Annotated in this window: 94 protein-coding genes (1 of these 94 only partly in view); 38 read left to right on the plus strand and 56 right to left on the minus strand. The window is 48.2% G+C overall.

Going from position 1 to position 108,382, the window contains the following annotated elements:
• Positions 1-43 carry the end of a DUF4249 domain-containing protein gene (locus DXT99_RS27345; RefSeq protein ID WP_220273396.1) on the plus strand. It extends 92 nt beyond the left edge of the window, so 43 of the gene's 135 nt are visible here — the last part of the coding sequence; its start codon lies beyond the left edge, outside the window; the stop codon is at positions 41-43.
• A gap of 68 nt (positions 44-111) precedes the next feature.
• On the opposite strand, the gene DXT99_RS14670 is transcribed toward DXT99_RS27345, so the two are convergent.
• From DXT99_RS14670 to DXT99_RS14685, 4 genes are read right to left on the minus strand one after another with little or no spacing between them, the layout of a single operon-like run.
• The gene (locus tag DXT99_RS14670; RefSeq protein ID WP_115566325.1) at positions 112-570 is read right to left on the minus strand and encodes a hypothetical protein; all 459 of its coding nucleotides are present in this window, start codon (positions 568-570) and stop codon (positions 112-114) included.
• Positions 571-593: 23 nt separating this feature from the next.
• Positions 594-878, minus strand: coding sequence for a hypothetical protein (locus tag DXT99_RS14675; RefSeq protein ID WP_115566326.1), 285 nt, complete (start codon positions 876-878; stop codon positions 594-596).
• Entirely contained in the window at positions 860-1,114 is a 255-nt protein-coding gene (locus DXT99_RS14680; protein ID WP_115566327.1) for a hypothetical protein, read from the minus strand. The genes DXT99_RS14675 and DXT99_RS14680 overlap by 19 nt, the downstream gene beginning before the upstream one ends.
• 15 nt (positions 1,115-1,129) lie before the next feature.
• Positions 1,130-1,960 carry an energy transducer TonB gene (locus DXT99_RS14685; protein WP_115566328.1) on the minus strand — a complete coding sequence of 277 codons (831 nt, stop codon included), beginning with the start codon at positions 1,958-1,960 and terminating at the stop codon, positions 1,130-1,132.
• A gap of 186 nt (positions 1,961-2,146) precedes the next feature.
• Here DXT99_RS14685 and DXT99_RS14690 point away from each other — a divergent pair, with 186 nt between their 5' ends.
• Positions 2,147-4,003, plus strand: a complete 1,857-nt coding sequence (locus tag DXT99_RS14690; protein ID WP_115566329.1) for an ABC transporter ATP-binding protein — start codon at positions 2,147-2,149, stop codon at positions 4,001-4,003.
• A 262-nt stretch (positions 4,004-4,265) separates the two neighbouring features.
• On the opposite strand, the gene DXT99_RS14695 is transcribed toward DXT99_RS14690, so the two are convergent.
• From DXT99_RS14695 to rnr, 6 genes are all read right to left on the minus strand, one after another.
• A complete protein-coding gene (locus tag DXT99_RS14695) occupies positions 4,266-6,044 on the minus strand; it encodes an SLC13 family permease (protein ID WP_115566330.1) in 1,779 nt (592 codons plus the stop codon).
• A 181-nt stretch (positions 6,045-6,225) separates the two neighbouring features.
• Positions 6,226-6,657, minus strand: a complete 432-nt coding sequence (locus tag DXT99_RS14700) for a hypothetical protein (protein ID WP_115566331.1) — start codon at positions 6,655-6,657, stop codon at positions 6,226-6,228.
• Positions 6,658-6,831: 174 nt separating this feature from the next.
• On the minus strand, positions 6,832-7,317 hold the full coding sequence (locus tag DXT99_RS14705; RefSeq protein ID WP_181885138.1) for a fasciclin domain-containing protein: 486 nt from the start codon (positions 7,315-7,317) through the stop codon (positions 6,832-6,834).
• Between the two features lie 99 nt (positions 7,318-7,416).
• A complete protein-coding gene (locus DXT99_RS14710; RefSeq protein WP_115566333.1) occupies positions 7,417-8,046 on the minus strand; it encodes a rhomboid family intramembrane serine protease in 630 nt (209 codons plus the stop codon).
• Between the two features lie 110 nt (positions 8,047-8,156).
• Entirely contained in the window at positions 8,157-9,131 is a 975-nt protein-coding gene (locus tag DXT99_RS14715) for a polyprenyl synthetase family protein (RefSeq protein ID WP_115566334.1), read from the minus strand.
• A 10-nt stretch (positions 9,132-9,141) separates the two neighbouring features.
• The gene (rnr, locus tag DXT99_RS14720) at positions 9,142-11,412 is read right to left on the minus strand and encodes a ribonuclease R (protein WP_115566335.1); all 2,271 of its coding nucleotides are present in this window, start codon (positions 11,410-11,412) and stop codon (positions 9,142-9,144) included.
• Between the two features lie 328 nt (positions 11,413-11,740).
• Here rnr and DXT99_RS14725 point away from each other — a divergent pair, with 328 nt between their 5' ends.
• Positions 11,741-13,168 carry a hypothetical protein gene (locus tag DXT99_RS14725; protein ID WP_115566336.1) on the plus strand — a complete coding sequence of 476 codons (1,428 nt, stop codon included), beginning with the start codon at positions 11,741-11,743 and terminating at the stop codon, positions 13,166-13,168.
• A 30-nt stretch (positions 13,169-13,198) separates the two neighbouring features.
• On the opposite strand, the gene DXT99_RS14730 is transcribed toward DXT99_RS14725, so the two are convergent.
• Positions 13,199-15,064 carry an ABC transporter ATP-binding protein gene (locus DXT99_RS14730; RefSeq protein ID WP_181885139.1) on the minus strand — a complete coding sequence of 622 codons (1,866 nt, stop codon included), beginning with the start codon at positions 15,062-15,064 and terminating at the stop codon, positions 13,199-13,201.
• 194 nt (positions 15,065-15,258) lie between these two features.
• Here DXT99_RS14730 and DXT99_RS14735 point away from each other — a divergent pair, with 194 nt between their 5' ends.
• Positions 15,259-15,864, plus strand: coding sequence for an HAD family hydrolase (locus DXT99_RS14735; protein WP_115566337.1), 606 nt, complete (start codon positions 15,259-15,261; stop codon positions 15,862-15,864).
• 196 nt (positions 15,865-16,060) lie between these two features.
• On the opposite strand, the gene DXT99_RS14740 is transcribed toward DXT99_RS14735, so the two are convergent.
• From DXT99_RS14740 to DXT99_RS14765, 7 genes are all read right to left on the minus strand, one after another.
• Positions 16,061-16,684 carry a lipoprotein signal peptidase gene (locus DXT99_RS14740; protein WP_115566415.1) on the minus strand — a complete coding sequence of 208 codons (624 nt, stop codon included), beginning with the start codon at positions 16,682-16,684 and terminating at the stop codon, positions 16,061-16,063.
• A 110-nt stretch (positions 16,685-16,794) separates the two neighbouring features.
• Positions 16,795-20,151, minus strand: coding sequence for an isoleucine--tRNA ligase (ileS, locus tag DXT99_RS14745; protein ID WP_115566338.1), 3,357 nt, complete (start codon positions 20,149-20,151; stop codon positions 16,795-16,797).
• Positions 20,129-20,269: a hypothetical protein gene (locus tag DXT99_RS27065; protein ID WP_181885140.1), complete on the minus strand. Its 141-nt coding sequence runs from the start codon at positions 20,267-20,269 to the stop codon at positions 20,129-20,131. The genes ileS and DXT99_RS27065 overlap by 23 nt, the downstream gene beginning before the upstream one ends.
• A gap of 749 nt (positions 20,270-21,018) precedes the next feature.
• A complete protein-coding gene (locus DXT99_RS27070) occupies positions 21,019-21,186 on the minus strand; it encodes a hypothetical protein (protein ID WP_181885141.1) in 168 nt (55 codons plus the stop codon).
• Between the two features lie 776 nt (positions 21,187-21,962).
• On the minus strand, positions 21,963-24,035 hold the full coding sequence (locus DXT99_RS14755) for a cation:proton antiporter (RefSeq protein ID WP_115566340.1): 2,073 nt from the start codon (positions 24,033-24,035) through the stop codon (positions 21,963-21,965).
• 272 nt (positions 24,036-24,307) lie between these two features.
• Positions 24,308-26,374: a cation:proton antiporter gene (locus DXT99_RS14760; protein ID WP_115566341.1), complete on the minus strand. Its 2,067-nt coding sequence runs from the start codon at positions 26,372-26,374 to the stop codon at positions 24,308-24,310.
• A gap of 179 nt (positions 26,375-26,553) precedes the next feature.
• Positions 26,554-28,056: a glycine--tRNA ligase gene (locus DXT99_RS14765; protein ID WP_115566342.1), complete on the minus strand. Its 1,503-nt coding sequence runs from the start codon at positions 28,054-28,056 to the stop codon at positions 26,554-26,556.
• A 234-nt stretch (positions 28,057-28,290) separates the two neighbouring features.
• Here DXT99_RS14765 and DXT99_RS14770 point away from each other — a divergent pair, with 234 nt between their 5' ends.
• A complete protein-coding gene (locus DXT99_RS14770; RefSeq protein WP_181885142.1) occupies positions 28,291-29,427 on the plus strand; it encodes a hypothetical protein in 1,137 nt (378 codons plus the stop codon).
• Positions 29,428-29,729: 302 nt separating this feature from the next.
• On the opposite strand, the gene DXT99_RS14775 is transcribed toward DXT99_RS14770, so the two are convergent.
• From DXT99_RS14775 to DXT99_RS14835, 12 genes are all read right to left on the minus strand, one after another.
• On the minus strand, positions 29,730-30,188 hold the full coding sequence (locus DXT99_RS14775; RefSeq protein WP_115566343.1) for a hypothetical protein: 459 nt from the start codon (positions 30,186-30,188) through the stop codon (positions 29,730-29,732).
• 36 nt (positions 30,189-30,224) lie between these two features.
• The gene (locus tag DXT99_RS14780) at positions 30,225-30,785 is read right to left on the minus strand and encodes a DUF4385 domain-containing protein (RefSeq protein ID WP_115566344.1); all 561 of its coding nucleotides are present in this window, start codon (positions 30,783-30,785) and stop codon (positions 30,225-30,227) included.
• Positions 30,748-32,826 carry a cation:proton antiporter gene (locus DXT99_RS14785; RefSeq protein ID WP_115566345.1) on the minus strand — a complete coding sequence of 693 codons (2,079 nt, stop codon included), beginning with the start codon at positions 32,824-32,826 and terminating at the stop codon, positions 30,748-30,750. The genes DXT99_RS14780 and DXT99_RS14785 overlap by 38 nt, the downstream gene beginning before the upstream one ends.
• Before the next feature lie 1,209 nt (positions 32,827-34,035).
• Positions 34,036-35,646, minus strand: a complete 1,611-nt coding sequence (locus tag DXT99_RS14795) for an Ig-like domain-containing domain (RefSeq protein ID WP_115566347.1) — start codon at positions 35,644-35,646, stop codon at positions 34,036-34,038.
• A gap of 76 nt (positions 35,647-35,722) precedes the next feature.
• On the minus strand, positions 35,723-36,610 hold the full coding sequence (locus tag DXT99_RS14800) for a class I SAM-dependent methyltransferase (protein WP_115566348.1): 888 nt from the start codon (positions 36,608-36,610) through the stop codon (positions 35,723-35,725).
• Positions 36,611-38,473, minus strand: coding sequence for a tRNA uridine-5-carboxymethylaminomethyl(34) synthesis enzyme MnmG (gene mnmG, locus DXT99_RS14805; RefSeq protein ID WP_115566349.1), 1,863 nt, complete (start codon positions 38,471-38,473; stop codon positions 36,611-36,613).
• A gap of 66 nt (positions 38,474-38,539) precedes the next feature.
• Positions 38,540-38,968 (minus strand): rRNA maturation RNase YbeY, encoded by a 429-nt coding sequence (gene ybeY / locus DXT99_RS14810; RefSeq protein ID WP_115566350.1) that lies wholly within the window; start codon positions 38,966-38,968, stop codon positions 38,540-38,542.
• Positions 38,952-39,377 (minus strand): ATP-binding protein, encoded by a 426-nt coding sequence (locus DXT99_RS14815; RefSeq protein ID WP_115566351.1) that lies wholly within the window; start codon positions 39,375-39,377, stop codon positions 38,952-38,954. The genes ybeY and DXT99_RS14815 overlap by 17 nt, the downstream gene beginning before the upstream one ends.
• Before the next feature lie 29 nt (positions 39,378-39,406).
• Entirely contained in the window at positions 39,407-42,715 is a 3,309-nt protein-coding gene (locus DXT99_RS14820) for a DUF4175 family protein (RefSeq protein WP_115566352.1), read from the minus strand.
• A 146-nt stretch (positions 42,716-42,861) separates the two neighbouring features.
• Positions 42,862-43,623 (minus strand): exodeoxyribonuclease III, encoded by a 762-nt coding sequence (locus DXT99_RS14825; RefSeq protein ID WP_115566353.1) that lies wholly within the window; start codon positions 43,621-43,623, stop codon positions 42,862-42,864.
• 196 nt (positions 43,624-43,819) lie between these two features.
• A complete protein-coding gene (locus tag DXT99_RS14830) occupies positions 43,820-44,170 on the minus strand; it encodes a hypothetical protein (protein ID WP_115566354.1) in 351 nt (116 codons plus the stop codon).
• Positions 44,171-44,262: 92 nt separating this feature from the next.
• Positions 44,263-44,616 carry a carboxymuconolactone decarboxylase family protein gene (locus tag DXT99_RS14835; RefSeq protein ID WP_115566355.1) on the minus strand — a complete coding sequence of 118 codons (354 nt, stop codon included), beginning with the start codon at positions 44,614-44,616 and terminating at the stop codon, positions 44,263-44,265.
• Positions 44,617-44,709: 93 nt separating this feature from the next.
• On the opposite strand from DXT99_RS14835, the gene DXT99_RS14840 reads away from it, so the two are divergent.
• Positions 44,710-45,396, plus strand: a complete 687-nt coding sequence (locus tag DXT99_RS14840) for a ComF family protein (RefSeq protein WP_246000742.1) — start codon at positions 44,710-44,712, stop codon at positions 45,394-45,396.
• Between the two features lie 132 nt (positions 45,397-45,528).
• On the opposite strand, the gene DXT99_RS14845 is transcribed toward DXT99_RS14840, so the two are convergent.
• The 4 genes from DXT99_RS14845 to DXT99_RS14860 all read right to left on the minus strand — a co-directional run bounded on the left by DXT99_RS14845 (position 45,529) and on the right by DXT99_RS14860 (position 49,750).
• Entirely contained in the window at positions 45,529-46,458 is a 930-nt protein-coding gene (locus DXT99_RS14845) for an alpha/beta hydrolase (RefSeq protein ID WP_115566356.1), read from the minus strand.
• Positions 46,459-46,882: 424 nt separating this feature from the next.
• Complete coding sequence (locus DXT99_RS14850; RefSeq protein WP_115566357.1) at positions 46,883-47,359, minus strand: DUF4265 domain-containing protein; 477 nt, start codon at positions 47,357-47,359, stop codon at positions 46,883-46,885.
• A gap of 84 nt (positions 47,360-47,443) precedes the next feature.
• A complete protein-coding gene (gene gldJ, locus DXT99_RS14855) occupies positions 47,444-48,673 on the minus strand; it encodes a gliding motility lipoprotein GldJ (protein WP_115566358.1) in 1,230 nt (409 codons plus the stop codon).
• A gap of 63 nt (positions 48,674-48,736) precedes the next feature.
• Positions 48,737-49,750: a PorP/SprF family type IX secretion system membrane protein gene (locus tag DXT99_RS14860; protein ID WP_115566359.1), complete on the minus strand. Its 1,014-nt coding sequence runs from the start codon at positions 49,748-49,750 to the stop codon at positions 48,737-48,739.
• Positions 49,751-49,894: 144 nt separating this feature from the next.
• Between DXT99_RS14860 and DXT99_RS14865 the strand changes: the two genes are divergently transcribed.
• Together DXT99_RS14865 and DXT99_RS14870 are read left to right on the plus strand one after the other, a co-directional pair.
• Positions 49,895-52,918 (plus strand): AsmA-like C-terminal region-containing protein, encoded by a 3,024-nt coding sequence (locus DXT99_RS14865; protein ID WP_115566360.1) that lies wholly within the window; start codon positions 49,895-49,897, stop codon positions 52,916-52,918.
• Between the two features lie 182 nt (positions 52,919-53,100).
• On the plus strand, positions 53,101-53,886 hold the full coding sequence (locus DXT99_RS14870; RefSeq protein WP_115566418.1) for a DUF4382 domain-containing protein: 786 nt from the start codon (positions 53,101-53,103) through the stop codon (positions 53,884-53,886).
• A gap of 202 nt (positions 53,887-54,088) precedes the next feature.
• On the opposite strand, the gene DXT99_RS14875 is transcribed toward DXT99_RS14870, so the two are convergent.
• From DXT99_RS14875 to DXT99_RS14895, 5 genes are all read right to left on the minus strand, one after another.
• Positions 54,089-54,565 carry a DinB family protein gene (locus tag DXT99_RS14875; RefSeq protein WP_115566361.1) on the minus strand — a complete coding sequence of 159 codons (477 nt, stop codon included), beginning with the start codon at positions 54,563-54,565 and terminating at the stop codon, positions 54,089-54,091.
• 1 nt (position 54,566) lies between these two features.
• Entirely contained in the window at positions 54,567-54,962 is a 396-nt protein-coding gene (locus tag DXT99_RS14880; protein ID WP_246000744.1) for a DUF6970 domain-containing protein, read from the minus strand.
• A gap of 62 nt (positions 54,963-55,024) precedes the next feature.
• Positions 55,025-55,405: a diacylglycerol kinase family protein gene (locus DXT99_RS14885; RefSeq protein ID WP_115566362.1), complete on the minus strand. Its 381-nt coding sequence runs from the start codon at positions 55,403-55,405 to the stop codon at positions 55,025-55,027.
• Between the two features lie 158 nt (positions 55,406-55,563).
• Complete coding sequence (locus tag DXT99_RS14890) at positions 55,564-55,962, minus strand: methionine-R-sulfoxide reductase (RefSeq protein WP_115566363.1); 399 nt, start codon at positions 55,960-55,962, stop codon at positions 55,564-55,566.
• 98 nt (positions 55,963-56,060) lie between these two features.
• A complete protein-coding gene (locus DXT99_RS14895) occupies positions 56,061-56,270 on the minus strand; it encodes an alkylphosphonate utilization protein (protein ID WP_115566364.1) in 210 nt (69 codons plus the stop codon).
• 446 nt (positions 56,271-56,716) lie between these two features.
• On the opposite strand from DXT99_RS14895, the gene DXT99_RS14900 reads away from it, so the two are divergent.
• Positions 56,717-57,160: a hypothetical protein gene (locus DXT99_RS14900; protein ID WP_115566365.1), complete on the plus strand. Its 444-nt coding sequence runs from the start codon at positions 56,717-56,719 to the stop codon at positions 57,158-57,160.
• A gap of 404 nt (positions 57,161-57,564) precedes the next feature.
• Here DXT99_RS14900 and DXT99_RS14905 read toward each other — a convergent pair whose 3' ends face one another.
• The 5 genes from DXT99_RS14905 to DXT99_RS14925 form a co-directional block, all read right to left on the minus strand.
• On the minus strand, positions 57,565-58,587 hold the full coding sequence (locus tag DXT99_RS14905; RefSeq protein ID WP_115566366.1) for a hypothetical protein: 1,023 nt from the start codon (positions 58,585-58,587) through the stop codon (positions 57,565-57,567).
• Positions 58,588-58,814: 227 nt separating this feature from the next.
• A complete protein-coding gene (gene rlmF / locus DXT99_RS14910; RefSeq protein ID WP_115566367.1) occupies positions 58,815-59,780 on the minus strand; it encodes a 23S rRNA (adenine(1618)-N(6))-methyltransferase RlmF in 966 nt (321 codons plus the stop codon).
• Positions 59,781-59,925: 145 nt separating this feature from the next.
• The gene (fumC, locus tag DXT99_RS14915) at positions 59,926-61,323 is read right to left on the minus strand and encodes a class II fumarate hydratase (RefSeq protein WP_115566368.1); all 1,398 of its coding nucleotides are present in this window, start codon (positions 61,321-61,323) and stop codon (positions 59,926-59,928) included.
• A gap of 183 nt (positions 61,324-61,506) precedes the next feature.
• On the minus strand, positions 61,507-62,223 hold the full coding sequence (locus DXT99_RS14920) for a hypothetical protein (RefSeq protein ID WP_115566369.1): 717 nt from the start codon (positions 62,221-62,223) through the stop codon (positions 61,507-61,509).
• Positions 62,224-62,247: 24 nt separating this feature from the next.
• Positions 62,248-62,730 carry an Mpo1 family 2-hydroxy fatty acid dioxygenase gene (locus DXT99_RS14925; protein ID WP_115566370.1) on the minus strand — a complete coding sequence of 161 codons (483 nt, stop codon included), beginning with the start codon at positions 62,728-62,730 and terminating at the stop codon, positions 62,248-62,250.
• Positions 62,731-62,979: 249 nt separating this feature from the next.
• Here DXT99_RS14925 and DXT99_RS14930 point away from each other — a divergent pair, with 249 nt between their 5' ends.
• From DXT99_RS14930 to DXT99_RS14950, 5 genes are all read left to right on the plus strand, one after another.
• Positions 62,980-65,892, plus strand: a complete 2,913-nt coding sequence (locus DXT99_RS14930; RefSeq protein ID WP_115566371.1) for a CHASE domain-containing protein — start codon at positions 62,980-62,982, stop codon at positions 65,890-65,892.
• Positions 65,893-66,040: 148 nt separating this feature from the next.
• Positions 66,041-67,420, plus strand: a complete 1,380-nt coding sequence (gene radA, locus DXT99_RS14935) for a DNA repair protein RadA (RefSeq protein ID WP_115566372.1) — start codon at positions 66,041-66,043, stop codon at positions 67,418-67,420.
• Between the two features lie 287 nt (positions 67,421-67,707).
• Entirely contained in the window at positions 67,708-68,892 is a 1,185-nt protein-coding gene (locus tag DXT99_RS14940; protein ID WP_115566373.1) for a baeRF3 domain-containing protein, read from the plus strand.
• Positions 68,893-69,013: 121 nt separating this feature from the next.
• The gene (locus DXT99_RS14945; protein WP_115566374.1) at positions 69,014-70,036 is read left to right on the plus strand and encodes an SPASM domain-containing protein; all 1,023 of its coding nucleotides are present in this window, start codon (positions 69,014-69,016) and stop codon (positions 70,034-70,036) included.
• 37 nt (positions 70,037-70,073) lie between these two features.
• Positions 70,074-71,006 (plus strand): mechanosensitive ion channel family protein, encoded by a 933-nt coding sequence (locus DXT99_RS14950; RefSeq protein WP_115566375.1) that lies wholly within the window; start codon positions 70,074-70,076, stop codon positions 71,004-71,006.
• Positions 71,007-71,097: 91 nt separating this feature from the next.
• Here the strand turns inward: DXT99_RS14950 and DXT99_RS14955 are convergent, their stop codons facing one another.
• From DXT99_RS14955 to DXT99_RS14980, 6 genes are all read right to left on the minus strand, one after another.
• On the minus strand, positions 71,098-71,436 hold the full coding sequence (locus DXT99_RS14955; protein ID WP_115566376.1) for a hypothetical protein: 339 nt from the start codon (positions 71,434-71,436) through the stop codon (positions 71,098-71,100).
• A 133-nt stretch (positions 71,437-71,569) separates the two neighbouring features.
• Positions 71,570-71,755, minus strand: coding sequence for a FeoB-associated Cys-rich membrane protein (locus tag DXT99_RS27560; RefSeq protein WP_115566377.1), 186 nt, complete (start codon positions 71,753-71,755; stop codon positions 71,570-71,572).
• A 31-nt stretch (positions 71,756-71,786) separates the two neighbouring features.
• Positions 71,787-72,590 (minus strand): inositol monophosphatase family protein, encoded by an 804-nt coding sequence (locus DXT99_RS14965; protein WP_115566378.1) that lies wholly within the window; start codon positions 72,588-72,590, stop codon positions 71,787-71,789.
• Positions 72,587-73,819, minus strand: a complete 1,233-nt coding sequence (locus DXT99_RS14970; RefSeq protein ID WP_115566379.1) for an Lnb N-terminal periplasmic domain-containing protein — start codon at positions 73,817-73,819, stop codon at positions 72,587-72,589. Before DXT99_RS14970 ends, DXT99_RS14965 begins: the two co-directional genes overlap by 4 nt.
• Before the next feature lies 1 nt (position 73,820).
• A complete protein-coding gene (gene rsmI / locus DXT99_RS14975) occupies positions 73,821-74,531 on the minus strand; it encodes a 16S rRNA (cytidine(1402)-2'-O)-methyltransferase (protein WP_115566380.1) in 711 nt (236 codons plus the stop codon).
• 259 nt (positions 74,532-74,790) lie between these two features.
• Positions 74,791-75,063, minus strand: a complete 273-nt coding sequence (locus tag DXT99_RS14980) for a 4a-hydroxytetrahydrobiopterin dehydratase (RefSeq protein ID WP_262511365.1) — start codon at positions 75,061-75,063, stop codon at positions 74,791-74,793.
• 102 nt (positions 75,064-75,165) lie between these two features.
• Between DXT99_RS14980 and DXT99_RS14985 the strand changes: the two genes are divergently transcribed.
• The 8 genes from DXT99_RS14985 to rpiB all read left to right on the plus strand — a co-directional run bounded on the left by DXT99_RS14985 (position 75,166) and on the right by rpiB (position 84,798).
• Positions 75,166-76,023 carry an SDR family oxidoreductase gene (locus tag DXT99_RS14985; RefSeq protein WP_115566382.1) on the plus strand — a complete coding sequence of 286 codons (858 nt, stop codon included), beginning with the start codon at positions 75,166-75,168 and terminating at the stop codon, positions 76,021-76,023.
• Between the two features lie 98 nt (positions 76,024-76,121).
• Positions 76,122-76,424: a hypothetical protein gene (locus tag DXT99_RS14990; RefSeq protein ID WP_115566383.1), complete on the plus strand. Its 303-nt coding sequence runs from the start codon at positions 76,122-76,124 to the stop codon at positions 76,422-76,424.
• 85 nt (positions 76,425-76,509) lie between these two features.
• Positions 76,510-76,770, plus strand: coding sequence for a hypothetical protein (locus tag DXT99_RS14995; RefSeq protein WP_115566384.1), 261 nt, complete (start codon positions 76,510-76,512; stop codon positions 76,768-76,770).
• 102 nt (positions 76,771-76,872) lie between these two features.
• Complete coding sequence (locus DXT99_RS15000) at positions 76,873-77,568, plus strand: metallophosphoesterase (RefSeq protein ID WP_115566385.1); 696 nt, start codon at positions 76,873-76,875, stop codon at positions 77,566-77,568.
• A 644-nt stretch (positions 77,569-78,212) separates the two neighbouring features.
• Entirely contained in the window at positions 78,213-82,007 is a 3,795-nt protein-coding gene (locus DXT99_RS15005) for a choice-of-anchor D domain-containing protein (RefSeq protein WP_115566386.1), read from the plus strand.
• Between the two features lie 191 nt (positions 82,008-82,198).
• A complete protein-coding gene (gene glyA / locus DXT99_RS15010) occupies positions 82,199-83,473 on the plus strand; it encodes a serine hydroxymethyltransferase (RefSeq protein WP_115566420.1) in 1,275 nt (424 codons plus the stop codon).
• 30 nt (positions 83,474-83,503) lie between these two features.
• Entirely contained in the window at positions 83,504-84,361 is an 858-nt protein-coding gene (gene tatC / locus DXT99_RS15015; RefSeq protein WP_115566421.1) for a twin-arginine translocase subunit TatC, read from the plus strand.
• Positions 84,361-84,798, plus strand: a complete 438-nt coding sequence (gene rpiB, locus DXT99_RS15020) for a ribose 5-phosphate isomerase B (protein WP_115566387.1) — start codon at positions 84,361-84,363, stop codon at positions 84,796-84,798. Before tatC ends, rpiB begins: the two co-directional genes overlap by 1 nt.
• 203 nt (positions 84,799-85,001) lie before the next feature.
• On the opposite strand, the gene DXT99_RS15025 is transcribed toward rpiB, so the two are convergent.
• Positions 85,002-86,405, minus strand: a complete 1,404-nt coding sequence (locus tag DXT99_RS15025) for a hypothetical protein (RefSeq protein ID WP_147294232.1) — start codon at positions 86,403-86,405, stop codon at positions 85,002-85,004.
• A 204-nt stretch (positions 86,406-86,609) separates the two neighbouring features.
• Between DXT99_RS15025 and rbfA the strand changes: the two genes are divergently transcribed.
• The 7 genes from rbfA (at position 86,610) to DXT99_RS15060 (ending at position 95,357) form a co-directional block, all read left to right on the plus strand.
• Positions 86,610-86,999, plus strand: a complete 390-nt coding sequence (rbfA, locus tag DXT99_RS15030) for a 30S ribosome-binding factor RbfA (RefSeq protein WP_115566389.1) — start codon at positions 86,610-86,612, stop codon at positions 86,997-86,999.
• A 15-nt stretch (positions 87,000-87,014) separates the two neighbouring features.
• A complete protein-coding gene (locus DXT99_RS15035; protein ID WP_115566390.1) occupies positions 87,015-87,824 on the plus strand; it encodes a class I SAM-dependent methyltransferase in 810 nt (269 codons plus the stop codon).
• A 101-nt stretch (positions 87,825-87,925) separates the two neighbouring features.
• On the plus strand, positions 87,926-89,149 hold the full coding sequence (locus tag DXT99_RS15040) for an ABC transporter permease (RefSeq protein WP_115566391.1): 1,224 nt from the start codon (positions 87,926-87,928) through the stop codon (positions 89,147-89,149).
• A gap of 223 nt (positions 89,150-89,372) precedes the next feature.
• A complete protein-coding gene (locus DXT99_RS15045) occupies positions 89,373-92,309 on the plus strand; it encodes a DEAD/DEAH box helicase (RefSeq protein WP_115566392.1) in 2,937 nt (978 codons plus the stop codon).
• Between the two features lie 291 nt (positions 92,310-92,600).
• Positions 92,601-93,044: an SRPBCC family protein gene (locus DXT99_RS15050; RefSeq protein ID WP_115566393.1), complete on the plus strand. Its 444-nt coding sequence runs from the start codon at positions 92,601-92,603 to the stop codon at positions 93,042-93,044.
• 141 nt (positions 93,045-93,185) lie between these two features.
• Positions 93,186-94,670 carry a 1-hydroxycarotenoid 3,4-desaturase CrtD gene (gene crtD / locus DXT99_RS15055; RefSeq protein ID WP_115566394.1) on the plus strand — a complete coding sequence of 495 codons (1,485 nt, stop codon included), beginning with the start codon at positions 93,186-93,188 and terminating at the stop codon, positions 94,668-94,670.
• A 3-nt stretch (positions 94,671-94,673) separates the two neighbouring features.
• Positions 94,674-95,357 (plus strand): carotenoid biosynthesis protein, encoded by a 684-nt coding sequence (locus tag DXT99_RS15060; protein ID WP_115566395.1) that lies wholly within the window; start codon positions 94,674-94,676, stop codon positions 95,355-95,357.
• 410 nt (positions 95,358-95,767) lie between these two features.
• Here DXT99_RS15060 and DXT99_RS15065 read toward each other — a convergent pair whose 3' ends face one another.
• Positions 95,768-96,010 carry a DUF6952 family protein gene (locus DXT99_RS15065; protein WP_115566396.1) on the minus strand — a complete coding sequence of 81 codons (243 nt, stop codon included), beginning with the start codon at positions 96,008-96,010 and terminating at the stop codon, positions 95,768-95,770.
• A gap of 7 nt (positions 96,011-96,017) precedes the next feature.
• Positions 96,018-96,338 carry a thioredoxin family protein gene (locus DXT99_RS15070; RefSeq protein ID WP_115566397.1) on the minus strand — a complete coding sequence of 107 codons (321 nt, stop codon included), beginning with the start codon at positions 96,336-96,338 and terminating at the stop codon, positions 96,018-96,020.
• A gap of 298 nt (positions 96,339-96,636) precedes the next feature.
• Between DXT99_RS15070 and prfA the strand changes: the two genes are divergently transcribed.
• The 3 genes from prfA to DXT99_RS15085 all read left to right on the plus strand — a co-directional run bounded on the left by prfA (position 96,637) and on the right by DXT99_RS15085 (position 99,827).
• On the plus strand, positions 96,637-97,713 hold the full coding sequence (gene prfA, locus DXT99_RS15075) for a peptide chain release factor 1 (RefSeq protein WP_115566398.1): 1,077 nt from the start codon (positions 96,637-96,639) through the stop codon (positions 97,711-97,713).
• A 230-nt stretch (positions 97,714-97,943) separates the two neighbouring features.
• A complete protein-coding gene (locus DXT99_RS15080; protein WP_115566399.1) occupies positions 97,944-99,317 on the plus strand; it encodes a hypothetical protein in 1,374 nt (457 codons plus the stop codon).
• Between the two features lie 87 nt (positions 99,318-99,404).
• Positions 99,405-99,827: a secondary thiamine-phosphate synthase enzyme YjbQ gene (locus tag DXT99_RS15085; RefSeq protein ID WP_115566400.1), complete on the plus strand. Its 423-nt coding sequence runs from the start codon at positions 99,405-99,407 to the stop codon at positions 99,825-99,827.
• 223 nt (positions 99,828-100,050) lie between these two features.
• Here the strand turns inward: DXT99_RS15085 and DXT99_RS15090 are convergent, their stop codons facing one another.
• The 3 genes from DXT99_RS15090 to gpmI form a co-directional block, all read right to left on the minus strand.
• Complete coding sequence (locus DXT99_RS15090; RefSeq protein ID WP_115566401.1) at positions 100,051-101,571, minus strand: M43 family zinc metalloprotease; 1,521 nt, start codon at positions 101,569-101,571, stop codon at positions 100,051-100,053.
• Between the two features lie 115 nt (positions 101,572-101,686).
• Positions 101,687-102,235 (minus strand): hypothetical protein, encoded by a 549-nt coding sequence (locus tag DXT99_RS15095; protein WP_147294233.1) that lies wholly within the window; start codon positions 102,233-102,235, stop codon positions 101,687-101,689.
• Between the two features lie 32 nt (positions 102,236-102,267).
• On the minus strand, positions 102,268-103,794 hold the full coding sequence (gpmI, locus tag DXT99_RS15100) for a 2,3-bisphosphoglycerate-independent phosphoglycerate mutase (RefSeq protein ID WP_115566403.1): 1,527 nt from the start codon (positions 103,792-103,794) through the stop codon (positions 102,268-102,270).
• 268 nt (positions 103,795-104,062) lie between these two features.
• Between gpmI and DXT99_RS15105 the strand changes: the two genes are divergently transcribed.
• The 6 genes from DXT99_RS15105 to DXT99_RS15130 all read left to right on the plus strand — a co-directional run bounded on the left by DXT99_RS15105 (position 104,063) and on the right by DXT99_RS15130 (position 108,176).
• On the plus strand, positions 104,063-104,476 hold the full coding sequence (locus tag DXT99_RS15105) for a DUF4783 domain-containing protein (protein WP_115566404.1): 414 nt from the start codon (positions 104,063-104,065) through the stop codon (positions 104,474-104,476).
• A gap of 76 nt (positions 104,477-104,552) precedes the next feature.
• A complete protein-coding gene (nadC, locus tag DXT99_RS15110; protein WP_115566422.1) occupies positions 104,553-105,413 on the plus strand; it encodes a carboxylating nicotinate-nucleotide diphosphorylase in 861 nt (286 codons plus the stop codon).
• Between the two features lie 106 nt (positions 105,414-105,519).
• Positions 105,520-106,134 (plus strand): hypothetical protein, encoded by a 615-nt coding sequence (locus DXT99_RS15115; RefSeq protein ID WP_115566405.1) that lies wholly within the window; start codon positions 105,520-105,522, stop codon positions 106,132-106,134.
• 94 nt (positions 106,135-106,228) lie between these two features.
• Positions 106,229-106,516 (plus strand): hypothetical protein, encoded by a 288-nt coding sequence (locus DXT99_RS15120; protein ID WP_115566406.1) that lies wholly within the window; start codon positions 106,229-106,231, stop codon positions 106,514-106,516.
• Between the two features lie 160 nt (positions 106,517-106,676).
• Positions 106,677-107,414, plus strand: a complete 738-nt coding sequence (locus DXT99_RS15125) for an SAM-dependent methyltransferase (RefSeq protein ID WP_115566407.1) — start codon at positions 106,677-106,679, stop codon at positions 107,412-107,414.
• A gap of 9 nt (positions 107,415-107,423) precedes the next feature.
• On the plus strand, positions 107,424-108,176 hold the full coding sequence (locus DXT99_RS15130; protein WP_115566408.1) for a ZIP family metal transporter: 753 nt from the start codon (positions 107,424-107,426) through the stop codon (positions 108,174-108,176).
• The last annotated feature ends 206 nt before the right edge of the window (positions 108,177-108,382 follow it).

A 108,382-nucleotide genomic window follows, 5' to 3' on the forward strand; every position in this document is an offset into this window, starting at 1 on the left:
CGGTGCTTCGGCTGTATCAGCGATAGAGGCTGAGGTGAAGTAAACAGTATAGGAATAAAAAAGCAGAAGCCCCGGCATTTGTCGGGGCTTCTGCTTTGAATATAGATACACCTACAGTTTCGGCTCTACTATAAACCAAGCGACCAGCACCGCAAGCGGTATCAGGGTAAGCAGAATCTTCAGAATTATGCCGGGTGCTGTTGTACCCGAGCCCCAGGAGCCTCTGCCAAAAGTATAGCGCAGGCTCACAATCAAAGAAATCAGCACCAGCCCTGATAGTACGGCAAGCACTATTATTAAAATTTGGGTGATGGTGACCTCGAGTTCGGCAATTCTCATCCAGGCGCTCACCACCCAGGGCAGCATTGCCAGCAGGCTCAGCAGCGCCAGCAGTGTTCCTATCTTTACCCTAAAAAGCGTTAGCCACGAAGCTACTCCAAACAAGGCCATGGCACCTACCAGCGCAGCATTGGAGAAGGCAGATTGCGGTACAGATGCATAGCCTCTAAAGAAAAGGATAACCGTGGCAACGGCAAAACCAGTCAGGAAGTACAGCAGGTATCTTGTCATACTGATACCATACTGTAAAAAGGCTATTTCAGATATTTTTTAGGGAGAGGAGTTTCCGCTGTCTCCGGCGTAAAGAGCAGGCTGGCAATCCACCAGCGCCCCTGGTCGTACACCAGCTGATACGTATTCACACCGCGGTCCTCTACCTTACCCGTGGGGCTGCCGGTACGGGTTTCGTAGGTCTGAAAGGCGGTAGCCAGGTTGCCGAAGCGATCGATGCGCAGCGCCAGCTGGTTTTCATAAAAACCGAGTTCCACGTAGGCCGGCCCGTTGCGCTCTGCAAAATTTTCTACCGTAGTGAGGCGCACAAAGCTGCTGTCGCTTTGTAGAATACACCGCCCATTTGCGCACCTGGCAGGAACAAGGCCTTAAAAGCCTCCATGTCCCGCTGCTGCCCTTTTGGGCCGGAGATAATCTTTAAACCAGCCGCCGTAATGGCCTCTATGCTTGCCACATCTTCTTTGGGCACAGCGGCTTGCTGGGCCATAGCAGAGAAAGCTATGTTGCTGGTAAGTATCAGAGCGAGAAGAAGCGTTTTCATCATATGGAGAGAATACTATTAGTCAAAGGCATAGTTTATTGGCAAAGTATATCGCACGTCTATAGGCTTCCCCTCCTGCAGGCCCGGTTTCCAGGCAGGCATGCTGTTGAGCATTCGCACTGCCTCTGCATCCGCAGCCGGATGAAGCTCTTTTACCACTTCTACTTCACCTATGCTTCCATTCTCTTCTACTACATAAGAAAGAACAACCAAGCCCTGCACTTTCTCCTTGCGCATGCTCTTCGGATATTTGATGTTTCTGCTAAGCCAGTTCAGCATCTTCTGCTCACCACCCGGAAATTCTGGCATCTGCTCCATCGGGAAAAATTCCATTTCCCCGCCTGCTTCGTCAAACAATTTTCCAGAGACCATTTTCCCGCCGTCGTACACTTCCACTCTGCGCACATCGCCTGTTTCATAATAGGCTATAAGCGTATCCTGTGGTAAATTATCTCTGTACTTTCTTTTATAATGAAGCTTCCCACTCTCATACCAGCTTTTGTACTCTCCTATAAGTCTATCATTGCTATAGGTTGCCTGTACCTTTACATTCCCGTTTTTATGCCACTCATAATAAGGCCCATCCATGATTCCCGTTTTGTACTCGCCCCCGTCTAAATCGCTGTATGTGAACTGCCGTACCTTCGTACTATCCTCAACCAGGAAGCGTGTTCGCATGCCTCCTCCAGTCTCGTTTTCTTCCTGAATTTCGAAAAAATGCGCTTCCGGGGCCGTTACCTCTTTAACACCACTTCTGCTAAAGTATCTCACCTTATGCTCTTGTGCCTCTACAGAAACTCCCGTTAAAAACATGATAACTAGAAGTGCCGTCACCTTAAAAACTCTCATCCTTTACGCCTTTTAACAGATAGTTATTTGTGTTCTTGAATATAGGAGAATTTGTGGTATCAGAAGATGAAACTGCTCTGGTAAAATATCTTTAATTTTATACCCCACAGGCACCTGCACTCAAACATAATAAGCTGATGCCTGTATAGGAACAACAGAGGCTGCGAGGGCATCAAAGGAGATTAAATGAGCAAGACGACGAAAGGAACAAGAGCTGCTGCCGGCAAAACCGATACCGAAAAGAAAAGCTTCCGGGAGCAATTGGGGGCGCTGAAGAACCTGCCTAAATTTTTCCGTCTTATCTGGGATACGAGCAAGCGCATGACCATTGCCAACATGGCACTGCGATTGATCAAGTCGGCGCTGCCTATCACAATGCTGTATATCGGTAAGCTGATTATTGATGAGGTCATCAGGCTGATAGACGTGGCCGGCGAGCGTGACCTGAGTTACCTGTGGCTGCTGGTGGCGCTGGAGCTGGGGCTGGCCGTAGCATCAGATTTGATAAACCGGGGCATTACACTGATGGACAGCCTCCTGGGCGACCTGTTCTCCAACCGCATCTCTGTGGCGCTGATAGAGCATGCCGCCACGCTGGACCTGGCGCAGTTCGAGGATGCCACCTTTTACGATAAGCTGGAGCGGGCCCGGCGGCAAACGGTATCACGGGTGGTGCTGATGTCGCAGGTGCTGTCGCAGTTGCAGGATATTGTCACCATTGCCTTCCTGGCGGCTGGTCTGATTGCGTTTAACCCCTGGCTCCTCCTGATTCTGCTGATTGCGGTGGTACCGTCCTTTTTAGGGGAGAGCCACTTTAACGAGCGCTCCTACTCCCTCTCCCGCTCCTGGACGCCCGAGCGCCGCGAACTGGACTACCTGCGCTACATAGGTGCCTCCGACGAAACAGCCAAAGAAATCAAAACTTTTAACCTCTCCGGCTTCCTGGCAGATCGGTTCAGGGAACTGTCAGACAGATACTACAACCTGAACAAGAGCATCACCGTGAAGCGGGCTGTCTGGGGCAGTGCCCTTTCCGCTATCGGTACCCTCGCCTACTACGGCGCCTACATTTTTATCCTGTTCGAAACGGTGATGGGCGTGATCACAGTGGGTAGCCTTACGTTTCTGGCAGGCTCCTTCAGCAGCATGCGCAGCCTTTTGCAAGGCATCATGACGCGCTTCTCGCAGATTGCGGAGAGCGCTTTGTACCTGCAGGACCTCTTCGACTTCCTGGAGCTGAGACCGCAGATTACACCGCCTGCTAACCCGCTGCCGTTGCCACGCCCAATCCAGCAGGGCTTTACGTTCGAGAACGTAGGCTTTAAGTATCACAACAGCGTACGTTGGGCAGTACGCTATCTTTCCTTTCATTTGAAGGCAGGAGAAAAGCTGGCGCTGGTAGGCGAAAACGGAGCAGGCAAAACAACGCTTGTCAAGTTGCTGGCAAGGCTGTACGAACCCACTGAAGGACGGATTCTTTTAGATGGCATAGACCTCCGAGATTATGACCTAAACGACCTGCGCCACCAGGTGGGTATCATCTTCCAGGATTATGTGCGCTTCCAGATGACAGCCTCTGATAACATTGCCATCGGCCAAATCAGCAATATTCTGGATAAAGAGCGGATACAAGGTTCTGCCCAGAAAAGCCTGGCCGACCTCGTGATTCAGCGCCTGCCGGACAAGTATGAGCAGGTGCTGGGCAAGCGCTTTAACAAAGGCGTAGAACTGTCGGGGGGCGAGTGGCAGAAAGTGGCTCTGGCCCGCGCCTATATGCGCGACGCGCAGCTGCTCATACTAGACGAACCTACCTCTGCCCTAGATGCACGTGCCGAGAATGAAGTGTTCCTGCGTTTCTCAGAACTGATAGAAGGCCGCACCGCCGTCCTTATCTCCCACCGCTTCTCCACGGTACGCATGGCCGACCGCATCCTATTTCTGGAGCAAGGTCAGCTGAAAGAGCTAGGCTCCCATGAAGAACTGCTGGCTAAGAATGGAAAGTATGCAGAGCTGTTCCTGTTGCAGGCGAAGGGATACCTTTAGAAAGTTAGAAATTTAAAAAGTTAGAGGGTTAGAAAGTTAAGTTTTGACAGGCTTGTTCTGGAGTTTGCGGTACAGTTATGCAGTAGCACAAAATGTTGCTCCCTCATTTTTACGCCATATGTTTATAATCAACACATGGCCTGTATAGCAGCTATAGCCTCTACTTTGTAACTTTTTAACCCTCTAAATTTCTAACTCCTAAACTCTCTAACCCTTTAACTCCTCAACTCTCCCCACCTGTCTCCACGTGGAACACAAATACTTAAAAAGGAAAGAAGTATGGCAGTATTAGCGAAGCGAGCAGCCAGAGGAGCATATTGAGTGGAGTGCCTACTTTAAGATAATCGGAGAAGCGGTAATTGCCGGGGCCGTAAATCATAGTGTTGGTTTGGTAACCAACCGGTGTCATAAAGCTGAGGGATGCGCCGTATGCTACAGCCATCAGAAAAGGCTTCACACTTACACCCAGTTCCTGTGCGGTTACAATGGCAATGGGGGCCAGCAAGGCAGCCGTTGCGTTGTTCGACATGAAGTTGGTGGTCATGAAGGTGATAAAGAAGAACACCGACAGGAGCGCATGAGGCCCAAAGTCTCCTAAACCGTAAATCAGGTAATCGGCCAGGAGTTTGGCTGCTCCTGTTTTTTCGAGTGCGGCCCCCATGGAGAGCACTCCCGCCAGCATAAAAATCACTTTCCAGTCGATGGCTTTATAAACTTCGTCCATCCGGATACAGCGGAAGAGGATGAGCAGCACTACTCCCACTAAGGCGCTTAGTACAATGGGCACCAAACCTGTGGCGGCGGCCATCACCACACCTACGCTGATGATCATGACCGGGATAATTTTGCTGTAGTTAAAGTGGCTACGCTCTGTTTGGGAAATAATCAGCAAGTCCTCGTTTTCCCGAAGTTTATCCGCTTGTTGCGCATTAGCAGAAATCAGGAGCACGTCTCCGGCTGATAGCTTTACGTGGGTGGGCTTCTCATTTACAATCTCATCGCGGTGGCGGATGGCAAGTACGGCAGCACCGTGATTATACGATCTGAAATTCAACTCCTTCAGGGATTTCCCTTCCATGTAGGAATTTGGGGTAACAATAGCTTCATACAGCTTGCTGTCGCTGGTGAGCAGGTCCTCGTCCAGGAATTTCCGCTCCGATTTCAGCTTGATGCCTTTTTCTTCCTTAAGCATTTTAAGCTTTTCCACTCCGCAACGCACCTTAAGCACATCGTTGGCCTGCAAAATCAATGAAGGAGTAGCACTGAGCTTTGTTTTCTGGCGTGTCACCTGCATTACTTTCATATCCAGGTTCTTTACCAGGCCCAGCTTTTTAAGGGGCTCCCCCACCGAAGGAGAGTCAGGCAGCAGCACTACCTCCGTCATGTATTCCCCCAGGTTAAACTCCTCTGACAGGTCTTTAGAGTGCTTGCGGGTGGGCAACAGATGCCTGCCAATGAAAAACATGTAGATTACCCCCGCCAGCAGAAACAGAATACCTGCCGGCGCAAATTCAAACATCTGCAGTGGCTCCAGGCCCTGTGCCTGCGCAATGCCGCTGACCAATATATTAGTGGATGTTCCGATCAGCGTGCAGACGCCGCCCAAAAGCGCACCGAAAGAAAGGGGAATAAGCAATTTGGAAGGACTAACCTCAATGTCATGGCTAACCTGTATGACAACAGGCATTAGGAGCGCCACCACGGCTGTATCGTTAATAAAAGCAGAAAGGGCGCCTGAGATAAGCATCAGTGAGAGCAGGCAGAGCAGGTAGTTTTTTCGCCCAATGCGCGTCAAACCTATGCCAACGCTGTTAAGAGCACCGGATTTAAAAATTGCAGAGCTAATGACAAACATAGATGCTACTGTAATGGTAGCGGGGTTACTGAAACCTGCCAGCCCCTCTGCAGGCGTTAAAACACCAGTCACCATGAACAGTGCCATTATCAGAATGGCAACAGTATCCATAGAGAGTCGCTCTGATACAAATAGAACGACCGCCAGCGCAATTATCCCTAATACTAAGCCAATCTCGAAGGTCATAGGCGCGGTATCAAAGCTTTAGTAGCCTGCATACTCTCGCATGTATAGCGCGTCCGCGAAGTTTCCTGAAGGTTAGCAGCAGGCAAGGCCATTTGTATGGATATTGTTTATGCCTGCATACGATTAAAGAGCCAAAAGGCTATATATTTTACTGGTTATATGACAGTTATCTTATAAAAAGCTATGAATTATTGCTAAGCCACGTCTCGGCCTCCTGGCAGGATGTAAAGCGCTTTAGTGGCAATTCGCTTTTCGCCATGATCTCCTTTAGTTGTAAAGTAGCAATGCGATCTAAAGGCTCTACACTGGCAACCCGGTTTAAACCGGCTTTCCTTAACAGGGTTTGCGCCTCTATATGCATACTACACAGCCGTTGCGGGTGCGTAATCATGGTGCGCAGGTCTGATAGCAAGCTAAAGCCTGGCTTCGCTAATTTCAGTGCTTTCTCAATGTCTTTTAAATAGTGTGGAACAGCCTCTTTATTTTTCCAAAAGCCTTTTACTATAAAATATATTCTATTCTTTACGCTGTCATATAGCAACTCATAGCACTGGTTTTGGGCCACTACTATTTTGTACTCATTTGAGGCGGTATTTTGGTCGGTGCTGTACATAAAGTCTACTACATTCTACGTGCTTCCGCCGCCGCTGCTTTTAACAATGTACAGTTTATGTTAAATAATAAGAGGAATAAAAATGTAGGAACACTTATCTACTATCAGGAGCAGGACAAGAATGTGACTCTACAGCATCAAATATTTTGCACTAAAATATGTTGGCAAGCAGATTTACTCTAGTGTTAGTTTACCCGAAAGACCGTGTAAAACGCCATTTTCTACTTGGGTGTTGGCACTTTCAATGCGGACACCGTCTACAAGTGTATGATCCTTTTTTCGGAAGATGTTCAGCTTAGTTTGGGCAACGGTCTCCACGGTAGATCCATCTTTCAGATCCTTCTCGAGGTAAGCGCCTTTTAAAATATGATTGGAAATAACAGCTCTCAGCCGTGCGGGGGCTAATTGTTGCAACGCTGTAAGTTCCGCCTCCGGCGGAGCCAGCACTGTGTAGAGTTCCTTATCAGAGAGCATAGGTGTTAGACCTGCTTTTGTTATAAGGCCTGCCAGCACCGGTCTTTCCTGCATCACGTATTGCATCAGGGTCATCCGCTCCTTCGGGACTAAAGCCATTTCCTGCGCCTGTACAGGCTGGAGGTAAACCAGCAACAGTACAATTATAGCAATATTAGCATATAACTTCTGATACAATAGCTTCATGATGTTAAACAGCATACTTAGTAGTATACGTAACAATTACTACGACAGCCAGGAAACTCTCACATAAGATATTACAATAGAAGTGCAATTTAACCCGCTTTAGAACAGGCTCCAGTTGCTAATCTCGGAGAAGAAGTTTGGCAATGCCTGCGGCACCAGCGCAATGCTAAGCACAAAACCATAAACAGCGCCATAGAGGTGGGCATCGTGGTTAATGTTGCCTTCCATTCGCCTACCAGAGTAGTAAGAGTACATCACATACAACACCCCAAGTATAAACCCAGGAATACAAAGCAGCCCGTAGAGGCATATGTCATTTGTTGGATAAAACAGGATGCTGGAGAAAACCACGGCCGCTACCCCACCTGATGCACCTAAGGCCCGATAGGTCGGATTGTTGCGATGTTTGAAATAAGTAGAAATATCTGATACAATGATGCCTCCAATATAAATAAGCAGGTATAACAGAATGCCTGTTACTGGTCCGAAAATAACACTGAGCGTCTGTTCCACTGCTCCCCCAAAGAAGAAGAAGGTGAACATGTTAAAAAACAGGTGCGTGAGATCAGCATGTATAAAACCAGAGGTTACGAAACGATACCAGGAATTGTCGCGCTGCACCGCATAAGGCTGAAAGATCCAGGCGTGCATCACGCCTTCGTTTTTCCAGGCGTAAATCGAGGTACCGACCGTGATGATAATGAGTATAAGGGTGACGCTTAAATCCATGTATGGGAGTTTTGAATAAAAAAATTTTGATGGTTAATGGTTGAACTGCTAAATGGCTGGATTGATTACACCTTCGAACCAACTATTTAACAATTCAACCATTTAACAATTTAAGAGTCCCGCTCCATCAGCTGCAGCGCCAGGCCACGGATGGTGGACTTACGCTCTTCGGGTAACTGAATGGCATCTAAGTGGTGAAGGGCCTTCTGAAAGTAACGGTCAATCTGCTGCTCTGTCTGGTGTCGGATGTTCAGCTGATTGTAAACCGCCGTAATGGCTTCCACTTTTTCTTCGGCTATACTATCATCCGTTTTGTCGCGCCAGCTGATGATGGTCTGCCGCTGCTGTTCGTTAGCCTGCTCCAGCGCCGTCAGCATCAGATAAGTTTTTTTATCTGACAAGATGTCGCCACCTACCTGCTTCCCGAACTTGGCTTTGTCACCATACACGTCCAGCAAATCATCGCGTAGTTGGAAGGCGATGCCCACGTTATCACCGAAAGCCTTCAGGTGCTCCGCATCGGAAAGCGGCGCGTTCTGAAGAATAGCACCCAACTCCAGACTAAAGCCCAGGAGCACGGCTGTCTTCAGCGTAATCATGCGGATATACTCCTGTATGCTTACCTGCTCGCGCTGCTCAAAGTTCATGTCCAGCTGCTGGCCCTCGCATACCTGCGCGGCTGTTTCGCTGAACAACTCCAGCACCTGCGCCAGCTTGTCCTGCTCCACGCCCAAAAGCAACTGGTATGCCCGCACCACCATCACATCGCCACTGAGTATGGCCGTGTTGGCGTTCCATTTTTCGTGCACGGTTTGCTCGCCTCGCCGCAGTGGCGCCTTGTCCATAATGTCGTCGTGCATGAGCGTGAAGTTGTGGAAAACCTCAACCGCCGCCGCCGGCAAAAGTGCCTTGTCCACATCGTCGTGGTACATTTTTGCAGCCAGCAGCACCAGCAAAGGCCGTATGCGCTTCCCGCTCAGGGCCATAATGTACCGGATGGGCTCATACAGCTCAACCGGGTGCTCGCCGTATCGGAGCGTGGACAATGTATGATTTATCTTTTCAGAAAGGGTGCTGATATCCACAGGATACTTACTATTTTTTCAGGGTTTCGATTAACGTCAGATCAATGGTGCGGTCGGCAAGGTTGGCACTTTTTACCTCTACCATCACTTCATCACCAAACGAAATAATGCGTTTGTTCTGGCGGCCGATGATGCGGTAGTTGCTTGCGTCCAGTTCGTAGTAGTCGTCGTTCAGGTCAGACAAACGAACCATGCCTTCGCACTTGTTTTCTTCGATCTCCACAAATATACCCCATTCTGTGACACCAGACACAATCCCTTTGTATTGATTGCCAATAGTATCTTTCATAAACTCTACCTGCTTGTACTTGATAGAGGCACGCTCTGCGTCTGCGGCACGTTTCTCCATCTCAGAAGAATGGCGGCAACGCTCTTCATACTCCTCCTTATCTTCTGACTTGCCTCCGTCGAGGTAGTGCTGCAGGAGGCGGTGCGCCATCATATCCGGATAGCGGCGTATGGGCGACGTGAAGTGCGAGTAGTGATCAAAGGCCAGGCCGAAGTGGCCTTCCGGCTCTGTGCTGTACTTGGCTTTTGCCATGGTCCGGATAGCCAGGTTCTGCAGTACGCTCTGCTCCGGCTTGCCTTCTATCTCTTCTGTCAGGTTGTTCAGTTCTTCCGAAATGTCGCCGTCCGGGTCAACTTTGTAACCGAATTTGCGGGCAAACAAGGAGAAAGTACTTAGCTTATCCGGGTCAGGCTGGCCGTGGGTACGGTACACCATGGTAGGTCGGCGCTTGCCTTTGCCCAGATTGTAGACATACTCGGCCACTTTCCTGTTAGCCAATAGCATAAACTCCTCTATCAGCTTGTGTGCATCCTTGCGCTCTTTTACATAGACATAAAGGGGCTTCCCGTTCTCGTCCAGCTTAAATTTTACCTCTGTTGTCTCAAAACTGATGGCGCCGTTCTTAAAGCGTTTGTCTTTGAGCTTTTTGGCGATACCGTTTAGGATATTGATTTCTTCTGCAAAGTCACCTTCGCCTGACTCGATGCGCTCCTGCGCCTCCTCGTAAGCAAAGCGGCGGTCTGAGTAGATAACAGTACGGCCAAACCATGAATCGTATAGTTTGCCGTTCTCGTCCAGCTCAAAAACCGCTGAAAAAGTGAGTTTCTCCTCTTCCGGCCTGAGCGAACAGAGGCCGTTAGAAAGGCGCTCCGGCAGCATCGGTATGGTTCTATCTACGAGGTAAACCGAGGTAGCCCTGTGGAAGGCTTCTTTTTCGAGTATAGTTTTAGGTTGCACGTAGTGCGTTACGTCCGCAATGTGCACGCCTATTTCGTAGTGGCCATTCTCCAGCTTCTGTATCGACAGGGCATCATCAAAGTCTTTGGCATCAGCCGGGTCAATGGTGAAGGTCGTCACGTCGCGGAAGTCGCGGCGCTTGGCTATTTCAGCGTCCGTTATCTTGTCTGAAATGCTTTCTGCCTCTTCCTCCACCGACTCATCAAACTCAAACGGCAAACCAAATTCTGCCATAATGGAGTGTATTTCTGCCTCGTTTTCACCTGCCGGACCAAACACGCGGATTACTTCCCCGGTTGGATTCTTGCCAGGGCTTTTCGGCCACTCCACTATCTTCACCAGCACCTTGTCGCCGGATTGCGCACCGTTCAGTCCCCGCTCTCCCACAAACACATCAAAGTACAGCTTCTTAAAGTCAGGCACTACAAAGCCGAAGTTCTTCGACAGCTCCATAATTCCTACCAGCTCTGTGCGGGAGCGCTCGAGCACCTCAATTACCACACCCTCCTGGCGGCCGCCATGCACGGTCGGCGATACTTCTACTTTTACAGTGTCGCCATCCATGGCATACTTCAGGTGCTCCCGGAACACGCGCACATCCTCCTCGCGTCCTTCCGACACGATGTAGGCATACTTGCTGTTCGCCAGATCCACGCGGCCTGTAATGATGTCCACTTTCAGGTTCATCATGAACTTGTCGTCGTCAATCGGCAGCAGCTTGTTCTCCTTCACCAGGGTCTGTAACAGGTCGTTTACCTGCTCACGGCCTTTCTTGTCCGTTACTCCCAGGCGGCGGCACAGCTGGCGCTGCGTAAATACAGTGTCCGGGCTGTCGGAGAAAACTTCCAGCACACGTGATTTGGCTGACTTTGGAGTATCTTTGCGGCCGGAGGAAGATCCGCCGCGCCTGGAGGAGGAGCCTCCCCCTTTCGATGATTTGCCTTTTGATGATGAATCGCCCCGTCCTCTGGAGCTGTTGCGTTCGTTGCGGCCTTCGTTGTCTTTGCCGCCTCTGTTACTGTCTTTACTTCTCATGTATCTGTTTATGCATCTGGCAGCCGCTTATGTAGCCGCCGCTTCTATTTACAATCTTTTACTTAAATAGTTTATTTACTATACGCCGGATGTGGCTGTATGGCTAAGGTGACGGGGAATTTTTAGGGTGAATTTATATATAATAATCCATATATAACCTATAAGTTAGGAATTAGCAGCACTGTGTCAGGTATTGTGCAGGGGTAGCGCAGTGAGGACGGATGCACCTTAGCGAAAGAATCTTACATACTTGTTATCAAACAAGCCTGCAGAGACGTAAATGAGGAAACAGCATAGTAGTTAACATACCGCCAAAACCTTTATCGCAATGGCAAAGAAGAAGAAGAGTGCACCTGCCAAGAGTAAAACTTCACCAGCAACTCTTAACGACGAAAAATACCTCTCCAGTGGCCGGGCCAGAAGCCTGCCCATCTACAAGTGCTTTATTAACGAAGGCTGGGATGAAGAAGGTATGGCCGAAATTTTTGTTGCCAGGAAGCACGTAAACGGTCATGTGACGGTAGGCGTCTATCTGGTGGATACATATTGCACCGGCCTTAAAAAAACTTTCTACTACTTCAACACGCCAGAAGATGATTTTGAAGACCTTATTTCCGGTATTCCGCTGGACCTGGAAGAGATTCCGTACGAGCTGGCACACAATATCATTTACGGTGCCATCGCCTATGCACAGGATTATGGCATTGACCCCCACCCTGAGTTCCAACTGACACAGATGATACTGGAAGAAGATACCGAAGACGTGGAGCTGATTGAGTTGGAGTTTGGCCGGAACGGAAAACCGGCTTTGCTTATAAACCCTGCCGGAGACCCCAGAGCCGACTACTACCTGCGCCAGTTGGAGAAGTACGCTGGCCCGGGTAACTATGATGTAGTGGACGGTCGTTTAGAAGATGATTTTAATGATGCTTATGATGATTTAGAAGATCATTATGCTTTTCCTGAGGACTGGAACAAGGGCGATTGGGAAGAGTTCATAGATGAAACAGAGCCGGAGGAGCTAATTGACTATATAGAAGCGGCTGCCTTCATGTATGACAAAACGGTAGCCGCACCCACTCAGGCCGCAAACCTGCTGACGAAAGAGACAGAGCACGTGGGAATGGCCATTACATATGAAGCCTTGCCGAACTCTTATTCTGCCGAAGAACTAAATGAAATAGAACAAGCCAGACATCTCATAAATACTATAGATGCTTCTAAAGAGAATTTAAGGAAGCTTAAAAAGAAGCTGCAGGAAAATATAGTTAAATGGCCCGAAAATCATATATTCTTGAATCACCTGACGATGGTATACCGGAAGTTGAACGATGATGAAAACGCCTGGAAGACGATACAGCAACTCCGCAGCAAATTCCCCGACTACCTCCATGGCAGAATTGTATATGCAGAAATGCTTCTGGACCAGGGAAAGGCAGACGAGGTGCCGGCTGTATTCAATAAACAGTACCACCTGAAGGGCATTGCCCCGGAACGCGACACATTTCACATATCCGAGCTGGTGGCTTTCAATACTGTTATGGCTGACTACTACTATGAAACAGGTGATTTATATATGGCCAATCTGTACGTGAAGCTGTTAGACCAGATTGAAATACCTGATAACATGCCGATGAACATAATATTGTTCTTAAAGATAAATGTGGCCCTTGCGAAGGAGATGGAGCCTGTGCTGCGGGAGGCTAAACAAAGCGAAGAGAAGAAAAGGGAGCTGATTGCACAGCTGGTAAATTAGGCAGCTACTACACCTGCCGGGGCTTCGGTTCTAACCCAGCGCCTTTATAGCCTCCCGCCTCTGCTGCGCGGCCATAATGTCTTCCGGCTCGCCTTTCGGAATAGCGCTGAGGAGGCTGCGGGTATACTCCTGCTGCGGGTTGCTAAAAAGTTGATCGGGGGTACCGCTCTCTACAATCCGGCCTTTGCTCATGACCAAAATGCGGTCCGACATGTATTTGGCCACGGAGAGATCGTGGGTGATGAAGATATAGGTTATCCCAAACTCTCGCTTCAGTTTGTTGAGCAGATTCAGTACCTGCGCCTGCACCGATACGTCCAAAGCAGATACCGACTCATCGCAGATGATGCATTTTGGCTGCAGTGCCAGTGCCCGCGCAATGCTGATGCGCTGCCGTTGCCCCCCGGAAAACTCATGTGGATAACGCTGAAAATGCTCCGGCACAAGCCCCACCTTATTAAGCAGTTCCAGCGCTTTTCCACGGCGTTCTTTATCATTGGCGTAAAGTTTATGCACACGCATCGGTTCCATTATCGCCTCGCCCACGTTATGCATTGGGTTAAGCGAAGCGTAAGGGTCCTGGAAAATCATCTGAAAGTTGCGGCGGCTTTTGCGCAGTTCTTCTGCGCTGAGTCGGGCAATATCATATCCTTCAAAATGAATGCTTCCCTCCGTTGAATTTACCAGGCGTAACAGTGCGCGGCCAAGCGTTGTCTTGCCGCAGCCTGATTCACCAACCAATCCAATTGTTTCGCCCGGCTGCACATTAAAGCTCACACCATCCACGGCTTTTACATAATCAGTGGTGCGGCCAAAGAAACCTTTCTTTATCGGGAAGTATACTTTCAGGTCCTTTACCTGCAGCAGCGGCTTCTGTCCGTTTGCCTGCTGTTGCTTCAGGTCGATCACTGTTAGTGTGTGTCTGTTCACCACATCCTCCAGTGACGGTTCGTATACCTGCTTTTTCTTTTCGATGATGTTCCCGAAAGCATCCTCCTCCATAAAATCAGACACAGTGGGCAGAACAGACTGCGGTTTATCTGACAGCTTCGGGCGGCAGGCCAACAGGCCTTTAGTGTATGGGTGCTGCGGATGAGTAAAAATTTCGAGCGTTCTGCCCTGCTCCACCAACTTGCCTTTATACATGACCAGGATGCGGTCGGCTATTTCGGCTACCACACCCAAATCGTGCGTAATGAACAGCACGGCTGTGTTCTCTTTCACACGCAGCTCGTCAATCAGCTGGAGCATGCGTGCCTGCACCGTCACGTCGAGGGCGGTGGTGGGTTCATCGGCAATGAGTATAGCAGGCTCGCAGGCCATGGCCATGGCTATCATCACGCGCTGCTTCTGCCCACCTGAAATCTCATGTGGATAAGCATCATATACCTGCTCCGGTCGTGGCAGCTTTGCCTTCTCAAAAAGCTCAACAGTACGCTCCCTGGCCTCTTTTTTTGTTAAGTTGGTATGCAACAGCAGCACTTCGTCCACTTGTTTTCCACAGGTGTAAACTGGGTTCAGCGAGGACGTTGGCTCCTGAAAAATCATGCTGATCTCTCTGCCGCGCAACCGTTGCATCTGCTTCTCAGGTAGCTGGAGCAAATCAACCTGTCCAAACTTCTCTGACTGAAAAACAGCCTCTCCTCCTGCTATGCTGCCCGGTGAATCAATCAGCCGCATCACCGACAACGCCGTTACCGACTTCCCGGAGCCTGACTCTCCTACTATGGCCACCGTCTCTCCCGGAAATACTTCGAATGATATTTTATCTACGGCCCTGGTGGTACCGCTGCGCGTAGAGAAAACAGTTTCTAAATCTTTAATTTGAAGTATGGGAGTGGGTGTGGCCAAAGTAAACGGAGTATATGCTTTAGGTAAAAATAAGTCTTTTAGCATAATAATAAGCTTTTAAACTTTGCCTCATGCGGAATTTATGACCTGGTGAGGCGATTGATTTGTGCTGACAGAGCCAAAGAACAGAAAGTCCGAAGCCATACTGGCCGGCATTCGTATAGACAGGCTTGTGTTGCCATTTGCTAAGCTAAACAGCAGGTGCTACTTTTAATTTTTACTTCCTATCATCATAAACTATGACTAAAACTATCATCTTCGACCTCGGCGCTGTGCTGATTGACTGGAATCCGCATTACCTGTACCGGAAAATATTTGACGAAGAAGCGAAAATGCTTCACTTCCTGGAAAATATCTGCACTCCGGACTGGAACGAAGAACAGGATGCCGGGCGATCTTTGGAGGAGGCAACGCAACTGCTGGTAGACAGGCATTCGGAGCAGGAGGAGTACATCAGAGCTTTCTATGGCCGTTGGGACGAAATGCTTGGCGGCGCCATAGAGGGAACTGTAGATGTGTTCAGAGAATTGAAAGAGAGCGGCAAGTATAACCTGTACGCTTTGACCAACTGGTCTGCAGAAACCTTTCCGATTGCGCAGGAACGGTATGAGTTTTTAAATTGGTTTGATGGAATTGTAGTTTCTGGTACAGAAAAAGACAGAAAGCCTTTCGATAGCTTTTACCATACACTGCTGACCCGGTTTGATGTGCATCCTTCGGAGGCTGTCTTCATAGATGATAACCTTCGGAATGTAAAAGCAGCAGAAAAATTAGGCATCGATTCCATCCATTTTACATCTCCTGAGGCTTTGCGGGAAGAGCTGGAAAAAAGAGAAATTCTATAGCAATACTGTTGCTCAAAAGACCTCACAGTGTTTGCAAAACCTGTGAGCGTCTGTGCCAGTGCCTTTGCCTCGTAGCCAACGCCAGACGCTCGCAGGAGCTGCGCACGCTGCGAGGTCTTCGACCAACATAAAAGCGGGGCTGCTCTAATGGTATAGAGCAGCCCCGCTTTTTTTATTGTTGAATGATTAGGACAGACTACAGCCCCTGCTCCCGCTCCATCAGACTTTTATGCTCCGGTTCCGGGTTTTCTCCGAAGAAGCGCTTCTGGTTAAACAGAATCAGCAGTACGCCTACAAAAATAGCGGAATCCGCTACATTGAAGATTGGCCACAGCGACATCGGACGGCCTCCCATAATCGGCACCCAATGCGGGACAATTCCCTCCCATATATCCACGTAGAACATATCTATTACCTGCCCATGAAACCACGGGGTTACGGCACCATACGGGGCATTGTCAAACCAAACACCGTAAAAGGTACTGTCAATCAGATTGCCAATGGCACCGCCCAGAATAAGGGAAATACACCAGATAAGGCCTTTTGGTGCCCGGTGCTTTACCAGGTAGTAGAGGTAGTAGCCAATTCCGAACATGGCTACCAGGCGGAAGAGGGTCAGGATAAGCTTCCCGTAGTCAGAGCCTAACTCCACCCCAAAGGCCATACCTGGATTCAGCGTGTAGTGCAGCTTCAGCCAATCGCCTATCAGGTATATCTCGCCTGGCAAGCCCATTTCCATATTATAGTGTACAATCAGCTTCACAGCCTGATCAACCATGATAACGGCAAGTGCGGCAAGATAATATTTCAGGTATTTCATATGCATGTGTTAAGCAGACGGATTTTGTAAGGGTGAGAACCGCTGCAAATGTACTTCTTAAAGTGTAAAAGCACCGGAAAGAAAAATTCCCTCCGGTGCTTTTCTTTAATTTAGATAACAGTGTTCTCTACTGTTTGAATGTTGATGTTCACTTTATAGTCGTCAATATCTAAAAGTGTCGCATCTTCTATCTCGTCTACTAAGTCCAGCTTCAGGGCCTGCGTTTCGGCACAGATATAGTCGCTGTAGTTTGTTACGGCGGCGTTTACCTCTGGCTCTGCACGCTGCATCGTGATTTGGATTTTATCCTGCACCTCCAGGTTACTGTCCTTGCGCAGGTTCTGGATGCGGTTCACCAGGTCACGGGCAATACCCTCCTGCTTCAGTTCCTCTGTGAGTGTGATATCCAGTGCCACGGTCAGCTTGCCTTCATTGGCCACCAGCCAGCCCGGTATGTCCTCAGAAGAAATCTCTACATCGTCCGGCGTTAGCACAGCTGTTTCGTCATCGTTCAGCATGATTTCAAAGCCGCCTTCACGCTCTAACGTAGCGATGTCTGCCTGATCCATTTGCTGTACAGCGGCAGCCACCAGCTTCATCTTCGGCCCAAATACCTGACCTAGCTTCTTGAAGTTCGGCTTGATCTTCTTCACGAGAATACCGGACGTATCATCGATGTACTCCACAGCCTTCACGTTCACCTCACTCATGATCAGATCTTCAACGGCCTGAATCTGCTGTTTCGTATGCTCGTTCAACACCGGTATCAGGATGCGCTGCAGCGGCTGGCGTACTTTTATCATCTCCTTCTTGCGCAGCGAGTGCACCAGAGACGATACAGTCTGGGCCAGTTGCATACGCTCCTCCAGGTCTTTGTCAATCGCACCTTCTGCTACCACAGGGAAATCAGCCAGATGCACCGACTCTACCTTGTTTTTGCCACTCACGCTGTTCAGGTCGCGGAACAGTTGTTCAGCGTAGAATGGCGCGATTGGGGATATCAGCTTGGCGATGGTCTCCAGACAGGTATACAACGTCTGGTAAGCCGCCATCTTGTCTTCGTTGTACTCGCCTTTCCAGAAACGCTTGCGGTTCAGGCGCACATACCAGTTGCTCAGGTCATCAATCACGAAATCCTGAATGGCACGGGCTGCTTTGGTTGGGTCGTAGTCGGCCAGGTAGCCGTCTACTTCCTGCACCAGCGTGTTCAGCTTGGAAATAATCCAGCGGTCACTCTCTGTTCTTCTTTTCAGCGGCACATCGTTCTCGGCATAGGTAAAATTGTCGAGGTTGGCGTACAGGGCGAAGAAGGAGTAGGTGTTTTGCAACGTTCCGAAGAAACGACGCTGCGTCTCTACCACCCCTTCCGGGTTGAACTTCAGGTTGTCCCAAGGCGGTGCATTCGCAATCATGTACCAGCGCACTGCATCCGGGCCGTACTGGTTTATCATCTCAAACGGGTCGATGGCATTGCCAAGGCGCTTGCTCATCTTGTTGCCGTTCTTATCGAGCACCAGTCCGTTTGCAATCACGTTTTTGTAAGCCACGCTGTCTTCCAGCATCACCGCCAGGGCGTGCAGTGTAAAGAACCAGCCGCGTGTCTGGTCCACACCTTCTGCGATGTAGTCTGCCGGGAAGTTCTGCTCAAACGTTTCCTTGTTCTCCAGCGGGTAGTGCCACTGTGCATAAGGCATGGCGCCAGAGTCGAACCATACGTCGATAAGGTCTGTCTCTCTGTGCATTGGCTTACCAGACTTGCTCACCAAAATGATATTATCCACGTAAGGGCGGTGCAGGTCGTTTATCTCTACAGAAGCATCCATCACACCAGCATCCACTGCTTTAGCCATCTCCTCGTGCAGCTGCGCAATAGAGCCGATGCAGATTTCCTCATCCCCGTCTTCTGTTCTCCAGATAGGCAGTGGCGTTCCCCAGTAGCGGGAGCGCGACAGGTTCCAGTCAACGAGGTTCTCGAGCCAGTTACCAAAACGGCCTGTACCGGTAGACTCCGGCTTCCAGTTGATGGTCTTGTTCAGCTCAATCAACCTGTCTTTTACCGCTGTGGTTTTGATGAACCAGCTATCCAGCGGGTAGTAAAGCACCGGCTTATCCGTACGCCAGCAGTGCGGGTAGGTGTGCTCGTACTTCTCTACTTTAAAGGCTTTGTTCTCTTCTTTTAGTTTGATGGCAATCTTAACATCCGTTGGCTTATAGTCTGCTCCGGTTTCGTCTTCGCCGGTGTAGTTCTTCACGTACATGCCGGCGAAGTCCGTTACTTCTTTCACGAAGCGGCCCTGCTTGTCTACCAGCGGCATGGGTTTGCCGTTTTCGTCGGTTACCAACAAGGCCGGTATATCGTTCTGCATCGCCACTTTAAAGTCGTCCGCACCAAAGGTTGGGGAGATGTGCACGATACCGGTACCATCCTCTGTCGTCACGAAATCACCTATTACTACCCGGAAGGCAGGCTTGTCAGGTTGCACGTACGGCATCAGCTGGTGATACTCTACACCTGTCAAATCGCTGCCTTTGTACTCCTCTATTACTTTATAAGGAATCAGCTTGTCGCCCGGCTTGTAATCTTCCAGCGCCAGGTCAGCGGCTTTCGGATTAAAGTAGCGGCCGATAAGGTCTTTACCCAGTATAACAGAGATTGGCTCGAAGGTATAAGGGTTGAAGGATTTCACCTTCACATACTTGATACCTTTGCCCACCGCCAGTGCCGTGTTGGCCGGAAGCGTCCAGGGCGTCGTCGTCCAGGCAAGGAAGTATACCTTTTCGTCCTCGTTCTCGAACAGGAACATGTTACGGGTGATTTGCTTCACCTCAAACTGCGCCACAACCGTGGTATCCTTCACCATCTGGTAGCAACCCGGCTGGTTCAGCTCGTGCGAGCTTAGGCCGGTACCTGCTCCCGGAGAATAGGGCTGGATGGTATAGCCTTTATATAAGTAGCCTTTGTCGTAAAGGCGCTTCAGCAGCGCCCAGCAAGACTCGATGTACTCGTTCTCGAAGGTGATGTAGGGGTTGTTCAGGTCTACCCAATAACCCATCTTCTCAGTCAGGTCGTCCCACTGGTGCTTGAAACGCATCACTGTTTCACGACAACGCTGGTTATACTCTTCTACCGAAATCGTTTTGCCGATATCCTCTTTTGTAATGCCCAGCTCTTTCTCTACCTGCAGCTCAATTGGCAGGCCATGGGTATCCCAGCCGCCTTTGCGGTTTACCTGGAATCCTTTCAGGGTTTTATAGCGGCAGAAGATGTCTTTTACCGCACGCGCCATTACGTGGTGAATGCCCGGCTTGCCGTTGGCAGATGGCGGTCCTTCATAAAACACGAAGTTCTCGTTGCCTTCGCGGGTCGCCACTGACTTCTCAAAGATGTTGTTCTGCTTCCAGAACGCCAGTACGTCCTCGCCTACTTTGGCGTAGTTCAGTTGTTTATACTCGTTGTACTTTACCATTTTCAGGTTCTTCTTCTAACTTTAATCTTAGTTGAGCTAAATCCAGCTCTTCATCATCTTGTTTTAAATACGCCTCATCAATCTGCTCCATCAAGGCAGGCGTAAGCGTTCCGCTCATACTTGCCGCTGTTGAAACTTATTAGCAAGGTAGGCAAGATTATTAGGTTTATAAATCACGCCACCCATAAGTTCACCAATGCCGTCAGCTTACAGATTTTATTGTTATGCCCTTTCGAGCGCATTGAGAGCTACATTAAAGCAGCTAACTCAAGTTGCAATTTTAACATTTCACTGTTTCGCTACCGTTGAATACCCACCCCTACCCCTCCGAGGAGGGGAATTTTGGCCTAGAAGGAAGATTCCCCTCCCCGGAAGGGTTAGGGGTGGATTCATTCAGATACAAAAAAATTATCGTAACTTGAGTTACTAGTTAAATTCCCCACTGCTTTGCAGGCTCTTTTTCAATTCACGGTTCCAGCATCTCTGAAGGAAGGAACAGCTGAACATACAAAGGTTTAAATCATCCTGTTAGCAGCATTTTGTATATACTCATCGCCATCACAGCACATCCATGGTCATCAGTGTTATAAAAATGGCATCAAGCAGTCGTGAAAATTATTGTTTTGTAGCTTGCGCCGCTATGGTAAACATATTAAATGGCTATCTTATTCCATGTTAGCTCACTATAATTCGCAAAGGTAGGTAATTTTGCCCATTTCTGCGGCTAACATTCACCAAACGTGTAGGTAAGGTTTCAGGAGCTCTCCTTAAGCTGTTTTACTGTCTGCTGAATAAAGCATTCACTGGAACGGCCAAAAAAATAGCCCCAGCTGGGCTGAGGCTATTTTTTCGCGTTATATAGTTTTGTTAACTTATCTTTTTTGAAGAGGACGATTTAGACGAATCGTTTTTCGGCACACAGTTCGGTACCTCCTTCCCGTCCTTCTCTTTCATGCCTACAGGTTCATAGCCTTTCCAGCATGGGTTGTTCTCTTTTAAACTGTTGTTGTCTTTATCTGATTTCGAGTTGCTCATAGCTTTTGGTTTTGGTTCACCTATGTATACGGACATTGCCCCTTTGTATATATTGCTAGTTAGTGAAGGCTACTTCTGTATGAGTAAAATTGCATTACTGACTTATACTGTAATGTGTATAACTTTTAGTTTTACACATTACACAAGGCTGTGTATCAGATCACTTCTTATTTATCCACACATTTTATTGTATCCTTCACCTGTTACATATCCACAAACTTGCCACCCTCACACCAGCTACACAACTTACCCAAAGCTACCCTTACTCCAGGCTGAGCAGCATCTTAATTGTTGAAGTTAGAGCAAAAGTCATAAAAATTGGCATGCTGATTTCAAATTCACTCCTATTTTGTTGCTGCATCCTTAGGTCCATGTTTTCACCATAGGCTGGTATATTCAGGTAAACCATCACACCCTTCTCACTAGGATACTGCGCCGAAGCTTTTTTACAGTTGATTATGTTGCTTAAAAACCCATCCCTTAGCCTGCCCTCAGAGGGGAATTTGCCTCTGGAAGGGCAAAGCCAATACTCACAAATTAATCAATTTTGTTATAACACCACAAGAATATGTACATCCATACAAGTGTTTTTAACTTAACATAACTATTGCACTACTTTACTTTTATAAAAGATTTACCAGTGAGGAAGAACAAGTAAGAAGAAAGCAGGGATAATGCCTGCTAAAGATGTATTGTAACTGGAAGAGAAAAGGCTATAGCTTCAGCTGAATTTATAGCTAGAAAGACTATGCCATGGGATTGTTTTTTACAATAGATCAGTATGCCGGGATGGCTGTTACTTTAGGGTCAGGTGCTACTCTGAGGCCGTGCTGCTCCGGGTAGATTACCAGAAAATTGTGGACACGGAAGTGCTTTGAAAGCTGCTTCGGCACGTCTGGCAGATAAGAATGATAGGAGATGCTGCCAAGGCGGGCGCTGATGATAACCAGCAAATCATTTTTCACGAGATCTAACTTCAGGGTGTTCAGGTTTCTCCAGTCGTCAAACACCTCATACACCACTTCGGCACTTGCTTTTGCTTCACGCAGGGCTTTTTCGATCCGGCGGTGGGTATTTTCCCTGCCGTAAAAAGTAAGTGGGCCACTTGTCTGTTTCACCAGGGTATGGATGCTATCTATCCAGCACGGGAAGCCGGGCTCGTACTCAGCCCGGGGTGGTACCACCACCTTAATACTGGCGATGGTGCTTACCGGCTGCACGAGCTTCGCCACGAATATCATCTCCCCTGTCTTCTTAAGTACATTGTCGAGTACACTGCCGAAAATCTTATCTGTTGCTGTGATTTTGGCATTCCAGCTCAGAACCACCTCTGTAATCATTTGGTCTTTGATAGCGCGCAGTATGCCGTTCGTAACATTCAGGTCTACACGCGTGAGCACATCAACAGCTGTCTCAGTGGCAGCAGCATGAAGCTCTGCCTTCTCCAGGTGCTTATTGCTTTCAATTAGCTTCTCCTTGCTCTGGTAATTGTCCTTCACTACAATAAGCGGGTAAATAGGGGCCGCGGTACCAGGCTTCTTTAAGAGCACAGCGAGGTCAATCAGCTGTTCGATGGTATCGGCGTCGGAACTTGCGATGGGAACCAAGATGCGTTGCGGCAACAACGACAGATCCGGCGCCTGCTCATTTTCAAACATGGCCTGCTTTACAGCAGCCTTCTCTGTTACAAAAGAACTGATGATGCAGGTGACCAGTATCATCAGGATGGTCCCGTTCAGCACGTTCTCGTTCAGGAGTTCTATCCGGTAACCGATGAGCACGGCAGCCAAAGTAGCGGCAGCCTGTGCACTGCTAAGCCCAAAAATCAGTTGCCCTTCCGTTTTTGTGAACCCGAAAGCCTTTTCGGTTGCAAATGCCGCCAGCCACTTAGAAACGATGGCTGCTACAATCATGGCTCCAGCCACAATGAGCGCTTCAGGCCCCTCGAACAGCACACGCAGATCCACGAGCATGCCCACCCCAATCAGGAAGAAAGGGATAAACAGGGCATTGCCCACAAACTCAATGCGGTTCATGAGCGGTGAAGTGTGCGGAATAAGCGGGTTCAGCGCAAGCCCTGCAAGGAAGGCCCCGATGATAGGCTCTACACCTGCTATCTCGGCAAGGAAGGCAGCCAGGAACACCATGGCCAGCACGAAAATGTAATGCGCCACGCCATCTGTTTCATAGTTTTTAAAGAACCAACGCGTTATGCGCGGGAATACCCAGAGCACGATAAAAGAGAAAATGGCAAGCGAAATACCCAGCCTTATCCAGAACTGGCTGTTCAACTCACCTGAACTTGCGCCTGTTATAACGGCTAATACCAAGAGAGCGGCTGTATCGGTGATAATAGTACCCCCTACCGTTATGTTGACAGCCTTGTTTTTGGTGATGCCCAGGCGGCTGGCAATGGGGTAAGCCAGCAGCGTATGGGAAGCAAACATACTGGCCAGCAGGATAGAAGACATCAGGCCGAAACCCAGCAGGTAATAAGACATGACTGTCCCCAGTAGCATCGGAACCACAAAAGTGATGGCACCAAAGGCCATGCTCTTGTTCCTGTTCTTCTTAAAGTCGTTCATGTCGATCTCAAGGCCTGCCAGGAACATGATGTATAGCAGCCCTACGGTGCCAAAAAGCACAATGCCCTCATCGCGCATAAGTATATTAAAGCCATTAGGACCTACGGCAACACCGGCTAATATCAGTCCGATGATGCTCGGGATCTTAATCCTTTGCAGCACAACGGGTGCAAGCAGGATGATAAAGAGCACCAGGGAGAAAATCAGTACCGGGTCATGGATTGGAAAGTATCCTGGAAAAAGCTGCTCAAGATTGGTATTCATATTTTATAATATTTATATTCTAATGGAACCAATACAATTTTTTGGCGCTAATTCTCTTACCACCTAGCCTGATTTAAGTTTCTGGAAAAGAAGATTATAAACCAAAAAAAGCCTGTAGCTAGGTGCTACAGGCTTTTTTTAAGTATTAATACGTATAGGCTGTCCGTTAAAGCCCTTAAAGTATGCCATAAATTAAATAGTTTTATTATACAATTTATTTAGCTTATGAAAAGAGATTGCTCCTGCCCCGGCTTTTCATAAAGACTAAGAGATCAATAGGCAGGTGCTGCCGATATGCGTGGGTCTATTGAATTATCTATACCGCGCTGCTCCGGGTAAATTATCACGAAGTTATACCTATCAAAGTGCTTTGACAGTTGCTTCGGCACATTCGGTAAGTACGAATCGTAGGAAACACTGCCCTGACGGGCACTGACTATAACCAGCAGGTCGTCCACCACGATTTCGCGCCCTAAAATGAGAAAATCCTCCCAGTCTTCGAAGAGGTTAAACTTTACCGGCACACTTGCCTTTGCCTCTATAAACACCTGCTCAATACGCTTGCTGGTATGGTCTGTGGCATAGAAGGTGATGGGTGCGCTGGTTTGCTTGGCAATTGTTTTAACGGAGTGTACCCAATGCACAAAGCCCATTTCAAACTCTGCTCTTGGCGGCACCACTACCTTCATATTTTTTATGGTATTTACAGGCTGTATGAGCTTTGCCACAAAGATCATTTCGCCTGTCCGGCGTAGCAGGTTATCCAGTACTCCCCCAAAAATTTTGTCTTTAGCCGTTATCTTGGCGTTCCATCCAATTACCACTTCCGTGATCATGCGGTCTTTTATAGCCCTGATGATGCCGTTTGTCACGCTCAGGTCCACGCGCGTGAGCACTGCTACGTCTGTGGCGGTGGCGGCGGCATGGTGCTTCGCTTTCTCCAGCAGCTTATTGCTCTCAATCAGCTTTTCCTTGCTTTGCTGATCGTCTTTGATAACCATGAGCGGATAAATAGGCTCTACTGATTTTGGATTCTTCAACAGCACCGCCAGGTCAATAAGCTGCTCCAGCGTGTCGGCATTGGCAATAGGCACCAAAATGCGCTCCGGTATTTCTGACAGGTCCGGGGCCTGCTCGTTGTCTACAATCGCCTGCTTTACAGCAGCCTTCTCTGTTACCACAGAACTGATGATGCAGGTGACCAGTATCATCAGGATAGTCCCGTTCAGCACGTTCTCGTTCAGGAGCTCTATCCGGTAACCGATGAGCACGGCAGCCAAAGTAGCGGCAGCCTGTGCATTGCTGAGGCCGAACATCAGCTGCCCCTCTGTTTTAGTAAACCGGAAGGCTTTCTGCGAAATAAAAGCGGCCATCCATTTAGAAGAAGTTGCCACCACAATCATGGCACCTGCCACTATAAGCGCCTCAGGCCCCCGAAACAACACCCGCAGATCCACGAGCATACCCACTCCAATCAGAAAGAAAGGGATAAACAGGGCATTGCCCACAAACTCAATACGGTTCATGAGCGGTGAAGTGTGCGGAATAAGCGGGTTCAGCGCAAGCCCTGCAAGGAAGGCCCCGATGATAGGTTCTACGCCTGCTATCTCGGCAAGGAAGGCTGACAAAAACACCATGGCCAGCACGAAAATATAATGCGCTACGCCATCTGTTTCATAGTTCTTAAAGAACCAACGCGTTATGCGCGGGAATACCCAGAGCACGATAAAAGAGAAAATGGCAAGCGAAATACCTAGCCTTATCCAGAACTGGCTGTTCAACTCACCTGAACTTGCGCCTGTTATAACGGCTAATACCAAGAGAGCGGCTGTATCGGTGATAATAGTACCCCCTACCGTTATGTTGACAGCCTTGTTTTTGGTGATGCCCAGGCGGCTGGCGATGGGGTATGCCAGGAGCGTGTGCGAGGCAAACATACTGGCCAGCAGTATAGACGACATCAGGCCAAATTCCAGCAAGTAATAAGATACAGCGGTACCCAGTACCATGGGTATAGAAAAGGTAAGGGCCCCGAAAATCATGCTCTTGTTCCTGTTCTTCTTAAAATCGTTCATGTCGATCTCAAGCCCTGCCAGGAACATGATATAGAGCAGCCCTACTGTACCGAACAAGATGATGCCCTGGTCGCGCAATAGGATGTTGAAGCCATTGGGGCCTACAGCAACACCAGCTAATATTAATCCGATGATACTTGGGATCTTGATCCGGTTTAGGATGACGGGTGCCAGTAGAATAATGAAAAGCACCAGGGAGAAAATCAGTACCGGGTCATGAACAGGAAAATATTGCGGAAAGAAGTTTTGTAAGTTTATATCCATGTTTTGGGTTTGCTGAAAATTTGCCAAACCCCTAAGATACGTAATTTTTACTTAAGGCTTTGCCAGGTTCCTTTACAGCCTGGCCACTTGTAGGTTTTTTCAAAGAATATGCTGTTATAAATAAAAAGCCCGTGACAAGGTGCCACAGGCTCTTTATTTATGTATAAATGTTCTTATGCTTAAGCTAACTTCTCTAAAATGCTTTTGAAGTTAACGGCTTTGTCAATGTAGTTTCGCAGCTCACTGATTGGCATACGCACCTGCTCGCGGCTGTCGCGGTCACGAACAGTCACGGTGTCGTCCTCCAGCGTCTGGTGGTCGATGGCGATACAGAACGGCGTACCTATCAGGTCCTGGCGGGTATAGCGCTTACCAATGCTGTCGCGCTCTTCGTATATCATGTTGAAGTCATACTTCAACGCATCAAATACCTCGGATGCTTTCTCCGGCAAACCGTCTTTCTTTGTAAGTGGCAGGATAGCTGCTTTTACAGGAGCCAGTGCCGGGTGCAGTTTCAGGAACGTGCGGGACTTGGTGCTATCGCCTTCGGTAATATCCTCTTCCTGGTACGCATTGCACAGCGTCATCAGGAACAGGCGGTCTGCACCGGCAGATGTTTCGATCACGTAGGGCACGTAATTGCCGTACGGCTTGCCTTCCTCATTCAAATCGTTGTCGAAGTACTGCATTTTCTTGCGGCTCAGTTCCTGGTGCTGCGTCAGGTCAAAGTCGGTGCGCGAGTGGATACCCTCTATCTCTTTGAAGCCGAACGGGAATTTGAACTCGATGTCCACGGCAGCGTTCGCGTAGTGGGCCAGTTTGTCGTGGTCGTGGTAGCGCAGGTTCTCTGCTGGTATGCCGATGGCCTCGTGCCACTTCTTACGCGTCTCTTTCCACTGCTCGTACCATTCCATCTCAGTGCCAGGGCGCACAAAGAACTGCATCTCCATCTGCTCAAACTCGCGCATACGGAAGATGAACTGGCGGGCCACAATCTCGTTACGGAAGGCTTTACCGATTTGTGCAATACCGAAAGGTATCTTCATACGGCCTGTCTTCTGCACGTTTAGGAAGTTTACGAAAATACCCTGCGCTGTTTCAGGACGCAGGTAAATCGTACTTGACTCTTCCGCCACAGAACCAACCTGTGTCGAGAACATCAGGTTAAACTGGCGTACTTCTGTCCAGTTGGCCGTGCCGGAAACCGGGCACTTGATATCTTCACGGATAATCAGTTCACGCACGCCATCCAGATCTTCCGCCTCCAGCAGCTTGCCCATTTCGGCTGTCAGCACTTTGCCTCTTTCCGGATCACCGGCGTTTTCGTACTCCGCTGCCTTCTCCTCTATCAGCACATCGGCACGGTAACGCTTCTTCGAGTCTTTGTTGTCGATCATCGGGTCGTTGAAGCTGTCGATGTGGCCGGAGGCTTTCCAGGTAAGGGGGTGCATGAAAATGGCCGCATCCAGACCAACCACATTCTGGTTCAGTTGCGTCATGCATTTCCACCACAAGCTCTTGATGTTGTTTTTCAGCTCCACGCCCATCTGGCCGTAGTCATACACGGCTTGCAGGCCATCATAAATCTCGCTCGAAGGGAATATAAAGCCATACTCCTTCGCGTGTGAGATAATATCTTTTAACTGTGCGTTTTCTACTGGGTTTTTCTCTTGTGTTGCCATGGCGCAAAGATAGCTTTTTAGCTTTTGATAATGCCACAGATGGTTTACACTTTTTCATGATGATGCCTTATCTGTGCAGATCTTGCCCCTGCACCTGCTTTTGCTTTGTGCCTCAGAGGCTTTCAGGGCCTGTTTAAGCCTTGTGTTAACAATTTCTTAACATAGGCCTTCCCTCCCTCTCTTCATTTTGAAGTAACTTGCGGCGTTTAATAATTCTCACCAAGTTTTTAAAAGATGGCTAAAACAAAAAAAGGGAAAAAGCATGTTGCTCCTATTAAGCCGTACAAATTCAGAAGGCGGTATAGCCAACTCGACATCTACATCCGCAAGGAGAAGAACTTCCTTTACTTTATTGCTTTTTCGCTTATCCTGGCCGGTTTAGTTTATCCGTACGCCTCTATTGCCATGTGGGTGGGCTTTGCCTTTGCCGGCTACTCTGCCATCGCCAACGACAGTATCCAGACCATCGGAACGTTCATCGTATCAAACGAAGACAAGAAATGGTACTGGCAGTGGCTGTTTATGGGCACTATCTTCTTAGGCACCGTTTTCTACAGCTGGTATGTCTTTAATGGGGATGTGACGTACCAACGCCTCTCTTCGAAGGGCTTTGACCAGACCATCGACAACTTTGTTTACCTGCAGTTGGCTGCTCCGATTGTGCTGTTGCTACTTACCCGCTTCCGTATTCCGGTGTCTACCACTTTCATGCTGTTAAGTGTGTTTACCGTGAGTTCCGGCGCCATCATCAGTATGGTTAGTAAGAGTTTGATGGGCTATGTAGCGGCCTTTGTAGCGGCGTTTATCATTTACATCGTGATGACGAATGTCATCAAAAAAATGGTGAAGGGTGAGGCCCATGGCTCCTGGGTCATTGCGCAATGGGTCATCAGTGGTTTCCTGTGGCACACGTGGCTCGCGCAGGATCTGGCCAACGTAGCTGTTTACCTGCCCCGTCAGTTAAGTGTTTGGGAGTTTGCCGCTTTTGCTGGTTTTATTTTCCTGGGCCTGGGATTTATGTTCTTCAGGCGTGGTGAGCGCATTCAGAATATCATCAACGAGAAATCTGATGTGCGCGACGTGCGCAGTGCGACCATCATCGATCTGATTTATTCTATTATCCTGTACTATTTCAAAGAAGTAAATAATATCCCGATGAGTACAACCTGGGTCTTCGTGGGGCTGCTGGCCGGACGCGAATTGGGGATGCGCCTGCGCAACCAGGACAGTTCCGCGAAGCTGGGAAGGACCTTTAGCCTGATTGGTAAAGATATTCTCTCTGTTACCATTGGTTTAGTTATCTCCGTTATACTAGCCATAGCTATCAACCCTGTTATTCAGCAGGAGCTCGTGAATTTCTTCTTTGAATAGGCGGTATTCTCTGTAGCAAAAGAAAAGGCCTGGTTCACGCCAGGCCTTTTCTTTTGCCCTTCCTTTTGCAGTGTCTCTCCTGTGGAGTACTTCGCCTTCTCATCCCCGGCTGAAGTTCAGGATATGGCTTACTGTACCTGCTTGAGCCACTTTTTGATTACTTTTCCACTGTAGGCTTAGCTTGTTTTCCACCCGTTCCACCTCCTGCTATTTTCGTCCTCCTGCCGTGGCTGTAGGGTTGTCCATAAAAAAAGCCCCGGCAGGATGTGCTGCCGGGGCTTTCTGAATATGCTTATATCAGGCTATTTTTCTGGCCAGACTACTTCCAGGTTGTCATTGATGAATACCCCAAAGTTGATGGCTATTAATTGGTCTTCGTCGAAGTACAGGTCTATCATTTCTTTTTCAAAAGAAATACGGGTTTCGCCTGTCTCTGCTTCTTCCTCTTCAGGACCGGTGATGTCGTTATCTGCAAAGAGTTGCATAACCTGTTCTTTGCTCATCTCAAACACGCGCTCGCCCCAAATCTGCACTTCACGGTTTGCCGTCTCGATACAGCTTAAGCGGTAGTCGTCTTCTTTGTCGAAGTACAAGGAGTAGCCTTCTTCCCAGTAGTTCCAGGCCTGATGCTCGAACTCATCTTCTTCATCAGACTCTTCTACTTCTTCCGGCTCGCCAATCAGCTCTTCTACTTCTTCCATTGTCAGGCCAAACTTGATCTTGCCAAGCCCTTTGCCTAACCTGATGTCTTTGTTGATCATTGTCAATTTAAGTTTATATGTGCAAAGATACGCGAATTACTTTTTTAAAGGTTTATCTTTTTTTACAGAATTTTCCTGTGGTGGCTCTTCATACGTAGTTCTAAAGTGCTGGCTCATTAGCTGATACCTTTCGTTCTGCTTTGCCTGGTCCCATTTCTCTTTGAATACTGCCGCTGATGCCGCTTTTACCGGATCCGGCTCCTGCGGCAATTGCTGTCTGCCGTGTGCTCCGCTCTGTCCTTTTTTATCTTCTGGAACAGGCCCGTCGTACTTCTTGCCCGACTTATGGTTGGCGTAGCGCCGGCTGCGCGTATAGCCCATTTGCAGAAACTTTCGTGCCATGTCGGCCCCTACAAAATCATCCTGCTGCAGATACGCTTCAAACAATTGATATATCTTTTCAGATGATTCCTTTGCTATCTCAGGTGTTCTGAAGCGCCAGTGCGGGAGAATTTCCGACTTGTAAGGCTCTACCAACAGCACGCCCTGCTCTCCTTTGCCAATGCGGTACAGCTCCGGCCTTTCCCTAAAGTTGATACTGGCAAAATCAAGGTCGTAATTAAAACCTTTTCTCGTTTTCGCTGCTGCTGTCGACATAGGATGTTGCCTGCAATGGTACCGTTTGGTGTATCGGGTACTGTTCCGGGTATATGATGATGAAACTGTTCTCCTTGTAGTTTTTAGACAGCACCCTTGGCACCACGTCTAAATCGTTGTTATAGGATATGGTTTCCTTACGGGCTGATACCACCACCACCATATCATCGGCGTTCAGCTCGTATGTCATGTCTGTGAACTCCTTGAAGCTTGTGTAAGGTGCATACGTGGCGTCTACTGAGGGCTTGGAGCTTGTTACTGCCTCCTTAATCTTGTTCTGCGCCCTCTTCCTTGACCTGAACACCAGCTTTGCCCCTAACTGCTGCGACAGAAGCTTGACTGCGCGTATCCATCTATAAAAGCCCCGCTCTACTTCTGCATTGTTCGGGACAATCACCACAATGCGCTCTATTGTGTTCAGCGGCTGAATGATTTTACACACCAGAATCATTTCTTCGGTATTCTGAAGCAGGTTGTCTAGTATGGTTCCGAATATCCTGTCCCTGGTTGTTATCTTCCCGTTCCACCCTAACACAACCTCTGTGATCATGAGCTCCTTTATGGCCCTTAGTATACCACTTGCTATGTTGATGTCTATTTTCGAAACCAGCTGCACGTCGTTGTCTGTGGCGGCGGCATGTTTAATGGCTTCCTGCAGCATTTTGTTTTTGCGGTAGATTTCCTCCCCGGCATGCTCGTTGTCTATTACCACAGCCAGCGGATAAATAGGCTCATGGTATTCCGGGTTTTTCAGCATGATAGAAAGGTCTATCAGCTTCTCGATATTTGTGGGGTTGGCAATCGGCACCAGTATCCGGTCTGGCTTGTCACTCAGGTCCGGCTTTCTCCTGCTTTCCATAATAGCCAGCTTCCTTCCTGCTTTCTCTGTTATAAACGAGCTTACTAGGCAAGTTACCAGTATCAGTACTATGGTGCCATTGAGGGCGTCCTCGTTAATGATACCAAGATCAAAGCCTACCAGCACTACAGCCAGTGTGGCAGCCGCGTGTGCACTACTCAAACCAAAGATCAGGTTGCGCTGCAATATGGAGTAGTTGAATACCTTCTGAGTGACAAACGCTGCGATGTATTTTGTGACAATGGCAATCACTACGATGGTTCCGGCAATGATGAGCGCCTCCGGCCCCCTAAACAAAACACTCAGGTCAACGAGCATGCCCACGCTTATCAGGAAAAACGGGATAAAGATATTGTTCCCCACAAACTCTATCCTGTTCATCAAGGCTGAAGTGTGCGGGATTAACTGGTTTAGTGCCAGGCCCGCCAGAAACGCCCCTATAATGGCTTCTACTCCTGCCAGCTCTGCCAATACTGCCGCTGCAAACACTACGGTCAGCACAAATATAAACTGTGCCCCCTTCTCGCTCTCAACCTGCTTGAAAAACCATTTAGCTATGCGCGGAAACACAAAAGCTACGATGGCTACAAAGATGCTCATCGACACGGCCAGCTGAATCCAGTACATCGCATCAAGGTCTCCCTGCGTCGATCCGGAAACGATAGCCAGTACCAGTAACACGGCAGTATCTGTTACTATTGTACCTCCTATCGTTATGGTTACTGCTTCATTTTTACTTAACCCCAGCCTGCTGGCTATGGGGTATGCGATGAGCGTATGGGAGGAGAACATACTCGACAGCAGCACAGCCGACAAGAAATTATACTCCATTATATAATGGAATACCAGCGTACCCACGGTTATCGGTATAAAGAACGTGAACATGCCGAATATCACACTTCTCTTCCTGCTCTTCTTGAAGTCTATCATGTCTATTTCGAGCCCTGCCAGAAACATGATGTACAGTATGCCTACAGTTCCAAACAAGACAATGCTGGCATCCCGCTGTAGTATGTTCAATCCGTTCGGGCCTACTATCACACCCGCCAGAATCATCCCTACTATGCCCGGCACTTTTATCCTGTTCAGGATAATTGGTGCTACTAATATGATTAGCAGCACCAGCGTGAATATGAGTACTGGGTCTTTGAAGGGTAATGTGAGATCTATATTAAGAAGCATACTTGTTTTTCTTTCTTTGGCGTATCTGCCTTAAATATACCGTTTTTTTCTCTTGTATAGTTTTCGTGTTACGCTTCAGCTCCCTTACACAGAGTCTTTTTTCACCTTTCCACAACTCTTAACACCTAATAACTTTTATAAAATGTTTTATCTTAAATATCTTTCTTTCATTATAAGGTGTGTTTATAAGTGGACAACTTTACTCAATTATGTTTACTGCCTATAACTTGTTTACAGTTCTCTTCCTTTTCACCAGCACCTGTTCAGATCTGTGGATTTTATATTTTTCTGTTTCAGTTGTTTAGCCTGCTTATCCACTTTCTCCTCTTTTTTGTGTATTTCTTTTTACACACTAAACAAATACGTGGAAAGTGTACGATTACACAGTGACTTGTACACCTTAATCCACTTTTTGGTCCTTACACACCTGTGTTTTCACCCTTACACTTTGGGGTGTGTAAGTTGTCCTGCGGTTTACCCACGTTTATCCACACATATTCCACCCCTTCTGTGGATTACTCTTTTTTGTTTCTTCTTCTAGTTTTCTCTTGTCAGGAAGGCTCATTATTGTACGCCTATTTTTGAAACTGTGCGTGTGTACTATTATTATACAGGTGTAAATTATCGGAGAGATTACACCTGCACTTCAGATCATCGTGCTGTGTAAGTAGCAGACTTCGTACACTTACACTTTTTATTTCTAAACTTAGATAAGGCTGAACTATGGGTTAGTTGATCTGCGGGGTGTCAGTTATAGAGGAAGCAGGAGTAGATGAGTTGTTAGAATGGTATAGCAGTAGCCGCATTCAAAACATATCCAGGAGCAACCTGAAATCTTGTTTTTGCCTCCTGCCATTAAGTGGTTAAGTTCAGAATTTGATAGCAGATGATGACGGAGGTGCAGTTGCAGATGGGGTATGCCAATACGAACAATGGTGATGCAACTGGCAACTTTTATGTTTCGATTTGCTTACCGGTAAGTGTTGCTGCAGTTGGTATAGTCAGAGTAAAATGGCTACAGAAAATTTGCGGTAGAATGACTGTAGCCTCAGGAGTCAAAAGTAATTTAAGCCCGTCGCTGAAGGAATGAAAGGAGGGAAGAGTTGAAAGTAATTGTGCTATTGTAGCTTCTTTTTATTTCATTATCATCCGGTGCCATAAAAAAAAGGGAGACCGTTTGGCCTCCCTTTCTTATCAAATTTAAGTTTTTTAAAATTCTAATAGTATGTCTTCTCTTTCCCAATTGGCGCGGATATCTACGGCATCAGGTAAGACATATACTTTTTCCGGTTCCCTTTCAAAATTAGGATCTCCCTTTTCCCAAATTCCGTTGTTATTCTCGTCTACCAGTACCCTTAGTCTGTAAGCGCCTGGTTCGAGATTTCGAAATCGGAAGCTCTTACTATCCCGGATTTCCTCCACAACTTTATACTCGCTGTTAAGCAGCTGTATGATAAAGGAAGAATAATCAGTAACGGCTGTTCCACTTAATATACCTGTACCACGCGCCTCTGCGATGGTAATGTTTAGAGGCTGGAAGCTTAAAGAATCTCCTGTTAAGGGTATGATAGCAGTACTGTCTAACACCACGGCTACCTGTTTGATGCGTTCATTAATTTCTGGTAAAGTAAAGCTGACTTCAGTGTTTGTTCTGTCAAGACTCACCTGCTCCCGTGTCAGTTGGTGCAGCACCGTTGTGTCTGCCATCAACGTGATAGGGGTGTCGCCGGTAATGCGTACAGGGGTCTCTACTTCCAGTGTTACCTGTTGGCCAACTCTGAAGCTACTTTTTGGTTTGCCGTTGATAACTTTTAATTGTGCGCCTCTTACACGCTGTGCTCTTCTGCCTTCAAAAGCTATTACAATTGTATCTATGGCTATATTACCGGAAGAATCAACAGCCGTCAGCACTGTTTGTCCACCATCAAATTCTGGAGTTTTAAACACTTCTACTGCTTTTCCATCGGCGCCAATTCTATGCACCAGGCTGTCTGTACCAGCTGCAACCGGACTTGCGGTGAAGCTTTGGATACCTTCGTTATAGTTGGCTATAAAACGGTCAGTGTATCTTTCCCGCTGAAGTAGAATCGGCTTCTTTGTATCAAAGCGAACAGTCTGCAGGTTGATAGAATCTGTGCCGGGCATTATCCGGAGGGGGGCAGGCAGGTAAGCGATCTTCTCTTCTTCTGTATCGTAAAAAGTGTTGTTGTTTTTATCTACTAAAGCATACACCCGATAATTGCCTTCCTTTATATTTTCAATCTCATAATTGCCTGCATCATCTGTTGTGGTTAAATAGTAGGGCCTGTTCTTCCGGATACTCAGCGTATCCTCTGCCTGGTACAAAGCCACTACAGCGCCCTTCTCCGGCGTCTGCTTAAGCAGGTCCACTACTTTACCACTTACACTGCTGGAGTCAATAAATGAGCCGGTGCTAAAAGCTAATTTAAGGTTCTGAGCCTTGTTTTGCTCTGTTATATCCACAATGCCTTCTCTGAAGTTGAAGGTAAAGGTGGTGCTATCCTGTAGCTGGTTCTCAAACTCCAGCGTCATTACATTGCGGTTGCTTTTAACCTGGTATTTGTTGTTGATGTTTGGCGTTACCAGCAATTCCTTCGTCAGGTTTTTTTGCTGCACTTCTTCATCAAAAACCAATTCAATTGTTTTTGTATTTACATTCAGCTGCTGGTCTCTCGGGTTACTTTCAATTAGTGTTGGCGATTCAAGATCTTTCGGGCCTCCTTCGGGTGCGCTCATGGTGGCGCAGGAGGCCAAACCTGCTACCATGCCTGATAAAATAAGTGCTGTCTTTAATTTCATTTGGGTGTTTTGTCTCAAATCAAAATAGGCAAACTCTCGCTTGCCTATCCAGATATCACACGTTATATAATGTGTTTTATTTTCTTTTAGCTACAAAAATTAAGCTTGAATAATCGTTTCCGTTCTTTTCAGCATAGCTGTTCGATTTGTAGCCATTCAGCACGCTGCTGATCATTTTATTTTTGCCTTCCTTGTGCTTTTCGCTGAGCATGCTCACGTAGTAGGCGTCAAACTTCATCGGCAGCACTTCCGCCAGTACCATCTTATGCTTTTTCAGGAAGCGCTTCATCGTGGGCTGCGTGAAATGGTACAGGTGGCGCGGCACGTCATAGGCTGCCCAATCGGCCTTGTACTCCTTTGCATCATGTGAGTCGGCGTTGGGTACGGCTATAATTAAGGTGCCGTCTTCCTGCAGGCTTTCCAGCAGCTGGCTGATGGTTTCGTTGAGGGTATGGATATGCTCCAGCACGTGCCAGAGCGTTATTACCTCGAACTTTTCCCCTTGTATATCCTGCAGGCTCTTTGCAATCAGTTCACCTGTTTCTGTTGCTGCCGCCTCTCTTGCCCTGTCGTTCGGCTCTACTCCTCTTACTTCCCAGCCGTCTTTTTTGCAGGCGCTCAGGAACACTCCTGTACCGCAGCCATAATCCAGAACGCTTCCTTTTGCAGGCGAATGCCTGTTGATAAGCTCTACCTTTTGCTTGGTGGTAATAGAGCGCACCACATGGTACGCTCTGTTGATAATTCCACTTTTTGTGTTGCTGTGGGAGATATATTCCTCTGATTCATAGTACTGGCCTATGCTTTCAGTATCGGGTCTTGGATTTGTGAATTTGAAAGAACAGTTCTCACATTCCACAATAACGAAGCTCTCCTTTGATACAGCGTTGTCTGTTACTACTAAAAAATTTTTAAATTCTTCCTTGCCGCAGATCGGGCATTGTTCCAGTCTTTCGTAGCTCATTTATTTACCCAGGTATACCATTAGTACTGAAATGTCAGCTGGCGTAACGCCACTGATTCTGGAGGCTTGCCCGATTGTCTCCGGGTTTACCTTCAGCAGTTTTTCTTTTGCCTCAGCTGATAAGGCAGGTATGTTACGGTAATCTATTCTCTCTTTGATGATGTAGTTTTCAAGTTCGCTCATTTTGGCGGCCATGCTATACTCTTTCTCAATATAGCTCTCATACTTTACCTGTATGCCTGCCTGCTCCACGCTGTCTTCTCTGAACTTGCTCAAGTATTCTGCCACCGATGGTACTGCCGCTGCGATGTGCTCTATCTCTACATTCGGACGCTTAATGAGCTGACCGGCTCGCTGCTTTTCTGTGATGGGAGCCGAGCCTAAACTTTCCAGCATCATGTTGATATCTCCCGGCTCGATCGGCTTATTATTTAAGTAAGCGATGATTTCACCTGTTTCCTCGATCTTCTTATCCACAGCTTTTTTACGAGATTCATCCGCTAAGCCTAGCTCATAGCCAAGCTTCGTTAAACGGATATCAGCGTTATCCTGGCGCAGCAGGATGCGGTGCTCAGCACGTGAGGTGAACATGCGGTAAGGCTCATTGGTGCCTTTGTTTACCAGGTCATCAATCAACACTCCGATATAAGCTTCTGAACGTTTCAGCACGAATGGCGCTTTTTCGTTTATCTTGTTATGGGCATTTATACCCGCCATTAATCCCTGGCATGCGGCCTCTTCGTAACCGGTGGTTCCATTTATCTGGCCGGCAAAGTACAGGTTCTCTACCAGCTTTGTTTCCAGCGTCAGGTTAAGCTGCGTTGGCGGGAAAAAATCGTACTCGATGGCATAGCCAGGGCGGAACATTTTAGCGTTCTCAAATCCTTCAATTTTGCGCAGAGCTTTTAGCTGCACATCTTCCGGCAGGGAACTGGAGAATCCATTCACGTATACTTCCACTGTGCTCCATCCCTCTGGTTCAACAAAAATCTGGTGACGGTCGCGGTCTGCAAAGCGATTGATTTTATCTTCAATGGATGGGCAATAGCGCGGTCCCAATCCCTGGATACGGCCCTGGAACATTGGCGATTTCTCAAATCCCGTTTTCAGAATTTCGTGTACCTCTGGATTGGTGTAGGTGATATAGCAGCTGCGTTGTTGTGGCAGTGGCTCTGTGTTGGTATAAGAAAACTTTGATGGCTTCTCGTCTCCGAACTGCTCTTCCATTCTGCTGTAGTCTAGTGAGCGGCCATCTACACGCGGAGGTGTACCGGTCTTCATGCGGCCAGCTTCAAAGCCAAGTTCAACGAGTTGCTCGGTAATGCCTTTGGCCGATTTTTCAGCGGCACGCCCCCCTCCTAGTTGCTTTTCTCCGATGTGGATAATACCATTCAAAAACGTGCCATTGGTTAATACAACGGCCTTTCCACGTATAGTTATCCCCAGGCTTGTGCGCACACCGGCTGCTCTACCATCTTCTACTTCTATGCCTGTTATCATCTCTTGCCAGAAGTCGATGTTCTCTGTTTGCTCCAGAGACAAACGCCAGGCTTCTGCAAAACGCATGCGGTCACTTTGCGCGCGCGGGCTCCACATGGCCGGGCCTTTTGATTTGTTAAGCATGCGAAACTGGATCATGGTCTGGTCGGTGATGATACCGCTCATACCACCCAGTGCATCCACCTCGCGAACAATCTGGCCTTTGGCCACACCGCCCATGGCAGGGTTACAAGACATTTGTGCAATGGTGTTCATGTTCATAGTTGCTAACAGCACCTTTGAACCCATCTTGGCTGCAGCGGCAGCGGCTTCGCAGCCTGCGTGCCCAGCGCCAACAACAATGATATCGTATTCTGGAAACATGTATTCTGATTTTTAGGGATGTTTCACGTGAAACATCTGCAGGAGGTTGGTAATTCCTTTTTGCGATTAAAATTTACGCAAAGATAAGGAAGAATCTTCTTGTTTGCGCATAAGTCCTTCTTCCTCTTCAGTCTTATCTCTGAAGCCAAGCAGGTGAAGTACGCCGTGAATGATGACCCGGTGAAGTTCATCATCAAAAGAAATGCCTAACTCAACGGAGTTGTCGCGCACCCGGTCTACGCTTATAAAAATATCACCTTCAATAATGCCCTCTTCGTCGGCATTATTGAAGGTGATGATGTCTGTGAGGGTATCGTGATCAAGGTACTCCACGTTAATCTGGTGGAGGTAATCATCGGAGCAGAAAACGTAGGTGAGGCTACTTAGCTCTTGTCCGTGTTGCTCTATTACTGTTGCGATCCATTCCGAAACCTGGTCTGGGTTTTTTAGCTCAAAATCAATATCCTCGCTAAAAAACTCAATTGGATGTTCCATTCTCTGATGGTATTACATTAAATATCAGCTGTACCTTTTTGCCATTATCAGCAAAGTTTACCTCATCGCAGAGGTTGCGCATTAAGAAGATACCGCGGCCTCCAGGACTTTCAAGGTTCTCGGGAGCTGTAGGATCCGGCAGGTTCTCGTAATCGAAGCCAGGACCTTCATCCTCCACCTCAAAAAACAGTTTATTATCCTCTACCTGTAACGTCAGGTATACGTTTTTGTCTTTGTCAAACTTGTTCCCGTGCCGGATAGCGTTATTTACAGATTCCGTAACAGCAACCATGATGTTGCCATAGATGTCATCTTCAAACTCAAATTCATCTCTTGAGTTGTCAATAAAGCTTTCAATTACTCTGATGTTCTCGATTAGGGAAGGAATCTGAATTTTAACCTGATTCATATTAATCGTTAAGTGTAAATTAGGTGCGTTTATTTACTAATGCTTTGAAAATACTCGTTAACCTTCTGCTTATAATAAGGTGAAAGTGCAGGTGGTATTGTTTTTAGCAGTTCTGTCTGCTTCTCTTTTGCCTTGAAATACTTCTCAAATGATGGCGGCACTTTTCGGTCAGTTTCCTGTGCCGTTTTTGCCTCGCGTTTATTGTCCAATTCCCGCTCCTTTGCCGACTTCTCTGCTTCCAGTAAACGGGTCAGTATTTCCCGCTGTCGCATGATGGTTTGTTCGGTCAAACGTTTATTAACGAGATCAGTCTCGCTTTGTTCCATCATCTTACTTATATTTCCCAGGTCGCCGTTTTGGCCCTTTTCACCGGGTTTTTGGCCTTGCTTCTCTAATTCTTTCAGCGCATTACGGAGAGCCTCCTGCTCAGCAGCCAATTTAGCTAATTCTTCAGAAAGTGCCTTACCCGATTTGCCTCCTTTTTTCAGATCTTCCATTTTTTTGTTCAATTGCTGCTGCATTTCTCCCATATCACCTGGCTTGGGCTTATTTCCTTTTTGCTGGCCAGCCATATTGCCCATCTGCTGCATGGCCTGTTGCATCTGCTTCATGGCATCGTTCAGCATCAGCGCCAGGTTGTTCATGCTCGTCATAGCCAACTGCTGTTGCACATTGCCCTTGCCCACATTTCGGTCGCGAAGCTCCTTCATGCTGTTGTCCATGCTCTCGTTCATGGCGGTTACTTCACGCGTTACGAAAGACTCAATTTGAAATACTTTCTTGGCTAAGGCATAAAGGCTGTCCTCTATTACCTGTGCATTGTCGCGGAGGCTGAGCTGCTGCTGTGAGAGGGTAATAAAGCGCGGGTCAGACTGGTTCACGCCCCGGAACTGCTTCATCAGGTCCTCCTGGTCGAAGGACAGTTTTATCAGGTTCTCGAGGATGTCGCGGAGGTTGTCCAGGTTCTGCTCCATGCCTTCCATGCTCATGCTGTTGCTCATCTGCTCCATCTGCTTGGCCATCTGCTCCATCTTCTCCCCTGCTTTCTTCTGTGACTCAGAGGCTTTTTTGTTCTCCTGCTTCTGTAGTTGCTCCTGTCCCTGCTGCATGTCCTGCTCAATGCTTTCCTGATCCTGTTCCTGCTGCTCCTCGTTCATCTGGTTGGGGTGCTCCATCTTATCATTAAGCTCTTTCAGGTCCTTCATTTGCTCCTTCACATCCTCAAACTCTTCCTGCAGCTCTTTTTGCTCTTCCTGCAGCTGTTGGTTGTCTTCCTGCTGCTGTTCCGTTTTGTCAGCTAATTGCTCCTGCTCTTTGGCCATCTCCTCCAACTTATCCGTGATGTTGTCAAGCTTCTGCTCAAACTGAAGTTGTTTGAACAGCTCTAACGCCCGCTCCAACTCGCGCTCGAGGTTGCGTTCCTTGTTATCCATCTTGCTGAGGAGCTTCTGCAATTCGGTGTCGTTTGGCTGTTGTTGTTGCAGCAGCTTTTCCAGTTCTTCGTAGAGCTTCTTCGTTTCAGGGTCCAGCAGGTCGTTCATGAGCTTCTGCAGTTCCTGTGCTTTCTCCGCTAGTTGCTTATCCGGCTCGTTGAGCATGTTCTGCTTTTTGTTGAGCTGGTCGAACAGTTCTTTCATAGAGGAGATATCCTGCTCCAGTTGCTTTTTCTTCTCCATCAGTTCCTCCAGCTGCTTTTTATCCTGCCAGTTCAGGTCACGCTTGGTCTTCATCTTCTCCTCCGACTTTGCTAGCTCCTGCTTTAGCTGGGTTGCCTTGTTCAATGTTTTGCTCATCTGGCTGGCCACCGACTGTGAGTTGTTATCAAGTTCCTTCTGGAGTTCGCGCTTATCCGGCATTCTCAGTTCAAAGGTGCGGGTGCGGGCGCTCTTAGGGCCATGGATGCCATCATTGTCCCATACCTGCACAAAGTACTCCAGCTTGTCACCCGGCTGCAGGTTGAGCGCAGCTGTGTTCCACTGGTGATAATACGTCTGGCTGAGCTGCTGCGTACTGAGCGGCAGTGCCTGGCTCTTATACTTTGCCTCTGAGTTTTTATCGTTGTTAACGCGGTAGAACAAGGCAAGGCGCGTCAGGCCATAGTCATCCGACACATCGCCGCCCAAAATAGTGTAAGTATACAGCGCCGTGTCCTGGTACTGCTCTATGCTTATTTGCGGGTTGCGGTCCGGAATGGTGGTGATCTGGTAATTGATCTGTTCCTTGTTGCTGCTGTGCTTGTTCTTCAGCTTAATGCTGTAGTTCTGGCTTTGGTTGAACTGCTTGCTGGTGCTAAAGCTGCTGCCATCTTTCCCGGCGGTCAGGGTTTCTTCAGGAGCTTCAAAGGCTAAATTGATGTTATCAGTTTCGGTGGCAGAGAAGTTCCATGTAACGGTGCTGCCTTCGGGTACGTTGGCATTGCCGGTGTTCTGTACCTCCTCCGGCTTCCGCTTCAGGTAGTCCGGGTACTGCACCACCATTCTGAAGTCTTTCAGATTTGGCCTGGAGAGCAGTTGTAAGGTATAGTCATTCGACATAAAGCCGGAGCCTTCCAGTTGAAACTCCACCGGCTTCTGCATCTGCTTAAAAGTGTAGGTGTAGGTGCCGTCAGCTTTGGTATTCAGCTTTTGGCGGCGGCCGTTGTAATTGATGAAGACTTCACTCGGTACGGCTTTGCCCTCTACATCCACCTTCAGCTCAAAGTCCTCCCCCCGGAAAGTTTGCAGCTGATCGTTCTGTACTACAAATCTAAAAGGTGCCAGGGGCTCGTAATGCCTTTTGTAGTTGATGATGCGCTCTGTGCCCTGCACAAAAATAGTAGGATATACCATTGCGATGAGCAAGGCAATAAGTGCGGGTAAGGCCACATACTTCAGCAATGGCCTGTTTTCGCGGTATGTAACGGCATCTTTGAAACGGAAAGAGCCCATCTGGCCGGTGCGCTGCGCGATACTGGCTGCTATCAGTTCGTTGGTGCGGTCCAGGTTCTGTAGCTGGATGGCGTTTAGAAGTTTATCCTTTATCTCCGGGTAATGGGTACCTACCTGCTGCGCGGCCTGTTCGTCGGTGAGTACTTTCTTAAGTTTGGCCAGTGCCGACATGGGTAGTGCGATCCACCGCACAAACACATAGATAACAAAGGCTACAAAAGAGAATAGCAGAAAACCGCGTACCAGCTGCGGGAAGTAAAACATATACTCCAGCAGGCTATATACTATATATATAGACAACAGGAGCCCAACCGCGAAAATGCTACCCCGCAAAAGCATGTTAAGGTAGAATTTCTGCTTGAACTCCTGCAGCTGATGCAGCAACTGATCGAGTGCATCTTTTTCTTTCATGTCGTTTCTCCTTATGGTTTTATCACATGGCGGCTATAGTGGTAAGTTAACTAAATACTGCTAAAGTATTGCTGTTAAGTACGAAATGTATTGCAATAAGCCACTAAAGTATAAACTCTGATTGCCTCTACTTTAGTATGTTTTTCTTAGTGCAGTTCCAGTAGTACCGGGCAATGGTCTGAATGCTTCGCTTCGGTCAGGATAGCGGCGCGCTTCAGCCTATCACGCAGGTTTTCAGTAACCATGTTATAATCAATACGCCAACCAAGATTTTTGTTGCGTGCGCCGGCACGATAACTCCACCATGTGTAGTTGTGTGGCTCCGGATTGAAGTGCCGGAACGAGTCAATAAAGCCGCTGTCGATAAACTGACCTATCCAAGTACGCTCCTCCGGCAAAAAGCCTGAGCTGTTTGCATTCGACTTTGGATTATGAATATCAATCGCCTGATGGCAAATGTTATAGTCGCCGCTAATAATCAAACCGGGCAGTTGGTGCTTCAGTTCATTTATATACCCGTTAAAATCATCGAGCCATTTGAACTTGAATCCCTGGCGCTCGTCACCGCTGGAGCCGGAAGGCATATACACGCTCATCACCGACACATCTTCGAAATCAGCGCGCAGTACCCGGCCCTCTACATCATAACACTCCATGCCGCAGCCCACTTCCACGTGCTTCGGTTTTTCTTTAGACAAAATAGCCACACCGCTGTAGCCTTTCTTTACTGCCGGGTGCAGGTACACGTGGTAACCCATCTGCTCAAAAAACTCCTTGTCGAATTTAGACTCGTCGGCTTTAATCTCCTGCAGGCACAGCACATCCGGGTTTGCAGCCTTAAGCCAGTCGCCAAAGCCTTTGGTAAGCGCGGCACGAATGCCGTTCACATTATAGGTAATGATTTTCATGTTTTTTTTTGAATCACGAAATGCGTATCAGGTAGCACGTATCTCGTATCACGATTTTACTCTTTTGCCTGTGTCTTTTGTTAAAAGCAGAAGTGACGAAATAAGAACAAGAGACAATGTTTTAAAACTCATGTAAACAAGCTAAGAGTAAAGTATTATTTAATCGTGCTACAAAATACGTGCTACGTGATTCAATTTAAAATTCTTCAGATTGGTTAAAATACTCAATTACGTGCCATTTGAGCATATTTTCCTGCTCTCTTAAGTTGGCGAATGGAATTGTTTTTACAGCTTTATAATGTGGCCAGCCTTCCTCGTCGGTGCCGGTGTATTCGTAGTAACCGGACAGGCTGAATACTTTGCAGGTGGCGATGTGCATCAGGTCCTGCTTTTCTTCTTTTGTAAACTCCCGGATGCCGATTCCCAGTTCCTGTATTCCTATCAGAAAAAGGATAGCGTTCATATCCGGCTTTTTACCGAACTGCTTCATCAGCGAAGCCCGCAGCTGCGTCCAGTTATGTTCTAAATTGTCGGAGTCAAATTTCATGTTGATAGTTAATTGTTAGTTGCTGATTGTTAGTCTTGTAAAATTGTTTACTTATCACACAAACAATCAACAACAAACAATCAGCAATTATTTTACTCTGCGCTCCCCCGCTCTTTCAGCTCTTCCCAATATTCCACGGCTCTTCTGAAATGTGGAATCACAATGGAACCGCCCACGAGGTTGGCGATGGAGAACACCTCCATTATCTGTTCGTCGGTTACGCCCTCTTCGTGGCATTTGCCCACGTGGTACTTAATGCAGTCGTCGCAGCGCAGTACCATAGAAGCCACAAGGCCCAGCATTTCCTTTGTTTTCACATCCAGGGCACCTTCCATGTAGGTGTTGGTGTCGAGGTTGAAAAAACGTTTTATTACTTTATTGTCGTAAGACATAATGCGCTCGTTCATGCGCGTGCGGTAGTCGTTGAATTCTTCTACTAAGCCCATTTTGATGTTTGTTATTGCTTGTTAAGCTTTCAAAAAGTATATGATTATTTACGCAAAGTTAACCATAATACCTTAAACCGTAGTTCCCTGCCAATGTTCGATGACCTGGTTTCGCTGTTGTTCCCGAAGAGTTGCTACGCCTGCGACGGTGCTATGGCACGCGGGGAGAAGTACATCTGCACCAAATGCAGCGTGAAGCTACCTTACACAGACTCGCATGTGTATGGGGCAACAGAACTGAACCCGCTGCAGCGCAGGTTTTGGGGCAAGGTGCCGGTGCGGTTCGCTTTCTCCTACCTGCACTTTATGCCGAAGGGCAGGGTGCAGCGGCTCTTGCACAAGCTAAAGTATAGGGGAGCAAAGGAACTGGGTGAGCACCTGGGGCAGCGGTATGGCTCCCTCCTCTCCGACCATTACTATCCGGAGCAGTTTGATGTGGTGGTGCCGGTACCGCTGCATAAATATAAACTGCGCCGCCGTGGCTATAATCAGGCCGAGAGCTTCTCAACGGGTTTGGCTCAGGCCATGCAACTTCCTCATAATGCCAGGGCCTTATTAAGAACCATCGACACCTCCACCCAGACTCGTAAGAACAGGCTGGACCGCTGGCAAAATGTGGAACAGGTATTTCAGGTGCAGCAGCCACAAGTGGTGCAAGGCAAGCGTGTGCTTTTGGTAGATGATGTGATGACGACAGGTGCGACGCTGGAAGCCTGTGCAGTGGCTTTGTTGGAAGCAGGCGCTGCAGAAGTGAGCGTGGTTACCATTGCCGCGGCATAAGATTTGAAGAAGCCTGTGTCAGGCTTAACAAGACAGCCTGTTGCTGCACTGCTCACGTTCGCTGCTATTGCTTATGCTCGCCAGGAACTCCCTGTTATGAAGCATTCAGCAGAGGAACATTGTTGCTGCCATTTATGCTCTAATGAAATCTAACTGCGACTTCATGGCTTTTTTACCTTCCTTGAGGATGTGTACCAGCGCAAATACGTGGAACATCTCATTGTATTCTTCATACTTCACTTCCACGTTTGCCTCTGTAAGTTTTTGAACAAATTTTCGGTTGTCCCATAAAAACAGTTCAGCGGTGCCAATTTGAATAAGTACAGGAGGCAGTCCTTTTACATTCCCATAGATTGGTGAAATCATCGGATCCTTTAGGTTATTTTGTTGCGCATACTTACTTGCAGAACGCTTCACTTCCTCCAGAGGCAGCATGATCTCTTCATCGGCTGTCAATTTTATGGCAGGGTTGCTCATAGAAAGGTCCAGCCACGGAGACATCAGGATAAGCTTTCTAGGAAGCGGCGCTTTTTTATCTATTAACCGGTTAGTAACAGACACTGCCATGCCTCCTCCTGCACTGTCGCCTAGCAGGTAGTAGTTTTCAGGAAGGGCACCCTCTGCCTGCAGCGTGGATATAATGTTCTCCACATCATGTAAGCCCTTCGGATAAGGAAAGTCAGGCGCCATTTTATAATCTACCACAATAGCAGCCATGTCTGCTGCCCTGCTCATATTGGCAATGTATTTCCACTGTACTTCTATAGGGCCAAATACGTAGCCTCCGCCATGCAAATACACCAGCACACCATTAGGAGCTTTTTCCTTGTTTATCCAATAACCTAGCGCACCATTTATATCTATTTTATCAAACGGATACTTTCTGAGGAGACTTTTAGGCGGATCAGGATATCTTTTGGCAAACTTTGTAATGCTGCCTTTGTTCTTCTCCCTTTTTATAAGTGCTTTCAGTAATCCTGTTTTCCAGGTTTCCCATTTATAAAGCGCGATAGAGGATACAATAGGTACAGTTATCAGGAAGAGCTTCTTGTTTAGTCTCATTTGTTCTCTATGTTATGATTAAACAGCAGTAGCGGTTTTTAAGGTATTTCACGCTAATCAGCAGAACAAGGTTGTTTGTACTTTGGCTGAGCTGCTCCTGTCGAAAGAGAAGTAGCAGGCTTCGAAAAAAGAAGGACTATCAGGGTGTTTCTTATGTAGAGACTTTAAATGACTGCTGCTAAGCGTAATCAGATTAGAGCACGTTTAAAGTCCTGGCGGGACGACCTGTTGATAGCCAGAAAACCTTAAAGCAAACTAGCTCCAGCGGAGCGGCCTGTTTACAATAATCAAACAGGCCGCTCCGCTGGAGCTAAAAATGAGGTACTGGTTTTTCTATAAACATATCGTCCCGCTGGGACTATAGCTTGTGGTTGTTTTAAATGCACCTTGACTTATCATACTAAAGCAGGAAACAGTTCAGGCTTTACAAACTTGTCTGCTCCCGATGTATATCCGACAGGCTCGGTTCTGCGTACTCTATCTCCTCCTGCTGCTCCAGTTCATCCAGTTTATCTTTTACCACAGCATAATTTACATTGGCTGGCACCTCCAGCACAAAGAAATCTTCGTTCACTTCCACTGATACGCACCCTACCTCCGCGAATTGCTTCCGCAGGTCCAGCAGCGGCGTATCCTCGTTTTGCCGAATCACCTGGATGGTAGAGTTACCGGAGGGCGTAACGGTTTCCTGGTAAAGCAGACCCTCCTCCATCTTATTATAGGTTGCCCGCACAATGTCTTCTGTGGCGATGAGCGGCACGTAGTACGGGATACTATCTATCTTGTATAGTCCCTGGTTGGCATCTACTTCCAGCGCCCACAGCGCTTCGACCATTTCTCTTCCGAAGAGGCTGCTGTTAAACCGGAAGAGAATTTTATGCGGTTTTTCCTGTTCGCTCATATATAGTAAGTAAGTTTTTTATAAAGCAAAAAGCCCGGAACTGCTTCCGGGCTTTTTGCTTATCAATATTTGATTTGCGAATGCTTATCTGTTTGAGCCAGCGTTTATCATAGCGCAACGGAAACCGATAGTAGCAGTGGCAGAATCCTGTGCCATGAAGCGGCGTGTACCAGGAGATAACCAGTATGCTACGTCTTTCCATGAACCGCCTTTGAATACGCGAACCTCATCGTTTACCAGCGAGTGGAAACCTTCGCTTGAGTCGTAGTTCTCAGCATCATCCAGGTATCCGTCTCTACGGAATGGGTTCAGATCCTCTACATCCTGGTAAGACAGCGGACGGTAGATGTCCTGCACCCACTCGTTTACGTTACCGGCCATGTTATACAGACCGAAGTCGTTTGGCGGGTAGCTGTAGATATAGTCTGTGATCATGGCACCGTCGTTTAAAGAACCGGCGATACCGGCATAGTCACCGCGGCCACGCTTGAAGTTAGCCATGAACTTACCCATTTCCTTGCCATACGGGTTACGCACCTGGTGTCCGTCCCAAGGGTAAAGGCGACGGTTGTTCTGGTTTTCGTCTTCTGTGTATTGTGTACCAATCATGGCCTGTGCAGCATATTCCCACTCAGCCTCTGTTGGGAGACGGTAGTTCGGCAACACAAGACCAGACTCGATGGACGGTGCTGTGCCCTCTGCTGGCTCTTCATTTCCACCGCCACGGCCAAACAAGCCCCTGCGGCCACCGCCAGATTCCTGGGCGGCAAAGTTTTCGTTCACCTTCGCTGTGCGCCAGATACAGAAGTCATTTGCCTGTAACCAGCTTACGCCTACGACCGGGAAGAAACGGAAGCCTGGGTAGCGCAGGTAATACGTTACGTAAGGGTCGTTGAAAGACAGCTGGCGCGACCAAACAGTTGTGTCTGGCAAGGCCGCCTGGTATACTTCCGGCAGAGAGTCCTTCTTCAGGTAATGCAGGTACTCCAGCCAGTGGATGTTTGCTACTTCAGTTTCATCCATATAGAATGAAGCCACCGTTACAGTACGCTCCACGTTGTCACGTGTCATGGCGATATCTTCCTCCATAGAGCCAAGCACCGTACGGCCACCTTCGATGAATACGAGGCCTGGTCCTTGTGGGAACTCAGCATACTCAGGAACATCGAAAGCTTCTTCATCCTCGCCATACTCGATACCTGTTGCGCTACTGTAGGCGCCGGGATTCGTGCTGGTTGGTTGGCCTCCCTTAGAGCAGGATCCGAGGAGAAAGCCTCCTACAACTGCTACTGATAAATACTTAATCAACTTCATAAATTAGTACCCAATTAAGATAAGGTTCTTGTAACGTAGTTTAATGTGCAATTATAACTAAAATCAGAATGCTGGACAAACAATGTTTCTGTTTAATTTACGCCTTGAGCGGCCTTTGAACAGATTATTTAAATCAGCAGGTTCAAAAACAAGTGAAATTTCGTTCGCACCGCCAGCTTCTTCACTAAATCCCTGTATGCCAACATCGTGGCTATAGCCAATCCTGAAGTTCTTCAGCTGCAGGCCTGCTATGATGGACAAGGTTTGGTCCTGGTTAGTTCCGCCAGTTACCGGAATTCCTCGATATATAAACCCTAACGTCAGAGGTGTGTAATTAGTATATATGCCTAAATCTAAGCGGTTTAAATTTTGTTGATGGATGAATGTGGCCGTGGGTGAGAAGCTAAGTTCAAACAACTGGCCCCGCTCTTCGTAAGATTTTGCATAAAATTTATATCCCATTATGGCCGTGAATTGGACTGGTAATTCCGTTTCCTGGTTAAATCCGTAGCCGGGCCTGTTCAGGTGTGCCGCCGTAAGGCCTGCCCAAAACTGATCAGAGTATACCAGGCCGCCTACGGTGAAATCAATATAATAGCTTGGCTCAAAGCTGTTGGCCTCTGCCGAGGTCACAGCTACCTGCCCATTGTCCGATAACTGATCACCGAACACCAGGTTATCAAAATTTACGCGTAGCGAAGCCACACTTGCCTGCAGGCCTGCCGACATAGCCCAATTTTCTGTGAGGTTAGTGTGGTAGGCATAGCCACCTGTGAGCTGCCATTTCTGCAAGCCTCCTACCCCGGCACGGTCCTGCAGCACCAGCAGGCTTACGGCGCTCTTTGTATCTGGTAGCCTGTAATCGGCGGCAAGTTGGTTCGTGATGAAGGAGCCATTGAGGGCAGGCCACTGGTTACGGTGCGCCAGCCTAATGCTCCAGTCGCTGTTAATGCCCGCAAAAGCAGGATTCAGGTAAATTCGGTTAGCATACTGTTGTGTAAGCTGTACATCCTGTGCCCCGGCAATAAAAGTCCACAGGCAGCACCCATATAGCAGAAATATCTTTTTTAAACCCATGCCTATACCAAACAATCTAACCGCAACGCTATTATAAAGAAATCATTCCTTAAGGAGCTACACATAATTAGCACGGTTTTAGCTATTAAAGTGAATAGAATAGCTTCTATATTTGAAGAACGACTGAATTAACCAACCAACTATATGAAAAAAGTAGTAATCGGCTTTTTTATCTTTCTGGCCCTGCTTCTTATCACAGCGGCGATAGTGCCTGTTCTGTTCAAAGATAAAATCAAGCAAGCCCTCGACAAAGAAATAGCCAAGAATATTGACGCTCGTGTGCTCTACGAAACAGATGACGTAAGCCTTTCGCTTTTCCGCGACTTCCCGAACCTGTCGCTGGGCGTAGACAACCTGTCTGTTATCGGTAAAGACTCCTTCGCCACCGATACGCTGGCTCGTATCCCCTCCTTCCGGATGGGACTCAACCTGATGAGCGTCGTTTCAGGGGACGAGCTGAAGGTGAACTCTATTACCTTAGACGAACCCGTTATACGGCTTATTGTGCTGAAGAGCGGAAAAGCGAACTGGGACATTATGTTAGAGGACAGTATTGCAGTTGAAACTCCGTCTGATACGGCTGCCAGCGATTTCAGGATGGCCATTAAAGGCTGGGAAGTGAACAACGGCACGCTCTATTACGATGACCTGAGCATACCGTTTGGTATGGCAGCCTATAACGTGAACCACACCGGTAGCGGCGACTTTGAGCAGGATGTGTTCGATATGGAGTCGCACACCACGGCAGACCGCTTTGTGATGACGTATGATGGCACCAACTATATACAGAACGCCAGGCTGAATGCCGATGTCACCATGGCGATGGATCTGAATCAGTACCTCTACACTTTCAAGGACAACAACATTCGCATCAACGAGTTTCCGTTTAAGTTTGACGGTACCATCCTGATGCCGGAAGAGAACATTGACATGGACCTGACCTTTACAGCCACAGAAACAGATTTCCGCAATGTGCTGTCGGTGGTACCCGGTATGTACAGCGAGCAGTTCGATGACATCAATACAGAAGGCAAGCTAAGCTTTGACGGCTATATGAAAGGCCGCATGAACGATACATTGATGCCTGGTTATGGTGTGGACCTGAAGGTGATTGACGGTATGTTTAAGTACCCGGACCTGCCGGAGGCTGCCCGCAACATCAACGTGGACATGAGCGTGGACAGCAAAGACGGAGAATTGGCCAACACCAATGTAGAAGTGCGCCAGTTCCACCTCGACCTCGGTAAGAATCCGGTGGATGCGAAAGTAGTGATAGCAGGCCTGGACAGTGTGATGCAGGTAGATGGAAACGTGAAAGCGAACATCGACCTGGCAGAAATGACCAAGGTGTTCCCCGTGGAAGGTATGACCCTGCGCGGCCTGCTGAAAGTAGATGCCGATGCCAAGGGTACTTACTCTGAAACAAGTATGCCGGTAATAGACGCCGACATGAACCTAACTAACGGCTATGTGAAGTCAGAAGAGTTTCCGGCGCCGATCCAAGACCTGAACATGGTAACGAACATCCGGAACACCACCGGTAATACCGACGATACCCGCATCAACATCGAACGCTTTAACATGAATCTGGATGGCGAGCCGTTGGAGGGTAATATGCTGGTACAAGGCATTGATCAGCCTGCTTTTGATGGCCGCATCAAAGGTATACTGGACCTTACGAAGCTTACAACGATCTTCCCGCTGGAGGATATGACCCTTTCCGGCCGTATCAATGCGGATGTAGCCGCCAAAGGCAAAATGAGCGACATAGAGGCTGAAAAGTATAACAACATCACCGCCAACGGTACAATGGCAGTTAACGACCTCAGCTTTGTGAGCACTGATTTGCCACAGGGCATCAAAATTAACCAGGCCAATGCCACGTTCAACAACGAGCGCATCAACCTCCAGAATATGACTGGTAACCTTGGCAAGAGCGATATACAGGCCAATGGCAGCCTTTCGAACTACATAGGTTATGCACTGGCAGAAGATCAGCCGTTGCGTGGCACGTTTAACATCAGCTCCAATCTGTTTGATGTAAACGAGTGGATGGTGGATGAGAATACCGGAGAGCCAGTTGAAGATACTGCCTCAGAGGGTGTAGTAGAAGTGCCAGCCAACCTGGATGTGGCGCTGAACATTGATGCCAAGCAGGTGCTTTACGATAACCTGAAGCTGAACAATGTAAGTGGGCAGGTACAGGTAAAGGATAAAATAGCCAGGCTGAACAAAGTAACTTTCAATACACTGGGAGCGACTTTTGCCACCAACGGTAGCTATAACACACAAAGCCTGCAGCAGCCACTGTTCGACATGAACCTGGACATTCAGAATCTGAGCTTTAAGGATGCCTTCAACTCCTTTAACACCATACAGGCACTGGCACCGATTGCAGCTGTGCTGGAGGGTAAGTTCTCCACTAACTTCGCTTTTGCCGGAGAGCTTGGGCAGGACATGATACCGGTATTTAACACACTGGATGGTGAAGGAGTGATTCGCGTGCTTAGAGCCGCTGTGGGTGATGTAGCCATTGTAGACAAGATTAGTAACCTGACGAATATACAGGAGTTAAAAAACTTTGTTATCGAGAACAAGGTGATTGACGCTCAGATTGTGGATGGTAAGCTGGTAGTGAAGCCATTTGAGCTGAATGTAGGAAACGTAGACATGAAAGTAGGCGGTTCAAACGATGCAAGCGGGAACATTGATTATGTAACAACCCTGAACGTGCCAACAGGCAAAGTAGGCCGTGAATTGAATACGCGCCTTGCCAACATGATAGGGAATGAGAGTCTGTCTGCCTCAGAGCGCATCACCCTGAACCTGAACATTGGTGGTACGGTGTCTGACCCGAAGGTTGCGCTGGCAGGCGGCTCTGTAAAAGAGCAAGCGGCCAACGTAGTGCAGGATGCGGTGCAGAACAAGTTGGAGCAGGCCAAGCAGGAAGTGGATGAGCGCAAGCAGCAGTTACAGGATACTGTGCAGGCCGAGCTGAACCGCAGAAAACAGGAGGTGGAGCGCCAGGCACAACAGGAACTGGAGAAGAAGCGCAACGAAGCAGAGCAGCAAATCAAGAAACAAGCCACTGATAGAGTAGGCGGATTTCTGAAGCAAATCACAAAACCGGCGGCCACACCAACAGATACAACTAAGACAGGTAACTAGCAGCCTTTGCCACAGGGTAAGGCATGACTTACCAGAAGAAGGATTTAAAAATAAAAGCCAGCGGTACACTTGTACCGCTGGCTTTTATTTTTAAATTTATATATATTAGTGCAACTATTTATTGTATTCACGTATACTGGATGCGATTTAACACTAAAGCGATTTATTTTAATCCAATTCTTATGAAAAGAAAGTACATCATTCCTTTTCTGTTGAGCGGCCTGATTGGCTTCAGCTCATGCGACAGTGACAGCGACACAGGCACTGCCAGGATGGAAGTTCGCTTAACCGACTCCCCCGGCGACTACGCAGAGGTGAACGTGGACATCCAATCGGTGCAAGTGCACAAGGATGCCGCAGGCGACGAAGCCGGTTGGATAACGCTGAACGAGATAAATCCCGGCATCTATAACCTGCTGGACTTTGCCAATGGCCGTGATACCTTACTGGCCAGCTCTAACCTGCCGGCTGGCAGAATCTCACAGATCAGGCTTGTTCTTGGCGATAACAACTCGCTGAGGCTAAAGGATGGTACAGCGGTAGACTTGAAAACCCCCAGCGGCCAGACATCCGGTTTAAAACTACAGTTGAATGCAGACCTGGAGAGCGACGTAACCTATATGGTGCTCCTGGATTTTGATGCAGCCAAATCGGTTGTGGCCAGAGGAAACGGGGCTTACAACCTGAAGCCGGTGGTGCGGACGATTACACAGGCCATTGCGGGTGGTATAAAAGGCAAGGTAACACCAGCCGATTACATGCCGGGCATTTATGTAATTTCAGCGGCAAACGATACTATTGGAGGCTTTGCCAACGAAAACGGCGACTTCATCATCAAAGGCGTGCGTGCGGGTACCTATACTGTTAAATTCTATACAGAAGACGAAGCACACGACAAGACGGTTGAAAACGTAAGCGTAACGCAGGACCAGATCAAAGATCTAGGTACAGTAGAACTGGTGCATTAAGCTGACGCCTGATAAAGGATTATTTGACAAAGGATGAAGGACTAATAGACAAAGGTTTAATCCGATAACATAAAAGGAGCTCTTCAGGCAGAAGAGCTCCTTTTATGTTATATGTCTTATATAATGTCTATGAAGAAACCAGGTTATCAGAAATGGCCTACTTCATCTTTTATCCTTTGTCCAACAGTCCTTCGTCTAAAAACTAAAAAACCTGCCCCATCAGCTCACGCACATAGGTTACGTAGTCTGTGTTTGGTGGCGTATGGCCGTTCTTGCGCAGGTCGGTGGCCGTTTGGGCACGGTGGTAGGTGGCGTGGTTGAAGGCATGCGTCAGAATATCCAGCACGCGGGTACTGTATTTGTTGCCGAGGCTGTTGCTGTAGTCAATCAGGCGGTTGAATTCTGCCTCATCGGCATTCTGCGCCAGTTCTGCTATTTTATAAGAAGAGTACTCGTGCAGCTTCTTCAGCTCTTCCAGGTTATGCTCCTGCCATACTTTTACAGGGCTCTCAGTGCCGGTGATGCGGGCAATCCAGATGGCCTGTGCGTTCAGGGCGTGGCTAAACAGGCGTGCCGCATTCTCCGGTACTTCCGGCAGGCTGCTAAATACGTCCAGCATTGTCTTGTTTGCCCAGATATTGTATTCTGATAGGTTCTTCAGTACGTCGTTTCCAGTCATTTTAGTTTTGTTCTCGTTTATCTTCCCAAATTAAAGTTTCGTCTTTTCGCTGCTCAAAAAAGTCGGGGCAGCGGCCGTCTCCCCTACCCGTTATACCGCCATCCGGTTCACAGATCACGTTTCCGTACATGTCGTATACCTTACCCGGCACATCGCAGCAGCGGCCCGTGACATAGTATACCTCCTGGTCATTGTAAGTATAGCGGTAGACTTTGGCAGGTGGATTCGCAGTAGCTTCCTCCTGCATCTGCTGAATCATCCGGTTCAGCCATGGGGCTCCCTGTGCATTGGCGGTAGCAGCCTCTGATATTATCGGCGACACGCCCGGTTTGCAGGCAGCCATTGTTACAACTGCAGCTAATGTAAATGCCCAAACCATAGTGCCTGCTTTTGCCATAGTGCCTTTTCTTTTAGCATAGCAAAGGTAATAAACCTGTCCTTATATGAAAACCTGCTGAATTAACCATTTATGTAGGCTTCCCAATAGGGTACAAACACAACCAAGCCAATAATGGCCGCTGTTATTGCTGCCATTAGCACGGCTCCTGCCGCTAAATCCTTGGTTTTGCCAGCCAGAATATCGTACTCCGGCGAAACGAGGTTAACGAGTGTTTCAATAGAGGTATTAAAGATTTCTGCCATCCATACTAAGCCAACACAGAAGATGAGCAGGCACCACTCCGTGCGCGTTACCTCAAAGCGATAGGCCATTACAAACACAATGATGCTTGCCAGCACATGGAGGTGCATGTTCGGTTCGGTCCGGAAAACGGCAGTCATACCTTTGAACGCAAACTTAAAACTGTTGTAGCGGGTGCTAAAAAAGGAAGGTCGGCGCATTTTATCGGTTTGGATGGTGCTAAATACGTATGCTAGGATTCTACTTGTACAGGAAGTATAAAGTTACCGTCTCCTCTTTATGAAGCCAGTGAAGCATACTGCTTTCTGTAAAAACAAAAGGCAGATGAGTTTTCCCATCTGCCTTTTGCCCTGCTGTTTTATTGCTTCTCCAGTTCCTCTACCGGCACAAACTTCATGGATAGTGAGTTTACGCAGTGGCGTATGTTCTTTGGCGTCAGGTATTCGCCGGCGAATACGTGGCCCAGATGTGCCTCGCAGTTAGCGCACACAATCTCGGTGCGGCGGCCGTCGGCATCCGGCACGCGCTTCACGGCTCCGGTTATCTCATCGTCGAAGCTTGGCCAGCCGCAGTGAGAATCAAATTTATACTCTGAGGTATAAAGCGGATTGTTGCAGCGCTTGCACAAGTATACACCTTCTGCTTTGTTGTGCTCATACTCCCCTGTTCCCGGGTATTCGGTGCCTTTGTTTACAATGATGCGTGCTTCTTCTGGTGTAAGCTTACTATATTCTGATGGGTCTTTCGCTACTTTCATAGATTTCTGTTTTTATGCGGTACTACATTTAAAATATAAACATATAAACGACCAAAAGGGTTTGAGCTGACAGCATGGCGGAACCAGCCAGTTTATACCTAGGCTTTCTTCAGGTACATGGTTTTTAGCACTACCTGGCTTTTGCCAATGCGGCACTCTACCTCATCAGAGCTATTCGTCAAACGAATGTTCTTGATCACATTCCCTCTCTTAAGGGTGGTCGGCATGCCTTTTACCTTCAAATCTTTGATAACGTGTACAGCATCACCGTCGTTGAGGATGTTGCCGTTGCTGTCTTTTGCTTCCATTACTTTACTTGTTTAGCGCCAAAGGTAGCAATTCTCTGAGAATGGGATATTTTATTGCAGAAGAGGAGAAGCAATGCTCGTTGCATCCGGTGGCAGGTTTCACATAAAAAAGTATTCACTTTGAATGTCAGCGGATCAGGCCTTTCCGGGAGGTAAATGACCGACCTCTCAAACTAAATTTTCTTGTTTTTTCGCAGCACCACGTAAGGTCTTCATTGTCAGCTATAACATAAGATACTCTTTACTTTTAATTTCGCTTCGTTCACCCCAAAAATCTCATAGCTAGTCACTTATGAGGCGCAGGAAAGAACAAGAGCAGAGGCATCTTCGTTCTCAATTGAAAGAGACATTTTCCTGGAACTAATAGGTAAATACCTGGACCTGATGACTGTCTGAGACGAAGATCCTTCAGAATTTTTTTTTCAATATTTTAAAGCTTAAGCACTATGAACATGTACACAACTTTCTTTAGAAATTTGTTTGGTGCCAAGGATCAACCTTCAGGTGCCAGAGAGCCAAGGCAGGTAATCGTTACTTCTTCGTCGCAGCCAGAAGTTTTGCAGAAGAGAATGCGGGAAGAAAAACTGTCTCACGGTGAAACAGTGACAGCCAACTTATCTCCTGTTCGGTTAGAGAAGAGACAGGGTAAGATGGTGCTGTACTTCTGCCCAATGAAATCCATTGAGGTTCTTGAAACAGTTACTACCGGTGATGGAGGCAGCCTGCCGGACCAGGCGAAAGTGGAGGGGTTAACTATACCAGAAAACCTGAAAGAGGGGTTCTACAAACTGAAAAATGTTACCCTAACCTCCAATGGAACGATGCAGGTGAAAGCAACAGACAAAACCAAATGGGAAACTGCAGGTTTTGAGTATTACCTGAATCTATAGTAAGCGCATGTTTAAACTATATACTTTAAGCTGAAATTGTGTGCTCTTAGAACCTGACGGCAGCTTTACCGATTGAATCGGGATGTTCCATTTTCGCGCTATAGCGATGGAGTTATATCAAAACGAGCCTTGTCAGAACCTGGAATCACCCAGTTTCGCTTTTAAAACAAAATTTAAACATGCTCATAGGCGATTCAAGAAGTGGCCACGAAGCATAGAATAGCAAGACCAGAAGCAGGTACCTTACCCCTTCCTGTTTAGGTATGTATTGTTTTAGGTTGTAAATAAGAAGCAGCTAAGCCATAGTTTGATGCACTGATAAACTATAGCTTAGCTGCTTTCTATTTATCGCTTTGGCCGGGATTTCTCCAGCAGGTATGCTTTATTGGCTAGAGGCGCATCCGTTACAAACAACTACAGCCAAACAGATCTACTTCTGCATACCATAAGTAAACTATCTTACTGCCCATTTTCATCACTAAGCCTCTTAGAGGAGTCTCTAACTCATTGTTTAATGGGAAAGTATCTGCATAGGTAAAGTAAATGTCATCTACTCCTTTAAGTGCAGCAAAGGTTTTCTCCTGTTCTCTGCTGTTCGGGCAATCTTCACACTCCTTTTTAACCTGACGCTGCAGCTGCGCATCAATTGCCGGGTAATGCTTGTAGGTCAGGTCCAGGTTGTACCTGCTTCCGAAGAGCACTTTATCCGTGGCTTTAAAGGGCTGGCTGTCTATCAGGTAGTTGTAGTATTCTAAGCACTCACCAGCGTAGGAACCAAAGTTGACCACTTTTGTCTGCACTTTTCTTCCGGTAGTGAAAGCGGTAAACGTTTGGTCTGTGTTCCTGAACAGAGAATCTGCCAGCTCCGTGTGAAAAACCACCTTGTCTATAGCTGTACTATCTATTGTAGCTGTCAGCCTGCTGCTGGTTAGTATCTTGTTTTCAGCGGAGATGTCTATAAAAGATTCGTTTGTGTGGTCATAAGCCGGGAAACCGAAAATGCCAAGCTCCTTCTCCTCCAACTTAAAAATGGGAAACAGGAGCTGCTCTGTGGTGGGTACCGCGCGCGCTTCTTCTACCGACTGGTTCAGGTATGTTTCCAGGGCCAGCAAAAAAACTCTGTTCTGCTCCGGAAGCTCCGGGTTGGCCAAAGCCTTTGGCAAAACAACCGTGGTATAGAATGCTGCCTTGGTAGCATTCAGCTTCTCCCACTCTTCCAGATAAGTGGTGCACTCCCGTATCAGCGCTTCATTAGCCTCTTCAGCCGCTGTTTGTATACTGCTGTCCACTGCTGCGGGAGCTTCCTCCTTGCCCATGGCAGTTTCAATCGCGTCCAGATCGGGCTGCGTCTCTTTTTGCTTGCATGAAAATGCGAAAGACATTACCAGAAGATATAGAATATAGTTGTAGCGGTAGTGTTGTTTCATTTTGTGTGCCTTATGTATGGCATGAAGGCTTTTAAGATTTATTTCGATTGTTGTTACCCAGACCCAAGAACGGCAGAAAAGTAAAAATTTATTAGCAACATCGCTAGTATAAATATTAGGCAAACATTTATTTATTAAAGCAGATACTACTATAGCCTCGGGATGTATTTATGAACTTTGCTGCAATAGCCAGTAAGAATGGACAGCGTTTGCTGAATACTACTTTATCACCACCTGGCCTTAATCCATATCTGCTGTTGCTCCTGGCTAAGGAAGGTCCAGGCGACGAGTCGGCTTGTCTTATTTCCCTGGCTCATGGGTACTGTTTTCACCTCCAGCGCCTCCACCTGCTTTAGTGCCTGGTACAAACTTTTAAGGTTAATTTGCTTTGAAACCAATGTCGTAAACCAAAAGCATGAAGCGGCGAACTGCCTGCTCTGGTAAGCCATATCCGTCACAAATCGCCTCTCCCCTCCTTCGCACCACAATTCTGCTTTCTGACCACCAAAGTTAAGCGTTGGCTTCGCAATTTTCTGTTGCTTCAGGTTCGATAACTTGCGCACTGTTCCCGCCTGTGCCTCTGCCAGGGAGGCATGAAACGGAGGGTTACATACTGTCAGATCGATTCGCTCCTCCTTTTTGATGATTCCCTGGAAAATATCCCGCGGATTCTTTTGTAGCCGCAGTTCCACTTTACCTTTCAAAGCAGGATTTGATTCGACTATTGTGTTTGCCGAAGCAATGGAAACAGGGTCAATATCGGCCCCTATAAAGGACCAGCCATATTCTTTGTTGCCGATGATGGGGTACACGCAGCTTGCCCCCACGCCAACATCCAGGCACGTGATTTTGCTGCCCGTAGGAATTTGCCCCTGGTTGGCAGCGGCCAGCAAATCGGCGGCATGATGTATATAATCAGCTCTGCCAGGTATGGGCGGGCATAAATAATTGGGTGGGATGTCCCAATTATTTATGCCGTAGAAGTGCGCCAGCAGTGCCTTGTTCAGCATTTTGACGGCTTTGGGATCAAAGAAATCCACGGAGGCATCCTGATAGGCATTCAACTTCACAAAGGGCCCTAATGCAGGGCAACTCGCCACAAGCTGCTTAAAATCATAGCGCGCCCGGTGCCTGTTACGCGGGTGTAAACCCGGTTTTTCTTTTGGATGGGTTTTCTTTTTTTGAGGGGGCATGGCGGCAGGTTTTCTTCTATTACAAAATATAAACAGAAGAGCAGCTCTAAAGCAGAGCTGCTCTTCTGTTTATATAGCAGAACGCATAATTTAAGTTTTCACTAATTGTCGTGTGTCGTGCTACGTGTATCGTAATACGTAAATTCTACTTCTTCAAACTACCAATCATATCCTCCGGCTTCACCCACTCATCGTACTGCTCGTTTGTAAGCAAGCCAAGGTCGATGGCGGCTTTGCGAAGCGTAGTACCTTCTTTGTGAGCTTTCTTCGCGATTTTGGCAGCGTTGTCGTAGCCGATGTGTGGGTTCAGGGCGGTTACCAGCATCAGCGAGTTCTCCAGGTTGTCTTTGATCTTCTCTCTGTTTGGCTCAATACCTACAGCACAGTGCTTGTCGAAGGAGTCGCAGGCGTCGCCGATCAATTGGGCGCTCATCAGCAGGTTGTAGATCATCACCGGCTTAAACACGTTCAACTCAAAGTGGCCGTTCATGCCGCCTACAGAGATAGCCACATCATTTCCGATTACCTGGGCGCAAACCATGGTCATGGCCTCCGCCTGTGTTGGGTTTACTTTACCCGGCATAATAGAAGAACCTGGCTCATTTTCTGGAATCAGGATCTCGGCAATACCAGAACGTGGGCCTGACGCCAGCAAACGGATGTCATTGGCGATCTTCATCAGGCTTACGGCCAGTTGCTTTAAAGCACCGGAAGTTTCTACAATGGCATCATGGGCAGCAAGCGCCTCGAACTTGTTAGGTGCCGTAATAAATTCATGGCCGGCAAACTCAGATATTTTCTGGGCTACCAGTTCGGCATAGCCTTCCGGCGTGTTAAGGCCTGTACCTACAGCGGAACCGCCCAATGCCAGCGTGCTCAGGTGCTCCAGGGTGTTGCGAAGTGCCTTCATGCCATATTCCAGCTGCGCTACATAGCCGGATAGCTCTTGGCCCAGCGTCAGCGGCGTTGCATCCATCAGGTGCGTGCGGCCAATCTTCACCACATCCATAAACTCCTCCGACTTGCCGTGCAGCGTGTCGCGCAGCTTCTGAATCATGGGCAGCGTGTGCTCCACCACCTTCTTGTAGCCTGCAATGTGCATGGCCGTCGGGAAGGTGTCGTTCGAAGACTGCGATTTGTTCACGTCGTCATTCGGGTGAATCTTCTTCTTCTCGTCCATCAGGTCGCCGCCCAGCAATACGTGCGCACGATTGGCCACCACCTCGTTCACGTTCATGTTCGACTGTGTGCCAGAACCTGTCTGCCATACTACCAGCGGAAACTCATCGTCAAGATTCCCGGCCAGTATTTCATCACAAACTTCGCTAATGATGTCGGCTTTGTCCTGCGCCAACACACCTAACTGGGCATTCGCCTGTGCAGCAGATTTTTTAAGGATAGCGAAAGCCTGAATCACCTCTTTCGGCATCGTCTGTCCGCCGATGGTGAAGTTCTCTTTTGAGCGCTGTGTCTGCGCGCCCCAGTATTTTTCTGCAGGTACCTCTATAGGCCCCATGGTGTCTTTTTCTACACGAACTTGCATATAGTTTTATCTATTAGATTAAAGGAACATGTGTCTGTGGCAAAACTATGAAATTATTCCATAAGATGCGGGCAAGCCATTGGCTGCTTTATTCCTTACGCATAGGAGCAGGAATGGCTTAAAAGGATGCAGCAAAAATGGCTGACACCAATTAGAATAAACATGCCTGTTGTAGAAAATTCTTTACCGAATCACCCTTTTACCTGATCGCTCTGCCAGCAAAGCAATCATTTCCAACTGCACAGGTTTGAGGTAAGTGGTGTTGATGTTTGTTTGGTCGGTGAAGGAAACAAGGTATTCGCCCTCAGCTCCCAAATACTGGATACTCTCAATTTCCTGCATGTCGTAAGCGCGCTGCTCCAGCAGCAGGTTGGTAGCCTGAACCTCGTTCTGGTCTATAGTTACATGCCAGCGCAGCGCATAAAACGTGACGATGCCTGAGACAACCAGCAGCACAAGTAGCAGGATGCTATATACACGAGTAGAGTGCTGCCCTTCTACCTGTTGGGTGTAGGATTGATAAAGCTCATAATCATTGCCTAATACCGCACTTTGCACAATACGCAGTGGCAGCACCGCCAGCGTGAGGCCAAGCAGCAAACCTGGTGCAAAAAACGCCCTGAAGTTTGGCGTCATTACAAACAGGTGTTCCTCAGAAGCATGGATGATGCTGGAAAGGAGTGCCAGAACACCGGCACTGAATACCGTTAAGATGGCGGCAAAAAAGAAATAGGCAACTGTCAGCTTCAGCTCCTGCTTTTGGATGTACTTCAGATCGTCTGCTGGCATGGCAGCAGTATGCTGTGCCGGCGACAGCCTGCGTAAAGCATAGCGGACAACGGGCAGCAGCACTGCCACTGCAAAAAAGGCAATCAGTAAACTCTTGATAATTTCCAGCATAGGGAAAGGGTTAGTCCCGCAAAGTTAATACGGTATCCCCAATTTCCGATAAATAAAGCCAAGTAACCAGGCCGGGCCTATCAACAGGAACTGCAGGTCTTTCAGGAAAGAAGGTTTTTTGCCCTCTACCTTGTGCCCGTAGAACTGCCCAATCCAGGCAAGGATGAACACCACCAGGCAAATGAGCCAGAGCGGTGTCTCAAATGCCGCCTCCACCGCATGTACTGCCCACAGCACCACGGCGCATACCAGGCCCATCCCCAGAAACATCGAAAAAGACAGGCGCAGGTAAAACAGCAGGCCCAGCAACACGACAACAGTGCCAAAATGCACAAAAGGTTGCACCTGGGGCGGGAATAGCTCCTTTAAGGCTCCGCTTGGGATACTGGCCAGTAAGCCAATAACACTGAAAAATATCAGCGGAACGCAGATCCAGTGGATGAGTTTGTTGGTGTGGTTCTGATGGCTCTGGCCATATTCATCAAACCATTGCTGCATTGTTCTCATATATGTGATATTGAAAGGTTTAGAGTTGTTTTTGTAGAGGTTTATCCATAGATGGAATGTACTTATTTTACCTTGTTTTTACAATAAGACAACGCTGCTTGAGTATGAATTTTCTGCGCCTCCGCATCTATGAGGTATTGATGACTTTTTTTGTACATTTGAGAAAGGTAGAACTGCTTGCGGGGGAAATGAACAGCGCAAAAGCACCTTTCGCTTTTGCCGGCAAGATGTAGCATTAAGCCATAACACATGGAATTAGCCAGACTGGCCCGATTTTTAAAACATCATTATATAGCTGTATTCTCTTTTCTGCTCATATTCCTGCTCACGCTTTTTGTCTATTCAGAAACGAAGGATAAAGCAGACGAACGAAGTAAGAGGCTGTTTGAGCTGCATGCAGATCAGGCTATTGCAGCTGTTGAGAAGCGCATGAACGACTACATTCAGGTACTGACTGGAGCGAAAGCGCTCCTTGTTGCTTCTGATACAATAGAGCGCAGTGCCTGGCGTAAATACTATAACTCACTGAACCTGGAGGAGAACTACCCGGGTTTTCAGGCGCTCGGCTACACCCACGCTGTCAGGCCTTCAGAACTGGCCGCTTATGAGCAGCGCATTCGCGCTGAAGGCTTCAGCGGGTTCAGCGTTCATCCTGAGGGAAAGCGGACGGAATACACTCCCATCACTTATATAGAGCCCTTTACCGGCCGGAATCTGCGTGCCTTTGGGTTTGATATGTCCAGCGAGCCTACGCGGCAGTCAGCCATGCGTATTGCCCGCGACACAAAGCAACCGGCCTTGTCGGGGAAGGTGCGCCTGGTGCAGGAAGACGGAGAAGATGAGCAGGCAGGTTTCCTGATCTACCTGCCCTTGTACAGGAATAACGCCGACCCTACCTCCATTAAAGACCGCCAGAACCTGATTAGAGGGTTTGTATACAGTCCTTTCCGGGCCAAAGACCTGATAACTTCCATTCTGGGGCAGCAATTTGACGACATCGATGTCGAGGTGTACGATGGCACCAGCTTTGCAAAGGAGTCGCTGCTTTACAGCACAGATTCCACTTTGTACTATCACACCAACAACAGAACCCTCACTTATCCAGGCACCATCAGTATCGGGAACCATACCTGGCGCCTCTTCATTACAGCAGAGCCCGAAAGGACTGCTGAATCAGAACTGCCGTATTACATTCTGGCGGGAGGCGTAATTATCAGCTTGCTGATGGGCTTTATCATCTGGTCCCTCTCCAACACCCGACGGTCCAACCGCCTGAAACAGACCATTACGGACAACGCCACGGCAGCCCTCTTTATCATCGATGCCAAAGGTTATTGTACCTTTATGAACCCGGCTGCTGAAGAGATGACAGGGTATACTTTAGAGGAGATGGAGGGAAAAACCCTGCACGAAATGGTGCACTACTTGCATCCGGATGGTTCTGCTTTTGCTGTAGAGGAATGCAGGGTCCGCACAGCATTGGCTATAACAGAGCCAATGCGCGCTTACGAAGACGTATTTATCCATAGAGACGGGAGCTTTATTAACGTGTCGTGTGCGGTGCAACCTATTAAAGAAAGAGGCTCCGGAACCTATGCTATTATCGAAGTACGTGACATAACAGAAGAGAAACGCGCAAAGGAGGCGATCATAGAGAGCGAGGCGCGATTCAGAACCATGGCCGATAACGCGCCTGTGATGATATGGGTAGGTAACCCCCGGGGAGAGTACGTGTATGTAAACAAACAGTGGATTGACTTTACAGGGTTCTCGTTTGAAGAAAGCATTAGCATGGGCTGGCGCGAGGTGCTGGAGCCGGAGCATATGCCGGAGTATGCTGAAGTGTTTGAAAAGGCCGCTGCAGCGTCAGGTTCATTTAAAATGGAAATGCGCATGCGCCGCCACGACGGAAAGCTGCGTTGGGTAATAAATACAGCTATGCCTCGCTTCGGGGTGAACGGGGAGTTTTTGGGTCACATTGGCTCTATTATCGATATCACAGAGATAAAGGAAGCAGAGCGCAAGGTGAAGCAGAATGCGGAACTGTTGCAGAAGCTGTTCTTAGAGGTGCCAGCGGTGGTGGGCCTGGTGCGGGCCCAAGACTTTAAATATGTGCTGGCCAATCCACAATACCGCCGCTTGTATGGCAACCGCCCGCTTGTAGGTAAAACTATTTACGATGCCCACACCAAAGAAGAAGGACACGGGTTTTTCCAACGCCTCGAGCGGGTGGTGGAAACAGGTGAGCCTTTTGTGGGAAATGAAACAGTTGCCACCTTCGACCGCTATAACAACGGGCAGTTGGAGCGCGGCTACTTTAATCTAGTGTATCAGCCATTGATAGATGGCAACGGACAGGTGGAGGCCGTGCTGGTATTTGCAGTAGAGGTAACGGAACTGGTGAAGGCCCGCAAAGAACTCATCATTACCAATGAGGAGCTGAGCGAGAAGAACACAGAACTGCAGCGCATTAACAACGACCTCGATAACTTTGTGTACACCGCCTCTCACGACCTGAAATCGCCTATCGCCAACATGGAAGGCCTGGCCACGCTGCTGCGCGACATCCTGCAGGGCAACCTCAAGCACGAAGACATGCAGGTGCTGGACATGCTGCAGCAGGCTGTAAACAAACTGAAAGGCACCATTGCTGACCTGACAGAAATTACAAAAGTGCAGAAAGAGCTACAGTCGGAGGTGGAGCCACTTTCTTTTGAGAACATGTTGCAGGACATTACCACTGATATAGATAAACTGATCAAAGAGGCTGACGCCACCATCAGCACCGACCTGGAGGTGAAGAACATCCTATACGCCCGGAAAAACCTACGCAGCATTATCTACAACTTAGTTTCTAACGCCATCAAGTATAAGTCGCCTGAGCGGGCACCTGAGGTGCGCATTACTACCTACCAGCAGGCCGGGTATATTGTGCTGGAGGTGAAGGATAACGGGCTGGGTATAAAGAAGGAGCAGCAGCATAAGCTCTTCACTATGTTCAAGCGCCTGCACAGCCATGTGGAGGGTACCGGTATTGGTCTGTACATCGTGAAGCGCATCATAGAAAATAATGGCGGCTTCATTAAAGTAGAGAGTGAGGTAGGCAAGGGCACTACCTTTAAAGTGTATTTTAAGCAGGCATCTGTAGCTGAAGTAGTATAAGAGTCAAAAGAGCTGATATTACACATTAAAAGCCGTTTTTAATCTGAACTTTGGCGGAAACAAGTAATCCTTCTGCCTCTTATTTTGTTCTGATTGATGGATGAACCTATCCAAATAACGAGCAACGAAACACAACTAACGACATTTAATGGCTAAAATAAAAACATCCTATTTCTGCCAGAGCTGTGGCGCCCAGTCCGCCAAGTGGATTGGAAAGTGCCCGGCCTGTGGCGAATGGAATACCTATGTAGAAGAAGTGGTGCAGCGCGAGGAGGTAACCCCGACTACAGCCTGGAAAGTAGGCAGCAGCACCGCCCAAGTCTCCAATAAACCGAAACCCATTGCGGATATAAGCTTTCAGGAGCAGCAGCGCGTGGTTACGCAGGACCAGGAACTGAACCGTGTATTGGGAGGCGGCATTGTGCCGGGCTCCATGGTGCTGATCGGGGGCGAACCCGGCATTGGTAAAAGTACGCTGATGCTGCAGATTGCCCTGAGCCTGCGCGGTATGAAAGTGCTGTATGTGAGTGGAGAGGAAAGCGAGCAGCAGATTAAGATGCGCGCCGAGCGCCTCACTGCCCAAACCTCCGATTGCTTTATCCTTACGGAAACAGGTACGCAGAACATCTTTAAGCAGATAGAAATGGTGCGGCCGCAGGTGCTTATCATCGACTCCATCCAGACCCTCCACTCCTCTTTCATAGAATCAGGCGCGGGTAGCGTGAGCCAGGTGCGCGAGTGCACAGCCGAACTGCTGAAGTTTGCCAAAGAGAGCGGCACCCCTGTTTTCCTGATCGGCCACATTACCAAAGAGGGCAACCTGGCCGGCCCGAAGATACTGGAGCACATGGTAGACACAGTGCTGCAGTTTGAAGGCGACCGCCATATGACCTACCGCATCCTGCGCACCACTAAAAACCGCTTCGGCTCTACCTCTGAGCTGGGTATTTATGAAATGCTGGGCACAGGCCTGCGGGAGGTAAGCAACCCGTCCGAAATCCTGATCTCGCAGCGCGAGGATGCCTTTAGTGGCATTGCCATCGGAGCTACCTTGGAGGGCAACCGCCCGCTGCTGATAGAGGTGCAAAGCCTGGTAACGCCAGCTACCTACGGTACCCCACAGCGCACCAGCACCGGTTACGATGCCAAGCGCCTGAACATGCTGCTGGCGGTGCTGGAGAAGCGCGGTGGCTACCGTTTAGGGGCGCAGGACGTGTTCCTGAATATTGCCGGGGGCTTAAAAGTAGAAGACCCTGCCCTTGACCTGGCCGTGTGCGCCTCCATCCTTTCCTCTTTCGAAGATATGGCCATTCCGAGCACAGCGGCCTTTGCCGCCGAAGTGGGCCTTGGTGGCGAGGTGCGTGCCGTAAACCGGGTCGAGAACCGCATCAGTGAGGCTGAAAAGCTTGGGTTTACAGATATCTATATCTCTAAATACAACAAGAAAGGGCTTGACTTCAGCAAGTTCTCTATCAACATACATGCCTTTGGCAGGTTAGAGGAGGTGTTCAGCAACTTGTTCGGGTAAGCAGATTTTTATATCCCATCTTTCCACAGAGGTAAAGAAGAGCAGGATACTGCAATGAGTTGTGTCAGCTGCCTCATTGGTTGTTCCTCCATACTGTTGTACCTGTACTCAAGCCCGATATCTTCCTGGTATCGGGCTTTTTTTATACTCCAGAGCAGTGTGGGTGCTATGTCAATAGTAAAGAGGGCAATAACCGTTGTTTGTTTTGCTGCGTACTTAAAACCTACCTACCGGTGTATACCGGAGACAGTTTTGAACTATGAAAAACAACTATAACAACAAAGCATATGGCATTAATAAATAAAAAAGATATTGAGAAGTTGATAAATGTGCAAAGCAACAATGGGAATGCTCTGTGCCTCTCCTTCTACTTACCCACTCACCGCGCCGGCAAAGAAACACTGAATGGACAGGACAGCCTTGCCTTTAAAAACCAGATACGGAAGGCAAAAGAGCTTTTGGAAAAACATGATGTACCAGACGCAGAGATAGCAGAGTATATAAAGCCTGCAGAAGCTCTTTTGAACGAGAATGGTTTCTGGCGTCACCAGGGCGAAGGCTTGGCTGTGTTTATCACGAAAGGCTTTTCAACACATTATGAGTTGCCGGTATCTATGCCAAATGAGGTGTTTGTACTTGATCAGTTTTACTTTACACCCATGCTGCCTGTCCTGAGCCAGAACGGCCGCTTCTTTATCCTGTGGCTATACCGCGAGAAAGTTGCTTTCTATGAGGCGACGATAGACAATATCAGGCAGATTGATATCAGTTCGTTTGTGCCGGAGTCTATGAACGAATCATTGAAATTCGACGTGAAAGGAAACGACCAGGACTTTAACCACAGCAGAACCACCACCAACGGATCAAATATTCTGGTTAATGCACAGGGTTTTTCACAATCTGACCAGCAGCATGACCGCGTACGTGAGTTTATGCTGGATATAGATAACAACCTGCAGGAGATTCTGCACGATGCCACAGAGCCGCTGGTGTTGGCCGGAGTAGACCACTATTGCAGTATTTACCGCAATATCAGCAAGTATAAGCACATTGTGGAGCAGAACATCAACGTGAACGAGGGCGGCGGTGATATGCACTCGATACACGAAAGAGCACTGGCTGTAATGAAACCACTGATGCAGAAGGGTCATTCAGAAGCACTTACACGCTACCAGAACGTGGCAGGGACAGGTTCTACGTCTGAAGACATTGCCACCGTGGCTGCTGAGGCAGTACATGGCCGCATAGATACCTTGTTTATTGCGCCAAGTGAGCCTGTATGGGGTACTTACGATTCCGTAAAAGCAACAGCTGAGGTGCATGAGGAGTACCAGCGTGGAGATGACGACCTTGTTAATCTGGCGGCTATCAAGACAATAGCACAGGGAGGTACAGTGTACGTTAGCAGCTACAATGGCTTGCAGGAAGCAACAGACGGACGTGTAAACGTAAAAGCCCTGTTCCGATACTAAGAAGTCATATTTTTGGCCATTCGCGCCAGAAACCATAACTTAGAGGGCAGCCAGTGTGGCTGCCCTTTTTTATTCAGCAAAAGGAGCTGATACTTTCTTTTGCTCCCTTAGCCTACTTTGCATGACGCTGCACCTGACCGACGGGTTAAATTTTTTATCAAAACTAACGCTGCTGCGGGCTGTGAATGCCCTGCAGGTGGTGAGCAGCTATATCTTGTCTAAAGTAACAGGCAAAGCAAGGCATTGGGGCTATCCGCTGAGTATTTCGCTGGAGCCTACCACCTCCTGCAACCTGCGCTGCCCGGAATGCCCCAGCGGCCTGCGCTCCTTCTCCCGCCCTACCGGCATGCTGCAGGACGAGCTCTTTAAACAAACCATAGACCAACTGCACCAACGCCTGCTCTACCTCATTTTCTACTTTCAGGGAGAGCCTTATCTGCATAAGAACTTTCTGGGCCTGGTAAAGTATGCCTCAGACAGAGGCATCTATACTGCTACCTCCACCAACGCACATTTCCTGGACGATGAGACGGCCCGTGAAACAGTGGCGTCGGGCTTAGACCGTCTCATTGTGTCAATAGACGGTACTACCCAGGAGACCTACGCCGCCTACCGTGTTGGCGGTAAACTGGAGAAGGTGCTGCAAGGAACGCGAAATGTGGTGAAATGGAAAAAAGCGTTGAAATCGAAAACACCGCACATCATGTTTCAGTTTTTAGTTGTGCGGCCAAACGAGCATCAGTTGGAAGACGTAAAACAACTGGCACGGGAATTGGAGGTAAATGAGGTGGCGTTTAAAACAGCGCAGATTTATGACTATCAGCAAGGCTCCCCGCTCATCCCGACCATTGACTATTACTCGAGGTACAAGAATAACGGCGACGGCAGCTTTACTATCAAGAACAAGCTGCTGAACCACTGCTGGAAAATGTGGCACTCCTGCGTTATTACCTGGGACGGTTTAACAGTGCCCTGTTGTTTTGATAAAGATGCCGAGTACAGAATGGGAGATTTAAAAAAAGACAATTTTGATACAGTGTGGCGCGGGCCGGCATACAGCCAATTCAGGCAACAACTGTTGGGCTCCAGGGCCAACATAGAAATGTGCCGCAACTGTACAGAAGGCACCAAAGTATGGGCATAACCATCGAACTTAAATAGGAATCAACTTGAATAACTATATGAATGACCTGAATGAAGCAGTGGAACTGCTTTGGGGGAAGCTTGAGGGTTGGGGTGCGGACATTGTACTAATGCTTCCGAACCTGTTTGTGGCGCTCGTGCTGCTGATCCTTACTTTTTATCTAGCTGGCTTTGTAAGAAGGTCGCTTGAGAGGGTTATCAGAAGGTTTTCACATAGCGCAGCCCTTAACAACCTTGTTTTAACACTCCTGTACATCGGCATGTTGCTGATAGGGTTCTTCTTTGTGCTTACCGTGCTGAACCTCGATAAGGTCGTTATTTCCCTGCTGGCGGGTGTCGGTATCATCGGTTTGGCCCTCGGTTTCGCCTTTCAGGATATTGCGGCTAACTTTATTTCTGGTGTAATTATAGCCGTGCAAAAACCGTTTGGCGTAGGCGATAACATCGAAACGAACGACTACTTTGGCACCATTGAGCGCATCTCCCTCCGCACCATCGATATCCGGCAGGTGACGGGAGAGTTGGTAAGGCTTCCGAACAAAATGGTATTCGAGAACCCGCTTACAAACTTCTCTGTTTATGGTACCCGCCGTATAGACCTGGAAGTGGGTATTTCCTATGCCGAAGACCTGGAGCGCGTGCAGCAGGTAGTAATAGAAGCGCTGGAGGACGTGAAAAACCGTGTAAAAACACGCAATATCGAAGTAATGTATGATGAGTTCGGAGATAGCTCTATCAACTTCAAGGCCCGCTTTTGGGTAACATACAGCCGCCAGGTAGACTATGTTGGAGCCAAGAGTGATGCCATTATCCGCATCAAGAAAGCCTTTGACGAAAACGACATCCTGATTCCATTCCCAATCCGTACGCTGGACTTTGGTATAAAAGGTGGCGAAAAACTGAACGAGCAGCTGGACGCTATAACTGCCTCTATCAAAGAAGGAAAGCGCTTAGGTAACAATGGGCAGTAACCTTGGCTGCTGCTTTATATAAAAATTAACAGCTAAACAGAAAGGGCCGGTATCACAATACCGGCCCTTTCTGTTTAGCTGTTAATCCTGGTTATTTGTCGTCTTTATCGAGGTTCTTACCTAAATCCTCTACCTGCTTCAGAAACGTGTCTACATTTTCATCGGCATAAGGGCCGTAAGAGTTAGAAATAGTGCCTTTCAGGCCGCTGGTCGTTTCCAGTGCGTAAAGAATAGACATATCGTCCGGGTTACTTTGTCCCTCAAAACGGTAATGGTCTACTATACGCACCTGGTCTGGTCCGAATGTTTCCTTACTATCCATGGTAGTAAGCTTTCCTTCATCGGTTACCTTAAAATCTGTTTTGTAACCGTCTTTGAACAAACGGTTCGTAACATTTACCATGGACCTTTCTTCTACTTTATCTGACATAGTATTTCGCTTTAATATTGTTCTGAGTTCGTATATAAACTATACGCAAAAAAGAACATAGGATACAGATAAAGAGAGAAAAATGTCGTGAGGGAGCGGCTATAATACTTATTTATTGATATATGAGCAGCTCTTAATGTTTGGCGGTTGCAGCTTTCCTATCCAGATCCTGCTGAATCTTTTTAAAGTCAATGGAGGAGCAGGCGCTACCACAACCTTTGGCGCAGCCGCTTTTAGCAACAAAGCTTTGATACACCAGGCGGCCCATATAAAAAGCGGCTGCTATAAAAACGAGGAGTATGATCAGTTCCTGTACCATGCCCTAATAACTATTTGTTGGTATAAAAAGTTTACTCTGCGGTTTGCTTCCAGTGCTCTTGAATGATTTCCTGCATCTCAGAGTGAATGTTGCCATTGCTTGCCACAATCTCCCGGCCAAATACATAATCGCCATCAGAAGTAAACTTGCTTAGCCTGCCACCTGCCTCCTGCACAATAATGCTACCGCCTGCTACATCCCATGCATTCAGGTTGTATTCAAAGAAACCCTCGCAGCGGCCAGCCGCTACATAGGCCAGGTCCAGGGCGGCAGAGCCTAACCTGCGTATGCCATGCGATTTAGCCATAAAGCCCCCCAGCACCTGCAGGTACTGTTGCATCAGACCAAAATCATAATAAGGGAAGCCTGTAGCGATAAGGGCATTTCCTAAAGCAGGAGCCTCAGACACTTTTATGGGATTAGCGTTGCAGAAAGCGCCGCCGCCTTTATAGGCTGAAAAGCACTCATCGCGGCTTGGATCATACACTACGCCTACTACCACTTCGTCTCCGTCCAGCAGGCCCACGCTCACGCAGTATATCGGGAGGCTGTGGGTAAAGTTGGTGGTGCCGTCCAAGGGGTCAATCACCCAATTGTAACGTTCACCTTTTGTGCTGTCGGTGCCTTCTTCGGTAATAAAACCCGCCTCCGGCAACAGTTCCCGAAGCCCCTCCACCAATTGCACTTCCGCCTGCTTATCCACGTAAGACACCAGGTCGTTGAAGCCTTTCATCTCAATGGTGGAGGTGTCGAAAGTCTCGGCTTCCTGCCGGATAAAAGCACCTACGCTGCGGGCAATGATATTCAGGTTCTGTGATAGTTGGCTCAGGTTCATATTGCTTTTTCTACTTTTGGAGTAAAGGTTTCCTTTTTAATCTTATTAGAGAACCATACGGTATACGCAGCTCTCAGGCCGAGGGCCAGGGTGACCGGTATAAAGGCTGTATGAAGCATTTGTGGCCACCAGGGCCAGAACAGCAGCAGCACACCCGCCACAATGGCCGTAGCCAGCATATATTTGCTTACCCAGTCCTGCAGCTTGTTGTGGCCAAGGAAGAAAGCCACCACTATATGTGTGGGGATAGCCCAAAGCAGGTTAAAGTTGTAAGCTGTTGCCTGATGATCTGTTGCAAACCAGAGCAGGAGCATTATAATGCCCATTAAACCGATTATAAAGAAAAATACCATATCGAACACACGGCTGCGGCGGCGCTTCATCCAGTCTACTACCGTAAGGGCCAGCACAACGGCAAAGAACAGCCAAAAGACCAGCGTAGGTGTAAATATACCACGGGACATAGGAATGGGCTCCCGCTCAAAAAGTACCTGCATCTCCCCTACCAGCGGCTGTGTCTGTCCGTTTTCTGTTATCGTAGCGTTAGCAAAACCCTTGGCCAGATAATCTGGCAGGAACATATACTCATATGGCGTTGCTTCTCTATCTATCCTGGCGCCCAGAGAAAAGTCAATCCCAAGGTCTCCCCAGGGCTGCGGTGGCAGGTACAGGTCAATCAGGTTCCGGAAGCTCATGTCCTCATCAAAATGGCTGATGTTGAACCTGATTTGGTTCGGGAAGGTAGCCTCTACACCATCGCGGATGCGGGTGGCGCAGTTATCGAAAAAGAAGTCGTAAAGGTAAAAGCGGTTAGCAGGCAGGTAGTTGTTCGTTAGAAAACCCCAATACTGCTGCTTCTGCTCTTCCGTAAAGTTCATTTCCTGCTCATACACCGAGCGGTTGTCCATGGTGTAGCTGTACACGAAATCCCGGAAGTAAGCAATGGAGAGCTTATAATTCAGCTTGCCCCTGGCAAACTTGAGGTAGAAGTTCGGCTCATTGAAATCGAAGGTGCCGTAGTTAAAAACAATGTCGAACCCGTTCACGGGGTCGTTCACCCGCACCGCGCTGTGGCCAAAAATAGCGTAGAGTTCCGGGCCGCTGGAGCAGGTAATCAGGCTGATTTTAGCCTGTGGCGAAAGCTGGATATCCTCAAACTGCGCCCATCCCTGAAAAGAGAGCAGGCAGAAGGCCAGGACCAGTCCTAATTGCTTGATGTATTTTCTCATGTTATTCTTTGTCGGATTTGCTGCCTTTTGTGGCACCTGATACCACTATCACAAACTCTCCTTTAATGGCTTTAGTAGTGAAAACCTGAATGAGCTCGTCCAAAGTTCCGTTAATGGTCTCCTCAAACATTTTCGTGATTTCACGTGAAACAGAAGCCAGGCGCTCTCCCCCAAAATACTCCCCAAACTGTGTCAGCGTCTTCAGCAGGCGGTGCGGCGATTCGTAGAAAATCATGGTGCGCTCCTCCTCTGCCAGGCTCTGCAGGCGTGTCTGGCGGCCTTTCTTTACGGGCAGGAAACCCTCAAAGGTAAACCTATCGGTGCTGAAGCCAGACTTAACGATGGCAGGCACAAAGGCAGTGGCGCCGGGCAGGCACTCTATTTTGATGTCGTGTTTCAGGCACTCGCGCACCAGGTAAAAGCCCGGGTCAGAAATGCCCGGCGTGCCTGCATCCGAAATCAGCGCCATCACCTCCCCTGCCTTCAGGCGGTCTACCAGGTGGGCCGTGGCCTTGTGCTCATTGTGCAGGTGGTGGCTGTGCATGCGCTTGTCTATGCCCAGGTGCTGCAGCAGTTTTCCGCTGGTGCGGGTGTCCTCCGCCAGAATCACATCCACCTCCTTCAGTATCCGTATGGCACGCAGCGTTATATCCTCTAAATTGCCGATGGGCGTCGGCACCAGGTATAGGTTCGTCTTTTCTTGTTCCTGCATGGGGTAAAGATAACTTATGTAAGTTAGAAAGTTAAAAAGTTAGAGGGTTAGAAAGTTGTCAGGAGTTAGAGAGTTTGGGAGTTAGAAAGTTAGAGAGTTGAAAAAAATCGATTATAAATTTATAGGTAGGTCGGCAAGGCTTGGCAGTATTAGAAGCGCTATATAAAGCGGGTAATTTCGTCTCTACACTGAAGGTATACCCCTCCGCTACAAATTTTTAACTTTCTAACCCTCTAACTTTTTAACTTCGAAAAACTCTCTAACTCCTAAACTTTTCATAAATTTCCTCAATCCGCTTTGCCAGTTTGTGGTCGCGGATGGTGACGGTGTTGCCGGCATCGTGAGTGGTGAGTTCTATGTTCACTTTGTTGTACACGTTGCTCCACCACGGGTGGTGGTCCATTTCATGAGCCACTGCTGCTACTTCATTCATGAAAGCCATCGCCTGTTCAAAGTCTTTGAACGTAAGGCTACTCTTTAATTTGTTGTCTTCTTCCTGCCACATAGTTTTTATGTTAAGTTGTTTTCTGATTCGCCGCACCTTCCGCTGCCGCAGTTCTGTGCCTGTTACAGAAACAAGCCGGAGGTACAGGCGTATAGTTTAGTTTGTAACGAACTATAACCTATAAAAGCTATGGAAAACAAACCAAAATCATTTCCGCCTCAGGAGATGGAACAACCAGGGAAAGAGCATAAGATGAACCCGGAACCGGAAGTTATCCGGGAAAACTACAAAGGCAGCGAAAAGCTGAAAGATAAAGTAGCCCTGATAACAGGTGGCGATAGCGGTATCGGCCGCTCTGTGGCGGTACACTTTGCCCGTGAGGGAGCTGATGTGGCCATTGTATACCTGAATGAAGACCAAGACGCCGAGGACACCAGGAAAATGGTCGAAAAAGAAGGGAGAAAGTGCCTGCTGATAGCCGGCGACGTGGGCGAAGAAAAGTTCTGCCGCAATGCTGTTCAGAAAACAGTAGATGAACTCGGCAAATTGGACATTCTGGTAAACAACGCAGGAGAGCAGCATGCAAAAGAAGACATCCGTGATATATCTACAGAACAGTTGCACCGCACCTTTGCGACCAACATCTTCGCGATGTTCTACTTTGTGCAGGCAGCCTTAGACCACATGAAAGAGGGCAGCACCATCATCAACACCACATCCGTGACAGCATACCACGGCAATAAACTGCTCCTCGACTATTCTTCCACAAAAGGAGCTATCCTCACCTTTACCCGTACACTGGCGCAAATGGTGGCAGACAAGGGAATACGCGTAAACGGTGTAGCACCAGGCCCTATCTGGACTCCCCTTATTCCGGCATCTTTCAGCGGAGAAAAAGTACATGAATTCGGCTCTAACACGCTGCTGAAGCGGGCAGGCCAGCCATCAGAAGTAGGACCGGCTTATGTGTATCTGGCATCAGAGGATTCAGCATTTACGATTGGCGAAATAGTGCATATCAACGGCGGCGAAATGGTGACTACCTAAGCCAAACCCGGAACCCAACAGGCCTTAAAGGAGTAAAACCTATTAAGGGAGCCTTTCATAATTACATAAAAGGAGCCTGTTTATTAAAAACTACGATTATGGCTGAAGATAAAGAAGATAAAAATAAACTGAAGAACCAGGAGCCCAACAAAAGGGGCTTCCAGGTAATAGAAGACGACACCAGTATGGAGGAGATGCAGGCCGGGCATATTATACCGGGTGCAGATCCGCCAAAGAACGAGCACCAGCGCGGAGGCTTCGGTAACCGCGACGGAAAAGAAGGCTATGGCAGCGACACCGCTGGCAACGGACCAAGCGCTACTGGTGTAAATGATTATTCCGATGACGGTGTTCCGCCAGCGGATAACATGCGGACCGAAGAAGAAGGACGCGGCTCATAAGCCAATCAAAAAGTTTAAGTACAGGTGCTGTAGTATGTTTTATGTGCAGTGCCTTATGTTTCATTAAAATTAGAAGGAGGAAATTATGCCATCATATAAGCACACACAAGGAAGCGCAGAAAACGAAGGAAAACCAACAGGAAGAGGCCAGGACAAAGCAGCCGGCGGAAAGCCAGTGGATCCTGGAAGCCAAACGCGCGCAGAGCATGAAGAACTAAAAGACAGGTATACGGATGGACCGGATGATGTTGCGCCAGATGTAGATGAGACGGGGACGAATATATTAAGCAACAACCCGAACCGTAACACCAACAAGCCTGGTATTGACAACAACAAGTATAATTAATTAACCTTACCTTAAGTACAAAGAGAAATAGCACCTGCTGCAACGGGTGCTATTTCTCTTTGTACTACCTTTGCCTCACCAACTCGCAATTCTCCAAACCACATGGCCCGCTACGCCCTGACCGACATACACGGCTGTGCCCGTACTTTCAGAGCGCTCGTACATGAGCAGCTAAACCTCCAGAAAACAGACGAACTGTACGTGCTGGGCGACCTGGTAAACAAAGGGCCCGACAGCAAAGGTGTCATCGATTTTATACTGGAACTACAGGAGCAACAGTACCAAGTTTATTGCCTGCGTGGCAACCACGACCAGATGCTGCTCAAAGCCGCTAAAAAAGGCCCCAAAGTCTTAAGCTTAACAGACACCGAGAAGAAGCTTGTACTGGAGAGTTTCCAAATAGAGTCCTTTGAAGACCTGCCAAAAAAATACAGAGAATTCCTCAAAAGCCTTCCCTACCACCTCGAACTGCCGGACTACTACCTCGTGCACGCCGGGTTTAACTTTACGCAGGAAGATATTTTCGCGGATAAAGACGCCATGCTGAACATCCGGGGCTATGATGTAGACTGGCAAAGAATAGATAACAAAGGCCTGCTCCACGGCCATACCCCCACCGCCCTGCATAGCATTAAAAAATCAGTTTCCCATAAAGACCAGCAACTGAACCTGGACGCCGGCTGCGTCTACTACCGAAACGCCGCTTACGGCAACCTCATCGCACTGGATTTAGACACACAGGAACTGTACATACAGCCCAATCTGGATCGGCCTTACCCTGTGGCCCGGAAGAGCTAGAAGCCTTCATTAATAGCTCGAATAAAGAGGGGAAAACTGCCTTTATTTGCATTGGTGAGGTTGTTTTTCCTGCATTGTCTTTATAAACTGTGCGCCCTTTGTTATTGTGAGCCTTGCAATGTGTAGGTGCTGATCTCCTATATTCCTCTTCCTGAACCACAGTATCGGAAACTCTTCGCAAAAAGCTTCCTTTAAATCTGGAGCCTAAACCATAGCATTAACTAATCTTTTGATACACTGCCTGTGAAATAGAATTGTGCAATCAGTGTTGGGATTTTACTGGGGGAAAAGGATATATCGGTATTTATATATAGTGTAGTTGAATAAATCTTATAAGCAATAGTAGTTTAATATAAAGTACAGTTTACTTCTCATAAAATATGAGTAGCAATGATAAAGGTTTAGGTTATTAACAAGGGGTAAAGCAACTCATAATGCCTACGAGAAGCTTGTTATAGGCAATTAGTTTGAGTTTCATTATTCCTTATATGTATTAAGTTTTTCCTATATTTTAAAAGAAATGATAAAAAAATAGTTCTAAATATTTGCTTAACTATAAAATAAAATATAGTTATTTGTGTGGATATAAAACCATTAATATAGGAATATACCTAATTATATTTTTAAAACTTAAAGTACAATTTATGGCACAGGTCTACCCACCCCCTCGTAAGAACAGGCTTCTTCTTTCGCTGCTTCTGCAGTGTTTATTCATGATTGGTTTTGTGACGCAAAGTTTTGCGCAAGCGACTTTGCCAACAAGCAATACAAGCTGGTCTATATTGCCTCAGGGCTGGACTAGTTCTGGTGTGGGCGAATATGCTACGAACGTACCTACGACAAATGCAGGAGAAAACAGCTCTGCCAGCTACACGGCTAGTGCTACTTATGTACAAATAGACTTCACAGGTGTGCCTGATAAAGTTTCTTTTAACCTGAGAGCTTCGGGATTAAGCGGAAAATTTGACGGTGTATTTCAGGTGCTCGAATCGAGTACAGTAGGAAGCGGCTACACGGCGGTAGGAGACAACATTGATTCAAACAGTGGTGTATTAGCAGGAAGTAGTAATAGCTACCCTGTCGAAAGAGCGCTAAGTTCTACAACTAAATCTGTCAGGCTATATATGCAGACGAAAGGGGTTAAGACTCTTTACTTGGATAATGCACAGATCACCGCTGTTCCTGCAGGGCCAGAAGTGAACATGAAAATAGCAGGTGCCAATTTCCTGAGTGGTAGTACACATAACTTTGGTACTGTTAACCTGAAAAAGTCTAAGACAGTCGAGGTTACAATAGAAAACATCGGTACAAGTACATTAAGCCTTGATCCTCCAGTTTTAACAGGTGTAAATCCTCAACATTATTCCATTACAACTGTGGGTTATGCAGCTTCCTTAGAACCTTCTCAGACCGCCACCTTTCAGGTAACCTTTAGCCCAACCGTTGTGGGTACATTGAATGCAGAAGTACAGGTGGCGAATAATGACAGTGATGAAAACCCATACAAAATTCTGCTTCAAGGTACAGGTGCCATTCTACAACCCGTAATTACCAGCTTGTCATCCTATCTTGGTGGTGTTGACAAAGAAATAATTATTGAGGGTTCAGAGTTTATTAATGTTGACAAGGTACAGTTTAGCAATGGAGTAACTGCCTCCTTTACCATTATAAGCGATACACAAATACGTACATTTGTGCCAGCAGGAGCGGTAGATGGACCTATAACTGTATCGGCAGGTGCATTGAATACAAATAGTGAGTCTTTTGATGTTGTTCCGACACCGGAAATCTCGTCTGTAAATCCGGCAGAGGCATACGAACTGGATGTAGTAACTATTTCTGGTTCCTATTTAACCTATTTGGATCTTGAAACAGTAGTTTCTTTTAATGGAGTGCGCGCAACTTTTACGGTACGCCAAGACAGCAATGGCAATACAGTGATAGATGCTACCGTGCCTGTTGGTGCGACAACAGGTCCTTTAACGGTGACAACACCTGGCGGTACAGACACTATTAACTTTACTGTACTATATAAAACTCCCATTATAACTGCGGTAGACCCATCAGCAGCCTATGAACTAGCAGTAGTGACTATTTCGGGTACAAATCTTCGTGGTGTAACGGCAGTAACCTTCAACGGCGTGGGCGCGGCTTTTGAGGAGAGTGTAGATCCAAATGGTAATACTATCATCTACGCCGAAGTGCCACTAGGTGCCACGACAGGCCCTCTGACAGTGACAACTCTCGGAGGCACGGCCTCCATCGAGTTTACAGTGCTCAAGCCTATTCCAGCCAACCTGACCATCAACCCGACCTCCGGCAGAGTTGGCGACTACGTGATTATTTCCGGTGATAACCTAGCTGATGTGACGTCGGTGGTGTTCACCGGCGGGGCGGCGGCTACCTTTGCAGCTATCACCAACAGCGACGGATCCGTTTCACTGCAGGCTCAGGTGCCGGCAGGTGCCGAGACAGGTGCTATCACCGTGTCCAACGCCAATGGCTCGGCCACTACCCCGACTTATACAGTAATCAAACCAACCATTACTTCGGTAGACCCACCAGCAGCCTATGAGCTGGAGATAGTGACTATCACGGGCACTTATTTAAGTGGTGTAACGGCAGTAATCTTCAACGGCGTGGGCGCAGCTTTTGAGGAGGATCCTGCCAGCAATGGTACCATCGTATACGCTGAGGTGCCGCTAGGTGCCACGACAGGCCCTCTGACAGTGACAACCGCTGATGGTACGGCCTCTATAGAGTTCACAGTGCTCAAGCCCGTTCCTTCTAACCTGACCATCAGCCCGACCTCCGGCAGAGTTGGCGACTACGTGATTATTTCCGGTGATAACCTAGCTGATGTGACGTCGGTGGTGTTCACCGGCGGGGCGGCGGCTACCTTTGCAGCTATCACCAACAGCGACGGATCCGTTTCACTGCAGGCTCAGGTGCCGGCAGGTGCCGAGACAGGTGCTATCACCGTGTCCAACGCCAATGGCTCGGCCACTACCCCGACTTATACAGTAATCAAACCAACCATTACTTCGGTAGACCCACCAGCAGCCTATGAGCTGGAGATAGTGACTATCACGGGCACTTATTTAAGTGGTGTAACGGCAGTAATCTTCAACGGCGTGGGCGCAGCTTTTGAGGAGGATCCTGCCAGCAATGGTACCATCGTATACGCTGAGGTGCCGCTAGGTGCCACGACAGGCCCTCTGACAGTGACAACCGCTGATGGTACGGCCTCTATAGAGTTCACAGTGCTCAAGCCCGTTCCTTCTAACCTGACCATCAGCCCGACCTCCGGCAGAGTTGGCGACTACGTGATTATTTCCGGAGACAACCTGTCGGACGTGACGTCGGTGGTGTTCACCGGCGGGGCGGCGGCTGCCTTTGCCGCTATCACCAACAGCGACGGTTCCGTTTCACTGCAGGCGCAAGTGCCGGTGGGCGCCGAGACTGGTGCTATCACCGTGTCTAACGTCAACGGTTCTGGCTCTACGCCGACTTATACTGTACTAGTGCCTAAAATAACACTGTCCACCACTGAAATGACCTTTAGCAATGTAGAAGAAGGAAGTAGCGCAATACAGCAGTACGAGGTATCAGCAGAATACCTTAATGATGGTGCTGGAGTAACCTTAGACGTAAGTGGTGTGCCAGGTCCGTATACAATTTCTCTGTCTCCAACAGAAGGATTTGGTAATACAATTAACATTACAGAGGGTATTGTTAATAATACACTTGAGCTAACAACCATCTATGTTAAGTTTTCTCCTGTTGATGAAACCAGTAGTACTACTGCAACAATCGTTCATGTTACGGAAGACGCAGATGCAGAAGAGTTGTATATAACTGGTTCTGTCACCCCACTCCCGGTAGAACTTATCTTCTTCAAAGCAGCCGTTCAAGGAAACAAGGCGCTGCTGACCTGGGAAACGGCTTCGGAACAGGATAACTCTCACTTCGAGGTAGAGACATCGCTGAGCGGTGTAAGTTTTGAGAAAGTAGGACGTGTAGATAGCAAGACAACAAACAGCAGCATCCGCACTTCTTATGCGTTTACGCACAACATGGGCAATGCCAGCGGTACGCGCTACTATCGCCTGAAGCAGGTGGACCTGGACGGAACTTTTGCTTACAGCAAAGTGGTAGCCGTAACAGGAAGAGCTCAGGGTGCTGCATTGCAAGTATTGGTAGCGCCGAACCCAATCAACTACAACTCGAAAGTATACATTACAGTAGATGCAAGCGGCAAAGCAGCTGTAACCCTGCACGATTTAACTGGCAAGCAGCTTTATCAGAAAACAGTGGACGTTAGAGAAGGACAGACAGAAATACAGCTGCCACTTTACGACCAACTGCCTAGCGGCCTGTTTATGCTAACAGTTGAGATGAATGGCCTGCGCCGCCAGGTAAAAGTAGTGAAGCAGTAACAGCTTAAACCTTAGTAGTATAAAAGCCCGGTGCCATATGGTACCGGGCTTTTGCTTTTAAAGAACTTTCTACTGCTGATTTCTGCACCTCTTAAATCTGCTAACTAATGCCTCGCTGTATATAAACTTCTGAAACATTGGTTTATTCCGTAGCATACTTTAATTTTGAAAGCTATAAACCAACCGAAGCAATGCAAAAAGATACAGCCATATTTGACCTTATAGCGAAAGAGAAAGCCCGCCAGACGCACGGCATCGAACTGATTGCCTCTGAGAACTTTGTTTCAGAGCAGGTGATGCAGGCCATGGGCAGCGTGATGACCAACAAATATGCGGAAGGCTTGCCGGGCAAACGCTATTATGGCGGCTGCGAAATAGTAGACCAGTCGGAGCAGTTGGCCATTGACCGTGCCAAAGAGCTGTTCGGTGTAGAGTGGGTAAACGTGCAGCCACACTCCGGTGCGCAGGCAAATGCTGCAGTTATGCTGGCGTTGTTGCAGCCTGGTGACAAGATTCTTGGCTTTGACCTCTCGCATGGCGGGCACTTAACGCATGGCTCACCGGTGAACTTCTCTGGTAAGCTGTACAGCCCGTCTTTTTATGGTGTAGAGCAGGAGACAGGCCTTATCGATTTTGATAAAGTAGTGGAGACAGCCCGTAAGGAGCGTCCGAAGCTGATAATCTGTGGTGCCTCTGCCTACAGCCGCGACTGGGACTATAAAAAACTGCGTGCCGCTGCCGATGAGGTAGGTGCCCTGCTGCTGGCAGACATCTCCCACCCTTCCGGCCTGATTGCACGCGGCTTGCTGAACAACCCGTTTGAGCATTGCCATATTGTAACCACCACTACGCACAAGACACTGCGCGGCCCAAGAGGCGGTATGATCATGCTGGGGAAAGATTTCGAGAACCCGTATGGTCTGAAGACACCAAAGGGCGAAACACGCATGATGTCGTCGCTGCTGGATGGCGCTGTTTTCCCGGGCACGCAGGGCGGACCGCTGGAGCACGTGATTGCTGCGAAAGCAGTGGCGTACTACGAGGCACTTTCTGATGACTATTTGAGTTATGTAAAGCAAGTGCAGGAAAATGCGCAGGCGATGGCCAAAGCTTTTGTAGAAAGAGGCTACGACATCATATCAGGAGGTACAGACAACCACATGATGCTGATCGACCTGCGCTCGAAAGGGTTGACAGGCAAGCTGGCAGAGAACACGCTGGTGAAAGCCGATATCACCATCAATAAGAACATGGTGCCTTTTGACGATAAATCACCATTCGTGACTTCAGGAATGCGCGTAGGCACAGCCGCTGTGACTACCCGTGGTCTGAAAGAAAACGACATGGCGCGTATTGTAGAGCTGATCGATGATGTGCTGACAAACCATGAGAACGACAGCAAGATCAGTGCAGCACGCAAAGACATTAACAGCTGGATGCAGGAGTATCCGCTTTTTGCTTACTAACACTATAGAACAGGGGCCACAATCGTGATGATGGATCAACCACAGATAGGAGAAGAGCAGCTAGGAGAAGAGCAGCCGCAAGAGATGTCTTTTGTGGATCATCTTGAGGAGCTGAGGTGGCATCTCATACGGGCGCTGGCCTCTATCCTTGTATTCGCAACCATTGCTTTTTTAGCAAAGAGCTTTGTTTTTCATGATATCATTCTGGCTCCCTCCCGCACAGATTTCCTGAGTTACCGGGTAATGTGCGATATTGGAAATTATATAGGCTCTGATGTGCTTTGTGTAACCGAGATGGGCTTTACCATCCAAAGCCGGCAGATGAGCGGGCAGTTCACGATGCACTTACTTGTGTCTGTCTTGTTGGGTCTGGCATGTGCCTTCCCCTATGCCTTCTGGGAGATATGGCGTTTTGTAAAACCAGGCCTTTATCCGCAGGAACAGAAAAACTCGCAGGGAGCAGTATTCTTTGTATCTATCCTGTTCGTGATGGGCTTGCTGTTTGGTTATTATGTGGTGTCGCCCATTTCCATTAACTTTTTGGCAGGTTACCAGGTAGACCCAACGATTATAAATGAGTTTGACCTCTCGTCTTATATCTCTACCCTCACCACGCTGTGCCTGGCCTGTGCTTTTATGTTTGAGATGCCCGTGATTGTGTTCTTCCTGACAAAGGCAGGATTGATAACGGCCGAGACGATGAAGCTGTACCGCCGCCACGCTTTTGTAATAATATTGGTTGTGGGGGCTATCATTACGCCTCCGGATGTTATCAGCCAGCTGCTGATCTCTATGCCACTGATGCTATTATATGAGGTAAGCATAAACATCTCGAAGTCAATACGTAAAAGAGATTTGAAGAACCTGAACGAAAACAATACGATATAATGGCACTGAACATTGCAATTGGAGGAGACCATGCCGGCTATACCTACAAAAGTATGGTAAAAGCTGTACTCGAGGCGCTTGGCCACCAGATACAGGATTTTGGCCCTCAGTCTGACGCTTCTGTGGACTATCCGGACCATGTGCACCCGCTTGCAAAAGCGGTGGCAGACGAGGAGGCTGATTTTGGCATCCTGATCTGTGGGAGTGGCAACGGTGTAGCCATAACGGCGAACAAGCATCACGATATACGTGCGGCATTATGCTGGAAACCTGAGCTGGCTAAACTGGCGCGGGAGCATAACAACGCCAACGTGCTTTGTATACCAGCCCGTTTTGTGTCGGAGGATGTGGCACGCGAAATGGTGAAAGTTTTCCTCTCAACTGGTTTCGAAGGTGGCCGCCACCAAACCCGCGTAGACAAAATCACGGCCTGCTAAGGCTGCCTGTAGTATAACTAAAAGGGCGCTGCACTTATGAAAAGTTGCAGCGCCCTTCTGTTTTACAGGTATCCCAGTATCAATTAATTAATACGCATTATATTTTCCTATCTGCAAATTCCCCTCCTCGGAGGGGCAGGGGTGGGTTCTGTAGAACAACTTTGTGCGCAGGACTCATTTGATATTGAAATTTGGAAGCAGTCTTACTCCGACAACTCATAAACCCCTGCAGCGCTGGTGGCGCTGTACTTTCCAAAAATGCCTGGCAGCTTATAACTCAGTTCAGGCATCAGGTTCACTTTATCTACAATATAAGCGGGCATTTCCCTGCTGAAGTTCTGGTGTATCTCAAAAACCGCCTGGTATTCATTCAGTCTTCCGAAGTGGCGCTGGGCCAGGTTCCAGTTCAGGTAAGGTGTTACAGGCTTGTTTTGTGTGTAGTAGCTGACATCTTTGCCCAGCACCAGCACGGTAGCCTGTTGCATCGGCAGGTCGATCTCTTCTGGCAACAGCAGCGGCGACTCGTCCAGCATTAGAAACCTGTTGATGTGGAGCATGTGCCTGTAGCGCAACACCAGCATACAGCCAATCACCAACAGGATAACCAGGTTCAGCTGCCACATTTTGCGGTTTGAGGTAAAGAAGAATTCACTGAAGTAGGCTATTGGCGGCAGCAAAAGGATAAAGGTAGCCACCGAAATCTCGTCTCTAGTGAAAATGACCACGAAGCTGGTGAACAGCCACACCCACATCAGCTGCTTAAACTTGTCCTGAAAAACGAGGCGCTGTGGCAGAGAAGCTGAGCTCAACAGCGAGAGTAAAAGCACTATAGCTGGTATGGCCATCAGCTTCGCCACATCGGCTGGCGGACGCAAAAAGTTAACCTGCAGTTGCCAGGGGCGCAGCAGGTGCAGTTCAATAAACTCCTGCGTGGTGTTGGTATAAAGGTAGTAGGTGAGCAGGACAGCATACGGAAAAACAAAACCGCACAACATCAGCAGCATACTCCTAAAGGTGCTGGAGGCAAAGAAGATTACAGCAAACACGCCTATCAGCAGGAACATAGCCAGAGGCAGGTAGCTCATGGCAGCCAGCCCCAGCATAAACCCACCCACAAACAGGCGGTTATTGTCAAATCCCTCCCGCGAAAGGGTGATAATATATGGCAGCGACAGGATAATGAAAGTATTGCCGATGAGCAGCGGCGTGAGCATGTTGAACTCAAAGGAAAGGCTCCCTAAAATCAGGTACAGCAGCGCAGGCAGGTAATTTTTGCTGGCATATACGTTGTGGCGGTTAAGGGTAACGTTCAGCAGCAGCGCCTGCAGCAGCAGCAAACCCATCGCCGTAAGCCGGTAAGCCAGAAAAGACCGCCCCGCCAGCGCATCCAAAGCCCAGAACACCAGCGCCGAGACCGGGGCCGTGTTGTCGTATATGTCGCGGTACATACCAAAGCCATCCGACAATCGCTCCCCTACCAGCATGTGTAGCAGCTCGGGTGCCGTGGCAGATATGTTCCATAAAATGAGCGGAAGCTGAATAGCAAGAAAAAGCAAAACCAACAGGATCAGTCGGGAAGGCAGTATGCTTCGGAAGTAACTAATCAAGTAAAGACACAGTTAGAAGGAACTACAATAAAGGACAAGAGAGACCGGTTAAGCTTTAGAGAAGATAGAAGCGGATGCTTATCTGCCCTAAAGCCTAACCGGCTATTGCTTTCGTCCCAAAACAATGCAAAAGCCCTAAACCTGAAATGAGTAAGGCGCTTTTGGGGTAAAAATGCGAAATTAATATGATATTTGCAGCTTCATATGGAAAGTAAAAGACAACAGAAGTTTTCGCGCCTGATTCAGAAAGAATTAGCAGACATCTTCCAACGGGAGGTGCCGCACCTTTTTGGAGGCGCATTCATATCCGTGAGTGTAGTGCGGGTTTCGCCGGACCTGGGCCTGGCCAAGGTATTTATAAGCGTGATGATGGCGCAGAGTGCAGAAGCACTGCTTTTAGAAGTACGCGCCAATACCAAAACTATCCGCCATCTGCTGGCTCAGCGTATCGGAAAGCAGGTAAGAATTGTGCCGGAACTGGCATTCTTTTTGGATGACAGCGCAGAATATGCTGCCCGCATTGATAAATTGTTCGACAACATCGAAATACCGCCTGCCACCGAGGATGACGAGGAAACATACCCAGGCTTATAGTATCTCATCACCTTTATGCAATACGACCCGATAAAGCGGGTGCTTGGTGACGCGTTTAACAAAACGCCTTTCCTGCGCCGCGTGTTTTACAAGCTCCTGGACCTGCTTTTGCTGCGTACCTGGCACGTGCACAAAGAGCTGCGCGAGTGGGCAAAAGGCCGCCGCGACAAAGAGCAACACATTTTAGATGCAGGCTCCGGCTTTGGCCAGTATACGTACTACCTGTCTGGCATGAGCCGCAAGTGGAGCATATTGGCAGTGGACGTGAAGGAGGAGCAGATTTCCGACAGTAATTGCTTTATCCGTGCCATTGGCCGCCACAATGTATTATTCCGGATTGCAGACCTGGTGAAGTACCGGGAGCCTAAAAGCTACGACCTTATTTTATCGGTAGATGTGATGGAACATATCTTAGAGGATGTGGAGGTATTCCGAAACTTCCAGGCCTCGCTGCGCCATGGCGGGATGCTTGTTATCTCCACACCATCCGACCAGGGCGGCTCCGATGTGCATGGCGATGATGAAGCTTCTTTTATAGAAGAGCATGTGCGCGATGGCTATAACATCCAGGAGATACAGGATAAACTAAAGCTGGCCGGGTTCAGCAAAATAAAAGCACGCTACTCATACGGAAAGCCAGGGCAGATATCGTGGCGCCTGTCCATGAAGTATCCGCTGCTGCTGTTGAACGTCTCTAAAGTTTTCTTCCTGGTTTTGCCGTTCTATTACCTCATTACCTTCCCGGTATGCCTCGTGCTGAACTGGATGGACGTGAACGGCAACCACAAATCAGGTACCGGCCTGATTGTGAAAGCCTGGAAATAATTAATTGTTGAATTGTTAAATGGCTTAATTGTTGTCTCAGCACGTGTAACAATAAACGTTTAACTATTAAACAATCAGCAATAAACAATCAGCAATAAAAGATGAATGTTCCTTTTCTGATAGCGAAGCGGTATTTTTTCTCCAGAAAGAAGAGAAACATCATCAGCATTATCTCCAACATCGCTATGATTGGGGTTGCGGTTGGTTCGGCTGCGCTTATTATCGTGCTTTCCGTATTCAATGGTTTGGAAGACCTTATTCGTGAAATCTACTCCAGCTTTGACCCTGATCTAAAGATTACGGCTGTAGAGGGAAAGTCTTTTGAGACCGATACAGAGTTCATGAATCGCATCCGCCAAATGCCGGGCGTAGCGGTGGTGTCGGAGGTGATAGAAGACAATGCCCTGCTGCGCTACAACGACCGCCAGATGGTGGTAAAGGTGAAGGGCGTGAGTGAGAACTTCTTTGAGCAGAATGAAATAGACTCGTCGGTGGTGGAAGGCCATAGCGAGTTAATTCGCAACGATACCTACTACGCCTTAGTCGGCCGGGGTGTGCAGTACCAACTTTCTATCAGGACAAACAATAAGTTTGTGCCGCTGCAGTTTCTGTATCCCCGCAACACCAGGTTTAACCCGCTTAACCCGGAAGGAGCCTTCAACGTGCTGGACATAGCCCCTGGGGGTATTTTTGCCATAGAGCGGCAGTACGACGATTCCTATGTATTTGTGCCGTTGAATTTTGCTGCGGAGCTGCTGGAGTATGGCCGTCGCCGCACCGCTATCGAGATAAAAGTAGCGGACGGGGCACGGGTGGACCAGGTAAAAGCTGCTTTACAGCAGGAATTAGGAGACAGCTTCAGGATACAGGACAGTGATGAGCAACACACCAGCCTGCTGCGCGCGGTGAAGGTAGAGAAGCTGTTTGTGTTCATCACCTTCGCTTTTATACTGGGCATTGCCTCCCTCAACATTTTCTTCTCCCTTTCTATGCTTGTGATTGATAAGAAGAAAGACATTGCCATTCTTGCCTCTATGGGTGCTACGGCTAACACCATCCGTAATATCTTCTTAATGGAAGGTGCCTTGGTGGCCTTTATCGGGGCAGCATATGGGCTATCTATCGGCATGCTCATCTGCAACCTGCAACAGACCTTTGGCTTGGTGAGTATGGGCATGTCTACCTCGGTGGTAGAGGCTTATCCGGTGAAAATGGAGGTAAGAGACTTTATACTGACAGGTTTAGCCATCGTTGTTATCACCCTGCTAGTATCTGTGCGGCCCGCCCGTAAAGCCGCTGCTATGTCAGTAACGGAGAATATTTAACAGCAAAAAATAGCTGTTGGCAGGTTCTGAAAGCGCGCATTTTCAACTCAAAAAAATAAAGTGTAAACATGCGTAAGGCTAAAAGGTGCAAACTTTGGGCAAGCTGACTCGCTATTTATATTTTCCAAATCCTTCATGTTCCTGTTATAGGCTAAAAACAATGTTTTTGATAGGAAATAAATAGTAGAAAGGCTAAATTCGGAGCCCTAAAACTGTTTTTGGCATGAAAGTCTACACCACTCAGCCTTTTCAGGTTATTTATTCGCTCTTTGAGCATGAATACCTGGGGTATTTGTTTGAATCTTTCGTGGTGCAGGTAAACTCCAAAGGCCAGCTTACCTTACAACACCAGAATATCTCCGCTAAGAATGCGGATGAGTTTGCTTCCCGGCTCGATGTCGATGATTTCAAGCTTATCGCACTCATGGATCAGGTGCAGCAGGATGCCGTTCTGAAGCGCTTTTCCTCTAAAAGAATGACGCCTGTTGATTTCTTCCTGAAGACCTATGACCCGGAGAAGGGAGACAAGGCGCTGCAGGAAACCATCAGCCACTACATTCAGGGGCGCATGGGCAAAATTCTGGAGTTGCTCCGCAACAAAATGACCTTTATCATGGGCAAGGATGGCGAGCCCACCTGGAAGCGCATTGAAATTGCCCCGGAGCGAGCCACGGTGCTGTTCCATTTCATGCGAAACGCCGACAATACCCATTATTTCCCAACGATAAAGTATGCCGGCCAAAAGTTAGACTTCCAGTACCGGAATGCGGAGCTGATTTGCTACGAACCCGCCTGGCTGATGCTCAATAATGTGGTATACAGCTTTGAAAAGGATGTGGATGGCAAAAAGCTGCAGCCATTTCTGAATAAGAAGTTCATTGTAGTGCCGCGTTCGGTTGAGGAAAACTACTACAAAAAGTTTGTGGCGCCGCTGGTAGAGTCTTTCGATGTGCATGCCAAAGGCTTCGATATACGGGCTGAGAAGTATGCCCCAAGCCCCTATCTCACGTTCTCTGAGATAGCTGCCGCTGAAGCGCCTGCTGTTAAAGTGAACGGCAGTAACGGCGACGGCAGAACAGAGCGCGGTGCAGGCCAGAACACGAAGATCGTTTTCAACCTGGCCTTTCAGTACGGCGGCTATATGGTGCAGACGCAGGAGGCTAAGCGCATCAGCGTGAACATGGAGAAGACTCCCGATTCATATGTCTTTCACAAGCTTATTCGTGACCTGAACCATGAGAAAGCCTTTGTAAAAGAGCTGAATAAGCGTGCCCTGGAGGTGAAGAACGGACAGGCGGTGCTCGACAAGAGCGATGCCTTTTCCTGGCTGAGCAGTAACCTGGCAGAGTTAGAAGAACTCGGCTTTACGGTGCAGCAGTCAGAGAAGAGCGGAAAGAACTATTTTATAGGCGAGATTACGCTGGATGTAGGTATCACCGAGAAAAACGATTGGTTTGATATTTACGGAACCGTGCGCTTCGGAGAATTTGAAATCCCGTTCATCCGGCTTAAGAACCACATCCTGACCAAAAACAACGAGTTTCTACTGCCTAATGGCCAGATTGCTGTTATACCGGAAGAGTGGTTTACGCAGTACATCGAACTGTTTGCCTTTTCGGAGGGAGAAGACCACCTGACGCTAAAAAAGCACCACATGTCGCTGGTCAACGACCTGCAGCAGGGCAACCTCGCCACCGTAACCATGACGCGTAAGCTGGAGAAGCTGCGTGAGTTTGAGACGATAGAAGACCAACCGATGCCGGCAGGCTTTGTGGGAGAGCTGCGGCCTTACCAGAAAGCAGGGTATAACTGGCTGCACTTTGTGCAGAACTATAAATTCGGGGGCTGCCTGGCCGATGACATGGGCTTGGGTAAAACCGTGCAGACGCTGGCGATGCTGCAGCAACGAAAAGAAAGCGGCGCCGGGTCTGCCTCGTTGCTGGCCATGCCTACCTCGCTGGTATACAATTGGCTAAACGAGGCACAAAAATTCACGCCAGACCTCCGTATCCTGACCTATACAGGCACCTACCGCGGTAAAAATGTAGAGCAGTTCCAGGACTACGATGTGATACTAACCTCTTATGGTATTGTGCGTCTCGATGCCGAACTGCTGAAGACCTACTACTTCGACTATATCATACTGGATGAGTCGCAGGCTATAAAGAACCCGGACTCGAGTACCTCCAAAGCGGTGCGTTCGCTGAAGTCGCGGCACAGGCTCATCTTAACGGGTACGCCTGTAGAAAACAGCACGATGGACTTGTGGGCGCAGATGTCGTTCATAAATCCCGGCCTGTTGGGTAATCAGCATTTCTTCCGGAAAGAGTTTTTGAAGCCAATTGAGAAGGAGAAGGATGAGCACAAGACACGTAGGCTGCACGCGCTCATCAAACCGTTTATCCTGCGCAGGCATAAATCGCAGGTGGCGAAGGAGCTCCCGGAGAAGATTGAGCATACCACCCTCTGCAAAATGACGGAGGAACAGGAGCATGCCTACGAAGAAACAAAATCCTTCTACCGTAATAAGATACTGACGAACCTGGAAGAGCATGGGCCAGGCAATACGCAATTCATGCTCTTGCAGGGCTTAACAAAGCTGCGCCAGATTGCAAACCACCCGCTGATGACGGACCCCGGCTACGAAGGGGAGTCAGGCAAGCTGAAGGAGGTGCTGCGCATGACAAAGAGTGTAGTTGGTGAAGGGCACAAAGTGCTTATTTTCAGCCAATTCGTGAAGCACCTGGAGATTATCCGGAAGGTGCTGGATGAACGGAAGGTAACCTATGCTTATTTAGACGGCAACACAAAAAACCGGCAGGAGCAGGTAGAGCGCTTCCAGAACGATAAAAGCATACAGGTGTTCCTTATCTCCCTGAAAGCGGGTGGTGTGGGCCTGAACCTGACCGCTGCGGATTATGTGTTTATCCTGGACCCCTGGTGGAATCCTGCTGTAGAAGCGCAGGCTGTTGACCGGGCACACCGCATCGGGCAGCAGAACACGGTGTTTACCTACAAGTTCATCACGAAAGACACTGTAGAAGAAAAGATATTGGCGCTTCAGAACCGCAAAATACAACTGGTCACCGACCTCATCAGCACCGACGAAACCATCATCAAGAACCTGACAAAGGATGATATTGAAAACTTGTTGAGTTAGGGTGATAGTCAATTATTGATTGTTGTTGAAAATTTAAAGGAAAAGCCGCTGCAAGAACCATTGCAGCGGCTTTTCCTTCTTGAGAAGATAAAACTTTCGTTCCGGAAGAGGGTTAAAGCAGTAGTATTTTACTCCCCTCCTTGGACAAGGAGGGGCAGGGGTGGTTTGACCCGGAACTGGAGAAACCATACAAGTGAGTCTGGAGACTCACGCACACTATACGTCACCGGTTGGATACCGGCGCCAGTTTCAAACAATCAACAATTAACAATCAACAAACAACAGTCAAACATGCAGCTACATCTGAAAACACCTGTACAGCAAGATTATATGGCTGTGTTTAACGCCTTCGATGAGCAGCTGTTCCGAAAGCTGTCGCCGCCTTACCCGCGCCTGAAACTGCTGCGCTTTGATGGCAGTGCGCCCGGCGATGTAGTGGAAATAGAACTGCAGACGGGGATAAAATCCTTTCGCTGGACCAGCCTCATCACCGAGAGGGAAATAACCGGGGCAGAGGCTTATTTTATAGACCAGGGCCAGGAACTGCCCCCTCCCCTGCGCTACTGGCAGCACAAACACCTTGTTACTAAAAACGGCAGCGGTGCCATTATCCATGACATTATCACCTACAGCACTGGCATAAGACTGCTGGACCTGCTGCTTTACCCGCTCATGCTGGCGCAGTTTCGTATGCGAAAGCCTGTCTATCAGAAAGTGTTCAGGAGAACGCATTAGCTAAAGAAGAAACATGCCTCTCCTGGCTCAGCAAAACACACGAATACATTCATTTTAAATCGCCTCCTGCAGCTGAAATAAAACCTTTTTCCGCTCTGTTAGTTAAGAGCACAAAAGATCAAAACTGCGTACATTATAGGTATGAAGAAAGCAGCCATAGTTGGAGCAGGCATAGGAGGAATTGCCGCATCTGTCCGGTTGGCCCTGAAAGGGTATCAGGTAACAGTATATGAAGCCAATGACAGCTTTGGCGGCAAAATGCATGAGTTCTGGCTGGGCGGCTACCGCTTTGATGCCGGCCCCTCGCTGTTTACGTTGCCGCGCCTCGTGGACGAGCTTTTTGAGTTGGCCGGACGAAAACCTGCGAATTACTTTACCTACACCCGCCTTAACCCTATCACCCATTACTTCTGGCCCGACGGCAGCCATTTAAAAGCCTATGCTGACCCGGAGCGGTTTGCCCGGGAGGCAGCGCAACAGTTAGGGGTGCCGGAGCAGGATGTGCGGGAGGTATTGGCCCGCAGCAGGCGGCTGTACAAAGGAACTGCCGACACGTTTCTGAACAAGTCGCTGCACAAGGCGGGTACTTACCTGAGCCCGGATATATTGAAGGCGCTGGGTTGCCTTACCGACTTAGGACTGACTACAACGATGCACCAGGCAAATGCAAACAAATTTAAGGACCCGCGCTTTGTACAGCTGCTGGATCGCTTTGCCACCTACAACGGTTCTGACCCTTACCAGGCACCGGGCACACTGAACATTATTCCGCACCTAGAGCATAACATAGGGGCTTTTTATCCAAAGGGCGGTATGTTTGCCATTGCGGCCAGCTTGGTAAAGCTGGCGGAGGAGTTGGGCGTTGAATTCAGGTATAACGAGCCTGTGGAGCAGATAGTGACGCTTGCCGGGAAAGTAATGAGCGTGAAAACAGCAAAAGGAAACTATAATGCGGATGTCGTGGTGAGCAACATGGATGTAGTGCCCACTTACCGCCGGCTCCTCCCCGACCACCCGGCCCCGGAGAAAACGCTGAAGCAGCCACGCTCCAGCTCTGCGCTTATCTACTACTGGGGCATCAGAAAACAGTTCCCGGAGCTGCACCTGCACAATATCTTCTTCAGTGCAGATTATAGGAAGGAGTTCGAGCATATCTTCCAGCGTAAAACCATCAGCCCTGATCCTACCGTTTATGTGAACATTACTTCTAAACTGGAGGCAGCAGATGCACCTGCCGGGTGTGAAAACTGGTTTGTGATGGTAAATGTGCCGCACCACCAGGGACAGGACTGGCAACAACTAATAGCTGCTACCCGTGAAACAGTGCTGAAGAAACTCAGCGGCATGCTGCACACGAATATAGAAGAACTTATAGAGCAGGAGCAGGTGCTGGACCCACTTCTGATTGAAAGCCGTACTTCGTCTTTTGCAGGCGCTTTGTACGGCAGTAGCTCCAATAATATGATGGCCGCCTTCCTGCGTCACCCGAACTTTAGCTCGCAGATTGAAGGACTGTATTTTTGTGGCGGCAGCGTGCATCCGGGTGGCGGTGTTCCGTTGTGCCTGCTTTCTGCTAAAATTATCGGGGAACTGGTGCCAGCCGTAGAACCAGCTGAGAGAGTATAAAGTATGCCTGAAACCACACATAAAGCTCCTGCTATAAAAGGTACCGTTGAGAGGTACAAAAAGTATGCGTTGCCTGCTGCAGTGGCTGTGTTGGTCATCTTCCATGGCGTAGGCTTATGGGGGCTGCTGTTCAGTGGCGAGCCGGAGTATTTTCAGCAGCTGACGCCAATGAACCTGCTGCTGACGAATGTGCTACTCTTTAGCTTTCACCGGCGATGGAACATGGCTTTTGTGCTTTTTGCGGTGGTAGTGTTTGGGGTGGGCTTTTTGTCTGAAGTCCTGGGTGTGCATACTGGTCTACTGTTTGGGGACTATAGTTACGGTGCTGCACTGGGTCTGAAGCTTTGGGAAGTGCCCCTGCTCATTGGCCTGAACTGGCTGATGCTGGTATACACAACCGGCCATATCAGCAACTACTTAAAACTGCACTGGCTGGCAAAGGCGCTCACAGGTGCACTGCTTATGGTGCTGCTGGATTATTTTATAGAACCCGTTGCCATTCAGTACGATTTCTGGAGCTGGCAAGGCGACTCTATTCCTGTATCTAACTTCATTGGCTGGTTTGCTGTGGCTTTTTTGCTGCAGCTATACTTTCAGAAAGCCCACTTCTTTAAAAAAAATAAGCTGGCGCCTTACGTGTACCTGGTGCAGCTGGTGTTCTTTATTTGTCTTTTCACTATGCTGTAGCCTTTCTGGAGATTAATTGCACAGAAAAGGCGTAAGAGTATTTCACAAAGAACAATCTGTTACTGACGTTACGCAACAGTCCCAGCGGGACGTCCTGTTGATAGAAATCAGATATCAGGAATTTTTAGCTCCGTAGGAGCGGCCTGTTCACTTATGCATTCCAAACAGGCCGCTCCTACGGAGCTAAAGAAGTCTCGAAGTTAGTTTCTATCAACAGGTCGTCCCGCTAGGACTTAAAATGAATAAACATGGTTTTGCGTTACATTAATCTGTAAGCCAGGTAATCTAAGTAAAGCGACATGAGACTTCTAGCCTTGTTACAGTTTTCAAAGGAACGCACATAAAAGCGGAGGCCCCGAGTTACTTAAACTCGGGGCCTCCGCTTTTTATTAAGATTTACAGAAGCTTTGTTAGCTGATGGAAACACGCACCTTTTGCGTATACATGCGCAGGGCAGTTTTGAAATCAGTGCCATTGTCTTCCATCTCGTTCAGAATCCAAACAGCAGCCAGCACGTGCGTTAGCTGCTCGCCTTCATCTTCTCCCTCTACTTCAATGGTAGTTGGCTGTTCATCTACAATGGCTGCCTCAGCGGCCATCAGTTCGTTTAAATTGTTATTTTCAACAAGCTTCTTTATTGCAGGTATCTTCATGTGTTTATTAAACGTCTAATTTGTGTATCAGGTCACGAACGGCTTCTTCTTTGCTGGCGGCTACAGTGTCAACCAGTTTTCCGTTTTTGAAAGTGGCGAAGAAAGGCAGGTTTGTAACACCGGCAAACTTACGTGCCTCTGGGCTGTTTTCAGCGTTCACATCCACGAAGGCAACATTTGTAAATTGCTCATCATCAGACATACGCTTGAACTTAGGAGAGAACAGACGGCAGTTACCACACCAGTCGGCATAGTACTTCACCACCACTTTTGGGTTTCCATTAAGTATTTCGCTAAAATCGTTGTCTGTTGCTTTTATAACGGCCATATGTTTATCGTTTTATTACAGTTTGAAAAATCAGGTTATTGTACTCTTTAAGATACTGGGTACAAAATTAAATGTTTCAGGTGAAACATGCAGCTTTTGCTATTGAAAATGCCAACAGCCCTACGTATGAATTGTTTTACAGCCGTTTTTAACCACTCTCCCGGAAACTATAATTGCAGGTAGCAAGGTTATAGAAATGAATACTTTACGGCCATTGAACAACTTTTTAGCCTGAATTGTATTAAAGAAACTACACTGCAATTTTATATCTTTGCAGAGATAAAACCCGAGAAGAACAATGTTAGATAAGTTAGAAGCCATCAATCACCGATTTGAGGAGGTAGGCCAGTTGCTTACCCAGCCTGATGTGGCCAGCGACATGAAGAAATATAAGTCGCTGAACAAAGAGTATAAAGACCTTGACAAAATAGTAGTTGAATATAAAAAGTACCTGAACATCCTGAGCAACATCGACAATGCCAAGCAGGTAATTGCTACAGAAAAGGATGAGGATTTCAGGGAAATGGCCAAAGAGGAGCTGGACGAGCTGATTCCGCAGCGCGATGAGATGGAGGAGCATCTGAAAGAGATGCTGATCCCGAAAGACCCGGATGACAGCAAAGACATCATCATGGAAATTCGTGCAGGTGCGGGTGGCGACGAAGCCTCTATCTTTGCCGGTGACTTGTACCGCATGTACAGCCGATTCGCTGAAAAGCAGGGCTGGCGCACAGAGCTCATCGATGCCACAGAAGGAACTTCCGGGGGATATAAAGAAATAATCGTGGGCATGTCTGGCGAAGACGTATATGGCAAGCTCAAGTTTGAGTCCGGTGTGCACCGCGTGCAGCGCGTGCCAGCTACCGAGACGCAGGGCCGTATTCATACCTCAGTTGCCTCTGTAGTTGTGCTGCCAGAGGTGGAGGAACTGGACATTGATCTGGACATGAACGACATCCGTAAAGACCTGTTCATGTCTTCAGGACCTGGCGGGCAGTCGGTTAACACGACTTACTCTGCCGTGCGCTTAACGCACATTCCAACGGGTATAGTGGCGCAGTGCCAGGATCAGAAATCGCAGCTGAAAAACTTTGACAAGGCATTGGCTGTACTTCGTTCCCGTATTTATGAGATTGAGCTGGCCAAGAAGAATGAAGCAGAAGGCGCGCAGCGCAAGAGCATGGTAGGCGGCGGTGACCGTTCCGATAAAATCCGTACCTATAACTACCCGCAAGGCCGCGTAACCGATCACCGTATTGGCTATACCGTTTACAACCTGCCAAACGTGATGGATGGCGGTATCGAAGACTTCGTGGAAGAGCTGCGTATTGCGGAGAATGCCGAGAGACTGAAAGAAGGTGCCGCTGCAGAGTAATAACAACGACAGAATTTAGTTATCGATAGCAAGGGTGCAGTAAAGCAGGAATAGCTGAAGCTGCACCCTTTTTTGTTGCTTATTACTATATTGTTGATGGATTAAATTGCTGTTTTACAATTCTTCTAAAGTTCCCCTCCTTGGACAAGGAGGGGTTAGGGGTGGTTTGATAAGTCAGCCATTGCTTAGAGCTAATATCCCTTTCAACTTCATACTCACATACCATTAAATTGAAATACACCCTCGCCATACTACCCTTGCTCCTGCTGCTTTGCCTGTTCTCCTGTGAGCCAAGGGATGAGGTGATTACCACAGATCCTGCTGCAGTGCTGGAGTTCTCGGCGGATACTGTATTGTTCGACACAGTTTTCGTGAGCTGGGGCAGCATCACCAAGCGCTTAAAGGTATACAACCGCAACGAGAAGGCTGTCCGCATCAGCGAGATTACGCTGGCGGGTGCTGCTGCGTCTCCTTATCAGCTTACCATCAATGGAGTGCAAAGCCCGCTGGCAAATGATGTGGAGCTGCGTGGCGGCGATAGCCTATATGTGCTGGTGAAGGTTAATATCAACCCATCAGATGAGAACCTACCTTTCCTGATTGCTGATTCTGTCCTCTTCCGGACGAATGGACAACAGCAAAATGTAAAGCTGGTGGCATACGGGCAAAATGCTTACTTCCACCGCAAAGAGGCCATTGGGGAAACCGTTTGGGAAAATGATAAACCGCATATCCTGCTGGATTCAGTGCTGGTGCAGGAAAACGCTACACTGACCATCAGAAAAGGAACCCGCATTTACGGAACAGATAAATCGGTGCTGTTGGTAAACGGACGTCTGCTGGTGGAGGGTACTCCGGAAGAGCGCGTGGTATTTGGGGGCTACAGGCAGGAAGAAGCCTACCAAACAGCACCTGGCCAGTGGGAAGGCATCCGGATACTGACCAAGAGCAGCGACAATATTATAAAGTATGCCGACATCCGAAACACCCTGTACGGCCTGCGCATCGGGAACCCGGGCAATGCAGGAACGCTGGTGGAAGGATGCGTAGTAGCTCATGCCTATGTGGATGGCATCGTTGCCTTTACCTCGGATGTAAAGATGGTGAACACCCTGATTTATAACTGCGGGCAGTACGGCTTTGGAGGCCTGGGAGGCGGTAATTATGAAGTGCTTTACTCTACCATCGTGAGCTACAACAACAGGATGGTGCGCGAAACCCCGCTGTTTGTTGTCACAGATTTTATACCGGGCACAGAAATAGAGAAGCAGCCGACTTCGCTGCGCCTGGTGAACTCTATTGTATACTCTGACAGCTACAGCTTAAAAGATGAAGTGCTGCTATCACCTTTGGATGCTGCTACAGAGGTAAGCAACAACCTGCTCCTGACGGAGGTATACAAAGAAGCTTTTGCGCAAAATGGCAACAAGCTGAATGAAGCGCCAAAATTCAAGGCGCCAGCCAAAGCCGATTTTACCCTGGATACTTTGTCCCCTGCCAGTAGTGCTGCCAGGTTTCTCCCAGAGGTACTATCAGACCTGAAAGGCACCACCCGCAGTACAAGCCTTCCGGACGCAGGCGCTTTTGAGCGAGCTGTTGATTAAGGTAATATAAGTAGCATCTGGTGTAGTCAAACTGTACTCGATAACATAAACTCGTTCAGAGTTATTTATTCAAAATCAAAATAAGCTATGAAGTGGTTTCAGAAAGAAGTAAGGTTACCAGCCGTGAAAAGAGGTTTTCATTTAATTACCGATTTGCTGGAGGCGCAGCTGCCTGAGTTGGAAGATATAAACGTGGGGCTGGCGCATGTCTTCATCAAGCATACTTCTGCCAGCTTAACCATTAATGAAGACGCAGATCCTACGGTTCGTCAGGATTTTGAGAGCCACTTCAACCATATGGTGCCGGAAAACCAATCCTATTACCGCCATACCTTAGAAGGCTCAGACGATATGCCGGCGCACCTGAAAGCCGCCCTGCTCGGCAATTCTGTAACTGTACCTATAACAAAAGGGAAACTAAACCTCGGCACCTGGCAGGGCATTTACCTCTGCGAGCACCGCAACCACGCCTCTAAGCGCACCGTGGTCGTAACGTTACAGGGAGAGTAAATCCTGGCATAAACTGACGCGTTATGCTACAGCCCCAGCGGGGCGAACTGTTGATAGAAAGAAAATCATTCCTTCTCTAGCTCCGGAGGAGCGGCCTGTAAATGTATTTTAAACAGGCCGCTCCTCCGGAGCTAAAGGTATTTTAAAGCCATCAGGCTACTAGCAGGTCGTCCCGCTGGGACTAAAAAGCGCTGATGCCTTTCATCCTGATGCTTTTAGCAAACTACCTTAACACACTAATTCGCTTCACCTCTGTGCCATTGGAGCTCTTTATGCGGAGGATATAAAGGCCTTGTGGCAGGTCGCGCACGTCGAGGCGTAGCACACGGCTACTGATTTGCTCGTTAATAATTACCTGCCCCAACTTATTTACCAACTCTACCTGGCGCACCAGAATACGGGCAGGCTGCTCTATAGTGAGAAAGTCTGTTGTTGGGTTCGGATACACCACCAGGTCACTTACCGTTACGTGTACTAACTTCTCTTTTACTTCTGTGCTGCTCAGGTCTCCGTTTGTTATTGTGAGCTTAGCACCGTACCTGCCTGGCCTTGGGTAGGTAACCGATGGGTTTTGCTGTGTAGAAACAGCAGGAACACCTCCTTCAAATTCCCAGTACCACGCTTCCGGGCGAAGTCCCGCAGAGGCATCCGAAAAGAGGACAGTATTCCCTGCTATAACCAGCGTGTCATTTGGTGAAGTGGTTTCAAAGTCGGAGCGCAGGGTGCGGGTACAGGCAAGAGAATTCAGGATGCTGCTGCGCGACGTGGCAAGTATAGCTTGCATAAAGTCTGCCTGGCCCTTTGTAAACAGGTTCATGCAGGCATCATCGCTGTAGTCCATGTAGTTCTGATACATATCTCCGAAGGGGCTGTCGTCGCAGGAGTTCTTTATTCCGGTGTGGCACCCGCCATTTTCTTCCCGCTGATTTGGGGTGTCGTCAATTCCGTCAGAGTCAGTGCAGGAGGAGCCGCTGCCCCATATATGGCCCAGTCCGAGCCAGTGACCCACTTCATGCGTTGCGGTACGGCCCTGGTTGTAATTCCATTTAAAATCGTTGGCAGGCGGTGCGCCTACAGAAGCATAATGCAGCACAACGCCATCATTCACAGCGCGGGAACCAGGTGGGGTAGCATAGCCTAAGATATTACTTTGGATGTCACCACCCAGGTTGCAGATCCAGATATTCAGGTATTGGTCTCTGTCCCATATATCAGTACCACCTTTTGCAGCATACTTCACATTATCACTAACATAGCTGAAGGAACTGTTGGTTGTGCGGGTGCGGGTGATGCCATTGGTTAGATTTCCATTAGGGTCTATAGAAGCCAGGCAGAACTCAATTCTGGTATCAGCGGCATAGGGTCGGAAATGCTCTGGTGTGCTAGCGGTATCCGCATTCATCCTTCTGAAATCCTCATTCAGTACCGCTAACTGCGACAGCAAAGCGGCCTCCGACACGTTCTCTTCCTCAGCATTATACAACACATGAAACACAACCGGAACAGTAACCACAACATCGGTGCTCCGCTTCTGCCCTACTCCTTGTTGTGTCAACGACTGCTGAATTTTTTGTTTTAGTACCTGCTGGCGCTCTTTCAATTCCGGGTCCTCTGCCTGTAGTAACGCTGTATACGCATCAGTGGCACAAGTGCGGCCACTGCTAACAGCAGAACTAAGGTTTTGGGCAAAAGTATGCAAGGCAAAGCCTAAGCACATCAAGGCCGTCAGAATAAACGTGCGCATGCGGCAAGAGTATGGTAAAAGAAACTGTAGCACTTGCTGTGCCACGTTATCTTTGCAAGATAATAAATTATATAGGATTTACCGCTGCTATGCGCTGGCTTTTAGGTAGATGCAGTTATAGATTGGCGTCTACCCTGTAATGCAGCGAGTCGGAGAGAACCAATTTTTGAACCCCCTCCACTCTATAGCCCGAGATATTGCCACTTGCAGGGTCTGCACTGAGCTGCACGTTACGGCGCGAGTAAAAGAGTACATTCTGGTCCTGTAGCAGGGCGTTGAGTTGTTTTAGCTTTCTGTCAGGGCTTAGTTCCAGGCGCAGGTAGTGCACGAGCGGCTCGGCATCCTCCACCCTGTTATACTCTACAATTATACTTCCATTACCGAGCACTTGCTCCTGCTTTGTATAGTACTCCTCCAGCGCCGGGCGGTTAAGGTCCGCCTGCTCAAACACAGCTAATTCATCTTTCCAGTCTACTGCAGCGGTTTCAATGGTTTCTGTTGGAGTGCCTTCTGTGGTGACAGATTTTAGTACCATAGGCTGCTCCGCCTGCAGGCGCTCTATTTGTTGTTCCAGGTAGGTGGTTAGATTGTAAGAAGCCTCCGCCTCGGCAGATGTAGGCGGAGTGGGCCTCTCACAAGCAGTAGTGGCCAATAGCAGGACCAAAAAGAAGATAGGTATATGCCTGGCCACCCGTATTATTTTTTTATAAGTGATATTCCGTCCATTTCCGCTGGCGCTGAAATGTTCATTAACTCTAGTATGGTTGGCGCGAGGTCGCCAAGCTTGCCTTCGTGTAGTGCTACATTCAGCGTGTCGCTTACCAGCACACAAGGCACCAGGTTGGTAGTATGGGCTGTGTTTGGTGTGCCGTCTTCGTTGATCATGCAATCGGCGTTGCCGTGGTCTGCAATCACAATGGTAGTATAGCCGTTTGCCAGGGCAGTGGTAATCACTTTCTCCGCACACAGGTCTACTACCTCGCAGGCTCTTACCGCAGCTTCAAACACGCCGGTATGGCCTACCATGTCAGGATTAGCAAAGTTCAGACAGATAAAGTCAGCGCTCTTTTTCTCCAACTCAGGCACAATGGCATCCCGAATATCGAAGGCGCTCATTTCAGGCATCAGGTCGTAGGTGGCTACCTTTGGCGATTGGCACATAATGCGGCTTTCGCCTTCGAATACAGTTTCGCGGCCTCCGGAAAAGAAGAAGGTGACGTGCGGGTACTTTTCTGTTTCCGCAATGCGGATCTGCTTTTTGCCGGCGTTCGCCAATACCTCCCCGAGCGTATTATTCAGGTTGTCTTTATCAAAAATGGCCGCTACGTCTAAGAAGCTCTCGTCGTAGTTGGTCATCATGATATAGCGCAGGTTCAGCTTGAACATGTTGTACTCAGGATAATCGCGCTGCGTGAGCGCCTGCGTAATTTCACGGCCCCTGTCGGTGCGGAAGTTGAAGCAGATAACCACATCACCATCTTTGATAGTGGCAATAGGCTGCTGCATATCGTTTACTTTCACAATCGGCTGAATAAACTCATCCGACACACCTGCATTGTAAGAGTCCAGCATCGACTTTATGAGGTTCTGAGATGGTGCTCCTGTGCCATGCACCATCAGGTCATAGGCCAGCTTTACGCGTTCCCAACGGTTATCGCGGTCCATCGCATAGTAGCGGCCCACGATAGAGGCAATGGTGCCTGTTGTCTGCTCCAGGTGCTGCTCCAGCTCATTGATGTATTTCACACCACCCTTGGGGTCTGTGTCGCGGCCATCTGTAAAAGCATGGATGTATACCTCGCGCAGCTCCTGATCGGCAGCTACAGAACAGAGTGCTTTCAGGTGGTTGATATGCGAGTGCACACCGCCATCAGAGAGCAAACCAATCAGGTGCACTGGCTTTTTGTTTTCTTTGGCATATGCGAGGGCGTCGGCAAGTACAGGCATGGTGGCTAGTTTGCGTTCCGCAATGGCTTTGTTAATGCGCACGAGATCCTGGTACACCACACGGCCGGCGCCAATGTTCATGTGCCCTACCTCCGAATTGCCCATCTGCCCCTCCGGTAAGCCAACAGCCTCACCTGAGGCCTGTAGTCTGGTGGTCGGATATTTAGCAAGGATAGAATCAACGAAAGGCGTATTGGCCTTCTCAATTGCTGAAACTTCCGGATTAGTGGCAATACCCCACCCATCCAATATCATTAAAAGTACCTTATTATCCATAGCGCAAATATAACTATAATCTTTCAATGCTGTCTAGTAATAGCTGCCTATGCCTGAGCAGTGCCAGCTGGTACAGACATCAGCATACTTTATAGCGGCTACTGCCTTTGTGGCGGGAAGGTTTTAGCATCCTCCATAAAAACAAATCAAAGGTAGTGGATGTGCTTTTTCGTATATTTAAAATATACTATTAAATTAGAGACACGATTCAAAAGGCCTTTGTTGGCATAGTTTTAGCTGATGTGAGGGCAAGAACACAAACGGTCATATGAAAAACTTTAAACACATTGCAGTAGCATTTTCTTTGTTAATGGTAGCCGCATTTTTCTCGGCAGGGCAGGTAATGGCGCAGGGAGATGCCATGAGCAGCGTGAAATCAGCGATGAAAACAGGCTCGGCCAAAGAACTGTCTAAGAACTTTAGCAGTATGGTAGAAATTACCCTCGACGGAAACGAGGCCACCAGCTACAGCAATACGCAGGCGGAGTTCGTGATGAAGAATTTTTTTGCCAAAAATGCTCCTGTAGACTTTAGCGTAAACCACAACGGCACCTCCGATAAAGGCCAGTTGTATGCTATTGGTACCTACGCTGCTAAAGGTGATTCTTACACGGTATTGATACGGATGAAGTCGGCAAACGGCAAATACCTTATCCACTCGATGAACTTTATCAAGGATTAAGCAAATAATAATGAGATTTTTAAGAAGGCCCGGCGTTTATACCGGGCCTTTTTTTTATTTTTGCACCGTGAAAAACGTGAGACCGACATACCTGACCGAAAATAGCATAGGCGAGTTTATCGCCAGGGCACTGGCTGAGGACATCGGCGACGGTGACCACTCTTCTCTTGCGGCTATACCCGCCGATGCCCAAAACCAGGCGCGGCTGCTGATAAAAGGCGACGGTATACTAGCGGGCGTTGAGCTGGCGACCTATATCTTTAAAGCCGTAGACCCGGAGCTGCAGGTAGAGATACTGCTGCAGGATGGTGCACAGGTAAAGTATGGCGACATCGGCCTGACGGTAAAAGGGAAGGCGCAATCTATCTTAACAGCAGAACGACTGGTGCTGAACTGCATGCAGCGCATGAGCGGCATTGCCACCTACACAAATTCGCTGCAGCAGCTGATTGCCGGCACCGGAGCCAAACTGCTCGATACCCGCAAGACTACCCCCAACTTCCGGATGATGGAGAAATGGGCAGTTGTAATAGGAGGCGGCCATAACCACCGGTTCGGCTTATATGATATGGTGATGCTGAAGGACAATCATGTGGACTATGCCGGCGGTATCCGCGAAGCCATCACGGCCACACAGCGCTACCTGCAGGAAAAAGGGAAAAACCTGCATATCGAGGTGGAAACACGCAACCTGCAGGAAGTGAGAGAGGTCCTGGAGACAGGCGGTATACAGCGTATCATGCTGGATAACATGGCACCCGACATGATGCGGGAGGCGGTGAAAATGATTGCCGGCAGGTATGAGGTAGAAGCCTCGGGAGGTATCACAGAGAAAACGATACGCGCCGTGGCAGCATGTGGCGTAGACTATATCTCGGTGGGGGCGCTAACGCACTCCATGAAGAGTTTAGATATCAGCCTGAAGGCTTATAAATAAAAACAGGTTACCTTTGCGGAAGCAAGGGCTTTTTTTACAGAATTTCGCTCTGCGCGTGATGCCAGGAGAGAGTAGGCAGAGAACAGAATTTCGACATTAAATTTATATGCAGCGACCAAATCAAAAAGGTTTTCGGACCGCACAAGGACCTTCTCCGCAAGGAATCCGCACAAAGAAGTATCAGCTCGATAAAGAAAAGTATACCCGCATGGCCCTGGTAAAAGTGTGGCGCCATGACTGGTGGTATGCTTTAATACCATTGGTGCTGTTGTTGTTGCCAGCTCTGTTCAGCTTTTCGTGGTGGTGGGTGACAGCTGCTATTATTGTTACGTTGCTGTTTGTGCTGCTCCGTTCGGCGCAGGTAATGGGGGTAACGCAGGTAGAACAGGGTAACCCGCTGTTCGAGAAACTGAACTACGAGATCGACAACCGCCAGATACTGATGAAGCGCAATGAGCGTGAAGGCATGGCGCTGAACTGGGATATGATCCAGAAGGCTGAGGTGCAGACCGAAGCTTACCTGCTGTATCTGCAGCCTGCCGCTGATGCGCAACTGCCAGGAGGATGGAAAGGCTGGGTGGCCCGTAACTTTCAGACTCCCATCTTTATACACCTGCCTTTCCGCATTTTTAACAGCACTAACGATATCAAGCTGTTTGAAAGCATACTGCGTCGCAAGAACCTGCTGGCGAGCAATACCACAACCAGTACCACAACCTAACGGCAGGGTATCAACGTAAATATTTAATAGATAATGCTTTGCTGGCAGAGCATAAAGCAAGGCATGTATAAAGAAAGTATAAAAACATATAAAAATGAATAAAAACATAATAGCAATATTTGCTGCCGTAGCCGGTTTGTCTATGGCTTCCTGCGAAACACCCAAGGATTTAAGACCAGAAGATAAAGTATCAGTGGATTTTGTAGAGCCAGGCACACGCAACACTTATAATATCGGTAAAGTAAACGAAGTATATCCCGAGTCGCACGATGGGGAAGTAATGCCGGACCGTGATCTGGGGGGCAATACGATTCAGCCGGGAGATAGTATTCGTGAGACTACTGAAACTAATACAGAGGTAGGCGCTACAAAAGAACAGTAATTTCATTTATAAAACAGGCCTGCCGTTGCTGTACCTTGCAGCAACGGCAGGCTTTTTTATGGGCTTACTTTACAACTGAAACCGGTGTCTTCAATCTGCTGCTTTCGAACTGGTTCAGATAAAACGCCTATATTTGCAACATAATTGCTTTTAGACCTTCATGACGCAACAGGAAGACGAGTGGTTCAGTACCTGGTTCGACTCTCCATATTATCACATACTCTACAACAACCGCAACACGCAGGAGGCGCAGGCATTCATGGATCGGTTGCTGGCTTACCTCCACCCTAAACCGCACAATAAGATACTGGACCTGGCCTGTGGCAAAGGCCGCTATTCGGTATACCTCCACCAGAAAGGTTTTGATGTGACGGGCATTGACTTGTCCGGGAAAAGTATAGCCCACGCAAAACAGTTCGGGAAAGAGCACCTGCACTTTGATGTGCACGACATGCGCAAGGTGTACAAGCCGGAGTATTTCGACTTTATCCTGAATCTGTTCACCAGCTTCGGTTATTTTGATACTGAAACAGAGAATGTGGTGGCGCTTGCTGCAACCGCTAAAAGCCTGAAGCCCGGCGGGAAATTGGTGATAGACTTCATGAACACGGATAAGGTAATCAATAACCTGGTGGCGGAGGAGGAAAAAAGAGTGCATGGGATAAACTTCAGAATCACACGCGGCGTAGAGAATGGCTTTATCGTTAAAACCATCCACTTTAGTGATGAGGGAAAGGAGTATGAATTTGTGGAGCGGGTGAGGGCATTACGGGAGGAAGATTTTGAGGAGTATTTTAAGATGATACAGCTGCGCCTTGTAGAGGTGTTCGGTGACTACCATCTTAACCCATTTGACCTGGAGAAAAGTGACCGGGCGATCTTTGTGCTTAAGAAATAACAGCTCTACATGATTGTAGCTATACTTGTACTGTTTTTTACAGTAGTGTTTTCGGCCTTTTTAGTGAAGGTGTTTCCGCCTCACAACTCAAGGTGGTTGAAAATAGCCCTTGCTTTTAGTGGCGCTTACCTTTTTACCATTACCATCATACACCTGCTGCCCGACGTGCTCCGGAACGGCAGCGCCAGCTCTAATGGTGTTGGTTACTGGGTGTTGGCAGGCTTCTTTCTGCAACTGGTGCTGGAGCTGTTTTCGCATGGGGTGGAGCACGGCCATATTCATCACCACGACCACGGCCGTATCGGTTCTATGCCCTTTCTGCTGCTGGGCTCGCTGTTCGTGCATGCCTTTCTGGAGGGTAGCATTCTGGTAGAGCAAAGGCAGTACTATGCAGGCCACACACATGGAGGGGGCAGCTTTTATGTGGTGTTGCTGGGGGTGGCACTGCACCACGTGCCGGCTGCTTTCGCGCTGATGTCGGTGCTGCTGTCGCGGCTGGAGAACTTCCGGAAAGCCTTTCTGTGGCTGCTGATTTTTGCTGTTGGCTCGCCCCTGGGTATTTTCTTTAGCAATGTGGTTTTATCGCAGGAGGCGCCGGATGGGCTAATCTATACTGCCCTGACGGGTTTGGTGGCAGGTAACTTCCTGCACATTTCCACTACCATACTATTCGAGACAAGCCCTGACCACCACTTTAACCGCAGCAAGCTCGTTGCAACCTTGTTTGGTTTAACGCTGGCAATTGTCTCTGACTTTGTTTAAGTGAAGGAGAAATCTCAGATTCTAAATTAAATTAGAGACGTTACTTAGTGCAGTGGCTTGCTCTAAACTGATGCCTTCCGCCCTTGCTGTGTGTTTTCACCATAGCCGTCAGGCTAAGGAGTTGTGCGAAACTAAAAGTAGCTGTAGCTTTGCAGGATGGAGGTAAGTGTAGAAGGATTATTAGAAGGCAAGGAAGGTCTGCTCGA

This window comes from Pontibacter diazotrophicus, from assembly GCF_003367245.1.
GTDB classification, from domain to species: Bacteria; Bacteroidota; Bacteroidia; order Cytophagales; family Hymenobacteraceae; genus Pontibacter; species Pontibacter diazotrophicus.

Bases quoted from the DNA above. Each gene is read 5' to 3' on its own strand.
- DXT99_RS14670 (WP_115566325.1), bottom strand. From the start codon at position 570: ATGACAAGATACCTGCTGTACTTCCTGACTGGTTTTGCCGTTGCCACG.
- DXT99_RS14680 (WP_115566327.1), bottom strand. From the start codon at position 1,114: ATGATGAAAACGCTTCTTCTCGCTCTGATACTTACCAGCAACATAGCT.
- DXT99_RS14685 (WP_115566328.1), bottom strand. From the start codon at position 1,960: ATGAGAGTTTTTAAGGTGACGGCACTTCTAGTTATCATGTTTTTAACG.
- DXT99_RS14690 (WP_115566329.1), top strand. From the start codon at position 2,147: ATGAGCAAGACGACGAAAGGAACAAGAGCTGCTGCCGGCAAAACCGAT.
- DXT99_RS14695 (WP_115566330.1), bottom strand. From the start codon at position 6,044: ATGACCTTCGAGATTGGCTTAGTATTAGGGATAATTGCGCTGGCGGTC.
- DXT99_RS14700 (WP_115566331.1), bottom strand. From the start codon at position 6,657: ATGTACAGCACCGACCAAAATACCGCCTCAAATGAGTACAAAATAGTA.
- DXT99_RS14705 (WP_181885138.1), bottom strand. From the start codon at position 7,317: ATGAAGCTATTGTATCAGAAGTTATATGCTAATATTGCTATAATTGTA.
- DXT99_RS14710 (WP_115566333.1), bottom strand. From the start codon at position 8,046: ATGGATTTAAGCGTCACCCTTATACTCATTATCATCACGGTCGGTACC.
- rnr (WP_115566335.1), bottom strand. From the start codon at position 11,412: ATGAGAAGTAAAGACAGTAACAGAGGCGGCAAAGACAACGAAGGCCGC.
- DXT99_RS14725 (WP_115566336.1), top strand. From the start codon at position 11,741: ATGGCAAAGAAGAAGAAGAGTGCACCTGCCAAGAGTAAAACTTCACCA.
- DXT99_RS14730 (WP_181885139.1), bottom strand. From the start codon at position 15,064: ATGCTAAAAGACTTATTTTTACCTAAAGCATATACTCCGTTTACTTTG.
- DXT99_RS14735 (WP_115566337.1), top strand. From the start codon at position 15,259: ATGACTAAAACTATCATCTTCGACCTCGGCGCTGTGCTGATTGACTGG.
- DXT99_RS14740 (WP_115566415.1), bottom strand. From the start codon at position 16,684: ATGAAATACCTGAAATATTATCTTGCCGCACTTGCCGTTATCATGGTT.
- ileS (WP_115566338.1), bottom strand. From the start codon at position 20,151: ATGGTAAAGTACAACGAGTATAAACAACTGAACTACGCCAAAGTAGGC.
- DXT99_RS27065 (WP_181885140.1), bottom strand. From the start codon at position 20,269: ATGAGCGGAACGCTTACGCCTGCCTTGATGGAGCAGATTGATGAGGCG.
- DXT99_RS27070 (WP_181885141.1), bottom strand. From the start codon at position 21,186: ATGAGCAACTCGAAATCAGATAAAGACAACAACAGTTTAAAAGAGAAC.
- DXT99_RS14755 (WP_115566340.1), bottom strand. From the start codon at position 24,035: ATGAATACCAATCTTGAGCAGCTTTTTCCAGGATACTTTCCAATCCAT.
- DXT99_RS14760 (WP_115566341.1), bottom strand. From the start codon at position 26,374: ATGGATATAAACTTACAAAACTTCTTTCCGCAATATTTTCCTGTTCAT.
- DXT99_RS14765 (WP_115566342.1), bottom strand. From the start codon at position 28,056: ATGGCAACACAAGAGAAAAACCCAGTAGAAAACGCACAGTTAAAAGAT.
- DXT99_RS14770 (WP_181885142.1), top strand. From the start codon at position 28,291: ATGGCTAAAACAAAAAAAGGGAAAAAGCATGTTGCTCCTATTAAGCCG.
- DXT99_RS14775 (WP_115566343.1), bottom strand. From the start codon at position 30,188: ATGATCAACAAAGACATCAGGTTAGGCAAAGGGCTTGGCAAGATCAAG.
- DXT99_RS14780 (WP_115566344.1), bottom strand. From the start codon at position 30,785: ATGTCGACAGCAGCAGCGAAAACGAGAAAAGGTTTTAATTACGACCTT.
- DXT99_RS14785 (WP_115566345.1), bottom strand. From the start codon at position 32,826: ATGCTTCTTAATATAGATCTCACATTACCCTTCAAAGACCCAGTACTC.
- DXT99_RS14795 (WP_115566347.1), bottom strand. From the start codon at position 35,646: ATGAAATTAAAGACAGCACTTATTTTATCAGGCATGGTAGCAGGTTTG.
- DXT99_RS14800 (WP_115566348.1), bottom strand. From the start codon at position 36,610: ATGAGCTACGAAAGACTGGAACAATGCCCGATCTGCGGCAAGGAAGAA.
- mnmG (WP_115566349.1), bottom strand. From the start codon at position 38,473: ATGTTTCCAGAATACGATATCATTGTTGTTGGCGCTGGGCACGCAGGC.
- ybeY (WP_115566350.1), bottom strand. From the start codon at position 38,968: ATGGAACATCCAATTGAGTTTTTTAGCGAGGATATTGATTTTGAGCTA.
- DXT99_RS14815 (WP_115566351.1), bottom strand. From the start codon at position 39,377: ATGAATCAGGTTAAAATTCAGATTCCTTCCCTAATCGAGAACATCAGA.
- DXT99_RS14820 (WP_115566352.1), bottom strand. From the start codon at position 42,715: ATGAAAGAAAAAGATGCACTCGATCAGTTGCTGCATCAGCTGCAGGAG.
- DXT99_RS14825 (WP_115566353.1), bottom strand. From the start codon at position 43,623: ATGAAAATCATTACCTATAATGTGAACGGCATTCGTGCCGCGCTTACC.
- DXT99_RS14830 (WP_115566354.1), bottom strand. From the start codon at position 44,170: ATGAAATTTGACTCCGACAATTTAGAACATAACTGGACGCAGCTGCGG.
- DXT99_RS14835 (WP_115566355.1), bottom strand. From the start codon at position 44,616: ATGGGCTTAGTAGAAGAATTCAACGACTACCGCACGCGCATGAACGAG.
- DXT99_RS14840 (WP_246000742.1), top strand. From the start codon at position 44,710: ATGTTCGATGACCTGGTTTCGCTGTTGTTCCCGAAGAGTTGCTACGCC.
- DXT99_RS14845 (WP_115566356.1), bottom strand. From the start codon at position 46,458: ATGAGACTAAACAAGAAGCTCTTCCTGATAACTGTACCTATTGTATCC.
- DXT99_RS14850 (WP_115566357.1), bottom strand. From the start codon at position 47,359: ATGAGCGAACAGGAAAAACCGCATAAAATTCTCTTCCGGTTTAACAGC.
- gldJ (WP_115566358.1), bottom strand. From the start codon at position 48,673: ATGAAGTTGATTAAGTATTTATCAGTAGCAGTTGTAGGAGGCTTTCTC.
- DXT99_RS14860 (WP_115566359.1), bottom strand. From the start codon at position 49,750: ATGGGTTTAAAAAAGATATTTCTGCTATATGGGTGCTGCCTGTGGACT.
- DXT99_RS14865 (WP_115566360.1), top strand. From the start codon at position 49,895: ATGAAAAAAGTAGTAATCGGCTTTTTTATCTTTCTGGCCCTGCTTCTT.
- DXT99_RS14870 (WP_115566418.1), top strand. From the start codon at position 53,101: ATGAAAAGAAAGTACATCATTCCTTTTCTGTTGAGCGGCCTGATTGGC.
- DXT99_RS14875 (WP_115566361.1), bottom strand. From the start codon at position 54,565: ATGACTGGAAACGACGTACTGAAGAACCTATCAGAATACAATATCTGG.
- DXT99_RS14880 (WP_246000744.1), bottom strand. From the start codon at position 54,962: ATGGCAAAAGCAGGCACTATGGTTTGGGCATTTACATTAGCTGCAGTT.
- DXT99_RS14885 (WP_115566362.1), bottom strand. From the start codon at position 55,405: ATGCGCCGACCTTCCTTTTTTAGCACCCGCTACAACAGTTTTAAGTTT.
- DXT99_RS14890 (WP_115566363.1), bottom strand. From the start codon at position 55,962: ATGAAAGTAGCGAAAGACCCATCAGAATATAGTAAGCTTACACCAGAA.
- DXT99_RS14895 (WP_115566364.1), bottom strand. From the start codon at position 56,270: ATGGAAGCAAAAGACAGCAACGGCAACATCCTCAACGACGGTGATGCT.
- DXT99_RS14900 (WP_115566365.1), top strand. From the start codon at position 56,717: ATGAACATGTACACAACTTTCTTTAGAAATTTGTTTGGTGCCAAGGAT.
- DXT99_RS14905 (WP_115566366.1), bottom strand. From the start codon at position 58,587: ATGAAACAACACTACCGCTACAACTATATTCTATATCTTCTGGTAATG.
- rlmF (WP_115566367.1), bottom strand. From the start codon at position 59,780: ATGCCCCCTCAAAAAAAGAAAACCCATCCAAAAGAAAAACCGGGTTTA.
- fumC (WP_115566368.1), bottom strand. From the start codon at position 61,323: ATGCAAGTTCGTGTAGAAAAAGACACCATGGGGCCTATAGAGGTACCT.
- DXT99_RS14920 (WP_115566369.1), bottom strand. From the start codon at position 62,223: ATGCTGGAAATTATCAAGAGTTTACTGATTGCCTTTTTTGCAGTGGCA.
- DXT99_RS14925 (WP_115566370.1), bottom strand. From the start codon at position 62,730: ATGAGAACAATGCAGCAATGGTTTGATGAATATGGCCAGAGCCATCAG.
- DXT99_RS14930 (WP_115566371.1), top strand. From the start codon at position 62,980: ATGGAATTAGCCAGACTGGCCCGATTTTTAAAACATCATTATATAGCT.
- radA (WP_115566372.1), top strand. From the start codon at position 66,041: ATGGCTAAAATAAAAACATCCTATTTCTGCCAGAGCTGTGGCGCCCAG.
- DXT99_RS14940 (WP_115566373.1), top strand. From the start codon at position 67,708: ATGGCATTAATAAATAAAAAAGATATTGAGAAGTTGATAAATGTGCAA.
- DXT99_RS14945 (WP_115566374.1), top strand. From the start codon at position 69,014: ATGACGCTGCACCTGACCGACGGGTTAAATTTTTTATCAAAACTAACG.
- DXT99_RS14950 (WP_115566375.1), top strand. From the start codon at position 70,074: ATGAATGACCTGAATGAAGCAGTGGAACTGCTTTGGGGGAAGCTTGAG.
- DXT99_RS14955 (WP_115566376.1), bottom strand. From the start codon at position 71,436: ATGTCAGATAAAGTAGAAGAAAGGTCCATGGTAAATGTTACGAACCGT.
- DXT99_RS27560 (WP_115566377.1), bottom strand. From the start codon at position 71,755: ATGGTACAGGAACTGATCATACTCCTCGTTTTTATAGCAGCCGCTTTT.
- DXT99_RS14965 (WP_115566378.1), bottom strand. From the start codon at position 72,590: ATGAACCTGAGCCAACTATCACAGAACCTGAATATCATTGCCCGCAGC.
- DXT99_RS14970 (WP_115566379.1), bottom strand. From the start codon at position 73,819: ATGAGAAAATACATCAAGCAATTAGGACTGGTCCTGGCCTTCTGCCTG.
- rsmI (WP_115566380.1), bottom strand. From the start codon at position 74,531: ATGCAGGAACAAGAAAAGACGAACCTATACCTGGTGCCGACGCCCATC.
- DXT99_RS14985 (WP_115566382.1), top strand. From the start codon at position 75,166: ATGGAAAACAAACCAAAATCATTTCCGCCTCAGGAGATGGAACAACCA.
- DXT99_RS14990 (WP_115566383.1), top strand. From the start codon at position 76,122: ATGGCTGAAGATAAAGAAGATAAAAATAAACTGAAGAACCAGGAGCCC.
- DXT99_RS14995 (WP_115566384.1), top strand. From the start codon at position 76,510: ATGCCATCATATAAGCACACACAAGGAAGCGCAGAAAACGAAGGAAAA.
- DXT99_RS15000 (WP_115566385.1), top strand. From the start codon at position 76,873: ATGGCCCGCTACGCCCTGACCGACATACACGGCTGTGCCCGTACTTTC.
- DXT99_RS15005 (WP_115566386.1), top strand. From the start codon at position 78,213: ATGGCACAGGTCTACCCACCCCCTCGTAAGAACAGGCTTCTTCTTTCG.
- glyA (WP_115566420.1), top strand. From the start codon at position 82,199: ATGCAAAAAGATACAGCCATATTTGACCTTATAGCGAAAGAGAAAGCC.
- tatC (WP_115566421.1), top strand. From the start codon at position 83,504: ATGGATCAACCACAGATAGGAGAAGAGCAGCTAGGAGAAGAGCAGCCG.
- rpiB (WP_115566387.1), top strand. From the start codon at position 84,361: ATGGCACTGAACATTGCAATTGGAGGAGACCATGCCGGCTATACCTAC.
- rbfA (WP_115566389.1), top strand. From the start codon at position 86,610: ATGGAAAGTAAAAGACAACAGAAGTTTTCGCGCCTGATTCAGAAAGAA.
- DXT99_RS15035 (WP_115566390.1), top strand. From the start codon at position 87,015: ATGCAATACGACCCGATAAAGCGGGTGCTTGGTGACGCGTTTAACAAA.
- DXT99_RS15040 (WP_115566391.1), top strand. From the start codon at position 87,926: ATGAATGTTCCTTTTCTGATAGCGAAGCGGTATTTTTTCTCCAGAAAG.
- DXT99_RS15045 (WP_115566392.1), top strand. From the start codon at position 89,373: ATGAAAGTCTACACCACTCAGCCTTTTCAGGTTATTTATTCGCTCTTT.
- DXT99_RS15050 (WP_115566393.1), top strand. From the start codon at position 92,601: ATGCAGCTACATCTGAAAACACCTGTACAGCAAGATTATATGGCTGTG.
- crtD (WP_115566394.1), top strand. From the start codon at position 93,186: ATGAAGAAAGCAGCCATAGTTGGAGCAGGCATAGGAGGAATTGCCGCA.
- DXT99_RS15060 (WP_115566395.1), top strand. From the start codon at position 94,674: ATGCCTGAAACCACACATAAAGCTCCTGCTATAAAAGGTACCGTTGAG.
- DXT99_RS15065 (WP_115566396.1), bottom strand. From the start codon at position 96,010: ATGAAGATACCTGCAATAAAGAAGCTTGTTGAAAATAACAATTTAAAC.
- DXT99_RS15070 (WP_115566397.1), bottom strand. From the start codon at position 96,338: ATGGCCGTTATAAAAGCAACAGACAACGATTTTAGCGAAATACTTAAT.
- prfA (WP_115566398.1), top strand. From the start codon at position 96,637: ATGTTAGATAAGTTAGAAGCCATCAATCACCGATTTGAGGAGGTAGGC.
- DXT99_RS15085 (WP_115566400.1), top strand. From the start codon at position 99,405: ATGAAGTGGTTTCAGAAAGAAGTAAGGTTACCAGCCGTGAAAAGAGGT.
- DXT99_RS15090 (WP_115566401.1), bottom strand. From the start codon at position 101,571: ATGCGCACGTTTATTCTGACGGCCTTGATGTGCTTAGGCTTTGCCTTG.
- gpmI (WP_115566403.1), bottom strand. From the start codon at position 103,794: ATGGATAATAAGGTACTTTTAATGATATTGGATGGGTGGGGTATTGCC.
- DXT99_RS15105 (WP_115566404.1), top strand. From the start codon at position 104,063: ATGAAAAACTTTAAACACATTGCAGTAGCATTTTCTTTGTTAATGGTA.
- DXT99_RS15115 (WP_115566405.1), top strand. From the start codon at position 105,520: ATGCAGCGACCAAATCAAAAAGGTTTTCGGACCGCACAAGGACCTTCT.
- DXT99_RS15120 (WP_115566406.1), top strand. From the start codon at position 106,229: ATGAATAAAAACATAATAGCAATATTTGCTGCCGTAGCCGGTTTGTCT.
- DXT99_RS15125 (WP_115566407.1), top strand. From the start codon at position 106,677: ATGACGCAACAGGAAGACGAGTGGTTCAGTACCTGGTTCGACTCTCCA.
- DXT99_RS15130 (WP_115566408.1), top strand. From the start codon at position 107,424: ATGATTGTAGCTATACTTGTACTGTTTTTTACAGTAGTGTTTTCGGCC.